The sequence below is a fragment of the Rhodoferax sp. RT4P68 genome, from assembly GCF_056521305.1.
Genome location: NZ_JBWMBB010000007.1, coordinates 1 through 115,343, shown reverse-complemented (window position 1 = coordinate 115,343; position 115,343 = coordinate 1). Strand labels below are relative to the sequence as shown.

General features: G+C 69.2%; 70 protein-coding genes and 1 pseudogene (1 of these 71 running past the window's edge). 35 read left to right on the top strand and 36 right to left on the bottom strand.

From position 1 onward, the window contains the following. From AC099J_RS16570 to AC099J_RS16560, 3 genes are all read left to right on the top strand, one after another. Positions 1 to 856, top strand: the 3' portion of a protein-coding gene (locus tag AC099J_RS16570) for a Bug family tripartite tricarboxylate transporter substrate binding protein (protein ID WP_479616376.1). 122 nt of this gene lie to the left of the window's left edge; only the last 856 of its 978 coding nucleotides appear in the window; its start codon lies off the left edge, out of view; it ends in the stop codon at positions 854 to 856. A gap of 10 nt (positions 857 to 866) precedes the next feature. Then, positions 867 to 1,358, top strand: a complete 492-nt coding sequence (locus AC099J_RS16565; protein ID WP_479616375.1) for a nucleoside deaminase — start codon at positions 867 to 869, stop codon at positions 1,356 to 1,358. A 250-nt stretch (positions 1,359 to 1,608) separates the two neighbouring features. Further along, on the top strand, positions 1,609 to 2,490 hold the full coding sequence (locus AC099J_RS16560; protein WP_479616374.1) for a YihY/virulence factor BrkB family protein: 882 nt from the start codon (positions 1,609 to 1,611) through the stop codon (positions 2,488 to 2,490). Here the strand turns inward: AC099J_RS16560 and AC099J_RS16555 are convergent. Further along, positions 2,479 to 2,967 (bottom strand): hemerythrin domain-containing protein, encoded by a 489-nt coding sequence (locus AC099J_RS16555; protein ID WP_479616373.1) that lies wholly within the window; start codon positions 2,965 to 2,967, stop codon positions 2,479 to 2,481. The genes AC099J_RS16560 and AC099J_RS16555 overlap by 12 nt on opposite strands. Before the next feature lie 229 nt (positions 2,968 to 3,196). Between AC099J_RS16555 and AC099J_RS16550 the strand changes: the two genes are divergently transcribed. Together AC099J_RS16550 and AC099J_RS16545 are read left to right on the top strand one after the other, a co-directional pair. Beyond that, positions 3,197 to 3,433, top strand: a complete 237-nt coding sequence (locus tag AC099J_RS16550) for a hypothetical protein (protein WP_479616372.1) — start codon at positions 3,197 to 3,199, stop codon at positions 3,431 to 3,433. 175 nt (positions 3,434 to 3,608) lie between these two features. After that, positions 3,609 to 3,977 carry a hypothetical protein gene (locus tag AC099J_RS16545; RefSeq protein WP_479616371.1) on the top strand — a complete coding sequence of 123 codons (369 nt, stop codon included), beginning with the start codon at positions 3,609 to 3,611 and terminating at the stop codon, positions 3,975 to 3,977. Positions 3,978 to 4,088: 111 nt separating this feature from the next. On the opposite strand, the gene AC099J_RS16540 is transcribed toward AC099J_RS16545, so the two are convergent. Beyond that, a complete protein-coding gene (locus tag AC099J_RS16540) occupies positions 4,089 to 5,180 on the bottom strand; it encodes a DUF3616 domain-containing protein (RefSeq protein ID WP_479616370.1) in 1,092 nt (363 codons plus the stop codon). 133 nt (positions 5,181 to 5,313) lie between these two features. Here AC099J_RS16540 and AC099J_RS16535 point away from each other — a divergent pair, with 133 nt between their 5' ends. From AC099J_RS16535 to AC099J_RS16525, 3 genes are all read left to right on the top strand, one after another. Beyond that, on the top strand, positions 5,314 to 6,429 hold the full coding sequence (locus tag AC099J_RS16535; protein WP_479616369.1) for a metallophosphoesterase family protein: 1,116 nt from the start codon (positions 5,314 to 5,316) through the stop codon (positions 6,427 to 6,429). Between the two features lie 11 nt (positions 6,430 to 6,440). Then, the gene (locus tag AC099J_RS16530) at positions 6,441 to 9,383 is read left to right on the top strand and encodes an AAA family ATPase (RefSeq protein WP_479616368.1); all 2,943 of its coding nucleotides are present in this window, start codon (positions 6,441 to 6,443) and stop codon (positions 9,381 to 9,383) included. A 180-nt stretch (positions 9,384 to 9,563) separates the two neighbouring features. Continuing rightward, positions 9,564 to 10,022: a DUF2846 domain-containing protein gene (locus tag AC099J_RS16525; RefSeq protein WP_479616367.1), complete on the top strand. Its 459-nt coding sequence runs from the start codon at positions 9,564 to 9,566 to the stop codon at positions 10,020 to 10,022. 129 nt (positions 10,023 to 10,151) lie between these two features. On the opposite strand, the gene AC099J_RS16520 is transcribed toward AC099J_RS16525, so the two are convergent. The 4 genes from AC099J_RS16520 to AC099J_RS16505 form a co-directional block, all read right to left on the bottom strand. Next, positions 10,152 to 12,758, bottom strand: a complete 2,607-nt coding sequence (locus AC099J_RS16520) for an excinuclease ABC subunit UvrA (protein WP_479616366.1) — start codon at positions 12,756 to 12,758, stop codon at positions 10,152 to 10,154. Then, entirely contained in the window at positions 12,758 to 12,994 is a 237-nt protein-coding gene (locus AC099J_RS16515) for a hypothetical protein (protein WP_479616365.1), read from the bottom strand. Before AC099J_RS16515 ends, AC099J_RS16520 begins: the two co-directional genes overlap by 1 nt. Before the next feature lie 120 nt (positions 12,995 to 13,114). After that, entirely contained in the window at positions 13,115 to 13,663 is a 549-nt protein-coding gene (locus AC099J_RS16510) for a peroxiredoxin (protein ID WP_479616573.1), read from the bottom strand. A 148-nt stretch (positions 13,664 to 13,811) separates the two neighbouring features. After that, positions 13,812 to 14,126 carry a hypothetical protein gene (locus tag AC099J_RS16505; RefSeq protein WP_479616364.1) on the bottom strand — a complete coding sequence of 105 codons (315 nt, stop codon included), beginning with the start codon at positions 14,124 to 14,126 and terminating at the stop codon, positions 13,812 to 13,814. 144 nt (positions 14,127 to 14,270) lie between these two features. On the opposite strand from AC099J_RS16505, the gene ku (AC099J_RS16500) reads away from it, so the two are divergent. From ku (AC099J_RS16500) to ligD, 3 genes and pseudogenes are all read left to right on the top strand, one after another. Beyond that, entirely contained in the window at positions 14,271 to 15,176 is a 906-nt protein-coding gene (gene ku, locus AC099J_RS16500; protein ID WP_479616363.1) for a non-homologous end joining protein Ku, read from the top strand. A gap of 38 nt (positions 15,177 to 15,214) precedes the next feature. Continuing rightward, positions 15,215 to 15,961: pseudogene (locus tag AC099J_RS16495) on the top strand (exodeoxyribonuclease III); the annotation flags it as partial. Between the two features lie 153 nt (positions 15,962 to 16,114). After that, positions 16,115 to 18,679 carry a DNA ligase D gene (gene ligD / locus AC099J_RS16490; protein WP_479616572.1) on the top strand — a complete coding sequence of 855 codons (2,565 nt, stop codon included), beginning with the start codon at positions 16,115 to 16,117 and terminating at the stop codon, positions 18,677 to 18,679. Positions 18,680 to 18,736: 57 nt separating this feature from the next. On the opposite strand, the gene AC099J_RS16485 is transcribed toward ligD, so the two are convergent. Then, positions 18,737 to 19,597 carry a tetratricopeptide repeat protein gene (locus AC099J_RS16485; RefSeq protein ID WP_479616362.1) on the bottom strand — a complete coding sequence of 287 codons (861 nt, stop codon included), beginning with the start codon at positions 19,595 to 19,597 and terminating at the stop codon, positions 18,737 to 18,739. 20 nt (positions 19,598 to 19,617) lie between these two features. Then, the gene (gene ku / locus AC099J_RS16480; protein ID WP_479616361.1) at positions 19,618 to 20,559 is read right to left on the bottom strand and encodes a non-homologous end joining protein Ku; all 942 of its coding nucleotides are present in this window, start codon (positions 20,557 to 20,559) and stop codon (positions 19,618 to 19,620) included. Between the two features lie 329 nt (positions 20,560 to 20,888). On the opposite strand from ku (AC099J_RS16480), the gene AC099J_RS16475 reads away from it, so the two are divergent. Beyond that, positions 20,889 to 21,167, top strand: coding sequence for a hypothetical protein (locus tag AC099J_RS16475; protein ID WP_479616360.1), 279 nt, complete (start codon positions 20,889 to 20,891; stop codon positions 21,165 to 21,167). A 33-nt stretch (positions 21,168 to 21,200) separates the two neighbouring features. Here AC099J_RS16475 and AC099J_RS16470 read toward each other — a convergent pair whose 3' ends face one another. From AC099J_RS16470 to AC099J_RS16450, 5 genes are all read right to left on the bottom strand, one after another. Further along, a complete protein-coding gene (locus AC099J_RS16470; RefSeq protein ID WP_479616359.1) occupies positions 21,201 to 21,422 on the bottom strand; it encodes a hypothetical protein in 222 nt (73 codons plus the stop codon). A gap of 104 nt (positions 21,423 to 21,526) precedes the next feature. Beyond that, on the bottom strand, positions 21,527 to 21,751 hold the full coding sequence (locus AC099J_RS16465) for a toxin-antitoxin system HicB family antitoxin (protein ID WP_479616358.1): 225 nt from the start codon (positions 21,749 to 21,751) through the stop codon (positions 21,527 to 21,529). Beyond that, positions 21,748 to 22,170: a PIN domain-containing protein gene (locus AC099J_RS16460; protein WP_479616357.1), complete on the bottom strand. Its 423-nt coding sequence runs from the start codon at positions 22,168 to 22,170 to the stop codon at positions 21,748 to 21,750. The genes AC099J_RS16465 and AC099J_RS16460 overlap by 4 nt, the downstream gene beginning before the upstream one ends. 146 nt (positions 22,171 to 22,316) lie before the next feature. Continuing rightward, a complete protein-coding gene (locus AC099J_RS16455; RefSeq protein WP_479616356.1) occupies positions 22,317 to 22,895 on the bottom strand; it encodes a PEP-CTERM sorting domain-containing protein in 579 nt (192 codons plus the stop codon). 40 nt (positions 22,896 to 22,935) lie between these two features. Then, positions 22,936 to 24,738 carry a hypothetical protein gene (locus AC099J_RS16450; RefSeq protein WP_479616355.1) on the bottom strand — a complete coding sequence of 601 codons (1,803 nt, stop codon included), beginning with the start codon at positions 24,736 to 24,738 and terminating at the stop codon, positions 22,936 to 22,938. Positions 24,739 to 24,998: 260 nt separating this feature from the next. On the opposite strand from AC099J_RS16450, the gene AC099J_RS16445 reads away from it, so the two are divergent. Together AC099J_RS16445 and AC099J_RS16440 are read left to right on the top strand one after the other, a co-directional pair. Then, entirely contained in the window at positions 24,999 to 25,868 is an 870-nt protein-coding gene (locus AC099J_RS16445; RefSeq protein WP_479616354.1) for a caspase family protein, read from the top strand. Further along, a complete protein-coding gene (locus tag AC099J_RS16440) occupies positions 25,865 to 28,903 on the top strand; it encodes a CHAT domain-containing protein (protein WP_479616353.1) in 3,039 nt (1,012 codons plus the stop codon). Before AC099J_RS16445 ends, AC099J_RS16440 begins: the two co-directional genes overlap by 4 nt. A gap of 137 nt (positions 28,904 to 29,040) precedes the next feature. On the opposite strand, the gene AC099J_RS16435 is transcribed toward AC099J_RS16440, so the two are convergent. Together AC099J_RS16435 and otnK are read right to left on the bottom strand one after the other, a co-directional pair. Beyond that, entirely contained in the window at positions 29,041 to 29,712 is a 672-nt protein-coding gene (locus tag AC099J_RS16435; protein ID WP_479616352.1) for a class II aldolase/adducin family protein, read from the bottom strand. Next, positions 29,709 to 30,986 carry a 3-oxo-tetronate kinase gene (gene otnK, locus AC099J_RS16430; protein ID WP_479616351.1) on the bottom strand — a complete coding sequence of 426 codons (1,278 nt, stop codon included), beginning with the start codon at positions 30,984 to 30,986 and terminating at the stop codon, positions 29,709 to 29,711. Before otnK ends, AC099J_RS16435 begins: the two co-directional genes overlap by 4 nt. Before the next feature lie 210 nt (positions 30,987 to 31,196). On the opposite strand from otnK, the gene katG reads away from it, so the two are divergent. Further along, positions 31,197 to 33,443, top strand: a complete 2,247-nt coding sequence (gene katG / locus AC099J_RS16425) for a catalase/peroxidase HPI (RefSeq protein WP_479616350.1) — start codon at positions 31,197 to 31,199, stop codon at positions 33,441 to 33,443. Positions 33,444 to 33,577: 134 nt separating this feature from the next. Here the strand turns inward: katG and AC099J_RS16420 are convergent, their stop codons facing one another. The 3 genes from AC099J_RS16420 to AC099J_RS16410 form a co-directional block, all read right to left on the bottom strand. Beyond that, a complete protein-coding gene (locus tag AC099J_RS16420) occupies positions 33,578 to 34,234 on the bottom strand; it encodes a hypothetical protein (protein WP_479616349.1) in 657 nt (218 codons plus the stop codon). A gap of 24 nt (positions 34,235 to 34,258) precedes the next feature. Further along, positions 34,259 to 35,176 carry a Bug family tripartite tricarboxylate transporter substrate binding protein gene (locus AC099J_RS16415; RefSeq protein ID WP_479616348.1) on the bottom strand — a complete coding sequence of 306 codons (918 nt, stop codon included), beginning with the start codon at positions 35,174 to 35,176 and terminating at the stop codon, positions 34,259 to 34,261. A 152-nt stretch (positions 35,177 to 35,328) separates the two neighbouring features. Beyond that, positions 35,329 to 36,036: a nucleoside/nucleotide kinase family protein gene (locus tag AC099J_RS16410; RefSeq protein ID WP_479616347.1), complete on the bottom strand. Its 708-nt coding sequence runs from the start codon at positions 36,034 to 36,036 to the stop codon at positions 35,329 to 35,331. Positions 36,037 to 36,115: 79 nt separating this feature from the next. Here AC099J_RS16410 and AC099J_RS16405 point away from each other — a divergent pair, with 79 nt between their 5' ends. From AC099J_RS16405 to AC099J_RS16395, 3 genes are read left to right on the top strand one after another with little or no spacing between them, the layout of a single operon-like run. Beyond that, entirely contained in the window at positions 36,116 to 36,517 is a 402-nt protein-coding gene (locus AC099J_RS16405) for a TfoX/Sxy family protein (protein WP_479616346.1), read from the top strand. Positions 36,518 to 36,522: 5 nt separating this feature from the next. After that, entirely contained in the window at positions 36,523 to 36,834 is a 312-nt protein-coding gene (locus AC099J_RS16400; protein ID WP_479616345.1) for a hemagglutinin, read from the top strand. A 59-nt stretch (positions 36,835 to 36,893) separates the two neighbouring features. Then, positions 36,894 to 38,000 (top strand): patatin-like phospholipase family protein, encoded by a 1,107-nt coding sequence (locus tag AC099J_RS16395; protein ID WP_479616344.1) that lies wholly within the window; start codon positions 36,894 to 36,896, stop codon positions 37,998 to 38,000. 145 nt (positions 38,001 to 38,145) lie between these two features. Here AC099J_RS16395 and AC099J_RS16390 read toward each other — a convergent pair whose 3' ends face one another. The 5 genes from AC099J_RS16390 to AC099J_RS16370 all read right to left on the bottom strand — a co-directional run bounded on the left by AC099J_RS16390 (position 38,146) and on the right by AC099J_RS16370 (position 41,423). After that, a complete protein-coding gene (locus tag AC099J_RS16390) occupies positions 38,146 to 39,009 on the bottom strand; it encodes a copper chaperone PCu(A)C domain-containing protein (protein WP_479616343.1) in 864 nt (287 codons plus the stop codon). A 180-nt stretch (positions 39,010 to 39,189) separates the two neighbouring features. Then, entirely contained in the window at positions 39,190 to 39,585 is a 396-nt protein-coding gene (locus AC099J_RS16385) for a DUF2946 family protein (protein WP_479616342.1), read from the bottom strand. A gap of 74 nt (positions 39,586 to 39,659) precedes the next feature. Further along, on the bottom strand, positions 39,660 to 40,190 hold the full coding sequence (locus tag AC099J_RS16380) for an N-acetyltransferase family protein (protein ID WP_479616341.1): 531 nt from the start codon (positions 40,188 to 40,190) through the stop codon (positions 39,660 to 39,662). A 61-nt stretch (positions 40,191 to 40,251) separates the two neighbouring features. After that, complete coding sequence (locus tag AC099J_RS16375; protein ID WP_479616340.1) at positions 40,252 to 40,920, bottom strand: response regulator transcription factor; 669 nt, start codon at positions 40,918 to 40,920, stop codon at positions 40,252 to 40,254. A gap of 149 nt (positions 40,921 to 41,069) precedes the next feature. Further along, complete coding sequence (locus AC099J_RS16370; RefSeq protein ID WP_479616339.1) at positions 41,070 to 41,423, bottom strand: thioredoxin family protein; 354 nt, start codon at positions 41,421 to 41,423, stop codon at positions 41,070 to 41,072. Positions 41,424 to 41,619: 196 nt separating this feature from the next. On the opposite strand from AC099J_RS16370, the gene AC099J_RS16365 reads away from it, so the two are divergent. Both AC099J_RS16365 and AC099J_RS16360 read left to right on the top strand, forming a co-directional pair. Continuing rightward, positions 41,620 to 42,570 (top strand): DMT family transporter, encoded by a 951-nt coding sequence (locus AC099J_RS16365; RefSeq protein WP_479616338.1) that lies wholly within the window; start codon positions 41,620 to 41,622, stop codon positions 42,568 to 42,570. A gap of 104 nt (positions 42,571 to 42,674) precedes the next feature. Beyond that, the gene (locus AC099J_RS16360; RefSeq protein ID WP_479616337.1) at positions 42,675 to 42,881 is read left to right on the top strand and encodes a dodecin; all 207 of its coding nucleotides are present in this window, start codon (positions 42,675 to 42,677) and stop codon (positions 42,879 to 42,881) included. 66 nt (positions 42,882 to 42,947) lie between these two features. Here AC099J_RS16360 and AC099J_RS16355 read toward each other — a convergent pair whose 3' ends face one another. Further along, positions 42,948 to 43,187 (bottom strand): DUF3606 domain-containing protein, encoded by a 240-nt coding sequence (locus AC099J_RS16355; RefSeq protein ID WP_479616336.1) that lies wholly within the window; start codon positions 43,185 to 43,187, stop codon positions 42,948 to 42,950. Positions 43,188 to 43,800: 613 nt separating this feature from the next. Here AC099J_RS16355 and AC099J_RS16350 point away from each other — a divergent pair. From AC099J_RS16350 to rpoN, 5 genes are all read left to right on the top strand, one after another. Further along, positions 43,801 to 44,712, top strand: a complete 912-nt coding sequence (locus AC099J_RS16350) for a diguanylate cyclase domain-containing protein (protein ID WP_479616335.1) — start codon at positions 43,801 to 43,803, stop codon at positions 44,710 to 44,712. A gap of 228 nt (positions 44,713 to 44,940) precedes the next feature. Continuing rightward, positions 44,941 to 45,117 (top strand): hypothetical protein, encoded by a 177-nt coding sequence (locus AC099J_RS16345; protein WP_479616334.1) that lies wholly within the window; start codon positions 44,941 to 44,943, stop codon positions 45,115 to 45,117. 259 nt (positions 45,118 to 45,376) lie between these two features. Then, positions 45,377 to 46,060: a histidine kinase gene (locus AC099J_RS16340; RefSeq protein WP_479616333.1), complete on the top strand. Its 684-nt coding sequence runs from the start codon at positions 45,377 to 45,379 to the stop codon at positions 46,058 to 46,060. 82 nt (positions 46,061 to 46,142) lie between these two features. After that, complete coding sequence (locus AC099J_RS16335; RefSeq protein ID WP_479616332.1) at positions 46,143 to 47,498, top strand: sigma-54-dependent transcriptional regulator; 1,356 nt, start codon at positions 46,143 to 46,145, stop codon at positions 47,496 to 47,498. Positions 47,499 to 47,982: 484 nt separating this feature from the next. Next, complete coding sequence (gene rpoN, locus AC099J_RS16330; RefSeq protein WP_479616331.1) at positions 47,983 to 49,371, top strand: RNA polymerase factor sigma-54; 1,389 nt, start codon at positions 47,983 to 47,985, stop codon at positions 49,369 to 49,371. A 31-nt stretch (positions 49,372 to 49,402) separates the two neighbouring features. On the opposite strand, the gene AC099J_RS16325 is transcribed toward rpoN, so the two are convergent. Both AC099J_RS16325 and AC099J_RS16320 read right to left on the bottom strand, forming a co-directional pair. Beyond that, entirely contained in the window at positions 49,403 to 49,909 is a 507-nt protein-coding gene (locus AC099J_RS16325) for a CinA family protein (protein ID WP_479616330.1), read from the bottom strand. A gap of 7 nt (positions 49,910 to 49,916) precedes the next feature. Beyond that, positions 49,917 to 50,510 (bottom strand): hemerythrin domain-containing protein, encoded by a 594-nt coding sequence (locus AC099J_RS16320; RefSeq protein WP_479616329.1) that lies wholly within the window; start codon positions 50,508 to 50,510, stop codon positions 49,917 to 49,919. Between the two features lie 340 nt (positions 50,511 to 50,850). On the opposite strand from AC099J_RS16320, the gene AC099J_RS16315 reads away from it, so the two are divergent. From AC099J_RS16315 to AC099J_RS16300, 4 genes are all read left to right on the top strand, one after another. Continuing rightward, positions 50,851 to 51,099 carry a DUF378 domain-containing protein gene (locus AC099J_RS16315; RefSeq protein WP_479616328.1) on the top strand — a complete coding sequence of 83 codons (249 nt, stop codon included), beginning with the start codon at positions 50,851 to 50,853 and terminating at the stop codon, positions 51,097 to 51,099. Positions 51,100 to 51,217: 118 nt separating this feature from the next. Next, positions 51,218 to 52,180 (top strand): manganese catalase family protein, encoded by a 963-nt coding sequence (locus tag AC099J_RS16310; protein ID WP_479616327.1) that lies wholly within the window; start codon positions 51,218 to 51,220, stop codon positions 52,178 to 52,180. A gap of 110 nt (positions 52,181 to 52,290) precedes the next feature. Beyond that, complete coding sequence (locus AC099J_RS16305; protein ID WP_479616326.1) at positions 52,291 to 53,442, top strand: zinc-dependent alcohol dehydrogenase; 1,152 nt, start codon at positions 52,291 to 52,293, stop codon at positions 53,440 to 53,442. 16 nt (positions 53,443 to 53,458) lie between these two features. Continuing rightward, positions 53,459 to 54,007, top strand: coding sequence for a hypothetical protein (locus AC099J_RS16300; protein WP_479616325.1), 549 nt, complete (start codon positions 53,459 to 53,461; stop codon positions 54,005 to 54,007). Between the two features lie 67 nt (positions 54,008 to 54,074). Here the strand turns inward: AC099J_RS16300 and AC099J_RS16295 are convergent, their stop codons facing one another. Next, entirely contained in the window at positions 54,075 to 54,812 is a 738-nt protein-coding gene (locus AC099J_RS16295; RefSeq protein WP_479616324.1) for a DUF4142 domain-containing protein, read from the bottom strand. 196 nt (positions 54,813 to 55,008) lie between these two features. On the opposite strand from AC099J_RS16295, the gene AC099J_RS16290 reads away from it, so the two are divergent. Genes AC099J_RS16290 through AC099J_RS16280 form a run of 3 tightly spaced genes read left to right on the top strand, consistent with a single transcriptional unit; the run spans position 55,009 to position 58,288 of the window. Next, a complete protein-coding gene (locus AC099J_RS16290) occupies positions 55,009 to 55,356 on the top strand; it encodes a DUF2934 domain-containing protein (protein WP_479616323.1) in 348 nt (115 codons plus the stop codon). Beyond that, entirely contained in the window at positions 55,357 to 57,360 is a 2,004-nt protein-coding gene (locus AC099J_RS16285) for a S9 family peptidase (RefSeq protein WP_479616322.1), read from the top strand. Between the two features lie 16 nt (positions 57,361 to 57,376). Then, entirely contained in the window at positions 57,377 to 58,288 is a 912-nt protein-coding gene (locus AC099J_RS16280) for an NAD(P)/FAD-dependent oxidoreductase (protein WP_479616321.1), read from the top strand. A gap of 136 nt (positions 58,289 to 58,424) precedes the next feature. Here AC099J_RS16280 and AC099J_RS16275 read toward each other — a convergent pair whose 3' ends face one another. The 7 genes from AC099J_RS16275 to AC099J_RS16245 all read right to left on the bottom strand — a co-directional run bounded on the left by AC099J_RS16275 (position 58,425) and on the right by AC099J_RS16245 (position 109,261). Then, on the bottom strand, positions 58,425 to 59,279 hold the full coding sequence (locus tag AC099J_RS16275; RefSeq protein WP_479616320.1) for an efflux RND transporter periplasmic adaptor subunit: 855 nt from the start codon (positions 59,277 to 59,279) through the stop codon (positions 58,425 to 58,427). Then, positions 59,276 to 61,318, bottom strand: coding sequence for a preprotein translocase subunit SecA (locus AC099J_RS16270; protein WP_479616319.1), 2,043 nt, complete (start codon positions 61,316 to 61,318; stop codon positions 59,276 to 59,278). Before AC099J_RS16270 ends, AC099J_RS16275 begins: the two co-directional genes overlap by 4 nt. Positions 61,319 to 61,410: 92 nt before the next feature. Beyond that, positions 61,411 to 63,567 carry a PqqD family peptide modification chaperone gene (locus AC099J_RS16265; protein ID WP_479616318.1) on the bottom strand — a complete coding sequence of 719 codons (2,157 nt, stop codon included), beginning with the start codon at positions 63,565 to 63,567 and terminating at the stop codon, positions 61,411 to 61,413. A gap of 179 nt (positions 63,568 to 63,746) precedes the next feature. Then, positions 63,747 to 65,618, bottom strand: coding sequence for a GAF domain-containing protein (locus AC099J_RS16260; protein ID WP_479616317.1), 1,872 nt, complete (start codon positions 65,616 to 65,618; stop codon positions 63,747 to 63,749). Positions 65,619 to 65,685: 67 nt separating this feature from the next. Continuing rightward, positions 65,686 to 66,441 (bottom strand): SapC family protein, encoded by a 756-nt coding sequence (locus AC099J_RS16255; RefSeq protein ID WP_479616316.1) that lies wholly within the window; start codon positions 66,439 to 66,441, stop codon positions 65,686 to 65,688. 55 nt (positions 66,442 to 66,496) lie between these two features. Further along, positions 66,497 to 107,590, bottom strand: a complete 41,094-nt coding sequence (locus AC099J_RS16250) for a hypothetical protein (protein WP_479616315.1) — start codon at positions 107,588 to 107,590, stop codon at positions 66,497 to 66,499. A 177-nt stretch (positions 107,591 to 107,767) separates the two neighbouring features. Further along, complete coding sequence (locus tag AC099J_RS16245; protein WP_479616314.1) at positions 107,768 to 109,261, bottom strand: sensor domain-containing diguanylate cyclase; 1,494 nt, start codon at positions 109,259 to 109,261, stop codon at positions 107,768 to 107,770. A 401-nt stretch (positions 109,262 to 109,662) separates the two neighbouring features. On the opposite strand from AC099J_RS16245, the gene AC099J_RS16240 reads away from it, so the two are divergent. Beyond that, complete coding sequence (locus AC099J_RS16240) at positions 109,663 to 110,139, top strand: glycine zipper domain-containing protein (RefSeq protein ID WP_479616313.1); 477 nt, start codon at positions 109,663 to 109,665, stop codon at positions 110,137 to 110,139. A gap of 38 nt (positions 110,140 to 110,177) precedes the next feature. On the opposite strand, the gene AC099J_RS16235 is transcribed toward AC099J_RS16240, so the two are convergent. Then, positions 110,178 to 111,716, bottom strand: a complete 1,539-nt coding sequence (locus AC099J_RS16235) for a phospholipase D-like domain-containing protein (RefSeq protein ID WP_479616312.1) — start codon at positions 111,714 to 111,716, stop codon at positions 110,178 to 110,180. A gap of 713 nt (positions 111,717 to 112,429) precedes the next feature. On the opposite strand from AC099J_RS16235, the gene AC099J_RS16230 reads away from it, so the two are divergent. Then, the gene (locus AC099J_RS16230; protein ID WP_479616311.1) at positions 112,430 to 113,764 is read left to right on the top strand and encodes a tyrosine-type recombinase/integrase; all 1,335 of its coding nucleotides are present in this window, start codon (positions 112,430 to 112,432) and stop codon (positions 113,762 to 113,764) included. Positions 113,765 to 113,916: 152 nt separating this feature from the next. On the opposite strand, the gene AC099J_RS16225 is transcribed toward AC099J_RS16230, so the two are convergent. Beyond that, the gene (locus AC099J_RS16225; RefSeq protein ID WP_479616310.1) at positions 113,917 to 114,207 is read right to left on the bottom strand and encodes a hypothetical protein; all 291 of its coding nucleotides are present in this window, start codon (positions 114,205 to 114,207) and stop codon (positions 113,917 to 113,919) included. Between the two features lie 580 nt (positions 114,208 to 114,787). Between AC099J_RS16225 and AC099J_RS16220 the strand changes: the two genes are divergently transcribed. Beyond that, positions 114,788 to 115,288, top strand: a complete 501-nt coding sequence (locus AC099J_RS16220; protein WP_479616571.1) for a Mu transposase C-terminal domain-containing protein — start codon at positions 114,788 to 114,790, stop codon at positions 115,286 to 115,288. The last annotated feature ends 55 nt before the right edge of the window (positions 115,289 to 115,343 follow it).

Sequence of the window (115,343 nt, the reverse complement as noted above, 5' to 3'; positions counted from 1 at the left end):
TCCGCCCGGTGGTTCCAGCGACGTGCTCGCACGCGTGATGGCAGAGCAGCTGGCCAAGAAGCTGGGGCAGCCCGTGGTGGTGGACAACAAGCCCGGCGCCGGCGGCACCATTGGCGGCGCGCAGGTGGCGGCCGCCGCGCCGGACGGCTACACGCTGATGCTGTCCAACACGACGCCCATCGCGCTCGGCCCCTTCACGCTGGACAAGCAGCCCTACGACCCGGTGGCAGCCTTCACGCACATCGCCTACCTGGGCGCCGCGCCGCTGGTCATCATGGCCAGCAAGCCATCGGGCATCAAAAGCTTCGCCGAGTTCGAGGCGCTCGCGCGCAAGGACGGGCGCATGGACTTCGGCTCCGGCGGGCCGGGGTCCATCGGTCACATCCACGGCGAGCTGCTCAAGCGGGCGACCGGGCTCAACATGGTGCACGTGCCCTACCGTGGTGGTGCGCCGATGACCACCGATCTGATCGCCAACACCATCCCGGTGGGCATCGACGTGATCACTTCGTACGTGCCGTTCTTCAAGAGCGGCCAGCTGGTGCCCTTGGCGGTGACCGGCGCCCAGCGCTCGCCCTTGATGCCGGACGTGCCCACCGTGCTGGAACTGAAGCAGCCCAAGCTCGTGCTGGAGAACTTCTTCGGGCTCTCGGGGCCTGCCAAGCTGCCCAGCGACGTGGTGACGCGGCTGCACGCAGCCTGCAACGAGGTGCTGGTCATGCCCGAGATCCAGAAGAAGCTGACGGAACTGGGTATCGTGGCCAAAGGTGAGACGGTCGCCGTGTTCAACGGCCTCGTCCAGGAGCAGGTGGGCGTGTTGGCCGCCACGGTCAAGGGGGCCGGGATCAAGCTGTGAGAGGCAAGCGATGTACGAAGACAGGTTCATGCAGCAGGCGTTGGCGCTTTCTGCCCGGGCGCTGACCGAGGCCGGGACCGAGCCGTTCGGCGCCGTGGTGGTGCGCGACGGCGAGGTGGTGGGCCAGGGCTTCAACCATTCCGTCGCGCATTGCGACCCTACCTCGCACGGCGAGGTCGAAGCCATCCGCGACGCATGCCGCAGACTGCAGCGCATCGACCTCGCCGGCTGCGATCTCTACTCCTCCTGCGAGCCCTGTGCGATGTGCGTGGCGGCCATGCACGTGGCCGGCATCGGCCGCCTGTTCTATGCGGCCTCGCTGGCCGAGTCCGGGGCGGCGTTCGACGGCGTGCCGGTCGCAGCACGGCACCCCATCGATGTGCACGCCCTGCGCCGCGCCGCCGGAGCCGCGTTGGATGCCGGGCACCTGCCGGCCGAGCAGCACCGGGCGCCGCAAGCCATCGCCATCCTCCAGGCGTGGGCGGATCAGCGCAAAGCCTAGCCCGCCAGGTGCGACGGCGCGGATGCGCTGGCGTCCGAAGCTGGCGAAAGCTGCATTCCTACAGCAAATCCGGCGATGGCCGCACACACTCGCGTGTGCCCCACCAACGACATCCGACCATGCCAGCCAGTACCGAGCGCGCTCCATCATCCGGGGCGCCCTCGGCGCTCCTGCACGTCATGGACATGACGCTCCTCAGCAGGGCCAGGCTCTGGGCCGCCGGGGTTGGCGTGAAGCCCGGCGTTCAGGCATGAAGGCGCTGCACGACACGTGGCAGTGGGTGCGGCGCACCGTGCTCGGCATCACCGTGCTGCGTGTGCCGGTCTTGGCCATGCGCAACTACATCTTCCACCAGAGCGCCAACCAGGCCGGCAGCCTGGCGTTCTCAACTGTGCTCGCCATGTTCCCGCTGCTGCTGCTGTTGTCCGCAGCCAGCGCCTACATGGGGCAGCCCGGCGATGCCGCAGCGCTGGCCGGGCGCGTCATGGGGTATGCACCGCAGCTGGTGCGCGATGCGCTGCAGCCGGTGATCGACCAGGTGCTGGCCCAACGCAACCAGGCGCTGCTGGCCATCGGCCTGGTGGTGACCTTGTGGACGGCTTCGTCCGGCATGCAGGCGGTACGCGGTGCGCTGAACCGGGCCTACGGCATCGAGCGCGGCCTGCCGTTCTGGAAGGCACGCATCAAGGTGACGCTGTTCACCGTGGTGGTCGGCGCCGGCGTGTTGATCGCCTTCAGCTCTGTGATCGTCATGCCCTACCTGTGGCAGCTGCTCGAGTCCAGCGTCGGTGCTGGAGAGGAAACACCCTGGCTGCGCAACAGCGTGCGCTACGGGTCAGCGTTCGTGGTGTTGACCGTCCTGTATGCCGTGCTCTATGGCTGGCTGCCGGACATCCGCCAGCAGCTGCGCACGGTATTGCCGGGTGCGCTGCTGGGGGCCGCGCTGTGGGTGGGCGCCGCGGCGGCTCTGTCGTACAGCTTGCGCACGGCGGGCAAGCTGGCGCTGGTGTACGGAAGCTTTGCCGGGCTGGTGGCGACACTGGTGTTTCTGTACATCAGTGCCACCACGCTCATCTTCGGCGCCGAACTCAACGCCGTGATCCGCGAAGAAGCGGCGTCTTCAGGCCGGTGAGGCCATCAGCTCTTCCATCAGCTGTTCCTTGCGCTCTTGCAGCTCGGTGCGCATGGCGACCAGATCGAGCCTGCGTGCAGCGCGCGCCTTGACGAACATCTCGTTGCGCTCTTCCTTCACGTGGTGGTCGATGTACTCGGCCAGCACGATCACCTTGGCGGACCACTTCGGGTCGGCCGCGTCGCCCGATTCGATCTGTGCAATCAGGTCCTTGGCCGTGGCGTGCTCGACCTCGGCCTCGTCCATCAGGTCCGTCTCTTTCAGCGCTGCGCGAACCGCGGGGTAGAAAATTTCTTCCTCGATCTGCGCGTGCACGGTGAGCTCGCGGCAGATCTCGTCGGCCAGTTCCCTCTTCTTCTGCGTCGCCGATTTCGACTTCGAGGACATCAGCTCTTCGAACGCCTTGAACAGTTTCTTGACGTTGCGGTGGTCGGCATCCAGCAGGCTGCAGGCGTCGGGTGTGGGGCGGGTCGTCATGGGGAGCTCCTCTTGGTGGTGTGGGGTGGCGCAAGCTTGGGACGAGAGCGCAGCGCTGCCAGTAGGCGCACAAGCAGGTCGGGCGCAGCAAGACGGCCATCCCGCTGTCAGCGGGCACCTCACGACCGACGGCCATGCCTGCGGCACGCGGCGCCGTCCGACCCTGCAAAGGCGCCCCCACGCGCGCGGCGCAGGCGTCAGCCGTCGACCTGGCAGGCATGATCAGGCCATGTCTTTGCTTGATCTTTTGCAGTGGCCGGCGATGGCCACCTCGCTCGTGGCGGCGTGGCTGGTGGCGTCATCGTCCGAGGGGCGACGCGCCTGGGGCTTCTGGGTCTTTCTGCTCAGCAATGTGCTGTGGATTGCATGGGACGTGCACACGACGGCGTGGGCGCTCGTCATGCTGCAGCTGGGCCTGGCCGCGATGAACGTGCGCGGACTGCGAAAGAACGACGCCGACGCCTGAGACAGGCGTGGCAGCCGGCGCGGCAGGGCGCCAACCGTGACGGACAAAAGGCGGCGTCCTCCCTGCTGATTTGCCTTCCAGCGGCGCCAAAGCGCTGTTCTGATTTGTATCTGTCGCTGGGCGAAACGGTCAGAATACTGTATTCTTGAACAGTGTTTTGATCCAAGGAAACGTCATGGACACCGCTGTCGCCACCGCCACCGCCACCACCACTGCCCTTGCCACTGGCTACACCGTCGCCCTGCGCGACTTCCCTGGCCTGTCGGCACTGGACCGCATGCAGGCCGAGATCCGCTATTGCCAGGCGCTGGAGCGCCGGCTGGGCTCGGCGCAGGCGGTCGCCACCACCTTGCGCGCCGTCATCGCCTCGCACCGGGCCGCAGAGCCCGGCCACGGCGACGCCGGCGCAGACGCCGGCGCAGACGCCGATGCGACCGATGTGCTGTCGATGCGCTGGCGCCTGGCCAACATGGCCGCCCACCGGCTGGGCCTGGATGGCCTGCCGCAAGCGTCCGGCGCGGCCTTCGAGGTGTCGCTGGACTGAGACCTCGGCGCCGCACCGGAGCATGCGCCCCCGGGCTTCTGCGCGGCCTCTGTGCGGACGCTGCCCGCCAGGGCATGCAGCAGCGCCAGGGCACCGGCCGGTCGGTGCGCGTCAGCCAGCCCGCGCCAGCAGGTCGCCAAACACCGTCGATGCGCCGTCCTGCCGATCCGGCCCGGGCGCGTCGTACAGCACCATCCAGCGCTGCGGGCCGGGCAGCAGGCCATCCGGCAGCGCGCACAGGGCCTCGGCGCGGTCGAACCCCGGCAGGTGTGGCAGCAGCACGGGATCGTCGAACGTGTGCTCGAAGCGCACCGGCCCGGTCTCGGCCGCCAGCGCAGCCCGGGCGTTGTGCCACTTGAACACGCGGATGTCGCCGTCCAGCACCATGGTCGGCCCGGCCAGGATGATGAGGTCGTCGCCGTCCATCTGCAGGTCGCGCACGCCCAGGCCCAGCAAGGGCAGGAAGTGCTTGCGCACCAGCGTGCCGTCGTCGTCCAGCGGCGCCAGCACCAGCTCTTTGCCCTTGGGCACGACGGCCAGCTCCAGCATGGCCGACCAGCCGCGCAGCACCGGGCCGCGCAGGCCCAGGAGCAGGCGATCGCCGAGGACGGCCAGTCCTTCGATGTCCAGGCCATTGTCCTTGCCCGGGATGTCCAGAAAATCCCGAAAGTGCGGGTCCTTGGCCAGCAACTCGATCAGCGGGTTGGACGACCCGTCGACGCCCAGGCACGACGCGCGGCGGCCGTCCGCCGCCTGGCGCACCAGCGTGGGCACGCCTTGCGCGTCGTCCTCGATCGGCAGCCGCGCCAGCAGGCGGCGGTTGCGGTCCAGCGAAGTCTTGGCCAGTCGCTTGGCGTTCTTGGCGTGGTCCGCGAGCGGGTCGACTTTCTTGCGCTTCCACCCGTGCGAGCCCACCACCCAGAGCCAGCCGTCGACCACGGCCATGCCTTCCAGGTCGGCCTCCTCGTCGGCATCGCCCGGCAGGTCGAGCAGCTCGGCCAGCTTGAATTCACGGCCCTCGCCGTAGCGCAGCGTCTCCTGGCCGACGGGTTCGAGCCGGCGCAGCCGGTCGATGCCGGCCGCCTCATCGCCCACCACCCACAGCCAGTCGCCGGTGATGGCGGCGCCGGAGAGGTTGGAATGGACGAGGGCGCCGGGCGGGAACTCCAGGCGGACAGCGTTGGGCGAGCGGATCAGTGGCATGGCGTGAATCTCCTGTGAACACCGGCGAGTCTGCCAGCACCGGCCGCCTGCGGCCAGCTCCCGGTCCATCGTCCACGCGCAACACAGGCACGCGGCCAGGCCCATGCCGACCTGCGCGGCACAATCCGCGCCCATGCCACGCTTCCTGCACACGGCCGACTGGCAGATCGGCCGCCAGTTCGCCACCCTCTCCCCCGACAACGCCCCCCTGCTGGCCGAGGCGCGCCTGCAGGCCGTCGAACGCCTGGCCGCGCTGGCCACCACGCAGGGCGTCGACGCCGTGCTGGTCGCCGGCGACGTGTTCGACGCGCAGACCGTCTCCGAGCGCACGGTGCGCCGCCTGTTCAATGCGCTGGCCGGCTTCAAAGGCCCCTGGCTGCTGCTGCCCGGCAACCACGACGCGGCGCTGGCCGACAGCGTGTGGACGCGCGCGCAGCAGCTGGGCGCCGTGCCCGCCAACGCGCATCTGTTGCTGGCGCCCGAGGTGCGCGTCTTCGCCGACCACGGCTTCGCCGTGCTGCCCGCGCCGCTGACGCAGCGCCACACGCACAGCGATCTCACGGCCTGGTTCGCGCAGGCCGACACGCCGGCCGGGCTGCTGCGCATCGGCCTGGCGCACGGCAGTGTGCAGGGCATCCTGGCCGAAGCCATCGACTCGGCCAACCCCATTGCGCCCGACCGCGCCGCCACGGCGCGGCTGGACTATCTGGCGCTGGGCGACTGGCACGGCAGCAAGTGCATCGACGCGCGCACCTGGTACGCCGGCACGCCCGAGACCGACCGCTTTCGCGCCAACGCCTCCGGCCAGGCGCTGCTGGTGGACATCGCCGCGCCAGGGGCCGAGCCGGTGGTGCAGACCCTGGCCACCGGCCAATACCGCTGGCTGCAGATCGACACCGTGCTGCAGGTGCCCAGCGATCTGGACGCCGTGCACGCACAGTTGCTGGCCCTGCAGGCCGGCGACGTGGTCGACCTGCGCCTGGCCGGCACGCTCGACCTGCCCTCGCACCGGCGCCTGCAGCAGGCCATTGGCCAGGCCGAGGCCCGCGCCCGCCATCTGCAGGCCGACCTGTCGGCCCTGCGGCTGATGCCGACCGACGACGACATCGCCGGCCTGCAGGCCGACGGCTACCTGGGCGAGGTGATCGCCGAGCTGCGCGAGGCCAGCCGTGGCAACGACGCGCAGGCCCGTACCGCGCAGGACGCACTGGCGCTGCTGACGGCCGAGCTGGCGGGGGCAGCGACCTGAGCGGTATGGAAATGCAGATCACCCGCCTGCGCGTCGAGCAGCTGCGCCGCTTTCGCCAGCCGCTGGAGCTGGCCGGCTTCGAGCCCGGCCTGAACATCCTGGCCGGCCCCAACGAAGTCGGCAAGAGCACGCTGGTGCGCGCCATCCGCGCCGCCTTCTTCGAGCGCCACAAGTCCAGCGCCGTGGACGACCTGCGCTCCTGGGGCGAAGGCAGCGGCGCCAGCCCGCGCGTGGAGTTGGACTTCACCCTGGGCGGCGAGCCGCACCGCCTCGTCAAGAGCTTTCTCGGCAAGAAGCGCTGCACGCTGGCCATCGGCATGCAGCAGCTGGACGGTGCCGACGCCGAAGACCACCTGGCCCGGCTGTTCGGCTTCGGCTACGCCGGCAAGGGCGCCAGCAAGCCCGAGCACTGGGGCATTCCCGGCCTGCTGTGGGTGCAGCAGGGCACCGGGCAGGAACTGGACGTCGGCCATGCGCGCAACCACTTGCACGACGCGCTGCAAGGCCAGGTCGACGCCCAGGCCGGGGCGCTGGCCGCCACCGGTGGCGACGCGCTGCTCGACCAGCTGCGCGCCCAGCGCGGCCTGATGCTGACCGCCACCGGCAAGCCGCGCGCCGAGCTGCAGCAGGCCGAGGACGCCATCACCCAGGCCCGCCAGCAATTGGGCGCGCTGGACGCCCAGATCGCCCACTACCGCCAGCAGGTCGACCAGCTCACCGCGCTGCGCCAACAACATGCCGAGGACGCAGCGGCGCGCCCGTGGGACGCGCTCGACCAGCAACTGGCCCACGCCCGCCAGCGCCAAAGCACACTGGCCGCCAGCCAGCAGCAGCTGGCGCAAGACCGCCAGCGCCTGGCCGAGCTGGAGCGCACGCGCCTGCTGCTGGCCCAGGGCCTGGCCGCCTTCGACCAGCAGGACGCGGACGCCGCCAAGCGCGCCCAGGCCCTGGCCAAGACAGCCACCGCCTTGCAGACCGCAGACATCCAGGCCGCCCACGCGCAGCAGCAGTCCCGCCACGCCGATCAGCGCGCCCAGGCCGCCGCCCGCGCGCTGCAGGCCGCCCGCGCGCACGCCATGCGCAGCGCGCTGCAGCAGCAGCTGGCACAGGCCCGCGCCGACGCCATGCGCGAGGCCGACGCCCTCACCCGCGCCCAGGCCGCACACACCCAATGGGCGGCACTGCAAACCGAAGCCGCTGCGTTGCCGGCCATCACCAACGCCCAGCTGAAACAACTGCGCACGCTGGAGCGCGCGCTGGCCGACGCCACGCTCAAGCGCCAGTCCGTCGCGACGCGGCTGGCCCACGCCCTGCCGCCCGGCCAGCGTCTGCACCTGCTGCAACAAGAGGCCGCGCAGTGGATCGAGGCCGATGGCGAACGCCTGCTCGACGCGCCCGCCACGCTGCAACTGCCCGGCGGCGGCACGCTGACCATCACGCCCGGCGGGCACGACCTGGGCGCACTCGCACGCGCCCATGCGCAGGCCGCGCAGTCGCTGCAGGCCGCGCTGGATGCGCTGGGCGTCGCCGACCTGGCCGAAGCCGAATCTCGCCTGGCCGCACACACGGCCCTGGCGGCCCGGCTGCATCTGGCCGAGCAGGCGTTGGCCATCGTCGCCCCGCGCGGGCTGGACGCGCTGCACGCTGCCGCCAGCGCCGCCCAGGCCCGCATCGCCAGCGCCGAGGCAGCGCTGGCCCGCTTGCCCGCCGTAGGGACCGGGGGGGCGCACGCAGGCCCGGCACCCAACGCGGCCGCCACGGTCGACACGGCCGCCGAGGCCGCGACGGCCGATGGTGCCGACGAAGGCGACGAGGCTGAAGCGGTCGACGAGGCCGATAAGGCCGACGGGGCCGAAGTGGCCGACCTGCCCGACCTGCCCGACCTGCCCGACCTGCCCGACAAGGCCGACAAGGCCGGCATGGCCGACAAGTCCGACGTGGCCCACGTGGCCCACGTGGCCAACATTGCCAACGCTGCGGCGTCGGCCGGTCGGGGTGGCCTCGTCGAGCCACCACGCCCGCTGGCCCAGGCCGACGCCGAGGAACAGGCCACGGCCGACACTGCGCGCGCCATGCACGACGCCTGGTCCCAGGCCCAGCGCCAGCAAGCCGCCGCCCACAGCCAGCACGAGGCCGCGCAGCGCGAACTGCAGACCGCGCAGGCCGCCCTGGCCGACCCGGCGCGCCAGCAGCGGCGCGCCCAGTCACAGCAGCAGCTGCTGGACCTGGCCGCCGAGCAGCAGGCCGTGCAGGCGCGCGCCGACCACACCGCTGCGGCGCTGCACAGCGCGCGGCCCGACATGGTGGCGCAGGACATCGATCGCCTGCAGCGCAGCGTCGAGCGCCTGCTGCAAGGCCACCAGCAGCGCCACGAGCAGATCCTGGTGTTGCAGACCAGCCTGCAGCAGGCCGGTGCGCAGGGCCTGGAGGAACAGCGCGCCGCCGTCGATGCCGACCTCGCGCGTGCCACGCGCCGCCACGACGAGCTGCAGCGCCGCGCCGCCGCGCTGGATCTGCTGTGCAACAAGCTGGACGCCCGCCGTCAAGCCACGCTGGCGCGGCTGCAGGCCCCGTTGACCGAACGCCTGGCCTACTACCTGCCGCTGCTGCTGCCCGGCGCGAGCGTGCAGATGGACGAGCAGCTTGCTCCCACCATGCTGAGCCGCCCTGCGGCCGATGGGGCGCACGACAGCGGCCAGGTGGCCGACCTCAGCTTCGGCGCGCGCGAGCAGCTCGGCCTGATCAGCCGCTTCGCCTACGCCGACCTGCTGCGCCAGGCCGGCCGACCCACGCTGCTGATCCTCGACGACGCGCTGGTGCACAGCGACACCGTGCGGCTGGCCCAGATGAAGCGCGTGCTGTTCGACGCCGCCAAGCGCCACCAGGTGCTGCTGTTCACTTGCCACCCGGAGTGGTGGCGCGACATGGGGGTGGCGGTGCGGGCGCTCGCTTAGAGGCTCGCGCATCTGTGCGCCGGTCAACGCGAATTCGCGCTGCTCCAGGCGCAGCTACTGAACGTAACAACATGCAGAATCGCCGGCGCTCCCGGCCACGCCCGGAGCCCGGGAGCGGGTCGCGCAGCTGGCCAGTCTCCCGCGCACCCCCGTTCGTCCCCCACCAACAAAGAGATCCCCATGTCCCTGAAGATCACCATCCTTGCCCTGTCTGCCGTGCTGATGACCGGCTGTGCGTCCGTCAACATGGCCAGCAAAGAAGAGTCCGACAAAGCCAAGTCATTCCAGACCCCCAGCAGCGGCAACGCGGGGCTGTACGTCTACCGCAACAGCTTTGCCGGCAAGGCGTTGAAAAAGGATCTGTGGGTCGACGGCAAGTGTCTCGGCGAGAGCGCATCCGATGTGTTCTTCTACACACAGGTCGAAGGGGGCAAGATGCACAAGCTCGAAACCGAATCGGAATTCTCCCCGAATGCCCTGGAGCTGTTCATGGAAGCCGGCAAGAACTACTTTGTGCGGCAGTTCATCAAGCTCGGCGCATTCGTCGGCGGCGCCGATCTGGAGCAGATCACAGAAGAGCAAGGCAAAGCCGACGTGACCAAGCTCGCCATGGCCCAGCCCGGCACTTGCGGCAACTGACCCAGGCGCACGGCGGCCCTACCTGGCCGCCATCCGGCCGGGGGGATGGCGGGTAACTCGCCTTTCGGCAACGCGGTAGCCGCAGCGGCACAGGCCGTGCGCACGCAGCGGCCCGTAGGTCTTGGGCTTTCATCCCCCCAGCGCCAGCGCCAGATAAGGTGCCGACGGCCCCCCGCCCCGCGCCACCTCGGCCGGCGTGCCGCAGGCCACGACGCGCCCACCGGCCTCCCCTGCCCCCGGCCCCAGGTCGATGACCCAATCGCTCTGCGCGGCAACCCGCATGTCGTGCTCGACCAGCACCACGGTCTGGCCGGTGTCGACCAGGCCCTGCAATTGCGCGATCAGCAGCTCGGCATCATCCGGGTGCAACCCTGTCGTCGGCTCGTCCAGCACGTACAGCGTATGGCCGCGCGGCGCGCGCTGCAGCTCGGTCGCCAGCTTGATGCGCTGCGCTTCGCCACCCGACAGTTCCGTGGCCGGCTGGCCCAGCCGCAGGTAGCCCAGGCCGATGTCCATCAACAGCTTGAGCGGGCGCACGATGCCGCTCTGGTCGGCGAAGAACTCCGACGCCTCGGCCACGCTCAGCTGCAGCACCTGCGCGATGCTGCGGCCCTGGTACTGCACCGCCAGCGTGGCGGCGTTGTAGCGCTGGCCCTGGCAGGCGGGGCACGGCGCATACACGCTGGGCATGAACAGCAGCTCGACGCTGACGAAGCCCTCGCCTTCACAGGTCGGGCAGCGCCCCTTGGCGATGTTGAACGAGAAGCGCCCGGCGTCATACCCGCGCTTGCGTGCAGCAGGCGTGGCCGCGAACAGACGGCGCACCGGGTCGAACAAGCCGGTGTAGGTCGCAAGGTTCGATCGCGGCGTGCGGCCGATGGGCTTTTGGTCCACCTGCACCAGGCGCGTGATGGGCCCGTGGCCGCCGACGATGCGCCCGGCCACCAGCCCGGCGGTGGGCTCATCGTGCTCGCCCGGCCCCTCATCGGCATCAGCCACTTCATGCCCCAGCGCCATGCGCACCAGATCGGCCAGGGCCGTGCCGACCAGGCTGGATTTGCCGGCCCCCGACAGACCGGTCACCGTCGTCAGCACACCCAGTGGAAAGCGGGCGCCGATGCCCGCCAGGTTGTTGCAGCGCACGCCCTCCAGTGCCAGCCAGCCCACCGGCGTGCGCGGCGCGCGTGCGGGCACCGGTGCCACGTCGAACAGATGCCGCGCCGTGCGCGACGCCGCAACCTCGCGCAGCCCCTCGGGCGGGCCGCTGTACAACACCTCGCCGCCCTGCTCGCCCGCACCGGGGCCGACATCGACGATCCAGTCGGCGCTGGCGACCATCTCCATGTCGTGCTCCACGAGCAGCACCGAATTGCCCGCCGCCTTCAGCTGCGCCAGCGCCTGCAGCAGCGCGTGTGCGTCGGCCGGGTGCAGGCCGGCGGAGGGCTCGTCCAGCACATAGACCACGCCGAACAGGTTGGACTGGATCTGCGTGGCCAGCCGCAGCCGCTGCAGCTCGCCGGGTGACAAGCTCCCGGTGCTGCGGTCCAGCGGCAGGTAGCCCAGGCCGAGGGCCGCCAGCGCCTGCACGCGCTGCAGCACCTCGTGCGCGATGCGCTGCGCTGCGAGGCGTTTTTCCTCGGACTGGTGGGGGGTGCGCCGCACGTCCGGTGCCGCGGCGTGTGCGGCGCCACCGGCGGCCACACGCCGCGCGGTGTCGCGCTGTGCGGCCGCGCGCGACACGGTGTCGCCGGGCTCGCCGGCACGCTGCGTTCCACCTGCGGCATCGGCCAGCAGGTCGGTCAAGCGCCGCATCGGCAGCGCCATCAGCTCGGCGATGTTCAGGCCCGCAAACCGCACCGAGAGAGCTGCCCGCTGCAGCCGCTGGCCCCCGCACTCGGGGCACGGCGTGGCCTGCATGAAGCGCGCGACGCGCTTCTTCGTCAGCGCGCTCTGCGACGTGGCAAACGTCTGCAGCACGTAGCGCCGCGCGCCGGTGAAGGTGCCCTGGTAGCTTGGCTCCATGCGGCTGCGCCGTGCGGCGCGCGTCTCGGCCGGCGTGAAGCCGGCGTAGACCGGCACCGTGGGATGCTCTTCGGTGAACAGAATCCAGTCGCGTGTCTTCTTCGGCAGATCGCGCCAAGGCGTGTCGACGTCGATGCCCATGCTGACCAGAATGTCACGCAGGTTCTGCCCGCCCCAGGCCGCCGGCCAGGCCGCCACGGCACGCTCGCGGATGGTGAGTGTGTCGTCCGGCACCATCGAGTGCTCGGTCACGTCGAAGACCCGGCCCAGCCCATGGCAGTGCGGGCACGCGCCTGCCGGTGTGTTGGGCGAAAAATCTTCCGCATACAGCATCGGCTGCGCACGCGGGTATTCGCCGGCCCGCGAAAACAGCATGCGCAGCAGCGACGACAGATTGGTCAAGCTGCCGACGGAAGACCTTGCCCCGGGCGTGCCGCGCTGCTGCTGCAGGCCGACCGCCGGCGGCAGCCCCTCGATGGTGTCCACCGCCGGCACGCCTGCCTGCTGGATCAGCCGCCGCGCATAGGGGGCCACCGACTCGAGGTAGCGGCGCTGCGCCTCGGCATACACCGTGCCGAAGGCCAAGGACGATTTACCCGACCCGGAGATGCCGGTGAACGCCACCAGCGCGTCACGCGGGATGTCGACGTCGACGTTCTTCAGGTTGTGCTCGCGCGCCCCGCGCACCTGCACGAAGCCAGGCCGCTGGCCCATCAAGGCTGCGGTGCAGGCTTGGCCGGATCGACGCCGCGAATCTCACGCTCGGTCAATGCCTCGGCCTCTGGCGTGGCCTCGCGCACCATGCCGTACATGCTGTGCTCGGCGCCCGGCTTGCCCAGGATGGCGCCGGTGCGGCTGACCTGCACTTCGTCCGGCGCCTGGTCGGGCGAGGGGTCCGGTGCCGGTTCGTTGTCGTGTTGCGGAAATTGCCGATGCAGTGGTTGCGCCATGTCGTGCTCCCGAAATGTCAAAACCTGAGTCTGGCGCTGCGGGTCACGCACGACGGGTAGGACAGCCGCGCCATTCGGCTTCGGAAGACACGCGGCCGTGCAACTCAGCGGCCGTGCAACTCAGCGCGCGGGCGGCTTGCTCAGGCGCTCGACGGCGCCCAACGTGTTGACCACATGCGCCTCAGGATCCGAGCCCTGGTGGACGAACGCGACCTTGCCGTCCTTGCCGATCACGTAAGAGATGCGGTCGGCCATGTCGGTGCCCCAGCCGAACTGAGCGTCGTAGGCCCGGATGATCCGCGACTTGGCATCCGCCGCCACGGCAAACTTGTTGCGACACGCCTCGACCGAGAAGCGCTTGAGGGTGTCGATGTCATCGTTCGACACGCCGACCACTGTGGCACCCAGCGCGGCGAAGCGCTCGCTCGCCTCGGCGAACTGGTTCGCCTCGACCGTGCAGCCCGAGGTGAACGCCTTGGGGAAGAAATACAGCACCACCGGGCCGCGCGCCAGTGCTTCGGACAGTTGGAACTGGAACGACTTGCCACCCAGCGCGGCCTCGGTGCTGAAGGCCGGCGCTGCGGTGCCAGGCTTCAATGTGGCGTGCGCAGCTGCGATCGGCAACACCAGGGCGGCGAGCACGGCGGCCAGGCGAATGGGGGTGGTCAGGGTCACGACAAGCCTTCTGGATGACGGGGCGGCCAGTGTGCCACCCGGGCGCGTCGGGCGCAGCGGGGCACACGCCGCGTGGTCCATGCTGGCCGCAACCGGGATTGGCCAACCGGGCGGGTCGTCGGGGTGCGTACCGCACCCGCCTTCACCGCGCTGGGCCGAATCCGAAATGCGACTTTTTGCCCGCTGGCGCCCCGTCTGCCGGCGACTTCGATGGCGCATCGTCCTCTTGCGCTGCATCGGCGACGGCGGCCGCCGCGCGCGGCCCCTGCTCCAGGTCCTCCACCATGGCCTGCAGTGCGAGGAGCCCCTCGGCCATGGCCTCGTGGTAGCGGCCCGCCAGGGTGCGGGCCTTGTCCAGTGGACGCCAATCGGTGCCCCTGCGCTCGGTCAACACCCAGGCGTACTGTCCCGGCTTCGGTTCTTCGACATGGACGGCGATGTGGCGCAGGGTGCTCATGGCGCAAGGCTAGCGGCTTGCATGCGCGGCGCCGCTGGATGTGGCTGCGTGCCTACGGAATGCGCCCGGCTTGGCCTACGCGCTTTCGGCCAAAGTCGACCAGACTCGCCCTGGCGGGGGTGTCCCGTCAACACGGAGCACAGCATGGCAACAGGCAGCCGCACCCTCTGGAAGGGTGCCATCACCTTCGGTCTCGTCCACATCCCGGTGGGGCTCCACACCGCCGCCACCTCGGAAGGCATCGACTTCGACTGGCTCGACAAGCGCACCATGGACCCGGTGGGCTACAAGCGCATCAACAAGCGCACCGGCAAAGAGATCACCAAGGAAAACATCGTCAAAGGCGTGCAGTACGAAGACGGCAAGTACGTCGTCATCAGCCCCGAAGAGATCGAGGCGGTGTTCCCCAAGACGACGCAGACCATCGAGATCGAGCGCTTCATCGATGCGGCGGAGATGCCGTTCATCTTCCTGGAGCGGCCCTACTACGTCGCGCCCATCAGCAAGAGCGACAAGGTCTACGCCCTGCTGCGCGAGACGCTGGTCGACACCGGCAAGATCGCGCTGGCCAAGGTGGTGATTGCGACCAAGCAGCACCTGGCGGCGCTGGTGCCCTCTGGCCCCGCGCTGGTGTTGAACCTGCTGCGCTGGGGCGATGAGGTCAAGACCCTGGATTCACTGGAGCTGCCCGCCGCCGGGCGCAAGGGCGTCAGCGCGGCCGAGCTCAAGATGGCAAAGCAGTTGGTGAGCGAGATGACGGGCGCATGGAACCCGGAAGACTTCAAGGACGAGTTCCGCCTGCAGGTGATGAAGCTGGTCGACAAGAAGGTGAAGGCCGGCGACACAGAGACCGTGTTGCAGCCGGAAGAAGAAGCGCCCGCCAGCGCGAACGTGCTCGACCTCACCGCGCTGCTGCAGCGCAGCCTGAAGGGTGGCGCGAAGGCAGATGCCAAGTCCGCACCCAAGACGGCGGCCAAAAGAGCACCCGCAAAGAAGGCTGCTGCCAAGAAGCCCCCAGCCAAGAGCACGCCGCAAAGGAAAGCGGCATGACCCGCAGGCACATCTGAAGGGCACGCAGCAGGCAAGACGTGCGCGTTGCGACCTGGAACATCAACAACGTCGTCAAGCGGCTCGACCGGCTGCTCGACTGGCTGGATCGCACCAGGCCCGATGTCGTCGCGCTGCAGGAACTGAAGGCGCGCACGGCTGACTTTCCGGCGCAGGCGCTGGCGGCAGCCGGCTACCAGAGCCTGGTTGTCGGCCAGCGCACCTGGAACGGCGTGGCCTTGCTGGCACGTGGCCACGAGCCACTGCCGGTGGCCACCGCGCTGCCGGGCGACGCGCAGGACAAGGAAGCGCGCTACGTCGAGGCGGCCATCAACGGCGTGCTGTTCGCCTGCCTGTACCTGCCCAACGGCAACCCGCAGCCCGGCCCCAAGTTCGACTACAAGCTGCGCTGGTTCGAGCGCCTGCGCCAGCGTGCCGCAGAGCTGTGGGCATCGGGCAACCCCGTCGTGCTGATGGGCGACTGGAACGTGGTGCCCACGGATGCCGACATCTACAAACCCGACACCTGGCGCGACGACGCGCTGCTGCAGCCAGAGACGCGCGCCGCGTTCGCGGCCATCCTGCAGCAGGGGTGGACGGACGCCCTGGAGACGGCGCATCCGCTGGGTAAGCAATTCACCTTCTGGGACTACCGGCGCAAACGCTGGGAGCGCAATGCCGGCCTGCGGATCGACCACATCCTCTTGAGCAAGGTGCTTCAAGTCGTCGATGCCGGCGTGGACCGCGAAGAACGAGGCCGCGAGAACGCGAGCGACCACGCGCCGGTGTGGGCCGAGATCCAGCCGGCCACGGCCACGGGCCGACGCGCACCCGCCAAGCCCAGGCAGGCGACGGCGTCCAAAGCGGTCACAGCGTCCAGAGCCTCCAAGGGGGCCGGGGCGCTGCAGCCGTCCGAAGCGCCCGCCGCAGATGCCGACGCTCTGCCCGGCGAGCAGGCCGGCGCGCCGCTCACGCGCTACAACGCCAAGCGCAACTTCACCAAGACGGCCGAGCCCGCCGGCGTGCTCGCAGACAAGCGCGCCGCCGAAGCGGCCGGCGCGCCCGAGCCACTGCTGTTCGTCGTCCAGAAGCACTGGGCGTCGCGCCTCCACTACGACTTTCGGCTTGAACTGGACGGCGTGATGCTCAGCTGGGCCGTGCCGAAAGGCCCATCCTTCGACCCGGCAGCCAAGCAGATGGCCATCCACGTCGAGGACCACCCGGTCAGCTACAACGCATTCGAAGGCACGATTCCGAAGAAGGAATACGGCGGCGGCACCGTCATCGTCTGGGACCGTGGCACGTGGGAGCCGGTGGGCGACCCACGCGACGGCCTGGCCAAAGGCAAGGTGCTGTTCAAGCTCCACGGCCAAAAGCTCGCCGGCCTGTGGGAGCTGGTGCGCATCTCCAAGCCCGGGCAGAAGAAGCAGGACCAATGGCTGCTGTTCAAGAAGCGCGGCGACGCCTGGGCGCGGCCGGGCACCGAGTACGACGTCATCACCGCACTGCCCGACAGCGTCATCGACAAGCCGCTGGGCCTGGTAGAAGAGCGTGAGCCGCGGGAAACCGCCCGGCCCGCGCGCGCGGCGCAGGCCGACATGGCCAGCGTGCTGGCGAGCGCGAAGAAGGCCGCCCTCCCCGCGAAGCTTGCACCGCAGCTGGCAACGCTGGTGTCTGCCGTGCCGTCGGGGGACTGGGTCGTCGAGACCAAGCTGGACGGCTACCGCATGCTGGTGCGCATCCAGCGCGGCGCCGTGCAGCTGTTCACGCGCAATGGCCACGACTGGACGGCCAAGCTGCAGCCCGTGGCAGATGCTGTCACAGCGCTCGGCCTGGCCAGCGCCTGGCTGGACACCGAGATCGTGGTGCTGAACGATGCCGGCGTCCCCGACTTCAACCGGCTGCAGAACGCCATCGACAGCGCGCGCGCAACCGACATCGTGATGTTCGTTTTCGACGTGCCGTTCCTCGATGGCAGGGACCTGCGCGCCGTTGCGCTGCGCGATCGCCGGGCCGTCCTGCAGCAACTGCTGGACGGCCGCGAAAGCGAAACCGTGCGCTTCAACCAATCGTTCGACGCCGTGCCTTCGGCCATGCTGAGCGCGGCCTGCCAGCTGGGGCTGGAGGGCGTCATGGTCAAGCGCGCGGACGCGCCCTACGTCTCCGGCCGCACCGACACCTGGATGAAGCTCAAATGCCAGCATCGGCAGGAGTTCGTGGTGGTGGGCTTCACCGACCGATCAGGCGCGGGCAAGGAGGTGGGCGGGCTGCTGCTCGGCTACCACGAGGGTGGCACGCTGCGGTTCGCAGGCTCTGTGGGCACGGGCTGGGGCGCCACCACCGGGCGGCAGTTGCACGACATGCTGACCGCGCTGGAGGTGGCCGAGCCTGCAGTCGACCCTGCAAACGCCAAGCCCGGCCGCTGGTCCAAACGCGCTGCCGGGTCTGAGCGCTGGGTGCAGCCCACGGTGGTGGTCGAAGTCGCATTCGCCGAATGGACACCCGACCGGCGCGTGCGGCACGCCGTCTTTCGCGGCGTGCGCACCGACAAGCCGGCCACGCAGATCGTGCGCGAGCGCGCCACGGCGCCGGCGGGCGCCCCCAGCCGCGCGACAGCCAAGCCCAACGCCGTGCCCAGCGCCGTCAAGATCACGCACCCCGAGCGCGTCATCGACCCTTCCACGGGCCTGCGCAAGATCGACCTCGTGCGCTACTACGAGAGCGTTGCCGAGTGGATGCTGCCCCATCTGCGCAACCGGCCGGTCTCGCTGGTGCGCGCGCCCACCGGCATCACCGGCGAGCTGTTCTACCAGAAGCACCAGGAGACGAAGATGCCGGGCGTGAAAGAGCTGGACGCAGCGTTGTGGCCCGGCCATACCGCGCTGCTGGCCATCGACTCGGCACAGGCCCTGCTCTCCGCCGCGCAGCTGAACGTGGTCGAGTTCCACACCTGGAACTCGGTGGCGGCGCGCATCGACCAGCCTGACCGGTTCATCCTGGACCTCGACCCTGGTGAAGGCGTGACCTGGCCGATGCTGCAGGAGGCCGCCGTGCTGACGCGCGCGATGCTCACCGAGCTGGGCCTGGACAGCTGGCTCAAGACCAGCGGCGGCAAGGGCCTGCATGTGGTGGTGCCGCTCACGCCCAGGCTCGGCTACGAGGAGGTGAAGGCGTTCTCGCAGGCGGTGGTGCGGCACATGGCCAAGGTGATTCCGTCACGCTTCGTCGCGGTCATGGGCGGCGGCAACCGGGTAGGGAAGATCTTCATCGACTACCTGCGCAACGGCCATGGCCAGACGACGGCCTGCGCGTTCTCGGCCCGCTCGCGGCCGGGGCTTGGTGTCTCGATGCCCGTGGGCTGGGAGCAGCTGGCCGAACTCAAAGGCGGTGCGCATTGGACGGTTGCGACCGCCCGCGAGTACCTGAGTTTCCAGAAGGCCGACCCTTGGGCCAGCTACTGGAAGAAGCGGCAGTCGCTCGCCAAGGCCATCCAGCTGTTGAAGTGACCGACCGCCGCCGCCGGGCCCATGCGCACCGCAAGCCTGGCGCGCAGCCGGTCGTCATCATTCATCGGCCGGACGCTGGAGGCGCCGGTAGGCGTTCCAGTGGCGCAGCGCGCCCTGCACATCACCCTGCGCGCGCAGCAGGCGGCCGAGGTTGAAATGCGCATCGGCCAGCTCAGCGTCCAGAGCCAGTGCGGCGCTGTAGCTGGCGCAGGCGGCTTGGGGTCGGCCTGTGTCCTCCAGCGCGATGCCGAGGTTGAAGTGCAGCAGGGCGTCGCCTTCGCCGTGCTGCAAGGCGGCCTCGAAGACGGCCACGGCTGCATCGCTGGCGCCGTCTTCGCACAGCATCGCGCCCAGGCGCAGGGAAGCCTCGTGCAACGTGCCGTCCAGCGCCAGCGCCTGGCGGTAGGCGGCGATGGCTGCTAGCCGGTCGACGTCTTCAAGAAGCTCTCCGCGCGCGCAATGCGCCTTTGCCGTGCAGCCTGCCACGGCAGCGTCAGGGCTTGGCACGGCGGCCGCGCTCATCGGCGCCACCGTGGCTGCCTCGTTCGCCGGCGCGTCGAAGTCCATCACCCACTGGCCTGTCACCGCATCGCGGGGCTTTCCGCCGGCGCGCACCACGACGTTGGAGCCCTCTGCGCCGAGGCGAAGCCCCGTCAGGGGCAAGGTGGGCGCCAGCTCTTCACGCAGGGCGGCCAGCGCTTGCAGAATCCTGCGCGGCGGCACGCGGGCACTTTGAAGCCCGACAGCGGTGCGCAGCAGCACCAGATCCTGGAAGGTGAACCGCATCTGGTTGCGGGGGCCCCGCTGCGGTGTGACGAAGCGCTGGGCGATCAGCCCGTGCACGACACGCCGCGACAGCCCCAGGGTCTGCTGGACGCGGCGCAGCGACCAGACGCCGGGCATCACCGTGGCGGCCACGGGCGGGCTCCCGCGCAGGCTCACTTGCGGGCGCGCGTGCGGGGTGCGGGCGCGGCGGCGGGCGCGGCTGCGGACGCCGCACTCCTGGCTGGCCGTTTGACGCTCTTGCGCTCCTTCGCGTCGGCCATGGCCGTCACATTCGGCGCGGGCGCAGGCGCGGCTGGCGTCCTGGCGGGCGCCTTGCGTTTGCCCAGGCTGGCCTGCAGAGCCGCCATCAGGTCGATGACCTGGCCGCCAGGTGCAGCGTCTTCTGGATGCGCCGACGCCACGATCTGCTTGCCTGCAATCTTCTCGTCGATGGCGGCCAGCACCCGCTGCTTCTCGTCGTCGTTGAACCGGGTGGGGTCGTAGGTGTCCTCGGCGATCTGCTCGATGAGCTGCAGCGCCAGCTGAAGCTCGCTGGCCGATACCTCGGCCTTTTCGATGCCCAGGGCGCTGGGCATGCGCACCTCGTCCGCGTACCGCAGCTGCTGCAGCACCAGGCCCTCTTCCGACGGCCGGATCTGCACGACGTACTGTTTGGCCTTCCACGCCCACTTGGCCAGGGCACACCGGCCGCTCTTGCGCATGGCGGCCATGAGCAGCTGGTAGGGCTTGCCGCCACGCTTGTCCGGCGCAAGCAGATAGGCCTTGTCGTAGTACAGCGGATCGACGGACTTCTCGGGGATGAACGAGACGATCTCCACCACATGGCTGCTGGCTTCCTCCAACGCCTTCAACTCGTCGGCGCTGAAGAGCACGAAATGGTCCTTCTCGATCTCGTAGCCCTTGACCATCTCCGCACGCGAAACCACCTGCTGGGTCTTCTCGGAGACGTACTGTTGCTTGAGCCGACCGCCGCTCTGGTCCAGCAGGTTGAAACGAACGGCCGAGCCGGACTCGGTCGCTGAATACAGGCGGACCGGGATGTTGACGAGCCCAAAGCTGAGCGTCAACGTAGCGATGGAACGGGCGGTGGCCATGGTGTCTCCAGCGGGCTGAGGTGCCACCACACTAGCCGGCCGGCAGGTGATGTCAAGACGCGCCCCTGCACCGCCGCGCTGTAGGACAGCGCCGCAGCCGTGTGGTGCCCGATGCGCTGTCAACGTGCGCTGGGCATCGAGGGTGCGCGGCGTAGCGCATTGCCTGACGCCACGAACTGCGAAACCCTTTCAGGGTGTCCACGGTGTCGCGCCCAAGCTTGACTTGTTCGGGTGCCTGTGCATCCGTGCAGTGCGATGCGGCCCCCAGCCGAATGGGTGCGGTGTGGCACTGGTGCTCCCACCGTTCACCCCCAACCCGGGCCGACCCCATGAACCGAGAAGACCTGCACGCTTTGAGGGAGATCGCACTCGCGCTGACCTCCACACGCGCCGAGGTGAGTGGACTGCGGGTGGTCTTGATCACCGCCGTCGCCACCATCCACGGCGACGAGAAGCTGTGCGCGAGATTTGCCAGCACGCTGCGCATCGCCCGTGAAGCGGAGCATTCCTACTGCCTGTCGTCTCCGATGTCGGACGAGGAGATGCAGCAGCGGCTCGACTGGATCGATCGCCTCACGCCCCACGCACTGCACGAGGTGGTGGCGTAGGCTGCTCGGCGGCAAGACCGATGCGGCTCGTGCCTACGACCCCCTGAGGAAACGGTCGGACGGGGACATCGTCACGCTGGGAGCCACCACGCTCACCTCTCGCGGGCGACGTCGACCGGTTGCTCTGGTCGTAGTTGCCGGTTCAGGGCGCTGCATGGCCGCCATGCGTGCGGCTTCGCCGCGCAGGCGGGAGGCGACGAACTCGGCGATGGGCACGATGTTGCCGCGTGCGCTGGCCTCGTCCAGCGCGTCCATGTACTCGCTGCGGCGGTCCAGCTCGATGACCGTCCACGGATGGCCGCGCCACGTTCCGGCTGTGAGCCCGGCTGCGGCTGCGAATCGGCCGCAACCATCTCGCATCACGGTGCGGGCCGAGCCGCCTTCTCCAACAACGCCAGGCCGCGCGTCTGCTGCCCCGCGCCGCGCATCGCTCTCAACTGAAAGCGCGTCTCGGCATCGAACTCCGCCAGCATCAAAGTGGCCATCTCATCGATGAGCTTGTTGACGCTCATCTTGCGATGCTGCGACAGCGCTTTGAGCCGCTCGTACTTGTCGTCGGGAAGGCGGATGGTGAGGGCACTCATGGCGCAGACTCCTTCAAGAATCGTTCGGGCGATCGCACGTGGATGAACGGGAAGCGCAGCTCCGCCCGGGCGAAGTCGCGCAGATTGCGTGTGACGATGCAGTGGGCGTTGCCTGCCACAGCCAGCTCCATCACATGGTTGTCGCCTTCGTCCGGCAGGTTCGGCCGCCACGCGTAGTAGATGCGCGTCCAGCGACAAGACGCCATGAAGATGTCCAGCAATTCGCCGCGCTCCTGCGGGCTGAGCCGGCAAGAGGCAAACAACTGCGAACGGCCCAAGACATCTTCGTACTCACTGAACAAGGCGGCGCCCATCAACGGTACGTGGACGCCGCGCAGGCAATCGGCCACCAACCGAGCCGCGGCGCCGACACCCATGCAGGCGCCGACGAACACATTGGTGTCCACGACGATGATCATGCGCCATGCTACTACTGGTGGCACCAATGCCACCACAAGCGCTCTCAATCGTTAGACGCTTTGCGAACCAACCAGATAAGCATGCCCCATAAAGTTCGACGCGCGAGAGCTTTGGCCGTGGTCCGATAAGCCCTGAGGGGCGCCACCTAGCGGAACGCGGTTGTCGCCTCGGCGAACCGCCGGCGGCTCAGGCCCAGCGCCGCGATGGCCACACCCCACAGCAGCAGGCTGGCAGGCTCGGGCACCACCACCGGCAGCTTGAGCCCTTGTGCATCGTCTATGCGCAGGTCGCCGACAAAGCCCAGCCCGGCGTTGCCGCTGAACACGGCATCGAAGTAAATGGTGGCCAGCACGAAGGCGTCCGGCTGCAGGGCGTCCAGATCGGCGCTGCTGAGCAGGGAGGTGGATGCGAAGTTCACCCAGCTCGGCAGGCCCAGGTCAAAGCCGGTCAGGGCGTCCACCCCGGGCTCGCCCAGGCCAGAGCCGAACACCACGCCGGTTGCGCTCAGGGTGACCGGGTTGAAGGCCAGGTTCAGATCGAAGGCGCCCACCGAGGGTGCGCTGCCGACCCCCAGGCCCTGCACGATCACCTCGACGGCCAGCTGGTCACCGGCCAGCACCTGGTCGGCGCCCTGCCCCAGGCGCAACTGCACCGGCCCAGCGGCCAGCGGCAGGCTCAGCCAGCCAACCCACAGCAACAGCAACAGTCTTGTGGCGAACGTCATGTCGATCTCCCAGGTCATCTGCGCTGCGCGGCGGCCCGTGTCAGCGCGGGGTGCATGAAGGCGCGCTGCAGGACAACACGCAGACCCGCGCATCGTTCACCGTCACCAGGCCATCGCCGTCGACATCGCGCCAGTCGGCCTGCGGTGCGGGGATGCCACGGCCGGAAAAGATCAGGTCGATGTCGCGCCGGTCGACCTGGCCGTCGCCGGTGATGTCGCAGCGCGCACGCGGCGCCAGCGTGAAGCTGCCGCTCCAGGTGCAGCGGTTGAAGCGGCCGGCCAGCAGGCCCTCGGCCAGGCCGCTCCAGTTGCCGGTGATGCGATCTTGCAGCAGCGTGCCTTCGAAGGCGTTGATCGCCGGCCCCATGCCGGGCGACAGGCCATGCCCCATCACCGCAAAGCGGGCCAGGCTGCCGGCCAACGTGCCGTTGAGGGCAAAGCTGTGGCCCTGGCTGTCGGTGCCCACGCTGAACAGCGTGCCACCGGCGAGGTCCAGCGCCACTGGGGCATGCACTGCGGTGGCCAGCGCGGTCTCGCCACCTTGCAGGCATGAGGTTGATGTCAGTCTGGCCACCAGCACCCGGTTGCCGTCCCGACCCGGCAGTTGGGCCAGCACCTTGCGGTCGATGCGGATGGCCTTGATCAGCTCTTCCAGCTTCTTGATCACCTCGTCGGCCTTGCGCTTCTTCTCGGCCTCGCTGTCGGTGTCCTTGGGCTTCAAGGGGTCGTAGATGTCGCGCTGAGTCTTGATCTGGGCCTCGGTCTGCATGGCCGGCTGCAGGCCCGCCCGGGTGGGGTCGTTGTCGCTCAGCACCGCCACCGTGATGGCCGAGCCCTTGGCCAGGATGGGCAGCAACTGCTGCCACAGCGCGGCGTTGGTCAGCTTCAGTTCGACGGCGATGCGGGCGAACTTGGCCCAGCGGATGTGGGCGATCGACGCATCCGGGCCGCGTTCGACGATCTTCCCGGGCGGTGGTGGCTGGGTGGCGATGCGCCGGATCGCCGCGTCGAAATCGGCCACCAGCTTGAAGTTGTTGAACAGCTCGGTGGCGGCCTGGTATTTGGCAAAGTCGATGGGGTCGCCGAAGAAGCGCTTGAGCAGTGCCTCCTGCACGTCCGAGTTGCGCTGAAAGGCCGCCTTGTTGTCGGTCATGGATTGGGCAAGGGCCGCCCGCTCGGCCGCGGTGGGCGCGCCGCCAGCGGCCTGCTTGGTCTCGATGTCGATGTCGAGTTTGATCGTGCGCATGATGGCGAGGACATCGTCCTTCTGCTGCTGCAGAGCGGCCTTTTTGGCCGGGTCTGCCTCGGCCGCGATGAGGGCAGTCAGGATGGGCGGGTAGAAGGCTTCGTCCAGCGCGTCGAAATAGCCTTTGGCGTCGGTGGCGGTGTCCAGGGCCACGACCGCCGGGGGTGCCGCACCGGCCACCGGGGCCGCCGTTGGCTCGCTGAAAGCCGCGATGGCTGAGCCGGTGACCAGGCTCAGTCTTTCGGTGGCCTCCAGCTGCATCGGACCGCCTTCGCGCGAACTGAAGCGCAGCTGGTACCGGCCGGCACCGACGTGGGGCACGCTCAGGTGCAAGACCTCGTGGGCCAGCGAGTGCATGAACATCGGCGGGCTGATGTCCAGCACCACATCGCCCGTGGTCACCGGCAGGCCCTGCGCATCGCGCAGCGTGACCAACACGGACACGGTCTCGACCCCGTTGACCAGCTGTGGCGTGCTGAGCTGCAGCTGCAGGGTGCTGGCCACAGCCAGCGCGTCGGACGGCGACAGGCTCAGAAGGCCCGCAAGCAGCACGCCCCAGGCACCCGAACGGCGCCGCACCCCAGCCCGAGAAGCCATGATGCCCTCCAGACATGAAGCCGCCCCCGCAGCCGACCGGCGTGGATGCAAGGTGACGACCCGGCCACCGGGCTGCTGCGTGCCCGGCAGCGCTGTGGTGCCGGTGGGTCGAATCTGAATCAGTCTAGTTCTGTGCCGGGACGCTTTCAAGGCGGACTGCGCGCCGTGGTCAGGTGACAAACCCACCCACCGCATCCCCACAACTCTGGATGCCAAACGCCCCCCACAAGCGCAAGATCCCACGCCTGGAGGGCAGCACCATGGCACGCCACGCACTGTGCATCGGCATCAACGACTACCCCGGCACCGGCATGGACCTGGGCGGCTGCGTCAACGACGCGCTGGACTGGTCGGGTGAACTGCGGGAACGCGGCTTCACCGTCACCACGCTGCTGGACGCGCAGGCGACGCGCGACGCCCTGCTGGCCGCCATGGCCGCGCTGATCGACAGCGCGCAGCCGGGCGACATCGCGGTGATGACCTTCTCGGGCCACGGCACCTTTGTTGACGACACCGGCAGCAACGACGACAAGCCCGGCGCGAGCCCCCGCCCCGACGAAGCAGACGGCTATGACGAAGCCCTGTGCCCCCACGACGTGCAGGAGACCGGCCTGCCCATCACCGATGACGAGATCCACGCGCTGTTCCTGCGTCGCCGGCCGGGCGCGCGCATCGTGCTGATCGCCGACAGCTGCCACAGCGGCACGGTCAAGCGGGCAGCAGGTGGCGCACGGCCGCGCTTCCTCAAGCCCAGCCTGTGGCGGCGCCGTGGTGCGGACGGCGGCGACCTGCCCGATGCGGCCGAACGCGACCGACGCCCCGAGCCACCGCCCGAGCGCCCTCGCCTGCCCGCGCTGGCTGCGGCGCTGGCGCACGATGAGCTGGACGACGTGCTGCTGGCCGGCTGCATGGAGGGCCACCGCAACTTCAGCTACGACGCGGTGATCGGGGACCGGGCCAACGGCGCCTTCACCCACCACGCGCTGCGCACCTTGCGCGCGCTGCCGCCGGGCGCCACCTATGCGGACTGGCATGCGGCCATCAGCGGCGTGCTGCCCTCGCGCGACTTTCCGCAGACGCCGCAGTTGGTGGCCACCGAGCAGGCGCGCCAGCGCGCCGTCTTCCAATGACACCGGCACTGCAGGTGCATGTGGTCCACGGCGGGCTGGACTACGCGCGCTTTCCGCTGCTGGTCGGCCACCACCTGCACGAGGGGCTGTCCGGCACCGGACGGCGTGTGGACGCCAAGCTGGGCGGGCAGCTGCAGTGCTCAATCGACCTCAAGCTGTTCGTCGGTGCGTTGCGCACGGCCCAGTACCTGCGGCCGAACAACCACGACGACACGGCACCCTCCTACGCGGGCGCCGTGGTGCTGGGCCTGGGCGCGATCGGCGAGCTGACGCCCGGCAACCTGGCCGAGACCGTGACGCGCGGCGTGCTGCGCTACGCGTTCGAGCATGTGCACCGCGACCCCTTCGCCGCGCCCCAGGGCGAGCCCTGTGCGCTGCGCCTGTCCAGCGTGCTGCTGGGCACGCAGTTGCACGCGCTCATGACCGGCGACGCAGTGGCCGCGCTGCTGCAGGGCGTGTGGCGCGCGGCGCAGCTGCTGGCGCGTGTCAGCGACGCGGGTCGCCAGGCGCACCTGGTGGAGCTGGAGATCATCGAGATCGACGAGGCCAAGGCGCTGGACGCCGCCTACGAGCTGCAGCGCCTGCTGCGCCGCCCCGAGTGGAAGGACCGCTACCACTGGCGCAGCGGCGTGATCGAGACGCGCGAAGGCTGCACCAGCGGCTACCGCCGGCAAGTAGGCCCCTCGACCTGGCAGCGCCTGATCGTGCGGCAGGAGCCCGATGGCGGGCTGAGCTTCGTGCTGATCGGCGGCCAGGCGCGTGTGGAGGCGACGCAGGTGCAGTCCGACGTGGCCAGCCTGCGCCACCTGATCGACCGCATCAGCGATGACACTGCCGCGCCGGGCGACGCCATCCAGCGCGGCAGCGACCCGCTGCTGGGCTCGGTGCTGTTCCAGCTGCTGCTGCCGCACGCACTGCAGGCCCGCATGACCAACCTGGACAACACCGTGCTGGTGGTGGACGACGCCTCTGCCGCCTACCCTTGGGAACTGCTGGTGCCCCCGGCCTCGCTGATGGACGAGGGCGACGCCACGCGCCCGATCGCCGTGCAGGCCGGCTTCGTGCGCCAGCGCGCCAGCAGCGACTTTCGCCAGCTGCCACGGCTGCACACCGGCCTGAACGCGCTGGTGATCGGTGCGCCCAACACCGAGGGCTGGGTCGACAGCGCAGGCCGGCCGGTTGCGTTCAACGACCTGGCCGGTGCCCGCACCGAGGCGCAGGCGGTGCACGCCAAGCTGAAGGCCCAAGGCTGGTCCGTGGAGCCGTGGATCAGCCCCGACCCGGCCAGCAAGCCGGCCGCCAACCACCCGCGCCGCGTCACCTTCGAGCAGGTGCGCGTGGCGCTGCTGAAGGCGCCCTGCCGCGTGCTGCACCTGTGCGGCCACGGCGTGGTGGACCAATGGATGCGGCGCACTGGCAGCGGCAGCGATGCGCGCGATCTGCATAAGACGGGCGTGGTGCTGTCCAACCAGGAACTGCTGGGCGCGGTGGATGTGGAGTCGATGAGCCTGGCGCCCGAGTTCGTGTTCCTCAACTGCTGCTATTCGGGCCGCGAGGGCGCGGGCCTGACCAGTGGCCGGGGCCAGCGCGCCGCACTGGCGGCCAGCCTGGCGCTGAAGTTCATCGACATGGGCAGTCGCGCCGTGATCGCCACCGGCTGGCAGATCGACGACGACGCCGCGCTGGCCTTCGCCGAGCACTTCTACGATTCGCTGCTGCAGGGCCGGCCGTTCGGCGAAGCCGTGCGCATGGCCCGGCGCCACCTGTACGAGGCCCCTGGCAGCGCCGGCGGCCGGGCGGAGCACAACACCTGGGGCGCCTTCCAGTGCTATGGCGATCCGCAGTGGCGGCTGAACGCAGGCGGCGGCCCAGCCCGTGGCACGGCCTGCCTGCGTGACGCCGAGATCACCGTCAGCCCGGGCGAGCTGGCGGCGCGCGTGGCCCAGGTGCAGGCCATTGCCGGCGACGAGCCGCCCGACATCGTCACGGCGCAGCTGGACCGCCTGCTGGACGCTCTGCAGGGCGACCCGCACCGGCAGGCGTGGCTGAACGACTCGCGCGTGGCGACCGAAGCGGGGCTGGCCTACCGCGCGCTTGGCGAGCACGAGAAGGCAGCCGCACTGCTGCAGCGCGCAGCGCGCGGCATCGGCTCGCAAATGCGCATCGGCGACATCGACACGCTGGTCGACTCGCTGGTGCGCGTGGGGGGCACCAGCGCCGCCCCGGCCACCCGCGCGGCCCAGGAGCTGCTGCAGCAGCTCGATGAACTGGGCGCCAGCGACGAGGCCCGCTGGCCACTGCCGGCCGACCTGGACGCACCGGGCCCGACCTGCCGGTCCGAGCGCGACGCGCTGCGCGGCGCCATGGCGCTGCGCGCGGCCCACGCGCAGGTGGTGGCGCAGCCCGAGACGGCGCAGCCGGACGCCGCGGTCGCCGATCTGCTGGCGCAGGCCGCGCGGCACTACGCCGCCGCCTATTGCGCCAAGCAGGCCGAGGCCGATGCACTGGACCGACGCGCCCACGCGCTGTCGGGCGCACTGCTGGCCGCGGCACTGCTGGCGCTGCTCGACAGCACCACCCCGGGGGCCGGGCCGGCCGGCGCGGTGGCCGCCCTGCAGCCGCCCGGTGACCATCGCGAAGCCTGGCCGCAGACGCCCGCGCAGTGGCGCGCGGCGGCCAAGGATCTGCTGGAGCAGCTGGTCGAAGACTCCGGCCAGCGCGCCACGTTCTGGCAGCACGCCAAGGCCATCGAGCTGCGCACCGCTGCCGGCCTGTACGCGCACGCCATGCGCGATGACGACTACCGCGTCGAACATGTCGAGCAGGACATGGACAGCGTGCGCCGCGAGATCGGCCGGCTGATGCACCTGTGGCCCTCGCCGCTGCAGCTGGAAGGCACCTGCTTTCGCTTCCAGCTGATCCACAAAGTCGTGCGCCGCATCTGGCGCGACGACACCATGGCGGCCGAGGTCGATGCGCTGGCGCGGCAGGCGCTGGAGCTGCTGAAGGAGCCGACGCGGCGCGAGATCGGTTAGGCGGCTGTCGGGCTTGCGCACGGCCCCGCGCCGCTTCCTTGTAGCTGCCATGCAAGGCGCGGGCGACGCCGTGTGGCATGCCACACAACGGGCCCGCAACGCAGCGTGGCAATGGGTCCGCGCAAGCGGGCCAGGCCTTACCAGCTGGCGCCGAACTGGCGGCGCAGCTCCTCGATCTGCGTCTCGGCCAAGGCCGTGGCGCGCGTCAGCATCCACAGCTTGGCGGTTTCTTCCAGCTCCTCCAGCACGGCCATGGCGGCAGCCGGGCTGTCGTGCCAGACGTTGGGGCCCAGCCGCGCCAGCATGACGGCACGGATCGGGTGGCCCTGTGCCTGGTGGACGGCAATCGCCTGGGCCACGGCCTCGGCCGCCTCGGGCGCGCCGGGGCGGTGGTAGGCAATGTGCGGCACGCGCCCGACCTTCATCACGAAGTACGGGGTGATGGGGGGCAGCAGCTCGGCCGCATCGGCCTGCTGCAGCGAGCAGGCCACCAGGTGCGTGCTGTGCGTGTGGATGATGCAGCGCGCCGGCTGCGCGGTGTCGGCGCTGGCCTCGTAGATCCGCCGGTGCAGCACGATGGTCTTGCTGGCGCGGTCGCCGGCGGTCTGCTGGCCGCTCTCGTCCAACCGGGCCAGGCGCGCGGGGTCGAGCTGACCCAGGGAGGCGTCGGTCGGCGTGATCAGGTAGCCATCGGCCAGCCGCACGCTGATGTTGCCGGCGGTGGCGTGCACGTAGCCACGCGCGAACAGGCTCTGCCCCACGCGCACGATCTCGGCGCGGGCGCTGGCCTCGTCGAGCAAACCGGTCATGAGCGCAGCGCGCCGAACGCCTTGGTGAAAAAGTCCGGCGTGCCGAAGTTGCCGGATTTGAGCGTCAGGTGCAGGCCCTCGGGCGCCACATCGCTGAGCGCAAAGCACCACGGCACGCCCGGGTCGATCTGGCCGCCGATGCGCATCTGCGCAATGCCCAGGGCCTGCACGCAGGCGCCCGAGGTCTCGCCACCTGCGACGACCAGTTGCCGCACGCCCAGCGCGACCAGACCACGGGCGATGCCGGCGATGGTCTGCTCCACCATGGCGCCGGCCTGCTCCACGCCCAGGCGGCCCTGAATGGCGCGCACGGCCGCAGGCTCGGCGGTGGAATAGACCAGTACCGGGCCTCCAGCCAGCTGGTCCTTCGCCCAGGCAAGGGCTTCGGCGCACACATCGGCGCCATCGGCGATGCGCAGCGGGTCGATGGCCAGCGCCGGCCTGCCGGTGGCGATGAATGCGGCCACCTGTTGGTTGGTTGCCACCGAGCAGCTGCCCGAGACCACCGCCTGCAGGCCCTGCGCAGGCGGCAGCGTGGCGGTCTGCGCGTCGGGCTTCAGGCCGAAGTTGGCCGGCAGGCCGATGGCCACACCCGAGCCGGCCGTCACCAGCGGCATGCCCTTGAGCGCCCGGCCCAGCGTGAGCAGGTCGCCATTGGCCAGTGCGTCGACGATGGCGATGCCCACGCCTTCGGCCTGCAGCGCGGCAAAGCGCGCGCGGATCGCGTCGGCGCCCTGGGCGATGGTCTGGTAGTCGACCAGGCCAACCTTGTGCCGGGTCTGCGGCTGCAGCACGCGCACGAGGTTGGCGTCTTTCATCGGCGTGAGCGGGTGGTCCTGCATGCCGGATTCGTTGAGCAGCACGTCGCCGGCGAACAGGTAGCCCTTGAACACGGTGCGCTTGTTGTCCGGGAAGGCCGGCGTGGCGATGGTGAAGGCCGTGTCCAGCGCCTGCATCAGCGCATCGGTCACGGGGCCGATGTTGCCCTCGGCCGTACTGTCGAAGGTGGAGCAGTACTTGAAGTAGATCTGCCCGGCCCCCTGCGCCTGCAACCAGTGCAGCGCCTGCAGCGACTGGGCCACGGCCTGCGCCGGGGGGATGGTGCGGCTCTTCAAGGCGACGACGATGGCGTCGGCCTGCGCATCCAGCGGCGCCGTCGGCACGCCGATGGTCTGCACCACGCGCATGCCGGCCCGCACGAGGTTGTTGGCCAGATCGGTGGCGCCGGTGAAGTCGTCGGCAATGCAGCCGAGCACGGGGCGGGTTGCGGTCATGCGGTGGTTCGGTGGTGTGGATGGGAGTGCGAGCGAGAAGTGGCGAGGTTACTGCAGCAGGGCCACTGGCAAAAGCATCGAAGCGGCGACTGCAGGCACCGCTGGCGCGCAAGTCTGTGCCTATCGCCACCATCGAACAGGCCAATTGGCCGGCGTCACCATTGCCCCAGAGAATGCGGCTGCGACACCGCTTCAACCAGGAGAACAACGATGGACCGTGAACAGAACGCCGCCAAATGCCCCTTCAGCCAAGCCGCCAACCAGGGCCGCACCAACCTTGACTGGTGGCCCAAACAACTGCGCGTGGATCTGCTGCAGCAGCATTCGTCCAAGTCCAACCCACTGGGCGCTGACTTCGACTACGCCGCCGCATTCAAGACGCTGGACCTGCCCGCCCTCAAACAGGACCTGGCCGATCTGATGACCGACTCGCAGAGCTGGTGGCCGGCCGACTTCGGCCACTACGGCCCGCTGTTCGTCCGCATGGCCTGGCACAGCGCCGGCACCTACCGCATCGGCGACGGGCGTGGCGGCGCGGGCCGCGGCCAGCAGCGCTTCGCCCCGTTGAACAGCTGGCCCGACAACGTGAGCCTGGACAAGGCGCGCCGCCTGCTGTGGCCGATCAAGCAGAAGTACGGGCAGAAAATCTCCTGGGCCGACCTGATGATCCTGACCGGCAACGTGGCGCTGGAGACGATGGGCTTCAAGACCTTCGGCTTCGCCGGTGGCCGCCCCGACGTGTGGGAGCCGGACCAGGACGTCTACTGGGGCCGCGAAGACAAGTGGCTGGGTGGCGACATGCGCTATGCGCAGGGCTCGCCCGGCGTCGACGACCAGCATGGCGTGCTCGTCAAGGACGACGACAGCCAGGTGCAGCACACCCGTGATCTGGAAAACCCACTGGCTGCCGTGCAGATGGGACTGATCTACGTCAACCCCGAAGGCCCGGACGGCAAGCCCGACCCGGTCGCCGCGGCGCACGACATCCGCGACACCTTCGCCCGCATGGCCATGGACGATGAGGAGACCGTCGCGTTGATCGCCGGCGGGCACACCTTCGGCAAGACCCACGGCGCCGCCCCGGCCGACAACGTGGCGGAGGAACCCGAGGCCGCAGGCATGGAAGCCCAGGGCTTGGGCTGGCGCAACCGTTTCGGCAGCGGCGCCGGCGCCGACACCATCACCAGCGGCCTGGAAGTCACCTGGACGACCACGCCCACGCAGTGGGGCAACAACTACTTCGAGAACCTGTTCGGCTTCGAATGGGAGCTCTCCAAGAGCCCGGCCGGCGCGCAACAGTGGGTGGCCAAGGGCGCCAGCGCGACGATTCCGCATGCCTTCGACAAGGAGAAGAAGATCCTGCCGACCATGCTGACGACCGATCTGTCGATGCGCATGGACCCGGCCTACGAGAAGATCTCGCGCCGCTTCCTGGCCAACCCGGACCAGTTCGCCGACGCTTTCGCCCGCGCCTGGTTCAAGCTGACGCACCGCGACATGGGGCCGCGCGTGCGCTACCTGGGGCCGGAAGTGCCGGCCGAAGAACTGGTCTGGCAGGACCCGATCCCGGCCGTCGACCACCCGCTGGTCGATGCGCAGGATGTGGCGGCGCTGAAGTCCAAGGTGCTGGCCTCGGGCCTCGGCATCGCGCAACTGGTCTCCACGGCCTGGGCCTCTGCGAGCACCTACCGCGGCTCGGACATGCGGGGCGGCGCCAACGGCGCGCGCATCCGCCTGGCGCCGCAGAAAGACTGGGCCGTGAACCAGCCCGCGCAGCTGGCCGAGGTCCTGGGCAGGCTGAGCAGCATCCGCACCGACTTCGAGGCCAGCGGCAAGAAGATCTCGATGGCCGACCTGATCGTGCTGGCCGGCTCTGCCGGTGTCGAGCAGGCGGCGCGGGCTGCGGGCCACGATGTGCAGGTTCCGTTCACGCCGGGCCGCATGGATGCGTCGCAAGAGCAGACCGATGTGGCCAGCTTCGCACCGCTGGAGCCGGTGGCCGATGGTTTTCGCAACTACGTGAAGGCGCGCTACAGCGTGCCGGCCGAGGTGCTGCTGCTGGACAAGGCGCAGCTGCTGACGCTGACCGCGCCCGAGCTGACCGTGCTGGTCGGCGGCCTGCGGGTGCTGGGCGCCAACGTGGGTGACTCGCCGGCGGGCGTGCTGACGCACCAGCCGGGCCAGCTGACCAATGACTTCTTCGTCAACCTGCTGGACATGGGATGCGAGTGGAAGCCGGTCGCCGGGGGCGATCAGCAGCTGTACGAAGGTCGCGACCGCAACACCGGCTCGGCACGCTGGACGGCCACGCGCGCCGACCTGGTGTTCGGCTCGAACGCACAACTGCGCGCCGTGGCCGAGGTGTATGCCAGCGCCGATGCGCAGAAGAAGTTCGTGGCCGACTTCGTGGCGGCGTGGACGAAGGTGATGGAGCTGGACCGCTTCGATCTGCGGTAAACCAGGGCAAGCCATGGAGCGCCGCCGACCGTGGGGTCGGCGGCGCTTTGTCCTTCACGGCCTGCGCACCGGTTAGGTCGCGAAGGGCGCGCGTGACAGGGGAGCCGGACCGTTCGCGCGAAACCGAGAGGTCGTCAGCGCACTGGCGGCGCGACCTTCATGTCGCAGGTGCTCCGCTTGGCCTTGGACGGGGTGCGTTGGCTGCAGGACCGCGCGAAGTTGTATGGCGCGTGCATCAGGTCACGGCCCCAGCGGTCCTGGTAGTCCATGTAGAAGCCGTGGTAGTTTTCCCGCAGCTCCCGAATGTCCTCGCTGAACTGGTCACACGCGACGTCCCGGTCACACACCTCGCGCTCCACACATACGGTCAGGCTTCGGTAGAAGCGGCTCAAAGCCAGGATGTCCGCTTCCAGTTGCTTGGCCGCGATGAAATTTTGCAGTGGCGTGATGTCCTTGTGCTGGTTATAGGCGACCGCAGCCTGCAGCAGTTGGCACTTGCCGGCGTCGTCCAGGATCGCCCGTGTCAGCTTGAGCTGCGCCGCGCCGACGGACGAGTCGAAGTTGAGCGTCTGCTGCAGGTAGGCGATGGTCTCCTTCTTGCGTGCATCGTCCTTGGCGCCCAGGTACTGCGTGCCGGCGAAGACACCGCCGGCCAGGACGCCGATTAGGGTCAAGGGCTCTTTGTGGGCAGTCACCCATGCCGAGAACCGGGCCCAACGCCCCGGCCACCCGAGGCACACGACGACGATCAGGATGGCCAGCGCAAGACCCGCCGTAGCAGCCCAGTGCATCAGCTTCTCTCCTCGCGATGGACCTCAGCAGGGCTTCTCACAGTAGTCTGTGGTCTCGCAGTAGCTTTGGACATCGCAGACTGTGGCGGCGATCGGAGCAAGCTGTGCGGCAAATGCCTGCGGGCCGCGAGGCGTCGGGCGCAGGCGACGGGCCTGAACGACCTGGGCCAGCGATTCTTGGCGAACAGCGTTCATGGCGGCTTCGGCAATGCGGCGGACCACGCTGTCGGCGATGCCCAGCGGCCCGAACAGGCCAATGAACGGAGCGAACGGTGCGGGCGGAAGACCGGCCAGTTCAAACGTAGGCGCGTCGATGCCGGGCACGCTCTCTGTCACCGCCAGCACCACCGTGTCCTTGAGCATCTCCGCGGTCAGCGAGGCGGCAGCGATGACGGCGGCGTCGTCGGTGCCATCGCGCAGCAGATCTAGCTGCCAAGGCACGCTGCGCGCCGGCGCACCGCGTTGGGCCAGCAGCACCCGGTCGACGATGTAGGAGGCAAAAAACCCCGCGTGGGAGATGCGAACGCCGGGACCGCGGACGTCCTTGGCGACTTTGACCTTCGTCGAGGATCTGGACGCCACCAGCACATGGGGTACCGTCACCAGTTGCGCAATCGGCTGGAGCCGGCGTTGCTTGCCGACCTGTGACCCCATCAACTCGATGCCTGCCACCAGGAGCGTGTGGCCGTCACCGGGTTGCTGGGCCACCATGGCAAACGCGAGCCGTCCGAATGCGCCGGCCCGGTTCTCCACGATCCACTGACCGCCGAGCGCCTTGGCAAGCTCAGCGGCCAGAGCCCTGGCGATGCTGTCGTGGATTCCGCCCGGTGCAAATCCAACGACCAGGCGCACGGGCCGGGAGGGGAAATCCTGTCCCCAGGTGCGGGACAACACCGTGAGGCCGAAAGCACCGGCCATCACGCTTCGACGGGTTGTGTTCATGCAGGCGTTCCGGTTGTCGAGCCGAGCAGAGCGTGCGCGTCATCGGGCAGATCCGCATCCCCCACATGAAGGACAAGGCCCCGGGCCCACGGCGTCGCCGGCCGCGCGCCAGGGCTCCATGCCCGCGGCGAGCCACGCCCCACCCCACCGCCCTACCCCACCGCCGCATCACCCACCAACGCATCCGCCCTGCCCCGGCTTGCCCAGACGATCTGCGCGTTCAGCCGGTCGTTGCGCGCCAGCCGCGCCAGGGCTTGGTCGCGCGTGATGCCCCAGGCCGCCTGGTGGCGCGCGGCCAGGCGGTCCATGGCGACGTCCATCGGCACATCGAGGAACCAGCAGGCGTCCATGCCGCTGCGCAGGTCCCAGCCGTGGTCGTCGTGCAGCAGGTACAGGCCTTCGAGCAGCACCAGCCGCACGTGGGGCGCCACCTGGATCGCATCGGGTGCGGGGTCGCCCACGCCGTGCTCGAAGGCGGGCCAACCCAGCTGCTGTGTCGGCTGCGACCGCAACAAGGCCAGGCGCTGCGCCAGGCCCTGCGGATCGAACGTCCAGGGCGCTCCGCGGCGCAGCAACGCGGCGTCAGGGTCGGCAAAGGCGCGCAGCTGGGCGCGGGTCAGGTGAAAGCCATCCATGCCCAAGGCCAGGGCCGCCGGCGCGCCCGTGGCCTGGTTCACTGCGCGGGCCAGCGCCTGGGCGATGGTGCTTTTGCCGGCGCCCGGCAGGCCGACGATGCCGACGACCCAGCGGCGTTGCGGCGCCTGGCGCAACAGCGCGAGCAGATGGGCGACGGGGTCGTGCAGCTGCGGCGGCGTTTCGCCGGGCTGACGGGGTGGTGGAGGACTGGAATGCGCGTGCATGTGGCGGATTGTTGCCCGCTGGCCGCTTGCGGTGAAGCAGCGCACGCATGCCGGGGCGGCAGCTTCCTATGATGCGGCCATGAGCGATTTCAGCGACAGCCTGCACGAGGTCTTCGCGCCCTGGGGGCGCATCACGATGCGGCGCATGTTCGGCGGCCACGGCGTCTTTCACGAGGGCCGCATGTTCGCGCTGGTGGCGCGCGAGCGGCTGTACCTGAAGAGCGATGCGCACAGCGTGGCGGCGTTCGAGGCGCGGCAGCTGCCGCCATTCGAATACCTGCGCCAGGGCCAGGCCATGCAGCTGTCGTACCGCGAAGCGCCAGCCGAGATGTTCGACGATCAAGACGAAGCCCTGCATTGGGCACGCATGGCATGGGAGGCCGCGCTGCGCTCGGGCACGCCGCCGCGCACCGGCACCCGCAAGGCCCGAAAGTCGACGAAGACCGCCAAGGCAGCCGCGCCCGCGAAGAAGAAGGCCTGAGACGCATGCACGGCGACGCCCGCCAGCAATACGAGGCCGAAGTTCGCGCCCTGGCCGCGACGTGTGCCCAACAGCTGGCCGCCGGAGCCGGCGAGCCGCAGGTGGCGCACTGGGCCGTGACGCAGCGCAACGCCCTCAAGCTGCGTTTTCGCGCACTCACGCCGCCCGCCGACGTGCTGCGCCTTGAGGCCTGGACGCAGCAGCGCTATGGCAACCCGCTGGGGCCATCGGCTGCCCAGTTGCATGCCGCCGGCAAATCCTGGCGCGTCATCATCGAGGGCGCCGCGCGCCCGGGGCTGTATCGCGGCGGAACCTGACGCGCATGGGCACGCGCAGCTGACAGCCCGTTGACAAGCCCGCGTGGCATGCTGCGCCAATGTCCTGGCTTTCCCCCAAACTCCTTCCGTTCACATCCGACCGCCGGCCTTCGCTCAACCTTGCCCTGCAAGGCGGCGGCGCGCACGGTGCCTTCACCTGGGGCGTGCTGGACGCCCTGCTGGAGGCCGACCGATTCGACATCGCCGGTATCAGCGGCACCAGTGCCGGTGCCATCAACGGCGTGCTGGTCGCGCATGGCCTGCAGCAGGGTGGGCCAGACGCCGCCCGCAGGGCGCTGGACACCTTCTGGAGCGCCGTCGGTGCCCGCATCCCCTTCGAATGGTTGACGGTGGGCGAAGACGACGCCCTCGCCTTCAACCCGCTGGCGCGCATGATGATGCGGTTCTCCAAGATGTTCGCGCCGCACGAGCTGAACCCGCTGGGCCGCAACCCGCTGCGCCAGCTGTTGGCCGAGCAAGTGGATTTCGAGGCGCTGCGCGGGCGCGACGGTACCCGGCTGGCCATCGCCGCCACGCATGCCAACAGCGGTCGGCTCAAGGTATTTAACAACGACAGCATCGGCATCGACGCGGTGCTGGCCTCCACCTGCCTGCCCACGCTGCACCACACGGTGATGGTCGACGGCGAACCGTACTGGGACGGCGCCTACAGCGCCAACCCGGCCCTGATGCCGCTGCTGGCCGATGCGCAGTGCGCCGACGACACCTTGCTCGTGCTGCTGGCGCCCCGCCAGCATGCGCGCACGGCGCGCAGCACGGGCGAGATCGCCGAGCGGGCCATGGACATCGCGTTCCAGGCGCCGTTCCTGCGCGAGCTGGATCTGCTGGACACGCTGCAAGCACAGGCCAGCGCACGCTGGTGGCCGCGTTCGGGTCTGGAGCGCCGCATCTCGAAGGCGCGCTGGCATCTGGTGGACGGCGCGCCCACGCTCTCGGCGCTGCGCGGCGAGACGCGGCTGATTGCGCACCTGCCGTTTCTGCAACGGCTGCGCGCGGCGGGCCGTGCCGAGGCGCAAGCCTGGCTGGCCGCAGGCGCCGCACAGGTTGGCCGCACAAGCGGTGTGACGCTGCAGACACTGGCGGCTGGCGATCTACCAGCAGCGCCCCAAGCAGGCGACCTGGCAGGCAGCGCGGCAGCCGGTTAGCTCAGGTGTTCCGGCGGCCGTGCTCGGTCAGCACCCGTACGTCACGCCTCTCCTGACCATTTCCACGCTTGTGCGCGGAGTGGTGCACTTGGTCCACGACCTGGCTATCGGCCATGACCGAGATTCACGCCTGCATGGCGTTCGCTCAGTGCACATGCCCCCCGACCGCCGCCCCAGCCTCTGACCCAGGCGCGCCCACCGGCACCTGCACTTCGCGCACGCTCTTCACGCCCTGCGCATCCTCGAAGCGCAGGCTCAGCGGCACCGTGCTGCCCTTGGCGAGCGGCTGCTTCAGGTCCATCAGCATCAGGTGGTAGCCACCAGGCTTGAGCTCGACCGTTTCGCGGGGCGGCAGCGCCAGCCCGTCCTTCAGCTCGCGCATGCGCATGGTGTCGCCGTCCATCTTCATCTCGTGCACCTCGGCCACGCCGGCCACGGGCGTGGCCACACCGACCAGGCGCAGGCCCTGCGGCGCCTGCAGCTGCATGAAGGCGCCGGTGCCGCTCTGGCCCGGCACGCTCTGGCGCACCCAGGCGTTGCGCACATCCACGGCGGCCACGCCGGCCGGCCATACGTCCAGCCGCGCGGCGGGAAACGGCAGCTTGGCGTTGGCATCTGCGCCGGGCAGCTGCGCCCAGTCGGCGCTGGCCGTGCCGCAGCTTTGCAGCACCTTGAACCACAGCGTGCCGGGCTGGGCGGCGAGCTTGCCGCGCACGATGAACTCGGCGCGTTCCTTGTCGGGCAAGCCGGCGCCGCTGGCCGTCCAGCGGACTTCGCGCGCGCTGCTGGTCAGCAGCCAACCGGCGCGCGGCTGGGCCTCGGCCAACGTGAAGCCCTCGGGCAGACGCACCGTGATGCCGGTGGTGCCAGGCGTGTCCTTGCAGCTGTGGCCGACGCGGAACGCGGCCTCGTAGTTGCTGCCGGCTGCGGCACCGCCGGGCGGCAGTGTCACGTGGGCCGACGCGGGTGTGGCGATGGCAACGAACAGCGGAATGAAAAGACGGCGCATGGTGAGGGCTCTCAGGGGGTACAGATCGAGTCGTGTTCAGCGCTGTAGGGGCGCTGCGGCTTGGGTTGGAAAGTGCATGACAAGCTTTCCTCGGCAGGCCCCGGGGCGTACCGCTGCATGGCGGGAAGCAGCGCCGCGCGCGGCCCACAGGCCGACACGGGCACGCCATCGACGGCGATGTCAGGAAAGCAAGGGAGGCCCGCGCGCCGCCAGCGGCGCCCGGGTGGCCGCCGCGATGTGCGCGGCGGGAATCGGCTGGACCGCATGGCCCAGCGGCTGCACCGTGGGCAGGGCCACGGTGGTGGGAGCCGGCGGCGCGCCGCCCAGCACGCACAGAGGGCAATCGAGGTGGCCGGCGCCCATCTCCTGCACGCCATCGTCGGTGTGCACGATGGCCTTGACGATGCCGGCGCCAGAGCAGATCAGCTCCATGGCCTGGGGCTTGACGATGGGCGAAGCGATGGCGACGCCCAAAGACAGCGTGAAGACCAGCAGCATGCCGCGCACCAGCCCCACGCCCGGCCGCCGGCCAGCGACGAGCGGCACGTGGTGCAGAAGGCGTGACCAGAGCGACATGGACAACGATTGTGACGGATGACAAAGCGCCCGGCCCAGCTGCGCTGGGGCTCGAAGGCCGACCCTGCTCGTGACTATGCGGCCTGACCGGACATCGCCGCGATGTTGCAGACGCAGCGCAGTTCCTGCACCTGCTCGCCACCCATCGTGAACCAGCGCGCTGAACGCGGCTCGGGCGCGAAGCCGGCTTTGGCGTAGAACAGGATCGCGCGCCGGTTGCGCGTCAGCACCCACAGGCTGGCGCTGCGCATGCCGTGGTCCAGCAGCCGGTCTCGCGCCTTCAGCCACAGCGCGCGGCCCACGCCCTGCGACCACATGGCAGGCGTGGCGTACAGCGCCCAGACCTCGGCGCGGTCGGCCGGTGCGCCCTCGTCGCGCGACGGACCGAAGGCGATGAAGCCCTGCACCACGCCCGCACTGCGCGCCACCAGCACCTGCGGCCGGCCGGTGGCCACAGCCTCGCGCCACGTCGCCTCGCGCGGCGCCACGGGCAGGGACGCCAGGTAGTCGGCGGGAAAAATGCCTTCGTAGGCATGCTGCCAGGACAGCACCTGCACCGCTGCAATGGCGGCGCAGTCTTCAGGGGTCGCGAGTTCAATGCGCATGGTGGTCGGAAAAGGCTGGGCAGGCGTGCAGCTGGGTGGGCAGAGGCCAGGTGGATGAGAGTCAGCGCGCGGCCTCCAGCGGCAGCGCACTCAACAGGCTGGTGCCGGACGCGGTGATGCCGTCCGCCCCCGCCGCCAGCGCCTCGTCGCGCAAGGCCAGCGCCGAATGCGGGCTGCAGAACAGGAACACCGGCGTCTGCGGCTGCAGTGCCTTGAGCTTGCGCGTGAGGTCGATGCCGGCCTTCTCGCCTTCCGGGCGGCCCATGTCGGACACCACGGCGTCATAGCGCAGCGACTTCACACGCGCCACGCCCTCGTCCGTGCTGGCGGCCAGGTCCACGCGCACGCCACGCTCTTCCAGCGCGGCGATCAGAAAGCTGTTGTTGCGCGGCACGTCGTCCACCCACAGGATGCGCGGGGCCGCGGCCGGGGCCACGCTGCGCGAGGCCATCGGGGACCGCGGGGCCATCGCCGCCGTGGGCGCGCCGGCGGCCAGTTGCTTCTCCAGCTCGGCCAGCTTGAGCTGCATGTCCCGCACGATCTTGCCCTGCTGCTCGGACGCCTCTTCCATGCTCAGTTCGTTGCCCGCCACCTTCAATGTGAACTTGCGGCCGGCGGCCGATTCGACGAGCTTGCGCAGGGGGCCGATGAGCTTGAACAGCACCACGGCCGCGACCATGGGCCAGGCGAGGGACGCGAGGGCGGAGAACAGATTGGCGGCGGTTTCCATGCTGGGTCTCCCGGGAGCGGATGAGGGGCTGCTTCGGCACAGCAGACTTTAACCACAGGGCTGCGACGTATCGCCTTCGCTGACGCCCTGGCGCCCAGGTGCGAACACGCCCACGCAGCGCCTTCGCGCCGCCCGCCACCGCGTCATTGCTACGCCGTTCTCAGCGCTCCCAACAACCGCAGCGCCACGCTGTCCGTCGCCGCCGCGCCCTGCGCGCGCTCCAGCAACCGCTCGAGCATGCCCGCCGAGGGCTCCATCGGGCCGAAGAACACGACCCTGCCCTGCTCGGCGATCAGCAGGACGGGGAAGGTTTCGATCTCGACCAGATCCAGCACCTCCTCGTGCGCGTCCACGTCGATCCACTCGAACCGATCGGCGCGATGCGCTGCCGCCTGGGCTTCGAACGTGGCGCGCCATTCACGGCAGACGCCGCACCACTCGGCGCACAGGCAGTAGACCTGGCGCGGGCTGCGAGCAGTGGCGGGGGCGGGTGTTTCGGGCATGGCCAGCATCATGCCGCAGACCATCGCCGGCCACGCTGACGCAGCCAAGACCTTATGTCATCGGACAACATAGCCGGATTTTGGCCAAATCTGGCCCTTCTTTCAACAAATCGTTGCCACTTAAAGAATGTCATCGTACAACATAGAATAGCGCACCGTTTTAGGGCGCCGCCCTGAGGTAGCCGAATCCATCGTCGTGTCGCACCTTCCACCCCCCTCGCACAACCCTCTCACCGACCGCAAGACCGTCTTCCTGCTGGCCACGTTTTGCTGCCTGTTGTGGGGCAGTTCGTACCCGGCCATCAAGGGCGGCTACGCCCTGTTCGGCATCGTGCCGACCGATGTGCCGTCCAAGCTGGTCTTTGCCGGCTGGCGGTTTGCGCTCGCGGGCGTGGTGCTGCTGGCCTACGCAGCCATGAGCGGCAAGCGCGTGGGCGGCTGGCCCGGGCGGACGCTGGGGCAGTTCGCGCTGTTGGGGCTGACGCAGACCACGCTGCAGTACGTGTTCTTCTACATCGGCCTGGCCTACACGACGGGTGTCAAGAGTTCGATCATGAACGCGACCGGCACCTTCTTCAGCGTGCTGCTGGCGCACTTCCTGTACCGCAACGACCGGCTGAGTGCGGCCAAGGCGCTGGGCTGCGCGATCGGCTTTGCCGGCGTCATGGTCGTCAACCTCGGCGCCGGCCTGGGTGGCCTGCTGACGCTGGACTTCACGCTGCTGGGCGAAGGCTTCGTGGTCATTGCCGCTGCGGTGCTGGCCGCCGCCAGCATCTACGGCAAACGGGTCTCGCAAGGCATCGACCCCATCGTCATGACGGGCTGGCAGCTGAGCTTTGGCGGCGGCGCTCTGCTGGTGGCGGGCTATGCGCTGGGGGGGCGGTTGGAGAACTTCACACCTGCATCCACAGCCTTGCTGGCGTACATGGTGGTGCTCTCATCGCTGGCCATTTCGATCTGGAGCCTGCTGCTCAAGCACAACCGCGTGAGCCTGGTCACCGCCTTCAACTTCATGGTGCCGGTGTTCGGCGCCCTGCTGTCGGCCGCGTTCCTGGATGAAAGCATCCTGGAATGGCGCAATGCAGCCGCGCTGGTGCTGGTGTGCGTGGGCATCTGGCTGGTGACCAAAGAGCCACGGGCTGCCTGACCAGCGTCACGCCACACGATGCGCCGCACGGCCGGCCGCTCTGCAGTACCGTCGGAGCCGCAAGGCCAACGCCGCGCGCATTTCAACCACTACAGGAGACCCACATGACCCACCACGTCTACAAGTTGCTGGAACTGACCGGCTCGTCCCCCACCAGCATCGAGGACGCCGTGCAGTCGGCCATCGCCAAGGCGCATGAAACGGTGCGCAACATCCAGTGGTTCACGGTCACAGAGACGCGCGGCCACGTGGTCGACGGCAAAGTGGCGCACTGGCAGGTGAGCCTGAAGATCGGATTCACGTTGGACTAAGGGGCCGCAGAGTGCCGGCCATCGATGCCGCACCCTGGGCCCACGTGAACGGTGATGTCGAGGGCTTCAGGCCCCGGCAGCGTCGACCCGATCGTCCGTCGTCGTGCTGCGGCTGCCCTTCAGGTGCAGTTCCACATCGGAGGCGCGCTCGCCGACCTGCGCCACCGCATCGCGGATCTGGTCGACGGTGACCGCAAGGCGCTCTGCCCACTGCCGCAGCGCGTCTTCTGATTGGAGATCGATACGGTCGGGTGCTGCGTCGCTTGTGGGCTGGCTGGATTGATCGTTGTGCATGCTGCGGTCCATTCAAAACCCTCAGGATGCGCCCGCCAGCCAGCGCACGCTGTAGGTCCGCGACGCACCATGCCGTGGGCATCGGGAAAACAAGCGGGGCACCGGCCCTGCGTGCGCGTCGCGACGCCCACGCCGCTGGCGCTCCCTGTCGATCGACACCCGGCGGGCGGGGTGCCTGCATGGCGACTCTGACGCCAAGCTGATGCCCTTACGCAGTGGCGGCTGACGCGTGTGGCGAGGATGCGCCGAGGAGGCACGGGTCATAATTGACCGTAGCGCGCACTGACGAGCACCGGTTTTGTGTGCCGACGACCAGGGAGGATGTCGGCTCAAAGTGCAGTGCTTCTTTCATCTTTCCAGTTTCATCAGCCCCAGCGCGATGGGCATTCGACAGACACAGTCCTTCGTTCGCCGTCAAACGAAGCGCGTGCTCGATGCGGAAAACAGTTTCCATGTAGACGAATTTGACGCGCGCCCGCCGACAAGGGACGGACGCCGGCTTCGTGCCGCAAGCTCCAGCAGACCGCGAGCGCACGCAGCCAAGAGACCACGAACAGCCAAAGGATGTGCAGCAGTCCCGGTCCATCCGGGCCTCCTGCATGCACGCAACGCCATGAATTTACCCATGTTTACCCCCCTGGTTGTCGCCGACGCGCCGCCATCCCCCGCGGCGCTGGAGCAGGCACTGGAGAAAAGCCACAACGTCAAAGTCAAGGTCGAGGCTTGCGCCGACTCTCTCGCGGTGGTGAATGACCATACGAAAAAGACCATCGCGGGTGGGGCAACCACGCTGCCCGCCAAGGAGACCCTCGACCACAACGAGGCGGTGGAAACCAAGGTGCAGGAATGTGCGGAGGACCTGGACACCGTGACCAAGACGCTGGCGCAGGGCATCGACGAGCTGAAGGTGGTCGAGACCGCGTTGGCAACCTCCAAAACGGCGTTGGCTGAAACGACCACGTCTCTCGCCAACGCGTTGGAAGCGGAGGAACGCGCCAGCCGCAGGGCCATGCACGACCAGGCCACGGGCCTGCCGAACCGGGCGCTGTTCGACAACCGCCTGGCCCATGCCCTCGCGCTGGCCGAACGTCATCAGTGGACGGTCGCCGTGATGTTTCTCGACCTCGACCGTTTCAAGAACGTGAACGATGTGCACGGGCATGCAGCCGGCGATGCCGTGCTGAAGGAGGTGGCGAACCGGCTCGGGCGCAGAGCGCGGGGAGAGGACACCCTGTGCCGCAACGGCGGCGACGAATTCCTGTATCTGTTGCTGAACCCGCAGGGCCAGGCCAACATCGAGCGGATCGCCTGCGCGGTGATCAACGACCTGGCGCGCGACATCGACGTCGGTGAGACGCGTTTGTCCGTCAGGCCGAGCATCGGCATCGCGATTTACCCGGATGGCGGCGCCAATGTGCAAGCGTTGATCCAGAACGCAGACGCTGCGATGTACAGAGCGAAGAGGGCGCAATCCGGCTATGCGTTCCATGAAAGCCAGCCCGGACCCGGCCGTCTGAAGCACGCCCCTGGGGGCTGAGGCCAGCATCCCCATAAGACCTGCCGCATCCAGCTGCCGGTGTTCATCGAAGGCCAGTGCAGGCACCAGCCCATGGGCGGCCACGCAGCGCGGCGTTGACGGCGCGTTCGCAAGGCCACGCGAGCCGCCCCCGTCATGGCTCTCAGCCTACACAGATGCAAGCCCGAACCTCGGCCCACAGGCCGCACAGGGCCACCATGCTGGACGGCTGCATCACAGGAGATCCGCATGTCACTTCCAGCCGCCAACGAACAACACTCGACCCCTGCCACGTCCAATGAAGAGCCGGAAATCGTGCAGGAGGAATCCGTGCCCAGCGACGGCAAGGACGTGGAGGGCGAAAAGTTGATGGAGCAGATTGGATCGCGCCCCCCCAAAGAGCCAGGGACAGGCCAAAAGGATTGAGAGGATGGCCGACGGGCGCCGCGTTGAATCTGCGGCTGCCTGCCGCCAGCCGGCCGCACGGCCAGGGCACATGTCCGGGCGGCAGCGCAGCAAAGGATGTAGGGGGGCAACAGGCGTCGTCCCCGTCCTACGTCCGGTCACCGAAGCGCTCAGGACAATCCATATTTATGTGCGCCGCCCTCACGTCAACCCCCCGTCTGTCGCGCAGCGGCGGGGCAAGTTGTGCGGCAATCGTTGCTCGCAAGGGTCGTACGTTGTGATGGCCGCGCCCGCAGACACCACCGGCGCGCTGCGGCAACGCGCCTGGCTGGCCGCCGCCGCCCATGAGCTGCGCAACCGCCTCGGCGCACTCAGCGGTGCCAGTGAAGTCCTGCAGCTCACGGCCGTCGACCCTGCGGTGCACGTGCGTGCGCAAGCCATCGTGTCGCGGCAAGTGCGCGAGCTGGCGCTTCTGGCAGCGCACCTGGCCGACCTGTCGGAATTCGGAGCGCCTGGGCACGTGGCCCAGCGCCATGACCTGGCTGCGCTGGCCGGGCGGGTGCTGGAGGGCGAGCGTGCGACGGCGCTCGCATCCGGTCAGCGGCTGTCGCCCCGGCTGCAGTCGGTCGACATCGTGGGCGATGCCTGCACGCTCGATCGCAGCCTTCGCGCCCTGCTGCGCCATGCGCTGCGCCAGATACCCGCCGGCGGCACGGTCTTCATGGCGGTGCATGCCCAGGCGCCGCATGCCGTGCTGAGCCTTTCCATGCACGCGCCGGACAGCGGCCACGCTGCCACCACGAGATCGCAGGGCGCGCTGGACCTCAGCCTGGCCTTGGCGCAGCTTGTCATCGAGCAGCATGGCGGCACGCTGGTGGTCGACGGCATCGGCGGCATGCAAGTGCAGCTACCACTGGGCCCTGCGCTGCAGGCATCAACAGCCGAGCCCCGAGCGAAGCCATGACGGCGGCGTGCCCAGCTGACAGACGGAACCGGCCATGTTGGAGACAGTTCAGAGTCTTTGCAAATGCGCTGGAGGATGACCTATGGCGTTGACGCTGATCGTGGACGACGATGCAGATGCCGCGCAGATGCTGGCGGCCCAGCTGGAGCACCGCGGCCACGCCGTGATCGTCTCGCACAGCCTGCGCGATGCGCGTCGGCAACTTGCAGTGCAAGTGCCCGAGCTGGTGCTGCTCGATCTGCGCCTGCCCGACGGCCATGGCCTGGCCTTGTTTGAGGAAGCCGCCCTGGCGCAGGCCTGCGTCGTCCTCATGACGGGCTACGCCACGCTGGAGACGTCGATCCAGGCCCTGCGTCTGGGCGCTGCCGACTACCTGATCAAGCCCGTCACGCCCGAGCAGCTCAACGGCGTGCTGCAGCGCGTCAAGCCTGCCCCGCAGGACGCCACGGCCGAGGCAGACTGGCGGGCCGAGCTCGAGCGCAGCGGCCGCTTTGGCCACCTCGTGGGCCGTGCGGCCTGCATGCAACGCATCTACCAGCAGATCTCGCGCGTGGCACAGACCGCCGTCACGGTACTGGTCATGGGCGAGAGCGGCACTGGCAAGGAACTGGTGGCCCGCACGCTGCACGACACCAGCCGCCGGCGCGGTCAGCCGTTTCTGGCCGTCAACTGCGGTGCGATCTCTCCGCACCTGATGGAAAGCGAAATCTTCGGGCACGAGAAGGGCAGCTTCACGGGCGCCGACCGGCAGCACCTGGGCCTGTTCGAGCGCGCGCACGGCGGCACGCTGTTCCTGGACGAGGTGACCGAAATGCCGGCCGAGCTGCAAGTCAAATTGCTGCGTGTGCTGGAAACCGGCAGCTTCATGCGCGTGGGCTCCACCACCCTGCGCCAGACGGACGTGCGCATCGTCGCCGCCACCAACCGCGACCCCTGGCGCGCCGTGGAAAGCGGCCATCTGCGCGAAGACCTGTTGTACCGGCTCAATGTGTTCCCCATCGTGCTTCCCACCTTGCGCGAGCGATTGGACGACCTGCCGCTCCTGTGCACGCATTTCCTGGCCGAGATCGGCCTGCGCGAGGGCCGCCTCAAACGGCTGTCGCCCGAGGCGCTGCAGGGGCTGGGCGCATACCGCTGGCCCGGCAACGTGCGTGAGCTGCGCAACGTGCTGCAGCGCATCTACGTGATGACCGACGGCGAGACCATCACCACCGAATGGCTCCCCGTCAACGGGCCGGCGCGGCCAACGCAGGCGCCCGATGCCGAGCCAGACATCAGCGTTGCCTTGGGAACGCCCCTGGCCGACGTCGAGCAGCGGTTGATCCTGCAGACGCTGCAGCATTTCGGCCACCACCGCGAGCGCACGGCGGCCGCACTCGGCGTGAGCCTGAAAACGCTCTACAACAAGCTCAAGACCTACGATTCCGAGCCCCGCTAGCGCCTGCTCGGGGCGGGTCCGGCGACGCTCGGCCACCGACAGCCCGCTCTGGCCGATCGGCCATGCCAGGCCCCGCACCGCCCGCTCCATGGAGAAGATGGTGCCGGCCCTCTGGCGCCCTGCTCGGTAGCTGATCGGATGGGCGTTCGGCATGCGTGGGTTCTCGTGTGTGTAGGTGGTGAGACTGACCGGCAAAGGGCGTGCCCGGGGGTCAGCCCCGGGCCGGGCAAGCGCCACTTCGGGTGCCCGCCCGCCACGACGGCGCGCGCCGCGACGGTCTTCGGTAGAGATTGCGGCAACGATTGCCATCGACCGGTCGCAAGCCCCGCGTGCGAACGGCGCTGACGCTGCGCACAGCACGCTGCGCGAGAGGCGCTCCAGTGCGTCGCAGCCCAAACGTATCCAGTTGTCTCCACGGGCTGCTGGCGGCACGGGGCTTGCGGTCAATGCATGAAGCCCCCATCGACCGCAACGCACCAACCCCATGCTCCACGCCTCACTGCACCTCACGACACAGCAGCAGTTTTCGGCCCGGCAGCAGCGGGCCGTGTGCTTGCTGCAGATGGCCCACGCGGAATTCGTGGCCACCCTGGACGCCAGCCTGGCGAGCAACCCGTTTCTGGAACTGGACGAGCACGAGCCAGCACCCGCGATGGCCATGCCTGCGGGCGACGATGCTGGCGCAGTGGCCGACAACGGGCCCTGGGGCTCGACCTTTGCAAGTCAACGCCGAACGCGCAGCGGCGATGCAGACGCCGATGCGCTGTCGTTCGTTGCCGCTCCCACCGACCTGCGCGAACACCTGCATGGCCAGTTGCGCCTGCGCCGGCTGGACGACCGCTGCTTCGTGCTGGCCAGCCTGCTGTGCGAAGCGCTGGACGAGGACGGCTACCTGCGCGTGGATGCGGCCGAGGTGGCGCAGCAGGCCGAACTGCTGCCCGCCCCGGACGACGCCGAACTGGGCGCCGCGCTGGCCGTGGTGCAGGCGCTGGACCCGTGTGGCGTGGGCGCGCGCAATCTGATCGAGTGCCTGCAACTGCAGCTGGCCGCCACGGCACCCCCCACCGATGCCGCGCTGTGCCTGCGCCTGTTGACCGAGGCCGCACCGGCCCTGCGGGCCCACGACGCGACGCGCTGCGCGCGCCTGCTCGGCTGCGAACCGGCCACGGTGGTGCGCCTGTTGCGACTGCTGCGCAGCCTGGACCCCCACCCCGGCTGGCGCCACGGCGGCGAGCCAGTGCGCTACGTGGTGCCCGACGTGCTGGCACGCTTCACCCGCGCCGGCTGGACAGCCGTGCTCAATGACGCCGTCGTGCCGCGCGTGCAGCTGAACCGCACCTACGCCGAGCTGTACCGCCAGCGCAAGCTGCAGGCGGCCGACGCCATGGCCGGCCAGCTCAGCGAGGCCAAATGGACGGTGCGCAATGTCGAACAGCGCTTTGCCACCATCCTGGCCGTGGCCCAGGCCATCGTGCGGCACCAGCACCGCTTTCTGGCGCATGGAGCACTGGCCATGCAGCCCCTGGTCCTGCGCCAGATCGCCGATGAGCTGGGCATGCACGAGTCCACCGTCTCGCGCGTGACGCACCAGAAGTACATCGCCACGCCATCGGGCACGTTTGAGCTGGGCTACTTCTTCTCGCGCGGCCTGCCCGTGGACGGTGGCGGGCATTGCTCACCGACCGCCGTGCGCGAGCTGGTGCACGAGATCATCGTGCGCGAACAGGGCCTGCCACTGTCGGACGTGGCCATCGCGCACCAGCTGGCACGGCGCGGCATCCATGTGGCACGGCGCACGGTCACCAAATACCGCACCCAGCTGGGCCTGGGCGCGTCGGGCCGGCGCGCCGGCCTGCTGGCACCCGCCGCATAGCCTGCCGCCCGCAACAGCGCTGACGCCCGCCCTAACGCACCTGGCGGTGGTAGTGCGGGATGCGGGCGAGCGCGTACTGCGCGCTGTCGTTGCGCACCGTGTTGCGGTCGCCGCTGAACACCTTGGTCTCGGCAAATTCGTGCACCAGGCCGCCGTGGCGAAACAGCCAGGCGAAGCATTGCGTGCCGGCCGGTATGTCGGGGTCGCAATCGTCCGCCACGCCGGTATTGGCGATCGCCAGGTCGGCCTGGCTGTGCGAGAGCACCCCGCGCGCCATGGCGAGCGCAACCGCCTCGCTGGTCAGATTGTTCTGCGCCAGCACCTCGGCCGGCACACCCAGGCAGCGCTGCTTGGCCTTGGGGTCGTACACGACGAAGGCCGATTCCAGCACTTGGCCAGCGCCGCTGGCGTCCGCCAGCGTCGCAGCGATCAGCCCGGCGGTGCAGGACTCCGCCGTCGACACGACCAGGCCATGCTGCCTCAGGTAGCCGGCAGCCGCCTCGCCGGCCCGCTCCTCGCGCTGTCGTTCTTCCTGCATGGTTTGCCTACCGGTCGTCGAACGCGCGGCGCAGCGGGCTGGTGCGGCGGGCCAACAGAAGCCCGACGCTCAGGGCTGCCATGGCCACCAGCAGCACCTTGTTGCCCGACAGCGCTCGGCCCATGTTCAGTGCGATCTCTCCGGTGCGCGGCGCCACCAGCGCAATGCGTCGCCTCGTCATCGCCAGGCCCAGCTCGCCAAGCCTGTCGCCCAGCAGCCGTTCGGCTGCCGGCAGCACGATGGTCTCTTCGTCGGCGACGTGGTGCATCACCAGCCGCATCAAGTTCATGACGGCCTCGTCGCGTCCGGCGTCCTGCGCCGCCATGGCCTTCAGCCGGGCGATGGCGTCGCGCATTTCCTGGTGCTCCGATTCACTGTCTTGCACCAGCTCAGGCGCAACCTCGCGCATGGCGGGATAGAAGACCTCCTCTTCCAGCTGGGCGTGGACTTCCAGCGCCAGGCAGATGGTGTTGGCCAACCCGACCCGCACACGCTGCGGCGCAACGGCCTTGTACTGGTGGAAGGTCGACAGCACATGGGTGTGGTCGAGCCGGATCATGTTGGTGACGGTGGGCAGCAGTTTCGAAGTCAGTTCGTTCATCGTGGTTCCTCTGGTGGTTGCACCCGCAGTGGCCGGTAGCAATGGCCGCAACTCTTACCGCGGGTGAAGCCGCTGGCCGTTGGCCCCACAGCGCGATGCGGCCCAGGTGTGCCACACCGCTGCCGGGCGCGGCAGCACATGCTCCAGCCGCACGCGGCAATCGACGTGCCCGGCCGGCGCGTCCCGCAGCTGCGCGGCTTCCCTGCCCCAGGTGGCATTGGCGCGCACCCGGCGGGCGCAGCGGCTGCGGCACGCGCATTGCCGGTGGTGGCGGCCACTTGACGGCAATGCCGAATCCTTCGGCCCCTCGCAACCTCCCTCCACCACCCTCAAGGAATCCATGTCCACTACCACTTCCGCTCCACAGTCCACCTTCACGCCTGTCGTGGCGCGCCACTACAACGTGCTGGACTCCATCGCCCTCGTCCTCATGATCATCGGCGGCCTGAACTGGGGCCTCGTGGGGCTGTTCGGCATCGACGTCGTGGCCACACTGTTCGGCCCGATGACGCTGATCTCGCGCGTCGTCTACGGTCTGGTCGGTCTGGCCGCGATCTACGGCATCGTGCTGTTGACCCGCAAGAGCTGAAACGCACGCCCCGGGGCGTCAACGGGCGCGCCGGGGCTGGCCGGACGTGTTGTCAACGCCTTCGGCACGCGGATTGCCGCATACCGGCATTCAACCCGTCCCCCAAGGAGCCTCCCCCATGTTTTCTCACAACAAGCGTTTGCAATACACGGTCCGCGTCAGCGAGACCAATCCCGGCCTGGCCAACCTGCTGCTGGAGCAGTTCGGCGGCCCGCAAGGCGAGCTGGCGGCAGCCTGCCGCTACTTCACCCAGGCGCTGGGCGAGGACGACCCCGGCCGCAAGGACATGCTGATGGACATTTCCACCGAGGAGCTGAGCCATCTGGAGGTGATCGGCACCATCGTGGCGATGCTGAACAAGGGCGCCAAGGGCCGGTTGGCCGAAGGCGTGGACAGCGAGGCCGAGTTGTTCCGCGCCATCGCCGGTGCCGGCAACGACAGCCATGTGACGCAGGTGCTCTACGGAGGTGGCCCACCGCTGGTGAACTCGGCCGGCGTGCCGTGGACGGCGGCCTACATCGACACCATCGGCGAGCCCACGGCCGACCTGCGCTCCAACATCGCCGCCGAGGCGCGCGCCAAGATCATCTACGAACGCCTGATCAACCTGACCGACGATCCCGGCGTGAAGGAAGCGCTCGGCTTCTTGATGACGCGTGAGATCGCGCACCAGAAGTCGTTCGAGAAGGCGCTCTACGCGATCACGCCGAACTTCCCGTCCGGCAAGCTGCCCGGCGACCCGCGCTTCACCAATGTGTACTTCAACATGTCGCAAGGCGATGGCGAGGTGTCCAGCGGCCCGTGGAATTCGGGCGACCGCTGGGACGTGGTGTCCGAACCCGCGGACCAGGCAGCTGTCGATGGCGGCGATGGCGCTGCCACCGCCCAGATGGCGGCCGAGGAAGTCGAGCTGGTCCAGCAGATGGCCGCACGCACTGCATCCAGCCCCGTGGGCGACCCGATGACCGGCGCCGAACTGGGCATGGGTGAGGAAGCTGCCTACAACGACATGGCACATGCGGCCGCCAAGCCGCTCGACCCAGGGACAGCGCGCGATTCGTTGCCACCCGGCCCGATCTGATTCGAGCCGCCACCGGCGACTGACGGCCCTGACCGCAGCGCCGGCGCCCGCCCTCCTCCTGGCCCGCGCCAGCCCGCCCGCTGCGCCGGGCCCACCATGAAAGACTCCCCATGCTGGCAATGAACTACCGCGGCCCCTACCGCGTGCGGGCCGACGAGAAGCCCGAACCCACGATCGAGCACCCGAACGACGCCATCGTGCGAGTGACGCGCTCGTGCATCTGCGGCTCCGACCTGCACCTGTTCCACGGCCTGGTGCCCGACACGCGGGTGGGCAGCACCTTCGGCCACGAGTTCTGCGGCACCGTGGAGGAAATCGGCCCTTCGGTGCAGAACCTCAAGGTCGGCGACCAGGTGCTCGTGCCGTTCAACATCTTCTGCGGCACCTGCTGGTTCTGCGAGCGCGAGCTCTACAGCAACTGCCACAACGTGAACCCGCAAGCCACGGCGGTCGGCGCCATCTACGGCTATTCGCACACCGCAGGCGGCTACGACGGCGGCCAGGCCGAGCTGGTGCGCGTGCCCATGGCCGACATCGGCCCCACGGTGATCCCAGAAGACATCTCGCTGGACGACGCGGTCATGTTGACCGACGCCTTCCCCACCGGTTACCAGGCCGCCGAGATGGGCGGTATCCGCGAGGACGACACGGTGGTGGTCTTCGGCGCCGGGCCGGTGGGCATCTTCGCGGCCAAGTCGGCCTGGCTGCTGGGCGCGGGCCGCGTCATCGTGGTCGATGAGGTGGACTACCGGCTCGACTTCGTGAGGCGCTTCGCGCAGTGCGAGACCGTGAACTTTCGCGACGTGCGCGACATGGCGGTCCACCTGAAGAAGATGACCGATGGCCTGGGGCCGGACGTGTGCATCGACGCCGTGGGCGCCGAAGCCTCGGGCAATGCGTTGCAGCGGCTGACCGGCGTGCGCCTGAAACTGCAGGGCGGCGCGGCCACGGTGCTGCACTGGGCCATCAACTCGGTGCGCAAGGGCGGCACGGTGTCCATCGTCGGCATCTACGGCCCCACCTTCAACGCCATCCCGCTCGGCAATGCGATCAACAAGGGGCTCACGCTGCGCATGAACCAGGCCAGCGTGAAGCGCCATCTGCCACGGCTGATCGAACACGTGCGGGCGGGGCGCGTGAAGCCCTCCGAACTCATCACCCACCGCATCCCGCTGGAGCACGTGGCCGACGCGTACCACATCTTCTCGAGCAAGCTCGACGGATGCATCAAGACCGTGTTGACCATGCCGTCGGCTGGTTGACCGCCAAGGAGCCCACATGCATGACGACATCGTCACTCGCGCCGACACCCCCTCGCGGGGAACGGGCGCCACCAACAGCACCAGCGCCATCGCGCCCGACCGCTCGAACCGCCCGTTCGGCTGGGGCGCCGACCTGCCGTTGGAGAACCGCCCCGCTGTGCCCATGGAGCGCATGCCCGCCCGCCTGGAGGGCGTGCACTGGGACCACCCTGAGCAACAGGCGCGGCATGTGAAGGTGCTGTGCTCGGTCGAGCGGCCGGGCATCACGCCGATCTTCGGCAGCACGGTGCCGCCGCGTGGCCTGTCGGGCAAGTTGCGCGGCGTGGCGTTCCGCTACAGCGAGAGCGACCTGCGCCACTGGTTGCTGCTGCTCGCAGCCGATCGGCTCAATGTCGGCGAAGGCGTGGTCGACGACCTGCTGACCGGCCGCGTGCCCAATGTGCCGGCCGAGATGGGCCTGCGCGCCGAATGGCAGCACAACCCGCGCGGCGCGGTCCACAAAGTCGCGTTGGTCGTGGGCGCGGTGGCGCTGCTCTATGTGATGCACCGGCGCAAGCGGCGCTGAGGAGCGCCACGGGGCGTGCGGGGAATGCGCGTTGCCGCCGGCACGGGCTGTGGCCCGCGCGTTGCGGTCAGCGCTTCTTCTCGCTCGCCTTGCCGCTGTCGGCCTTGTCGACCGGCAGCTTCTGCGCCATGTCGAGGTGGTGCTTCAGCGCCGGCAGCGTCTTGGTGGCGAAGGCCTTCACCTCGGCGTCGCGTGCTTCGGTGGACGCCTTTTGAAACAGCTCGATGGTCTCGCGGTGCGCGGCCAGGCCCATGGTCTCGCTGTAGCGGCGGTCGAAGTCTTCACCATCTGCGACCTCCAGCAGCTTGAGCTTGGCCTTCTGCATCAGCGAAGGGCCGTCGGGCAGCTCCACGCCCTTGGCGCTGGCAAGGCTTGCCAGTTCCTTGCCGGTCTTGCCGTGGTCCGCGACCATCTGCTGCGCAAACGCCTTGACCGTGGGATTGGTGGCCTTCTGCACCGCCAGCTGGCTGCTCTGGATCTCGGCGAAGTTGTTCTCTGCCGCCTGCTTCATGAAAGCCGTGTCGGCCCGCGCGAGCTTGTCTTGCGACTGACCCGTGCGCGCGCCGGCCTGTGGGGCCTGCGTGCCGCCAGTGCCGGTGCCGGTGCCGGTGCCGGTGCCGGTGCCGGTGGCCGTGCCGGTACCGGTGCCCGTGCCGGTTGCCGCGCCGCCGCCGGTGCCCGTGCCAACCTGAGCGTTCGCCGCCAGGCCCAGGCACAGCGCTGCGCAGACCGCCACGCATCGCAGCGCGTGGCCGCCACCCGCAGCGGCTGCGGAACAAAGGGTCGTCGTCGTGAAAGTTGCCATGGTGATCTCCTGTGGATTGAAAAAGTCGATGTGATGCTCCGCCTGCCGGAAGTACCCCGCTCGCAGGTGGTGCCAGCCATCGGCAATGCGCGTGCCGCGCCAATCCGTGGGTCACCAGCCCAGGCTGCGGCCCCTGCAAAAAGCGTCACTGGGCACGCCGATTGCCGGTTTCGGGCTCCATCACCTGGGAGTCCACATGAGCCGAGCCAAACCCGCCCCGAGCACTGCCGACCTGCAGCAAGCCGCCGCCAGGATGCCCGACGGCCCCAACGTGGCGCCGAGCGCCCATGAGCACGAGGCCGCCCAAGGCCAGACCCTCCTTGACGCCGGCGCAGAGCAACAGCAGTCGCCGCAACAGCAACAGCAGCAGCCTCGGCAGGCGCCCCAGCCGCAGCAACAGCAGCAACCGCAAGCCGGCCGCGAGCAGCTGATCCAGCAGGCCGCCTATGCGCTGTCGGCAGCGCGCGGCTTCGCGCCAGGGCATGCGCTGGAAGACTGGTGTGAGGCCGAGCGGCACATCGACGGCGGTGGCCTTGCGAGGTGAATGATGTTGATCGATGACATCGAAGAAGGCCTGGCTGGCCCCGACACGGGCGACGCGCAGCCCACGCGCCGGCGGTTCTCGGTCGACGACCTGTACCTGCACCGCAAGCTCATGGAGCTCGATTGCGCGGACAAGGTCGGCCGCATCGCCTGCACCCTGCAGTCCGTGGACCGCGGGGAGGATGGCTACACATCGCGCATCTGGACGCTGGCGCTCGACGGCGCCGCCCCCCGTCAGATCACGCAGGGCCCGGGCGACGACAACTCGCCGCGCTGGTCGCCAGACGGCGAGGCGCTGGCGTTCATCTCCAGCCGCGCGGACTCCCCACAGCTGTACGTGCTGGCCGCCGACGGCGGCGACGCGCGCAGAGTGGGGGATTTCTCCAGCAGTGTCAGCACACCGCGCTGGGGCAGTGATGGCAAGACGCTGTTCGTCACCGGCTCCGTCCTGGTCGACCCGGACCTGCGCGGTGAACCCGGTGTCGCTCCCCCCGAACGCAAGAGCAGCGCGCCCGAGCTCGCCTGGCGCCTGCCCTACAAGGAAGACGGTGTGGGCTACCTGCTGCAACGGCAGATCCACCTGTTCTGCGTGGACCTGGCAACCGCCAAGCACGTCCAACTCACCGAAGGTGCGTTCGATGTGCTGGCGCACGACGTCAGCGCCGACGGTGACCGCCTGGCCTACAGCCGCTCGCGCACGGGGCGCTTTGCGCACCGCTGCGACCTGTGGGTGTGCAATGCCGATGGCAGCGCGCACCAGCAACTCACGCATGACCACGCCATGGTGATGGCGCCGCACTGGTCACCGGATGGCCAGTGGATCGCCTTCACCGGCGCGCTGGAGGACGGCGACGCCGAGCCGCGTCTGTGGCGCATGCATGTGGCCAGCGGCGAGGTGCAGCAGGTCGGCGATATCGACGTGGGCGACCCGCTCAGCCTGCGCTGGTCGCCGGACGGCGAGAGCATCGTCTTCGTGCGCGCCCACCGCGGCCGGCACCAGATTGCACGCATCGCCGTGGCCAGCGGCAAGACCGAAGCGCTGATGGCCGGCGACCTGCAGATCGGCGCGTTCGGCTGCATGGGCGAGGACCTGGTCTACGCCATCGACCATCCGTCCCTGCCTTCGGAGCTGTTCAGCTCACGCGCCGGCGCAGAGCGCAGGCAGATCAGCGACTTCAACCCCTGGTGGCGCGAGCGCGTGCAGGTCGATGTGCAGGCGCGCAGCTTCCAGGTGCCCGACGGCCAGGGCGGCCAGGAGAGCATCGAGGGCTGGCTGCTGACCGGCCCCGCCGCGCCGGGCCCGCGCCCCCTGCTGAACGACATGCATGGCGGCCCCGCCAGCTACGCCCTGCTGGATTTCGACTCCAACGTGTTCTGGCAGGTGCTGGCAGCGCAGGGCTGGGCCGTGCTGGCGCTGAACGCCGTGGGCTCGGCCAGCTACGGCCACGAGTTCTGCAAGCGCCTGGCCGGCAACTGGGGCGCCTACGACCTGCCGCAGCACCTGGCCGCCGTCGCCGCGCTGCAGGCCGAGGGTGCCTGCGACGAGCGTGTCGCGATGTCGGGCAAGTCGTATGGCGGCTTCCTGAGCGCGTGGGCCACGGGCCATACCGATGTCTTCAAGGCCGCGGTCGTCATGGCGCCGGTGGGCAACATCGAAACGCACTACGGCACATCGGACGGCGGCTACTACGCCGACCCTTACTACGTGCACAGCGCCCCGAAATTCAACCGCCAGCGCGCGCGCGAGCTGTCGCCGCAGCGCTACATCGAGCAGTCGCACACACCCACCTTGTTCCTGCAGGGCAAGGACGACGAGCGCTGCCCCAAATGCCAGTCGGAAGAGATGTTCGTGAGCCTGATGTGCGCCGGCGAGACGCCGGCCGAACTGGTGCTCTACCCCGGCGAAGGCCACAGCTTCCTGGGCCAGGGCGCACCGGCCTGCCGTGCAGATGCAGCGCAGCGCATCGTGGCCTGGCTCAAGCGCCACGCCGGCTCGACGACGTGATGCAGCCGACCGTCCCATGAGCCCCAGCACCCCTTTGACCTGCGAGGCCGTCGTCGTGGGCGGCGGCCCCGGCGGCATCACGGCCGCGCTGTACCTGGCGCGCTTCAATCGGCAGGTGGTGGTGATCGATGCGAACCAGAGCCGGCTGGCCACGGTGCCGTGGAGCCACAACTACCCTGGCTTTGCCGACGGCGTTGCAGGTGCCGGCCTGCTTGCCGCGATGCGAGCCCAGCTGCAGGCCTACCCCGTGCGCTGGCTGCAGGACAGCGCACAGTCCGCGCAGCGGCTCGGCAGCGGCTTCATCGTGCGCTGCGCGAGCGGCACCACGGTGCGCAGCCAGCTGTTGCTGCTGGCGACCGGCGTGGCCGACGTTCCGCCGCCGCTGCCCCATGTGCTGGACGCCCTGCACGAAGGTGCCCTGCGCTACTGCCCGGTGTGCGACGGATTCGAGGTCAGCGGCCGCACCGTGGGCGTCTACGCGAACGGCGCGTCGGGCGTGGCGGAAGCGCTCTACCTGCAGCACTTCACGCCACACATCACCGTGTTCGTCGACGACGGTGGGAGCACGCTGCCACCGGCGGAACGGCAGCGCCTGCATGACGCGGGAATCGCCCTGGCCCTGGCGCCGGTGCGCAGCATTCGCCGCACCGACGGCCGCGTGACCGTGGCGCACGGTGGCAGCGAATCCGTGTGCGACAGCCTGTACTGCGCGCTCGGCCTGGACATCCGCAGCGAGCTGGCGCTGCAGCTTGGCACTGCCTGCGATGAGGATGGCTATGTGCAGGTGGACCGCCACGGCGCCACCACGGCAGACGGCGTTTTTGCCGTGGGCGACGTGGCCCAGGGTCTCAATCAGATCGCCGTGGCCACGGGCGGGGCTGCCATCGCCAGTACCGCGATGCACGGGCGGCTTCTCGCGGCGCGGTGAGGCCCCGCCATCGCAGTGCCACCGCGTTCGCCGGCGCGCATCTCGCGATGCCTGCCGTTGGCCCCCCCTTTGGAGCCGAAGTCGGCATCCACCGGCCGGCATAAGGCCCGCGCGCCTCGGCCAATCGAGCAACTGGTCAGCGCCGGTGCACCACCCCTCCCACCGACGACCCGGCGTCGAACTCGGCCTTGCACCGGACTCCGCTGGGAATCCTGCCATCGCGATTGGGCAACTCCACGCGCGCCACGAGCGTTCCACTGGCGGCATCCACGACCCTGTCGACCATGTGCACAGCCGCGCTGTGGCGCACTGCGCTGCCCAGCGGCACGATGTCCACACGCGCACCCATCTGGATCTTCCCGAACGAGGCACCGGGCAGGATGATGTCGACGCGCACGGGGTCGATCTTGGCGAGCTTCAACACCGCCTTGCGACCGGACCCGGATTCGGCCAGATCGCCGGGGTTGAGCATGCGGTCGACGACCACGCCATCGAAGGGGCTGAGCAAGGTCCGCGTGGACAGTTGTTCCTCGGCTCGTTGGTGTTCGATGCGCGCCAGATCGCGATTCTCCAGCGCTGCCTTCAGCTCCCCCTTGGCCAGGCGCAGTTCTGCGTCCGCGTCGTCACGCGTCTGCGCCGACACCATCTTTTCGCGGTGAAGCTCTTCGGCGCGCGCCAGCTTGCGGGTCGCGTAGGCAATGCGGGCCTGCGAGGTGTCGATCTGCCCTTCCATCTGCGCGCGAAACCGCGCCGAGTCCACTGCCAGCCGCTCGGCGCGCGACTGCAACTCTGCCAGCACCTGACCGCGGCGCACGGTGTCACCGCGGCGCACATGCACCTTGTCGATCAGGCCTTCCACGGTGAAGCGCATTTCGACCACCTGGGACGGCTCGATCAGGCACTCGTACACCGCCACCGCGGGCGGCGCCGGCGGCGCTGCCACGGCCAGCACCGGCGCGCACAGCGCGCACATCCACCAGATTGCTTTCATTCACCTCTCCCGGAAAACGACAGCACCTGGGCGAGCCGCCGGTCCTGTCGCAGGTTGTTCTCTCGCGCCTCACGGTTCAAGCGCTCTGCCCTGCCCTGCGCCAGCCCCCGCAGCAGCCACAGCCCGGCGCGTGGAACGCGGCCCCGCCGCGTGGTCAGCGTCTTCAGCCAGGCCACCAGCCGCGGCGCGTGCGTCACGAACAGATCGTCGTCCAGCGCCACGATGGCCTGCGAGCTGCCCGGGTCGCCCTGCCGCGCACTGCGCCCGACCAGCTGCCGGTCGATGCGGGCCGATTCGTTGTATTCGGTCAGGATGACGTGCAGGCCGCCGCGCTCGGCCACGCCCTCGCCCAGCAGGATGTCGGTGCCGCGCCCCGCAATGTTGGTGGCCACCGTCACGCGGCCGCCCTGGCCCGCCTGCGCCACCAGCGCGGCCTCATCGCTGTCCTGCTTGGCGTTGAGCACCACGTGCGCGATGCCGCGTTCGTGCAGCATCACGCTGAGCTGCTCGGACGCCTTCACCGTGCGCGTGCCGATCAGCACCGGCCGGCCCTCGCGCACGGCGACCTGTTCCACTGCGTCGGCCACGGCCCGCCAGCGCGTCGCACCATCGACCAGGCAGCGGCCCGGCAGATCGCGCCGCCGCGACGGCCGGTGCAGCGGCACGCGCGCCACCGGCAGGCCGTAGGTGCGGCCGATCTCGGCCGCCACCTCGGTGCCGGTGCCGGTCATGCCGGACAGCCGCAGGTAACGCCGGAACAGCCGCTGGTAGGTGATGCGCGCCAGCGTCTCGCGCTGGCCGGTCACCGCCACGCCTTCCTTGCACTCGATCATCTGGTGCAGGCCCTGCTCCCAGGCCCGGTCCGGCATGACGCGGCCGGTGGAGGCATCGACGATCTGCACCTTGCCATCGACCACCACGTAGTGCTCGTCACGCACGTAGAGCCAGCGCGCCGACAAGGCCCGCTGCACGCTTTCGCGCAGCGCGCGCGGGCCTGCATGACCCACCGCATCACCTGCCGCATCAGCCCCCTCGTCGGCCACCTCGTCGGCCGGCAGCGCCTCCAGCAGCGCATCGCCCGCATCGGTGAAGCGCACGCGGCGCCGCGCCGCGTCGATCTCGAAATGCTGCCCCACCACGAAGCCACGCGCCAGGTCGAGCGCGCGGCGGGCCTGTTGTTCCGCCTGCGCGTCCTCCACCGTGCGCGACAGGATCAAGGGCGTGCGCGCCTCGTCGATGAACACGCTGTCGGCCTCGTCCACGATGGCGAAACACAGGCCCCGCAGTACCACCCGGGGCTCCACCGCCCGCTCGCCGCGCAGGCCCTCCACGGCCAGGTGCATGACGCTGGCCTGGTCGCCCAGCGCCGCGCGGTCGCGCAGGTAGTCGAAGGCCAGCTCCTTGTTGCTGCAGTAGCAGATCTCGTGGGCGTAGGCATGGCGGCGTTCGGGCCGGCCCATGCCGTGCACCACGGCGGCGCTGCGCAGCCCGAGGAAGGCGTAGAGCGGCGTCATCGCCTCTGCATCCCGCGCGGCCAGGTAGTCGTTGACGGTGATCACATGCACGGGCAGGCCGGCCAGCGCGGCCGTGCAGGCGGGCAAGGTGGCGGCAAACGTCTTGCCCTCGCCGGTGGCCATCTCGGCCAGCCGGCCGCCCAGCAGCCACCAGCCGGCGATGAGTTGCGAGCCATAGTGCCGCTGCTGCAGCACGCGGCCGGCTGCCTCGCGCACGAGCGCGAAGCACGCGGCCACGGGGCCGGCCGCGAAGCCCTCGCGCCGCAGCACCGGGCCCAGCGCGCGAAAGCGCCTGGCCAGCGCCTCGTCCGTCAGCGCTGCCAGGCCCAGGCCGGCCGCCTCCACCATGGCGCAGAAGCGCCGCGCGGCGCCCAGCGAATAGCCGGTGCGGGCCAGCAGCGGCGTGACCCCGCCGTGCCACAGGTGCAGCGCGGCGTCGTCGTGCCAGCTTGGCGTGCGATCGTGGCGCTCTGCATAGGGTCGCCCCTGTGCCAGCTGTCCCGGGTCCAGGTGCAGGGCCTGCATGTCAGTGGCGCCCGGCCGCCCGAAGCAACTGACGCGCCCCCTCGGGGGGCAGCGGACCTCGCGGAGCGGGGGAGCGTGGGGGTTGTTGCATGTCAGACCGTGAAATGCGTCAGGAACAGCCGCCGCAGCGCGCCATACCACTGCGTGGCCAGTGGCTGCGGACGGTGCTCGAAGCGCACATGGATGCGCTGGCCGTAGGCGGCGGGCCGCACCAGCGCATCGGCCAGCTCCACGTCGATCTCGAAGATGCGCTCCAGCGTGCGGCGCCCCTGCGGATCGCGTGGGTCCACCGCCAGGCGACCGCCGCCGGAGGCCACCAGCGCGCCGCTGGGCGCCTCGTCGGCCGCTGCGGGCACAGCGCGCACGATGCGCCCCGGCACCACCCGCGCCATGTCGTCGGCCAGGCGCAGCGCCACCGATTCGGTCTGCGCCACCACCGCATCGGCCTCGGACTGCGCCACCACCACCCGCACGATCGGCGGCACGTCCCCCAGCACATAGCCCAGCACTTCGCCCTTGCGATAAAAGCGCCCCGGCGCATCGGCCGCGCGCGCCATGCGGAACATGCCGCCGGCGCCGGCCGCCACCACCAGGCCCGCTGCGCGGGCGCGCGTGGTCGCCAGCGTCTCGCGCTCCAGCGCCAGCTGCCGCGCGACGATGGCGATCTTCGCGCGGTCGCCGACAAAGGCCTGCGTGTAGCTGGCTTCCTGCTCGGCCACGCGGGCCTCGGACAGGCGGATCTGCGCGTCCAGATTCGGGTCCACGCTGCGCACCAGCAGTTGCCCCGGCTGCACGGCCGTGTCGGGCTGGGCCTCCACGCGGGCGACGAAGCCGTTGGCACCGGCCCGCACGATGGCCTGCTCGGGCAACCACAGCACGCCCTCGGCCTGGGTGCGAAACGGCACCGGCACCAGGCCGATGGCCGCCACCAGCAGCACCAGCACACCGCCACCGGCCACCAGGGCCACGCCACGGCGCTCGCGCAGCGCCGGGCGTTCCTGGAACTGCCGCAGCGCCCGCACGATCGGCATGCCCACCATCGAGTAGACCGACCACAGCGCCAGCACCACCCCCACGAAGAAGAATTGCGCGCCGATGAACAGCGCGATCGCCACGGTCACGAACAGCCGGTACGCGGTGGACGCCAGGCCATACAAGCCGAACCACAGGCGCTCGGACATGCTCTGCGCGGGCGACACCGCCTCGCGCACGCGAAACACATAACGCTCGGCCAGATAACCCCAGTAGCGCGTGGACTGGCGCGCGAGGTTGGGCACCTCCACCAGATCGGCCAGGATGTAGTAGGCGTCGTAGCGCAGCAGCGGGTTGCCGTTGAAGATCAGAGTCGACACACCGGCCACCAGCATCACGTTGAAGCACACGGCCCGCAGCCACCCCGGCTCCAGGGCCAGCCACAAGTAGAACGCCAGCGCCGCGATGAACAGCTCCACCGCCATGCCCGCAGCACCCACCAGCGCGCGCGACCAGCGCGAACGCAGCACCGTGGCCGACGATGCGTCCACGTAGGGCACCGGCATCATCACCAGCACCATCAGACCCATGTCGTGCACCTCGCCACCACCGGCCCGCGTCGCGGTCGCATGGCCCAGCTCATGGAACGCCTTGATCAGCGGAAACACCACCACCAGCAACAGCAGGTTGTTGGCCTGCAGCACCCGGTCCGAGAGGTTGCCGGTCAGTTCGGGCCAGTGCGCCGGCAGCAGCGCCAGCGCCGGCAGCACCACCACCAGCCACACCAGGCCACCGGCCCGCCCCCAGATCCATTGCCACAGCGCGACATGGCGGTCCAGAAAGGCGCCGGGGTCGACCAGCGGAATGCGGATCGCCATCGGGTTGGCCCAGGAGCGCCGGCTCTTGGAGCGCTCCTGCGTCTGGCCGCGCTCGAAGAGTTCCAGCGCGTCCGGCGTGGCGTCGCTCTGCAGCAGGTCGGCGCCGTGCAGTTGGCCGAGCAGTTGCAGCACCTCGTCCTGCGTCGGGGCGTCTTCACCCATCTCACGCCGCGCCAGCCGCCAGATGTCGTCCACGCTACGCTGCCCGTCCATGGCCGCCAGCAGCAGGCGCGCGGCCGGCGTGAAGCGGTGCACCTTGCCCGAGGCCGGGTCCTGCAGCAAATACCAGACCTCGCCCCGGTAGCGGTGCCGGTGCAGCTTCGCCCGCGCCAGCAGGCGCGGCCGTAGCGCCGCGATGCGGTACCACAGGCTGCTCTGTTGCGGGGTGTCGGGGTGCATCGCTCTCTGCCTATTCCTGCTGGCCAAGGCGCAACGCACCACCCGCAGCGCATGGAGCAGACGGGTCGAGGCCAGGGCACCCGCGGAACTGGCTCTGCCAGGCCGCTGGGTGCGCCCCCCTCGCGCAGCAGAGGGGGGTTGGCGGAGCGCGCAGCGCGCAGACTGGGGGGTGCTTCATCTCAAGGAAGCCAATTCCACAGCGACAGGCGCAGCCAGTCGACAAAACCGTGGGTCCAGATCCACAGCAGGCTGGCCTCGCCCACCACCACCTTGCCGACACCCTCCATGCCCGGGCGCAGCCGGCCGATCTCGCCGGCCGGGTCGAGCCCGGCCTCGACACGGAACACGTTGCGGCCGTCCTGCTGGGTCGACACCGGCGTGACGGAGCGCACCGTGAAGGCCATCGCCCGCCCCGGCAAGCTGGCCAGCACCAGTTCGCCGCGCTGGCCCACCGCGAGCCGGCCGATGTCGCGGTCGTCCACGTTGAGCACCACGCGGTACCCCTCCAGCGGCGCCACCTCGAACAGCAGCTTGCCCTGCTCCACCGGCGAGCCGATCAACTGGCTCAGGTCGCCGGACACCACCACGCCATCGAAGGGTGCCGTCAGCACGATGCGGGCGAGCTTGTCTTCGGCCAGCGAGAGCTGCGCCTCGGCCTGGTTGACCTGCGCGCCGATCACCCCCATGGCGCCACGGTCGGCCGCCGCAAAGGCCACCTGGTAGCGCCGCAGCAACTGGTCGCGTTCGGCGCGCCAGCGCGCGGCCTCCAGCGTCAGGTCGCGGTCATCCAGCCGGGCCATCGGCTGGCCCTGGCGCACCGAGTCACCGGCGCGCACCAGCCCCTGCGCCACGAAACCGTCGAACGGCGCCACCGCCGCGATCTGGGTCGCCCCCTCGATCGACGTCCGGGCGGCCACGCGGTGGTCGGTGCGCACCAGCGTCACCAGCAACACTGCGGCCGCCGCGACGACGGCGATCAGCTTCAAGCCTGGCCGCTGCGGGCCGAACACCGCCGTGCGCGCATCCACCATGCCTTCGCGCAGGCGCTGCCAGGTGTTGCGGCCGTTCATGCGCTGCAGGGCCCAGGCCGGCCCCAGCACCGCCGCCACGGCATGGGCCAGCCGCCGGTCGTCGGCATCGAATACCGGGCCGCCGGCACGCTCCAGCGTCAGCACCCCGATGGCCTGGCCCGCATCCACCAGCGGCACGGACATCATCGCCGCCACCTTCAGCGCCTGGGCCGATTCGGCATGCGCCAAGGCCCGCAAGGCGTCGTCACCTTCCGGGGGGTGCACCACCGTGATGCCCAGATCGAAGGCCTCGTCCATGGCGTCGCCCAGGTGGCGCAGCAGGTCCGATCGCGCATCGAAAGTGGCCGTGTGCGAGATGACCAGCGGCTGCACCTGCCCGGCCTGCTCGAAGCCGACGCTGACGCGGTCGCAGCGCAGATCGGCACACAAGGCGTTGGCCACCGCCAGGGCCGAGGGCCGCACCAGGCGGTGCTGCAACGCCGTGGCCACCAGCGTGTTGAGCATCGCCATGCGCTGCGCCTCGGCCTGCTCGCGCCGCTGCTGCTGGGCGCGAAAGTGGTCCACCAGCCAGGCGATGGACCAGTGCACCTCGCGCAGCGCGGCCTGCAGATCGGCGAGGTCGCCGCCGCCGATCTCCAGCACCACCGCCCCGCACAGCGCTTCGCCCAGCACCACCGGGTAAGCGACATGCGCGTTGTGGCCGGGAAGCGCCGGCCCGCCGGTGGCCGTGACCAGCACCCCACGCCGCTCGGTCAGCGCCTGCTGGGCGGCCGGGCCCAGGTGCTTCAGGTCGCGCTGCGGATCGGGCCAGACGGCGGCGACCGAGAACGAGGCCTGGTCGTCACCCGCCAGCAACACCATGCCGGCTCGCACGCGCTGCACGCGCCCGGCCAGCAACGCCAGCCAGGCGGCCACCAGCTGCGCATCGTCGTCGGGCGCCACGAAGCTGCGCCACGCCGCGGCCTCGGCGCGCAGGCGCTGCGCATCGGCTGCCGCATGGATCGAAGCAGTGGCGCTCATCGACAGGCGGCGATGCGCAGCCCGCGCCCCGGCGCCGGCCCCGCCATCGCCATCGACAGGTGGGCGATCAGGCCGCGACCTCCGCTGCCGGCGCCTCGGCCAGCGCACCGATCAGACGGTCCTTGACCTGGTTGAAGTTGCGCATCGAGGCCATGTGCAGATACAGCAGCTCCAGCTCGTCGTTCTTGGCCATTTGCGAGAGCGCCTGCGGATCCAGCGCACGCAGCTTCTCGCGGCTCACCGCGAGAAAGCCACCCAGCGTCAGCTTCTCGCCCTTGGGCGTGGTCACATTTGCCTGCATGGGTTCGAGCAATCCCAGCTCCTGGATGCGCTTGCCAAACAGCCGCGTGCGCTCGAAGTGCGCCTGGTACTGCTTGAGGAACTCCAGCACCTTCTCCACATACGGCGTGGGCTTGGCATCGGCGCCGAACAGCGCGCTGCCGCGGCCTGCGGTGTTGACGCCGGGATGCGACTCGTCGATGCACAGCGTCAGCGACTTGCCATCGGCACTGGCGGAAAAGACGAAGGGGTAACGCCGGATGAAGGCGGGGATGTAGTCGGCCTTCCACTTCGCATCGGCCGACAGGTACAGGTTCTGCTCATTGCGCACGCCCAGCACCACCACCGGCATGACCTCCTGGCCCTCGGCCGCAAACACGATGGCGTATTCGGCCGACGCGCGCGGAAATTCGATGCCCATCAGCGGCACGGCATTGACCTCGGAGCTGAACCCATAACTGTCTTGCGTCTCGACCGACACCTTGGCATGGCGGGCGGGCGACACCGGCACCGCCGATTCGTAGATCAACAACTGTTTGGCCATCTGTCATGTCTCCTGGGGAGTGGTGGGGGAACGGAACACGGGTTGAAAAAATCCCTCAGTGCCGCGTCAAGGCACTGAGGCCGGAGGAGACCCGCGCCTGCGGGTCGATCTGCAGCTTCAGCGCTGCATTGGGGTTGCGTTGCGCATCGCTCCTGGCAAGGTGGTTGACGAAATCGCCCACCCAGTCGGGCGCGGTGCTGATGGGCGCTGGCGCGTGCGCGCTGCGCTGTGGCGGCGTGGCCCAGTCGATCCAGACCGGCACCGCCGGGGCGGCTGCGGGCGCCACGGTGCGCACCCCTGCCGCCAGCTGCTCGGCCATCACGCCGGTGGCCTCGTGGTCCTGCCCTGCCGCGTGCCCCAGCTCGTGCACCAGCACGCTCAGCAGGTCCATGCGGCCGGCGGCCAGGCTGCTGCGCGCGATCCACTCGCCGGCCACGTCCACGTATTCGCGGTCGTCACCGGGCGTGGTGTCCACGAACCAGCCGTGGCCTGCCGCATCGACATCGATCAGCAACACGCCGTCGTGGTAGCTGCCGAGCTCCAGCCCCGGCAGGTCGGCAACGCGCACCTGCAGAGCGTCGGCCGCCAGCTGTTCCTGCTCCTGCGGTGTCAGCCGCAACAGCGCCGCGCCGAGCATCGCCTGCACCTGTGAGGTGCTGACCATGGCCGCCGTCGCGTCGGCCGGGCCGGCCTCGGTGGCCAGCAGCGCCTGGCCCAGCGCCGACACCGTGGCGTCGTTGGTCTTGACCGTCACCGTGTCGAAGCTCGCGGCCTTGGTCGTGAACAGGCCGAAGCGGCCATCGGAGCCGACCGCGTTGAACACATACGCGACGGCCGCCTGGTTGTTCAGCGTCACGCTCACGGTCGAGCCCTTGATGGTGACCCCCAGCCGCGCATCCACACCCGCCGCCAGGCCGGTGTTGACCACCGACGCATCGACCGTCCAGCCGCCCGCCGTGCGGTGGCCGATAACGACCTGCTTGCCCACCACGTCGATCGCCACGTACTTGAAGTCCGTGTCGCTGTAGCGGTCGAACACCAGGCCGGACAGGCCCGTGCTGTTGAAAGTCGAGGCCACCTCCAGCAGCGCCGTCGCCGACATCTGCGCGACGCCCGAGAGGTTGAGCAGCTGGATCGACGTGGCACCGGCCGCCGCCGTGGACGCCACGCGGCCGGCACTGGCCGTCCACGTGCCGGTGGCAGAGCCTGGCACAGCGGTGACCATGGCCCCCGCCCCGCCCGTGAAGTCGTCGGTGCGCGTCACGGTCGCGGTCGCCGGCAGCACCTGCACCGAGATGTTGTCCAGCGCGCCACGCGACTTGTTCGAGCCCATGCCCACCAGGCCCCAGTTCAGCCCGTAGCTCCAGCCATCGACCACGGTGGCGCTGTAGACATGGCTGAAGTAGGTCGTGTTGTTGACGACCAGGGTGGCCGTCAGGCCGTTGACCGACAGCATGACGTTGTACCAGGTGTCGTTCTTCACGCCGCCCGGCACGCTGGCCTGCTTGAGCACCTGCCAGCCGCTGGCCGTGCGTTGGCCCATCTCCAGCTTGTTGGTCGAGTTGTTCAGGCCGGCGAACTTGAAGCTGGTCGGGCTCTGGTAGTCGAAGATGATGTAGCTGTTGGCGTTCCAGCCGCTGGTCGGCTTGATGATCTTCATCGAGGCAACCACCTCGAAATACGTGGGCAGCGCATCGCCCACCTGGTAGACGGCCACCGCGTCGCTCTTGTTCGACGTCGACGCCACCTGCAAGGTGCTGCCGCTGACCTCCCAGGTGCCGCTGTCCGCCGCCAGCGCCTGCATCGCGCCATCGTTGAAATTGGCCGTGCGCAGCACGTCGCGAAAGCCGCCGGGGATGTTGCCCGCCTGCGGGTCGGCCGGTGCACCGGTCTGCGTCTGCCAGGCGTTGTCCTTCTGCCGCACCACGCCCAGTTCGCCCTCGGGCTCGCCACGGCGGTAGGCCAGTGCCGGGTCGCTGCCGCGCGTGTCGGCATGGCGCGTCGGGTCGGCGCCGTCGCTGGCGCCCAGGGTGTAGAGGAACTCGGCCAGCTGCGGCTGCAGCGTGCGGCTCACGGTGGCCATGCCGAACGGTGCGAAGGGCACCAGGTAGCTGTTGAACTCGCCCACCCAGTCGATCAGCCGGTCGCCACCGGTGTTGCCAATCAGCACGTCGCGGCCGGCCCCGCCGAAGGCCCGGTCCTCGTAGCTGGGTTGCGTGTCGGGCGCCTCGTTGTCGTACCTGGAATCGACCGTGTCCTTGCTGCTCGGGCGGCGCTCGTCGCTTTCGGTCTCGTGGTTGTCGTCGGCATTCAGCAGGTCGTTGCCGAAGCCGCCGTACAGGTTGTCGCGGCCCGTGCCACCGACCAGCCAGTCGTTACCGGTGTCGCCGAACATGCGGTCGTTGCCGTCGTTGCGGGCTTCGGCGTAACTTTCGGCCTGCTGGCCGACCGGCTTCGGATTGACGCCGCCCGGCACGTAGGTGCCCTCGCTCTTGTCGAAATTCAGGAACCACTGGCCGATGGTGATGTTGCTGCGGTCGTCCTTCACCGCCATGCCCGACTGGTAGGCCGCGTTGGTCGAGCTGACCACCAGCTCGATCTTGCGCCGCGGGTCGTATTCGTCGTACAGCGCGAACTCACCGGCGCGGCGCGTGCGGTCGACGTGCCAGGCCTCGACATCGATCGGGTTGTAGCGCAGCGCATCCGTGGGGTTGTAGGGCCGGTCGTAGTCGCTGCGCGCCACGCCCAGCAGTGGCAGCGCCCCGCTGGCCAGCGGCTGGTCGGCGTAGATCTGCACGTAGGCGCCGCCGTGCTTGGCAAAGCCCAGCGCCTCGCCGCCCAGGATGGCGTCGTCGCCCGACCCGCCGTGCAGCCAGTCGTCGCCCAGGCCGCCGAAGATGATGTCGTCGGCGTTGTGGTTCAGGCCCGCGAGATCGCCGTCGGTGACTGTCTTCTTGGTCACGGTGGTGAACTCGTCCCACTGGCCGTTGAAGGTCGTGTCGTAGCTGAACGGCGTGAGGTTGACGGCCTTCTTCAGCTGCCCGCCCGGGTTGGAGACCGCCTGCTGGATGTTGCCCGGCGTGGCGATGAACTCGTCCATGCGCGTGCCGTCGAAGGTCTTGGTGTCCCCGTTGTCGGGCAGCAGCGCCACCACGCCGTACAACGCCTCGCCGTAGGTGGTGGCGTTGCGGCTGGCGATGAACCGGCCGTCGTCGCCGATCACCGCGTCCTGCCCGGTGCCGCCGCTGATCCAGTCGTTGCCGTAGCCGCCCACGATCTCGTCGTCCTGGCCTTCGCCGAAGATGATGTCGTCGCCCTTCTGCGCGTAGATGGTGTCGTCGCCAGCCTCGCCGTGGATCTCGTCGGCGCCACCCCGGTCGGTCTGCGCGGTGGCCACGCCAACCACATCGAAGCCGCCTTCGTGGTAGTCCAGGTGCTGCACCGCGCGCACCACGATGTAGTCGTAGGTGGCGCTGTTGCCGTCGCTGGCGTATCCCTCCGCGTCCGGGCCCTCATAGTCGTAGTTGAAGTTCAGAAAGCCGCCCGTGCTGCGCACGCCCGTGGCGTAGACGTTGTTCAGCGCCGGGTTGTAGGCCACCACGGCCTTGCCGCCCAGCGCAGTGTTGAAGGCATCGGTGCCCACCGAGCGCTGCACGCCGTTGATGCCCACCAGTCGCAGGATGCGGCCGTTGTCGCCGACGATGGTGTCGGCATCCAGCGCGTGGCCAGCGGCCTGGTTCACGATCAGGTCGTTCGGGTACTGGTTGGCCGCGTTGTTGGCCGGCATGCCGGCCGAGCGCGCCGTGGTCGCATCGCCGATGTCGTTGCGCGCAATGTTGGTGCCCGCGCCGCCGAAGATCAGGTCGCTGCCATCCGGCCGCAGGAAGTTCACGCTGCCCTGCGGCCCCGCGACGTCCGACAGGCCGAACAGGTCCGAGCTGCCGCCAACGATGTCGTCCTGCCCGAGGTTGCCGAAGATCACGTCGTTGCCGCCGTTGCCTTCGATGTAGTCGTCGCCATCGCTGGCCGATTCGAACGAGGCGTTGACCCACAGATCGCCCACGCCCTCCAGGCCCGTCGTGGCCGTGCGGCCGGCGCCGAAGGCCGTGGGGGTGGCGCTCTGCTGGAAGCGGTCGCCGGTGAAGCGCAGCTTGTCCAGATCGGCGCGCGGGTCCATGCCGATGGCCCCGTCGCCCTGGATCAGGTCGGCGCCCAGCTGGCCGAAGATCTCGTCCTCGCCACCACCGCCAGCGATGTAATCCTCGCCCCAGAGGCGGATCGACGGCACATCGGCCTGCTGCTCGATGGCGTGGTCGTGGTCCAGCAGCTCGATGTGGTACTGGCGGTGCACCGGCAGGCCGTAGCTGTTGCCCGGCAGCGCGCCACGCGGGTCGACGAACAGTGGGATCGCCGCATGCACGTCGCTGCCCACGTTGGTGGCCCCACTACCGTGGTCGTGGCTGTGCTCCAGCTCCAGCTCCAGCGCCACCACCAGCGCCTGCCCGTCGTTGCCGGCCAGGCCCGTGGTCGTTCCGTAGATGAGCGAGCCCATCAGCGCGCGCATGCGCGGGTCCAGGTTGTCGGGCCGGTAGCAGATGTCGGCGTTGTCGCCGGCGATGGCGTCGTGGCCCAGGCCGCCGTCGATGCGGTCATCGCCGTCCAGCGCGCCGGCCACGTTGCTGCCGCCGATCAGGATGTCGTCATCGTTGCCGCCGTACAGCACGTCGTTGCCCTGCTGGCCCAGGATGATGTCCATGCCGTCCTGGCCGAAGATCAGGTCGTTGCCACTGCCCGTGTTGCTGCCGGTGTTGATGGCCTCGAAATGCACCGTGCGCAGGCCGGGGTAGTCGTCCAGAAAGTCCACGCAGATCGCGGGCAGGCTGATCTTGGGGATCAGGATGCCGCCTTCGCAATGGATGCTGCCGTGGTCGCCGAAGACCAGGTCGTGGCCGCCGCCGGCATAGATTTCGTCGTCGCCGGCACCGCCGAACAGCACGTCGTTCAGGTCGCCCCCGAAGATCACGTCGTTGCCGCCGTCCTCGTCGGCAAAGCCCACGGTGGTGATCTCACAGATCGCGAATTCATGCACGGCGAAAGGCGTCGTCGGGTCGTCGAAGAGAGCCGCCGTCAGCACTGCGCTGTCGCCGATCAGGATGTCCGCCCCCTCCTGCGTCACCACGTTGCCGAAGCCGCCGAAGATCACGTCCGCGCCGGTGCCGCCGACGATGATGTCGTTGCGGTCACCTGCGGTGATGGTGTCGGCACCACCGAGCGAGGTGATCTGCCGCTGCACGCCACCGACCGTGACCGTGCCCTGCAGCGACCCGATGCGGTCGATGTCGGCCGCACGGATGCGGTTGACTGCGGCGCCCTGCGCCAGTGCGTCGGGGTTGGCGCTGCGCACAAAGTCCAGCAGCGTGACCGACGGAGCCGTTCCTTGCGCCAGCTCTACCGACAGGTAGTCCACCAGGCCATGGTCGCCGAAGACGATGTTGTTGCCGTCGGCCGCCGCCGTGCCCGCCGTCGTGGAGAGGCTGGCGCTGGCGAAGGTCTGGATGGTGTCGGCGCCATCGCCGCCGATCAGGATGTCGCGCCCGATGCCGCCGGTCAGCGTGTCGTTGCCGTCACCGCTTGCGGTGTCCACCAGCGCAGTGATCAGCGCGTAGGTCAGCGGGTGGTCGGCGGCCGGCCGGTCCGGCAGGCCGATCACGCGGTTGTAGTCCCGTGCGCCGCCCACCGTGTGGTTGGTCAGCATCAACACCTGGCCCTGGTCACCGAAGGCGATGTTGTCGCCCTTGCCGGTGTCCACCAGGTCGTTGCCGCGCCCGCCCAGCAGGATGTCGTCGTGGTCGCCGCTGCGGATCTGGTCCGCCCCGCCATCGGCGAACGCGATGCTGACCACCTCGCCCACGGTGAATTCGTGGACCGAGATCTGCACCAGCGGGTCGTCCTGCGTGGCCGCCGTCACCTGGCCGGCATCGCCGAAGACGATGTTCTTGCCATGCCCGGCGTTGATCACATCGCCCGCCACGCCGCCGAACACGATGTCGTGCCGGTTGCCGGTGGTGATGGTGTCGGCCCCGCCCATGTCGGTGAACACAGACCAGACGCGGTCGATGTCCTGCGTGCGCAGCGGGTTGCTGGCCACGCCCCCCTGGGCGATCTCCTCGGCCAGGTAGTCCACCAGGCCGTGGTCGCCGAAGACGATGTTGTTGCCGTCCAGCGCCACCGTGCCGCTGCTGCTGGCGAAGCTGTTGATCACGTCGTCGCCGCCGCCGCCGAAGACCATGTCGCGCCCGATGCCGGTGGTGATGGTGTCGTTGCCGTTGCCGAACGCGTTGCCCGTGCCGTTGACGGTGCCGGCGTCGATGGAGGTCACCAGGCCCAGCACCTTGACCTGGTAGTCGTCGTCGGTCTTGGCCGCGTTCGGATCGCCGATCGGGCGGTTGGCCAGCGTGGCCACCACGCTGTCGACCCCGAGGATGCGGCCGTGGTCGCCGAACACGATGTTCTGGCCGGCGCCGGCGTCGATGCTGTCGCCGCCCTGGCCGCCGATCAGGATGTCGTCGGACCCGTCGTCGATGATGGTGTCGGCCATGCCCAACGCTGCGGCGGTATCGATGCTCTCCACCACGTCCAGCGTGGTGAGGTCGGTGTCCGAGGTGCCGAAGTAATCCGGCGAGCGGTAGCCCATGTGTCCGTGGTCGCCGAAGATGACGTCGGAATCCGCGCCACCACTGAGCGTGTCCGTGCCCTGGCCGCCGAACACGCGGTCGCGCCCGGCGTTGCCTTCGATGACGTCGTTGTCGCCGTTGGCCGCCTCGACCGTGCGCACGTCGAACACCTGCGTGGTGCTCAGCAGCTTGAGGCTGGCCGGCGCCACGGCCAGACTGACGAACGCGCCAGCTGCTTGCTGGATGCGGCCGATGTCCACGCCGATGACCGAGCCGCCGCCACCGATGCGCGGCTGCGCGTTCAGGCTGGTCGCCAGCACCTGCAGGTCCTGGTCGATGACGCCGTGGTCACCGAAGAGGATGTCGTCGCCATCGTTGCCGCGCAGCGTGTCGCGCCCGGCCACCAGCGTGTCGCGCACCGGCGCCGGCACCACGAACGGCCCCAGGTCGGCCGTCACGACCATCAGCGTGCGCGTGATCGGGTCGACGTTGAAACCGGAGTCGCCGTAGATGTGGTCGTTGCCTTGTTCACCTGCAATCGTGTCGTTGCCGCTGCCGCCCGCGATGTGGTCGGCCAGCTGGCTGCCGCGGATGGTGTCGTTGCCGGCACCGCCATAGATGGTGAGGCCGATGCTGGTCGCGCCGATCACGTCGGCCGGATCGAGCGCGCTGGCGTCGATGACATCGTTGCCGGCGTGGTCGAAGGGGTTGGCCAGGCCGAAGCGGAAGGCGTCGTCGGCCGTGCCCACCGGGTCGCTGAACTTCGGCCCGAACACGGCCACGTCGGCCCAGTTCTGGTCGAGCGTGCGGCCGGTGCGGGCCGGGTCGCCCGCATACCACAGGCCGTCCTGCGAGGTGTCGCCGTAGACGACCAGCGGCGAGCCGGCCCCGCCGCCGCCGCGCACCGTGATGGTGTCGCCGCCGATGCTGCCGTCGGCCTTGGCCAGGTTGCCGCCGCCCTGGATGAGCGTCAGCGTGCCATGACGCGCCGGGCCGGCCGCTGTGGTGGCCGTGGCCGGTTCGGTGGCCGCGCGCAATGTGCCGTCGATGGTCAGGCGGTCGTTGCCGCTGCCCATCATCAGGTTGAACACCTCGATGGTGCTGACCACGCCGTCGGTCGAATAGCCGCCCACGGTGTCGTAGGCGATGCGGCCGAAGCTGATGCCGCCGGGGAAGAACGCCGGCTCGCCGTGGTCGGTCTGGCCGAAGCTCAACGCAGGCGCCATCAGGAAGCCGGCGAGGCCGGTGGACGTGAGCGTGCCCACCTTGTTCATCTGGCTCGAATCGTCATAGACGTTGAGCACGTCGATCTGGTCGATCTCGGGCGGCTGCACGCCGATGGCGATCAGCGGCGCATTGGCTTCGCCGGGCAGCAGGAAGGCCTTGACGAGGCTGCGGTCCACACCGGACACGCCGCCCTCGATGGCCAGCGGCCCCTGCAGCGCAGACAGCAGGTGCGGCTGCGACGGGAACACCTTGACGTCGGTCGGCGGCTCGGCACCGGGCGCCAGCGGCACGCCCGTGACGGCCACCTGCTGCTCCACCCACCAGTTGCCGGCGTTGAAAGTCAGCGCGGTGGGCGCGGTGCTGGTCTGGCCATCGGTGTCGATGCTGATGGTCACACTGCCCGTGGGGGCCGAGGCCAGGCGCACGAAGTAGCTGTCCGTGAGTGTCACGCCGTCCTCGCTGACCTGCGTGGCGCCGTTGCTCTCGCGCACGATCACGCCCGGCACATCGTCGTCGAGCACCTCCACCGCCAGGCGCTGGGTGAGCCCTGGCACCTGGTAGGCGGCATCGGAACTGGCGGCCGTGACGGTGTGCGTGATCGCGCTGACCAGCGGGTCTTCGCGGCGCAATTCGATGTCGGTGCCTGCAGGCTCGTTCCGGGCCGCCAGGTTGATCGTGATCGGGCCGTAGTTGCCCGGTCCGAAGGTCACGGTGTTGCCCACCAGCCGCGTGTCCGCACTGCTCACCACGAGCTGGGCCGCATCGAAGCCCAGCGTCACGGTGACGGTGCCGCCTGTCGGCACCTTGGCCAGCGACAGTGTGTAGATGTCCGTGATGCCGTAGGGCGCAGCGCCTTCGAGCACGCGGGTCAGTCCGTCGGTCTGCGTGACGACCAGGCCGGCCGCATCCGCATCCACCACGGTCACCTCGACATTGCGCACCGCAGCGCGGTCGAACTTCTGCAGCGATACGGCCTGGGCCACGGCGTCGCCGGCCGCCACGATGGCCGCATCGACGGAATGGTTCACCGCCACCACGCGGTTGCCCTCGGCAAAGCTGTCTTCGCCGGCGCGCACCCACACGGTCTGCGCGAGGTTCCAGTTGGTCGAATCGAAGGCCAGCACCACGCTGCGGTTCTTGACATAGGTGACGCTGCCGTCGACGGCCACCGAGCGGTAGTAGCCGTCGGGCGTGGCGTCGCCGCCGGGCAGGCTCGCGTCCACGTCGCGCAGCAGATCGGGGGCGCCGTTGCCCTTGGAAATCAGCACCGACTCGCCGCCCAGGTCTTCCTCGTTCCTGGTCGAGCGCGCGCCCGAGACGGTCACATAAACCACCACGCCGTCCGCCGGCCGCACGGCCAGCTTCACGCCGTAGCTGTCGGTGTTGTCGATGGCATTGCCTTCACGCACGGTCGTGCCGTTGGTCTCTTCGATGATCACCACGCCGCGCTGCGCGGTCGCGACCTTGACCGCGATGCCGGACGCGAGCAGGTTGTCGTAGCCCGCGTCCGTGGCGGAAGACACCAGATGGTTGATGACCCCGCCGCGCCCTTCCAGCTCGCGGCTGGTGATGGTCTCGGTGACGTCGCCGCCCACGCTGAAGTGGTCGCTGCCCAGGCCGCCGACGAGCCGCGTGGCCACGCCGAAGGGGGTGCTGAGCACGAAGAAGTCGTCGTCGCCCTCCAGGCCGTCCACCTCGACCACCTCAACGTTGGCAAAGCGCACCGTCAGGCCGGCGCCGAAGATGCCGTCCTTGGTGATGACGATGTTGTCGCCGAACTCGGTCCCCAGCACCACGACCTTGTCGAAGCCCGCGCCACCGTCGATGGAGACCGGCGCGTTGACGTTGTACTGCACCTGGTCGTCGCCCTCGCCCGGACGGATGTTGGTCGTGACGTCGGTGGAGTAGCCGCCACCCAGCAGCGGCACGGCCACGCCGGCTGCGTCGCGCTGGATCACACCGTCGACCGTGACGGCCCGCGCAAACGCGCGCACCACGAATTCATCGTTGCCGGCGTCGCCCTCCAACCGCAGCTCGGCCTGGTTGGAATAGACGTTGAACTGGTCGTTGCCCTCGCCGCCCGTGGCCACCAGCGGCATGCTCGCGCCACGGCTGAGGTAGCCGCGCGTGGTGCCGATGGTGTCGAACTCGTCGCCCTGCACCAGGCGCCCCAGCGTCTCGTTGCGCTGCTCGCCGAAGAGCTGGCCGATCTGGAAGCTGTCGTTGCCCTTGCCCCCATCCAGCGTGGTGATGGCCGCGTTGTCGTCCACCGCGAAGTGGTCGTTGCCGCCCTGCCCGAAGACGCTGACGCGGCCGTTCAGGTGGATGTCGTAGTTGATGCGCTGCACCTCGGCCGAGCGGTTGTAGCCCGCATCACCGGCCGCCATCCGCGCCTGGTCCACGCTGCCGTGCAGCAGCGCGACGAAGCCGGGCGACTCGTCGGCCTCGCCCACGATGTCGCGCATGCCCCGCAGCAGGAACAGGTCGTCCGAGGGGTCGCCCTCGGCATTCAGCGTGCTGTCGCGCCCGAAGATGGACAGCGTGTCGGCGCCGTCGCTCTTGGCGCCGGTGTCCAGCACGTTGATCAGGTAGTTGCGCTCGTTGCCACGGCTGCCCAGGGTGTAGACCTCGACCGCATCGGTGCCGGCCTGGCCGTCGATCATCAGCGAGTGCTGGGCGGCGCGCGGCACGTAGTTGCCGCTGGCCAGCACGGCCGTGGCCGGCCCGGTGGTGACGTTCGCGTCCTGCAGGTAGTAGACGCGGATGCGGTCTTCGCCGTCGGCCTCCAGCGATTCGGCATCAAAGCTGCCGTGCACGCGGGTCTGCGAGCCGATGAAGATGTAGCCCGCATCGCCCCAGTCCACACCGCCAGCGCTGCCGCTGGCATCGCCGAAGTCGATGAAGTCGGCGTCTTCGTTGCCCCAGATGTTGGTCTTGAAGACCGGTGCAGCCGTGCCCGGCAGGTAGCTGCCCACCGGGTCGCCGCCCGTGACCACGGCCCCGGCCACCAGGCGCCCGCGCAGCGTGATCGTGCTGCCGTCGCCGGTCTCCAGGCTGCCGTCGTCGCCGTACAGGTCGATGCCCTGGGCCGCGACGATTTCGCTGTTGGCGCTCAGGGCGATGTCGTCCCCGGCACGGATGGTCACCGACCCGGCCTCGGCAAACACCTGGCCGTGGGCGATGACGCGCGGCGCATCCACATCCAGGCCCGGCAGGCGCAGGTTGCTCTCGGCGAAGCGCGCCTCGCCGCTGTGCACGAGCAGGAAGTTCTCGTCCGTGTCCAGAGATTCGCGAACCCCCAGCACGATGTTGCCTGCGGTGGCGTGGGCCAGCACCAGGCGCAGGCTGCCGTCGGTCTCGATCAGGTGGATGCCGTTGCCGGCCTCCAGCGCCACATCGTCGCCGCCTGCGGTCAGCACCGGCGCGGCAGAACCACGCAGGGAATCGATCTTCAGCGCGACCGTACCGCCGATGCCAGCGTGGGCATCGATGTCGATGGCCTGGCCCAGCACGTTGGCGGCGCCGCTGTCGCTCGCGCCCGTGCGCCCGTCGATGACCGAGCCCTGCACCGTGCGCAGCGACACATCGGCCGTGGTGTGGACGGTGTCCAGATGCATGTCGCCCAGCAGCTCGTCCAGGTAGATGCCATCGGTGGCGGCTGCCTGGGTGTCGTCGGCGTTGAGCACGCCGTCGGCGCCGTCGCGCGCCACGTTGATCTCCAGGAAGTCGCCCGCCAGGCCGATGCCGCCCTGCACGTCGTCCGTGCCGGCGGTCATGGTGATGTGGGCGCCGGTGACGTCGATCGTGGCCAGCCCGTCCGCGTCCAGGATGCGGCGGGGCGAGAACAGCGTGACGTCGCCACCCGTGGAGTGGATGTGGCCGGCCAGCAGGTCCCCCACGGTCTCGGTGACGGCGATGGCGCCGTTGGTCGCCAGGTCGATCTGCGGCGTGTCGTCCGGCGGCGCCGCGACGGCCAGGCCGGTGTCCAGGTCGACCAGCGCCGCACCAGCGTCTGCGAACACCGTGAACACGACCACCGTGTCGGGCGGCCCGGCCAGCGTGCCGTAGGTGGCCGAGGTGGTACCCGTCAGCGATGCGGTGTTGCTGACCTGCAGCTCACCGAAGGCGCTGGTGGTGGTGACGTGGCCAATGGCGATGTCGTCGCCAGCCCACACTTCGCTGAAGACATAGGCCGAGTCCAGCTCCTGCGTCACCGTGCCGAAGGCGCGCAGGATGTTGACCATGCCGGCGTCCACCCCATCGGGGCGGTAGTGGGTCTGCGGGTAGTCGGTGGCCAGCGAGGTGCCCAGGTCGCGCACGCGGATGGCGCCGACCGTGTCCTCGTCGTTGCCTTCCTTGCTGTCGTTCACGACCACGTCCACGTCGTCGCCCGCGCGCAGGGTCTGGATGGTCACGGCAAGCGGCGCACCCAGCGTGGCCGACGAACGCCGGTTGGCCGTCAGGTCCAGCACCAAGTCTTTGCCGGCCTCGGCCTGCACGTTCAGCGTGCGCAGCGTTCCGGCCTTGTTGGTGTAGCCCACCATCTCGGCCCAGATCGCCTGGCGGTCGCTGCGGTCCGCCAAGGTGCCCTGCGCGCCGATGTGGCCGACGTCGGCGTCGAGCTCCAGCCGGTTCGCGCGGATCACCTCGATGGCGGCGTCCGCGCCCGCCAGGATGTCGCCCGAGGTGTTCTTGACATAGACCCGGCCGATCGGGTTGTCGATGTTGCCATTCAGCGTGATGTCCGGCCCGCTGCCGACCACCGACTGGTTGGCCGGGTACAGGTTCTGGATCAGGATCTGCGTCTCGGGGTAGACGTTGTCGACATCGAATTCGAAGGTCGGGTTGACCAGCGGCGGCGAAGCCTCGGATTGCGTCTGGTTGTTCGCGTAGCTGGCAGGCGCCTCATGCACCACCTCGACATCGATGTCGATGGTCGAGTTGCCCCGGTCGTAGACGTTGACCATGTTGACGACCATGTTCCGGTCAGAATGGTTCGTCAGCGTCACGTCGTCCCAGGTGTGCTGAATCTGGAAGAAGGCTTCGTTGCCCCAGATCTGGCCCTGCGGCGTGGCCACGCCGTCCAGGCCACCGCCGAAGCGGTTGGCGAAGAACTCCGCCACCGCGCCCTGGTTGTAGTCGATGTCCAGCACCACGATGTCTTCGTTGGCGCCGTACTGGTAGCCGATCTGGTGGCCGCCCTGCAGCTCGACATTGGTCTTCTTGACGATGATGCCGTTGGCGTCGATCTCCAGCTCGGGGTTGGGCTCGCCCAGCAGGATCGCCGTGGATTCCCAGAAAATGTCGCGGCCGAAATTGGCCGTGCCCCGTGCCTCGCGCGTGCCGCTGTCGAAGATGGCGCGCTTGGAATCGACCACGCGGTCGTAACGCACCACGCTCTGGATGGCATCCACGTCCAGCCGAGCCGTGCGGATCACGGCGTCGTCACGCCCGGTGACCTGGCTCTCGCCCTCGTAGTAGATGCTGGCGATGGAGTCGGTGTCCGAGCCCAGCGCATAGCTGCGCGCGTTGGAGCGCGCGAACAGGTTCAGGTTCTGCGCGTTGGCCTGGATCAGCACGGAGCTGTTGCCGGTGATCTGCGCGCCGGTCTGCAAGCGCGCCTCGGTCATGCCGTCCACGCCGATGTAGCCCTGGGCGCGTGTGCCCACGCCCAGGCCGCCGGCTTCCGTCTTGGCGTAGGCGGTGGCGTCCAGGTCGTCGATGCGCGCGGCGATCTGCACCGTGTTGCCCACTAGCTGCGCCTGGTTGCCGATGTCCACGCGCGTGGTACCCAGTGTCTCGCCGATGTGCACGCCCTGGCTGGCGCCGCCGTTGTTGGCCTCAGCACGCGAGCCGAAGCCGCGCGAATCGGCACCGGCATAGACGTTGCCGTCCAGGTCGGAGCGCGCGCCCACCACCAGGGCATTGCCGGCCTCCAGCTGGCCCTGGATGGTCGTCGTCGAGCTGTAGTTGATGGTAGTGGTGGCGTAGGAATCCACACCGGCGCCCAGGCCGCCGGCATCGGTCTTGGCGACGGCCCCGCCGTTGGCTTCGGCACGGCCATCGACCGTGAGGTTGCGGCTGGCGGTGATGACCGAGCCGCCCTGCACGTCGATGCTGCTGCGCACCGTGATCGTCGAGTCGGCGCTGGAATCGCCGATGGAGATGAAGCCGCCGCCGTCGTTGGTCGACAGGGCCGACACCCGGCCGATGCCGTTGGTGAGGATCTCCACATCCTTGCCCGAGATCGCCGCGTCGGTGCCGACGGTCAGCGTCACGCTCGGCGTGTACAACGAGGAGGCGTCGGCGCTCTGCACGTTGATGAAGCCGCCGCCGCCGCCCACGGCCGACGAGGTGACCGTGCCGTCGCCCGAGGGCGCGCCGACAAAGTTGGCCGTACCGCCCAGCTCCATCGTCTGCGTGCCGGCGCCGGGTGCGATGTCCAGCACCAGCAGCTGCTGGCCCGACCCGATGCCCGACAGGTTGACGCCCTGCATCTCGAACACGTGCGTGCCGCCGACGAGCCCGGCCGGGTTGATGCCGGTGACCAGGTTGCCGTTCTGGTCGCGCAGCTGGAACGCGTTCGCGTTCTGGCCCGAGACGAAATAGGTGCGGCCGACCACCAGGCCACCCAGGTCCTGGTCCTGCACCTTCTGCAGCGAGTGCACGATCTCCGTCAGCGCGCCGGTGTCGGCACCGTCGATGACGAGGTTGGGCTCGTCGAAGGTCGCCGTCTCGTTGGCGCGCGAGACGGTGTGCGTGGCATTGGTGTAGCTCAGGCCGCCGCGCGTGGTCAGCGTGATGGTGGTGCTGCCGACGCCGCTGCCAATCGTGCGCTGGATGCCGTCCACGAAGATCGTGCCGTTGTTGCTGAACTCGTCGACGTCCCAGTTGCGGCCATCGCTGCGCGTGATGGTGTCGAAGGTCTCCGCCACGGCCGGCGGGCCGGCCACGGCGGCACTGCCCTGCACGATGTTCATGCCCACCGTGACGCTGGTGGCGCGGATGTCGGCCGGGTTGTCGTCGCCGGTCGTCAGGAACATCGTGGCGCCGCTGACCGAGGCGATGCGGTAGTTGCCGTTGGTGCTGGAGTCGTTGGCGCTGATGGTCAGCGTCTCGCCGGCGCTCTGGCCGAAGCCTGCTTCGGCCCAGGTGCCCGAGGCCCGCACGATGGAGAACGCCGTGCCGACCTTGTGGAAGGCCACCGGGATGTTGAACAACGTGTCGTTGCGCTTGAGCACCACCGTGGTGTTGGAGCCGTCCAGCGGATCGCCGACCGCCGACACGCGGTAGGTCGCGCCGTCCTGCAGCCCGGTGATGGCGCCGGTGGGCACCTGCTCGACCGTGTGCGAGGCGGTGTTGTAGGTCAGGCCGCCGCGTGTGGTGAGCGTCAGCGACAGCGCGCTGGTGGACGCGATGGTGCGCTGCACGCCGTCGATGGTGATCTGCATGCCGCCCGCGTAGCCGTCGACCACCCAGTTGCCGCCGTCGTTGCGGGTGATGGTGTCGTTGCTGGTGGGCGCGACCGCCGAACCCTGCGTGATGGTCATCGAGCCGACCACGCGCTCGGCCTGCGTGGACACGTTGTAGACGACGCGGTCGCCTACGGCCATGGTGTGCTGGCCGACGTAGATCTTCTGGTTGTCGGTGTGCACGACATTGCCGCTGCCGTCCACCGTGGGCAGGCCCCGGCCGTCGCCCGAGGTGGCCACCGTCACGTCCACCAGGGTCGAGGTGAAGGTGTAGAGCGGCGCGTTGTTCACATAGGTCACCGCCTCGCCGCCCGTGAAGGTGTTGGCGGCGTTGACGGTGTGGGTCGCGTTGTTGACGCTGGTGGCCGTGGCCGTCTTCAGCGTGACCAGCGGGTCCTGCAGCTTGATGGTCGCGTCGTCGATGACCTTGACCGTGTAGAGCTTGTTCTGCGTCAGCCCGCCCACCGTGCTGCCACCGGCCACCGTGGCATAGAAGACCTGGTCGCCGTCGTGCAGGCGGTGCAGCCCGTCGAAACGGATGGTGTCGTTCAGCAGGTCGATGGATTCCACCGACGACAGGAAGGCTGCGCCCAGCTGGATGCTGTTGGGGCCGGGCACGATGACCCCGTAGGTCTCGCCATCGGTAAGGCCGCCGACAGGGGTCAGGCCGTTGGCGTTGTAGGTCACCGAGTTGCCGGTGACCAGGCCGTGCGGCAGCGTGAAGGTGATCGTGTTGGCGCCGCCGTTCACGTCGCTGCCGGCGTTGAAGCTGCCGTCCGTCTGCGCCGCCAGCGGCTGGTTGTGGGCCGCCTGGATGGTGATCTTTTGGTCGGCCTGCAGCGTCGCGTCGCCCGCGACCGTGGTCGCGACCGACGGGTTGGCCAAGGTGTCGGCCTGGTAGTTGGAGATCGCAACGCCGCCCGCCGTGGTGCTGCGCGTGGACGAGTCGGCATCCGAGCTGCCCAGCGCCCGCACGGTGATGTTGCCGCCCACGGGCAGGCCGCTCACCAGCTGGCTGGCGGCGATGACCACACCGCCACTGCGGCCGATGGTGGCCGACACGCTGGAGCCGGTGTTGGCATCCGAATTGGCGCTGCCGACCGAGATGCCGCCGCCGGTGATGGAGCGGATCTGCGCCACCGACGCGTCCGACCCCTGGGCGACGACGTTGACGCTCTGCGCGCCTGCCGTGGCGCTGGCGCCAGAACCGGTCTGCACGTCGCCGTTCAGCCAGGCCTGGGTGACCGCGTTGGTCGTGGCGGTCGGGTTGCTGAGGCCCACGGCCACCAGGCCGCCGGCCACGGCCTCGGCATAGGAGAGAGCCTTGGAGCTGCCCGTGGCGCGCACGGTGACCACCGCGTTCGGCGTGGCGATGTCGGCATCGGCGCCGATGCCGGCCTGGGTGGTGGCAAGCAGGCTGACCGTGGCCTCGGGCGTGGCGTCGGCACCGGCGCCCAGGCCGAAGGCCTTGAGCGCGGAGTTGCTGGTGGCGGTGTTGCTGCCTGTCGCCTCGACCGTGATGGCCCCGGCACGTGTCACGTCGCCATCGAGCGTGGCGGCCGTGCCGCCATCGGAGTACGCCTGGGGCTTGGCAGTGCCCACGGCAATCAAGGCGCCGGTGGCGGCGTCCGACTTGGCATCGGCATCGTGGTCCGAAGTGGCCTCGACCACCAGCGCGCCGTCGGTGGCAATCGTCGCAGTGGACCCGACGCCGGCGACCACATCGGCCGACGTGCCCACCGTGGCCTTGGTCTGGGCCCCGGCAAACGACACCAGCGCACTGAAGCCCGCCACCGTGGTGTCGGCATCGGCCAGGCTGCGGCCGTCGGCCTCCACCGTGACGTTCGAGGCGTCGAGCACCTCGCCGTCGAGCTGCGCCGTCACACCGCCGGACACGTTGGTGTCGGCGTTCATGACCGAGACAGAGGCCAGACCGCCGAAGGACAGGCCCTGCACCAGCGCCGTGGCCTTGTTCTTCTGGCCCTGGTGGTGCGCGTCCACGGTGACCGCGCCGCTGGTGGCGATGCGCGCGGCCGAGCCGACCTTGGCCTCGATGTCGGCACTGGCCGCCACCGTGGCCAGCGCTGCGGCCCTGGAGCCTGCCCCCAGGATGGAGATGTTGGTGATGTCGGCCTGCGCGTCGGCGACGTTCTCGCCCTTGGCCTGCACCGTCAGCGAGGCCGCATCGACGGCCCCATCGGTGAGCACCCCGTTGAAGGCGGCCGTGGTGCGGCCGCTGACCGTCGCGGTCGGCTCCATCACGGCCACCGACACACCGCCGCCCACGCCGCCCACGGCGTCTGCGTCGGCCTTGTTGGTGCCGGTCGCCAGCACCTGCACGGCAGCGCCCGGCGCGGTGATGACCGCATCCGCGCCCACCAGGGCGTCCACCGTGGCGTCGCTGCTCACGTTGGCCACGGCCGAGGCACCCGCACCGGCGCCCAGGCCGACCGCGATGGCCAGCGCCGTGGCGTCTGCCAGGTTGTTGCCGATGGCCTCGACCGTCACGGCACCGGCATCGCCCACGTCGCCGTCGATTTTTGCCAGCACCGCACCGCCGACCTTGGCTTCGATCAGCAGCACCGTGACGCCTACCAGGCCACCCGAGCCGCCATCGGAATCGGACACCGCATCGTTGTCGCCCGTGGCCTTGACGGTCAGCGCGTTGGTGGTGACCACGCTGCCGTCCGTGCCCACCGAGGCCGTGACATCGGCATCGCTGGTGATCTCGGCCTCGGTGCCCGAGCCCGAGCCTGCGCCCAGTGCGAACGATCCGACCGTGGTGTCGGTCTCGGCCCGGTTGCCGCCGTCGGCTTCGACCGTGACCGCGCCCGAGCCGACGATGTCGCCCGACATGTCGGCCGTGACCGCGCCGCCGATGCGCGCATCCGCCACCAGCGCCGATACCGCCGCGAAGGCGCCGCCGGTCAGCACGAAGGCTTCGGCCTTGGCGAGGTTCTTGTCGCCCTTCAAGCGGGCGTCCACCGTCACCGCGCCCGTGGTGGCGATGGTGGCCGTGTTGCCCACGCGCGCCTCGACATCGGCCGCGCTGGTGATCTCGGACCTGGCCTCGGCCCCGCCGCCAGTGCCCAGCACCGAGATGCCGACCAGCTTGACGGTGGTGGTCGCCTTGTTTTCGCCGTCGGCCTTCACGTCCAGTTGGGCTGCGCCCACGGCGCCGAGCGCGACATCGCCCTCCACGAGGTCGCCGTCGAACTGCGCCAGCACCGCCCCGCCGACCTTGGCCGTGGGCAGCATCGCCAGCACCGTGAGGCCGCCGCCACCGCCGCCGTTGGCCGTGGCATCGGCCCGGTTCGTGCCCGTGGCCAGCACCTCGACGATCTTGCCCGGCACGCCGATCTGCGACGTGGCGCCCACGGCCGCCGTGACATCGGCCTGGTCCGTCACCTCGGCATAGGCATCGGCGCCGCCACCGGCCGCCAGGCCGATGGTGATCACCAGCGATTCGGCATCGGCGTTGTTGTCGCCGGTGGCGTCCACGGTGACGCGGTTGGCGCTTCCTACATCGCCGTCCAGCCGGGCCTCGACCGATGCGGCGATCCTGGCCGCCAGCGACGAGCCGCTGATGGCCACGATGCCGCCCGAGCCGTTGACCGACGTGGCGAGCGCATCGTTGTCGCCATCGGCCTCGACCATCAGGTCGCCGGTCGATTCCACGCTGCCGTCGCTGCCGATGATGGCCTCCACGCGCGCACCGGCGCTGACGTCGGCCACGCTGCCCGCGCCGCTCAGACCGCCCGCGCCCACGGCGACAGACAACGTGTCGGCCACGGCCTGGTTGGTACCGAAGGCCTTGACGGTGACGCCGGACGAGGCCAGCACATCGCCGTCCATGCGGGCGCTGGTGCCGCCTGCGACTTCCGCGTCACTCAGGATGACCACGCCCGACAGCAGGCCGCCGGCCCCGCCGCCAGCCTCGGCCGTGGCGGTGTTGGTGGCGGTGGCTTCGACCTTGAAGAGGCCGGTGGTCCTGATCTGCGCGTTCGAGCCGACATGGGCGTCGGTAGCGGCGCTGGCCGCGATCAGGGCCTTGGCGTTGAGGCCGGCACCACCGGCGATGCCGATGGCGGCGGCGGTCGGGTCCGAGATGGCGGTGTTGACCGATTTGGCTTCGACTGTCAGCACGCCGGTGTTCACATTGCCGTTGGCGCCGATGCCGGCAAAGGTGCGGCCGCTGACGGTGGCGCGGTCTTCCAGCGCGGTGATGGCCACGGCGCCGAACGACAGGCCGGTGGTCGCGCCATCGGCCGTCGACGTGCTGTCGGCCTTGATCTTGACCGTGCCGCCGGTGGCGGTGATGCTGCCGCCGTCGCCGACAAAGGCATCGGTGTCGCGGCTGACCTCGGTGGAGGCCAGGACCACGGTCACGCCCACCAGTGCCACAGCCGCACCCGTCACGGTGGCGTTGGCCGTGTTGAGCGAGGTGGCCAGGATGTCGACGTTCGCCGCCGTGATGCTGGAGCCGCCGGTGGCGTAGGCCTGCGTGCGCCCGCCGATGTCGGAGGTGGACGTGACGGCCGCCACCGAGCCGATGCCCCCGGCCACGGCCGTGGTGGTGGGCGCGACCTCGATGGTCGAGGTGCCGGTGATCGTGATCTTGTCGCCCGCAGCGATCAGGGTGGACGCATCGACGTAGGCGGCGGTGCGCCCGCCGATGGTCAGCACCGATTCACCACCCGCGCCCGACAGGCCGGCCGCGATGGCAACCGCCACGCTGGTGCTCTTGACGGTCGGGTTGCCGAGCGCATCCACCAGCATCTCGTCGGCCGTGACATCGATGTTGCCGCCGAGCGCGGTGACATGCGAGCCCCCGCGCACGGAGGCCAGCACGTTGTTGGCGACCGTGTTCTCGGCGATCGACACGCCCACCGCCACGCCGGCACCGGCCAGTGCGCTGGCGACGATGGTGGCCTCGATGGCGGCGGTGTCGTCGGCATCCACGAACACCGCGCCGGCCGCCTGCACGCCCTTGGCGTTCAGCATGAAGGCTTCGGCCGTGTTGCGGATGGTGTTGCGCGCCTCGGCGCCCGAACCGGCGAAGGCCGGGCCGACGGCGATGGCCGCCGCGGCGGCGATGGACTTGGACTTGATCGTCGCGTCCTCGTCGGCATCGACCCGGATGTCGCCCACGCTCGCCTGCACCGACAGCGTGTTGGCGATGCCGGCCTGCACCGTGTTCTGGATCTGGTTCTCGGCCAGCGACACGGCCACGGCGACGGCAAAGCCGGCTGGGGCGATGGAGGCCGCGATGGACCCGGCCGCCACGTCGGCGTCGATGGTCGAGACATCGCTGGCCCACACGGTCACGGTGTCGGCCGAGATGCCCGCACCCCGGTCGCCGTCGATGCGCGCGCGCACGTTGGCCGCGCTGCGGTTGACGGCCGAGGCGCCCGAGCCCGCGCCCGTGGCCGAGAAGCCCAGGCTGCCCACCACGGCGGCCGAGAAGGCCAGCACCGCGCTGTCGATGTCCTGGTCGGACTTGGCGGTGACCTCGAAGTCGCCGCCGGCGCTGACGGCGGTGTTCTGCGTGTACGCCTGCACGTCCAGCGTGGCCGAGTCGAGCCGGGTCCACAGGCTGGGGTTCGCGAAATTCTGCTGCGCCAGCGCGATGGGCTGCGTGCCGGCCGTGGCGGCATCGCCATCGGTCAGCGTGGCACCGTTGTACTGGTAGAGCGTGCCGGCGTCCATGCCGTCCACCACCCGCACCACGGTGCCGGCGGCCAGCGTGGCCACCGATTCATCGGACAGGTGGTCGATGCGGTCGTCCCAGCCGATGTCATTGCGCGCGATGGCCACGCCGATGGACAGGCCGGCTCCCGCGAACAGGCTGGCCACCGCCGCGATGGCGATGCCGTCGATCTCGGCGTGGATGGCAGAGGTGTTCTCGGCGTGGACGATCACATCACCCACGGTGCTGGTGAGGTCGGCGTTGAGCGCGTAGGCGTTGACCTTGCCGCCGATGCTGTTGTCGGCCACGGCACCGGCGCCCGAGAGGCCGCCGCCGATCAGATTGAGGCTGACCGTCACGGCAGCCGCAATCGCGAAGGCGTCGATCTTGGCGTTCTCGACGGCCTCGATGGTGATGTCGCCGGTGCGGGCCGTGGCCTTGGCGTCCGCCATGTAGGCCGTGACGTCGTTGTCGATGCTGTTGCCGGCAATCGCCACGCCGATGGCCACCGACAGCCCGCCCAGCCCGAACGAGCCGGCCAGCGAGGCGGCAGCCGTGTCGGCCAGGATGACCGAGCGGTCGGCCGCCTTCACGTCGATGGCAGTGGCGGTGATGGTGGTCGTGGTGGCGTTGACGCCGTCGATGAAGGCCGCAACGTCGACCGCGATGCGGTTGTCGCTGGCGGCGCCGGCGCCGCTCAGGCTGCCGGCCAGCGCACCGCCCGACAGCGCGACCGAGCCGGCCAGCACCAGGGCGTCCACGTCCAGCGTGGCCGTGGCCTCGATGTCCAGCGTCTTCGCGGCGCTGATCGAGGTGTCTTCGGCATAGGCTTTGACGACCATCGGTTGCCGGTCGACGTTGACCAGCCGCCACAGGTCGGGGTTGGCGTAGTCGGACTGCAACGCGCTCACCGGCACCCAGCCGGTCGTGGTCTCGAAGTCGATGGTCGTGAGGTTGGCGCCGCTGAGCGAGGCGCCCACGCGCTCGTACAGCCGGCCGGCGGACATCACGGTGTCGCCCTGGGCCACGTTGGCCGAGGTGGCGCTGGCCTGGTGGTCGGCCGTGAGCGTGATGGTCGGGCCCAGGTATTCGTAGATGTCGCCGGCGCGCACGCCGCGCTCGATCAGCACCTTCTTGCCGGTGGCCAGCACCAGCACGTTGTCGCCGGAGCGGTGGTCGGCCACCACGGTGTCGTCGGCCGCATGGCCGATCCAGTTGCGCGCCAGCGCCACGCCGATGGACGCACCCACGCCGACCCCACCCACGCCCACGCCCACGGTGGCAGCGATGATCTTGGCGTCGATGGCCGAGTCGTTGTCGGCCGTGATCGCCACCGAGCCCAGCGTGCTGGTCAGGCGGGCGCCATCGGCATAGGCCTGCGTCCCGCCGCGGATCTGGTTGTCGGCCCAGGCGCCGGCACCGCTGATGCCGATGCCACCGGCGCCGAAGCCCGCTGCGGCCGAGGCCGCTGCTGCCACGGCGTGGATGCCGGCATCGGTCTGTGCCGAGATCTCCAGCGTGGGCGTGGCGGCGTCCACGTCGTCGAGCGTGGCCGTGGCCAAGGCGTCGGCGATGTAGGCGACGACATCGCTGTCCACACTGTTGGAGGCCAGCGTGACGCCGACCGAGATCGAGACGCCGACGACGCCGAACGACAGCGCCAGCGAGGCCGCCGCCGCATCGGCGGTGATGGTCGAGGTGTCCTGCGCATGCACGCCAATGTGGTCGGCGCTGACGATGGTGCTGCCGCTGCCGTCGATGAAGGCCTGCGTGTCGACCGCGATGCGGTTGGCGGTGTAGACGCCCGAGCCGCTGGCGGCCAGGCCGGCACCGGCGCCCGCGCCGACGCCCACCGAGATCGCCAGCACCAGCGCGTCCACCTCCTGCTCCGAGGTGGCCTGCACCATCAGGTTGCCGCCCCCGATCAGAGGCGTGTCGAGCGCATAGGCGTGCACCTGCACCGGTGCCTGCGTGCCGTCCAGCCGCTCGCCGATGAAGTTGCGCGCCACGGCGACGCCGATGGAGACACCCACGCCCACCCCACCGGCGCCGATGGCGGCCGTCGCGGCGGCGATCTCGGCCTCGATGGTGGAGCTGTTGTCGGCCGTGATGGCGATGTCGCCCAGCGTGGCCGTGAGGCTGCTGTCGCGGGCGAAGGCCTGCGCCCCGCCCAGGCTGATGTTGTCAGCCACGGCACCGGCGCCGCTGATGGCCAGGCCGCCCAGGCCGCCGCCGACCGCCAGCGAGGCCGCGACGGACAGCGCGTCGATGGAGGCAGTCTCGTCAGCACTGATGGTGATGGCACCCAGGCTGGCGGTGACGTTGGCGTCGGTGACGGACGCTTCGACCCGGCTGTCCACCGTGTTGCTGGCCAGCGAGAGGCCGATCGACAGCGAGGCGCCGACGATGCCGAAGCCGGCCGCGACCGATGCGGCGGCGGTGTCGGCGTGGATGGTCGATGCGTCGGAGGCGAGCACCGAGACCGCATCGGCACGGACCAGCGAGTTCGTGGTGTCGTTGCCGTCGATGACGGCGGCCACATCGGTGTTGACGCGGTTGTCGGCCACGGCACCGGCGCCGCTGACAGCGATGCCGGCGTACAGCCCGCCCGCCACGGCCACCGAACCCGCGAACACCAGCGCGTCGATGGACTGGTCGCCCGTCGCCTCGACCCGCAGCGTGTCGCCCGCGAAGACCGGCGTGTCGATGATGGAGGCGTGCACCTGCAGCGCATCGTTCTGCACGCTGACCAGGCGCCACAGGTCGGGGTCGCCATAGTCCTGCGCCAGGGCCGTGATCTGCGCCCAGTTGCGCTTGTCGTCGTCGGTCTCCGGCGTGCCGTTGGTGTCCAGTTCGCTGTCGTAGTCGATGGCCAGCAGGTTGGCGTCGGCCACCATGTCGTCGCCCAGCCGCTCGTAGACCTTGCCGCCGATGAGCACACGCTCGCCCTTCTTGACGGTCTGCGTGGCGTCCACGGCCGCGTCGTAGTCGCTGCGCACGGTGTAGTTGTCGCCCAGGTATTCGTAGACATCGCCCTGGCGCACGCCGGCCGCCACGCGCACGCGGTCGCCCTTCAGCACGGTGATCGCGCTGTCGGTGGACTGGTGGTCGATGCCGGCCACGTTGTCCAGCTTGGACGCGCCGATCAGGTTGCGCGCCAGCGCGATGCCGATGGAGGCACCCACACCGGCGCCCGCAGCCCCCACGCCCACGCCGACCGAGGCGGCGATGATGGAGGCGTCGATGGCCGAGGTGTTGTCGGCCGTGACCTGCACCCTGCCATTCAGCGCGTTCAGGTCGCTGGCGGCAACATCGGCCTGCACGCCGCCGGTGATGATGTTCTCGGCCCAAGCGCCTGCGCCGCTCACGCCCACGCCCACGGTGCCGCCTACGGCCAGCGCCACCGAGGCCGCGAAGGCCACGGCGTCGATCACGCCGCTGTCGGTGGCGGTGACGATGATGTGGCCCGCCGACGCGGCGGTGGTGTCCACCTCGGCGCCCTCGATGCCGGCCTGGACCTGCGAATCGATGGTGTTGCGCGCCAGGCCCAGGCCGATGGACACGGCCACGCCCACGGTGCCGCCGAAGGCTGCAGCCACCGAGGCCGCGCCCGCCAGCGCATGGATGGAGGCGTCGTTGTCGGCGTCCACCGTCACACTGGCCGCGCGGATCGCCGTGCTGGCGACACCGGCCCCGTCGATGGCGCTCTGCACGTCCACGCCGATGCGGTTCTCCGCGTACACGCCCGAGCCGGCAATCGCCAGGCCCACGGTGCCGGATGCGCCGATGGCGACCGAGCCGGCGACGACCAGCGACTGGATCGTCTGCTCGGCGCTCGCATCCAGCGTCAGCGCGGCCGGTGTCGTCACCGCCGTGTCGGTCAGCAAGGCATGCACCTGCAGGGGCGAGGCGCTGCCGGCTCCGGGCTGCCAGCCGATGAAGTTCTGCGCCACGGCGATGCCGATGGACGCGCCGATGCCGGCCGTGCCGCCCACACCCACCGCTGCCGACAGCGCGGCCACCGTGGACGAAATGTCGGCCGCGCTCGTGGCCTCCAGCGTCACCGCGCCCAGGCTGTCGATCAGCCGCACATCCTGCACCAGGGCCAGCGTGCCGCCCACGATCACGTTCTGTGCCACGGCACCCGCGCCGCTCACCGCGATGCCGGCCGTGCCGCCCAGGCCGATGGACAGGGCAGCCGCCGCCGAGATGGCGTTGATGGTGTTCTTGTGGATGGAGAGCGTGAGCGGCTGGCCGGCGGCGCTGGTGCGCTCCAGCACGAAAGTCTGGCCATCGGGGGCGACCAGCGTCCAGCTCTGGCCTTCGACCAGGGTGTTGACCACCAGCTTGTCCACCAGCATCCAGCCGGCGCCGGTGTAGTTGACGGTCGCCAGGTCGACTCCCACCAGGTCGGGCACGCCGATGTAGCGGTAGACCCGGCCCTCGGTGCCGAAGCTTGCGCCCCCGACCACCTTGACCGTCGTGCCCTGGTTGACCGTCTGCACGCCGTCGGTGGTCAGGTAGGTGGCGGCAGTGGCCACCGTGTCCTCCACGGCCAGCACGTCCATGCCGTTAGCGACCAGCGCCGTGTTCATGGCCGCGCGCAACGTCGCCAGTGTGGCGGCGTCCTGCAGCGCGTCCAGCACCGCTTCGTCGTTGGTGTTGCCCGAGTGCTGCTGCTCCACGTCCTTGTCGGCCAGGGCGGCGTCGTCCAACAGCGCCGCCGTCAGCGCGGGGCTGATGTCGAACAGCTTGAGCCCGTCGGAGCGGGCGTGCACGTCCACCCCGCCCACCGTGGTCTTGACGCCCTGGTCGGCGTTCTGGATGGCGGCCACCACGTCGCTGTCGACCTCGTTCAGCGCGATGGACAGGCCGATGGCGACCGACACGCCGGCTGTGCCGCCCAGCGAGGCGGCCAGTGCGGCGGCCCCGGCAATCGCGTCGATGCCCGAGGCATCCACCGCGCTGACCGTCACGCTGGCGGCGTTGATGCCGTCGGTGGCGGTGTTGTCGCCATCGCCGTCGATGAGGGCCTTGACGCTGGCGTTGATGCGGTTCTCGGCATAGACCCCGGCGCCGCTGATGGCCACGCCAGTGGTGCCACCACCGCCCAGGGCGGCTGCAGCCGCGACGACCCTCGCCTCGATGCTGTGCTGGCCTTCAGCATCCACCGTCAACGCGCCGAAGGCGTGGATGCTCGAACCCTCGATGACGGCGTGCACCTCGGTCGCCGAGGCGCCCAGGTCGACCTGCTTCCAGACCGTGCGGTCCCCATAGTCCTGCGTGGCCAGGTCGATCCACACCTCCTGCCATTGGCCGGTGGTGAAGTCGGTGTTGGCCAGCGCCACGTTGGTGAGGCTGGTGTCGCCCACGTACTTGTAGAGGCTGCCGACGTTGCCGTCCGCAGTGCCGACGCCGGGCTGGAAGCCGGGCCGGATGGCGACGACGGCACCGGGCGCGACCGTTTGCAGGCCGGCCATGGCGGTGTGCAGCGTGGCGACGGGCTGGGTCCGCGTCGGGCCCAGGTACTCGTAGACATCGCCCGCGCGGGCGCCGCTGCTGATCTTCACGGTGTCGCCGGTCGCCAGGCTCTGGCCCTGGGCCAGCCCGGCGGCGGTGGTGAAGTCGCCATCCATCTGCAACTGTTCCCAGCCGATGAAGTTGCGCGCCACGGCCACGCCCAGCGCCACGCCGATGCCGTTGCTCGACCCCACGCCGATGGCGGCAGCCGCCGCGCCGACCAGCGCGTCGATGCGCGAGGTGCTGGCCGCCACCACATCGACCGCGCCCACCGTTTGCGTAGCGGTACCGACGGCGCTGTCCAGGATCGCGGCGTTGGCCGAGGTCAGCACCACGTTCTGCGCCACGGCCGCGCCGCCGGCAATCGCCACGCCGGTGCCGCCACCGCCCAGCGCCACCGACACGGAAGCGGCCACGACCAGGGCGTCGATGGTGGCGGCGTCGGTGGCGCGCACCGTGATGTCGCCGCGCGTGACCACGCCACCGGCCGCGGTGTCGCTGGTCAGGATGCTGGGCACATCGCTGATGGAGGCCCGGATGTCGTTGTCGATGGTGTTGAATGCCAGCGACGCGCCGATGGCCACGCTGACGGCGCTGTTGAGCGACAGCGCCGCCGCGACCGAGGCGGCACGCGCGTCGGCCACGATGGTGGAGGTGTCGTCTGCCGTGACGTTCAGGTCGCCGTCGCCGGTATCGACCAGGCTCGCGCCGTCGATGAAGGCATGGACATTGGCGGCCATGCTGTTGTCGGTCCACACGCCGGCGCCGGTGGCGGCCAGCGCGCTGGAGCCGGTGGACATGGACAGCGCCACCGCCGCCGCATCGACCACCGCGCCGATGCGGCTGCTGGAGACGACCGAGACGGTGATGCCATGGTCGGCCACGACGCGCGTGTCGCCATCGCCGTCGCTGTCCTCGACGAAGGCCATCACGTCCATCGGATCGGCGCCGCCGTACTCGGTCCAGCCGATGCGGTTGCGCGCGATGGACACGCCCACGGCCACGGCCGGGGCCGAGCCCTTGAAGCTGACGGCCGCCGCGATGGCGATGGCCCGCACCAGCGCGTCGATCTCGGCGCTGTTGACGGCCAGCACGCCGATGGTGCCGCCGCTGCCGTCGGCCGCTGCGGTGGCGGTGACGGCGCTGTCGCGGATGAAGGCCAGGACCTGCCCGCCGATGCTGTTGACCGCCGTGGCCCCGCCGCCGGACACGGCCAGCGTGTCGCCCTTGGCGGACGCCGCCGCCGAGATGGCGGTCGCGGTGGAGGTGGCGTCGATGGCCGCGACTTCTTCGGCGCGCACGTCGACGGCGCCGCCCTGGGCCGTGAGCGCGTTCACGTCATCGACCGCCACCACCATGTCGGTGTCGATCTCGTTGCGCGCGACGCTCAGGCCCACCGAGATCGTGGTCGCCTCGCTGGCCAGCGGCACCAGCGAGATCGACATCGAGCTGACCCCCACCAGCGCGTCGATGGTGGCCTCGTCGCTGCCCAGGATGGAGATGTCGCCGGCGGCCCGCACCAGGCTCGTGCCCTCGATGCCGGCGCGCACCTGCGTGGCCACCCGGTTCAGCGCCAGCGTGGCGGCCACCGAGATGTTGCGCACGGCATTCGTGCTGATGCCCGGCTTGGAGATCGCCAGCACGCTGTTCTCGATGGTCGAGGTGATGGCCGCGTCCGACACGGCCGAGAGCCGGATGTCGCCGCCCGCGCGCACGTCGGAGTCGAGGATCTGCGCGCGCACCTGCGCCGGATCGCGGTCGGCCAGCCCCAGCCCGAACAAGGTGTCGGCCAGGTCGAACAGCAGGTTCTGCGACGCATAGCCCACGGTGTTGAAGGCCAGCGTGGCGCCGATGTTGACGCCCTTGGCCGTGATGCTGGAGGTGACCGTGGCGTCGATGGCCGAGGTGTTCTGCGCATCGAGCACCACGTCGCCGCTGCGCGTGGTGATGTCACTGGACTGGACCACCGCGCTGGCCTCGCTGAGCACCAGGTTGGCAGCGATCACGCCGTTGAAGTTCACGCCCTTGTTGGAGCCCTGGGCCGCCACCGTGCTGAGGTTGGCCGCGGTGATGGTGGCTGTCTCCAGCGCGGTCAGCGCGAGGCCGCCGCCGATGGTCAGCGTCGAGCCGTCGATGCGCGCATCGGCCCGGCCGCGCACGTCGTTGCGCACCACCAGCCCGGCCGAGGCATTGGCCTCGCCGCCGCTGAGGTTGGTGGGGATCAGCGAGGTCAGGAAATCCAGCGTCGATTCGAGGTCCTGCCCGAACAGCGTGCGCCTGGCCCACAGCGTGGTGTCCGCATAGTCGGTGGTGCCCAGGTCGACCATGTCGGGGGCGGTGGGGTCCAGGTCGGCCGGGTCGCCCAGGTACTGCATCGTGACCCCGGCGAAATCGGGATCGGCATAGGTGCTGGCGACCCGCACCAGAGCGCCCGCCTCCAGGCCCTGCGTGCCGGAGTTGGAGGTGAACTGGTAGTCGCTGATGAGGCTGCGCAGTGCGCCCACGGCCACGCTGATGCCGTAGTCGTTGACGACCGACGCGAGCGCCTTCACGCTGGTGTCGGCGCGGACCAGGGCCGCATCCTCGGCGCTGACCGTCACGTCCCCGCCCACATGGTTGGCAGCCGGATCGGCCAGCGCGGCAATGCCCGTGATCTCGGCCCGCGTGTCGCTGCTGACCATGTTCTTGGACAGCACGATGCCCACGGCCAGTGCGTTGGCACCGGCAAGCGCCACGGCGGCCGAGGTGGCCTCGTTGCCCACGGTGGCGTCGATGGCCGCTTCGGTGTAAGCGGTGACGGACAGGTCGTCGCCGACCGCCAGCACGGTGTCGCTCACGGTGGCCCGCACTTCGGCCGGGCGCTCGGCCGCGAAGACCTTGAGCGTGGCCTCCCAGCGCGCGGTGTCGGCAAAGTTCTGGCTGGCCAGGTCGACCGGGCCGGCCAGGTCGCTGCCGATGTAGCGGAACACGTCGTTGCCGGCGCTGTCCACGTCCTGCACCAGGTCGCCGCTCTTCAGGCCGTTCTCGCTGATCTCGTCAGAGCGGTAGTCGTAGTCGAACGGGCCGATCAACGTGTCCAGCGCGTTGAACAGCACGTTCTGCGGCTCCCAGCCGACGGTATTGAAGGCCAGCGTGACGCTGACGCCCTTGTCGCCGCTGGTGGTGGAGCTTTGCGTCACCGCATCGATCACCGAGACGTTGCTGGCGGCCACGGCCATGTCACCGCCCACCGTGACGGTGCTGCTGTCCACCGTGGCACGGGCCGAGCTGAGCACCAGATTGGTGGCGATGGTGCCGTTCACGGCGATGACGCTGCCCTTGCCGAAGGCGCTGCCGCCCGACGCCACGGCGGCACTGTCGGCGGTGGCGCGGATCACGGCGGTCTCGTCGGCCGTGACGTCCAGCGCCGCGGCGTCGATGACAGCATCGACGACGTAGGCGTCCACATCGCTGCGCACGTCGTTCAGCACCACCATGCCACCGATGCCCATGGCGTCCGATTCGCTGACGTTGTAGCCGGTGGGGATGATCTTGGTGACCAGCACTTCCTTCCAGTAGTCCAGATCGGTGTAGTCGATGAAGCTGGCGCTGGTCGGGTCGTTCAGCTCGACCTGCATCGTCGTGCCCAGCCATTCGTAGATGGCGCCGGCCGCGCCCAGCTCGCGCCACAGCGCGGTGTCGGCATAGTCGACCAGGGCCAGGTCGGTGGCCAGCGGGTTGGCGCCGATGTAGACGTAGACCGAGGCCGCCGTGCCGCCGATGCGGGTCCACAGGCTGGTGTCGCCGTAGTCCTGCGCGCCCAGGTCCAGCCGCAGGCCTGCACCGCCGGGGCCGGTGTAGGTGTAGATGCCACCGGCCACCGCTTGCCACGCGCTGGTGTCGCTGAAGTCTTGCGCTGCCTGGCCGATGGTGGTGCCGGTGGCGCCGCGCCAGGCGTAGACGGCGTTCAGTTCGCCCTCCACGCGCTGCCAGCTCGGGCTCGTGCCATAGGCCTGCAGCTCGATGTCGACTTCGGCGTCGGCGCCGAGGTAGCGGTAGACGTATTCGGTGACGATCTGGCCGTCCTGCCCGTCCGCCGCGTTGCCCATGACCACATGGCGCACGAAGTCGCCGGTCTTCAGCTCGACCAACTGCTCATCGCCGTCGGCACCGGTGGTGCTGTGGTCGGCGGTGAACTGCACGAACTGACCGTGCGTCAGCGTGACGGTCTTGTCGCCGGCGGTACCGATGCTGGCGGTGTCGTAGCCCTCGGCCAGCTGCACCGTGTCGCCGGTGACGATCAGGCGCCGGCCCGATTCATTGGTGAAGCGCGCGCTGTCATAGCCCTCGGCTACTGCGACCTTGTCGCCAGTGGTGATCGTCGCGCTGCCGTCGCCGCTGCTGTAGTCGGGCGTGCCGAAGCCATCGGCCAGGCGCACGCGTTCGCCGAATTCGAGCGTGACTGTCCCTTCGCTGCTCTGGTGGTCGGCGTGCTGGAAGTCGTTCAGCGTCTCTTGCAGCACCGCCGCGCCACCGTCGTTGGTGGTGATGGAGGACGCGACGATCTTGCTGTTGGCGTAGATGCCGGCGTTGTCGCGCGCGAAGACCGTGACCGTGCCGCCGGACGAGATGGTCTCGGCATCGTCGCCATCGATGAAGGCCTCTGCATCGCTGCTGACCTTGTTGCTGGCCACGACCGCGCCAATGCTCTTGCCCGTGGCGCCCTTCAGGGCTGCGGCATTGGACTCGGCGGCGTTGCTGACGGTGGCGTTGATCTGCGCCTGCGAGGTGGCGCGCACGGCGATGTCGCCCGCCGCGTCCACGGCCGAATCGGTGATGTGGGCCCGCACCAAGGCCGGCGCTTCGTTGGCGAAGGGGTTGACGACCTTGGCCCATTGCGCCGGCTGGTTCTGCAGTGAATCGGACAGGTCGATCGCCGGGCCGGCCGGCTGCAGTTGCCAGGCCGCAGAGCCGTAGTTCTGCGCCTTGAGGTCGATGCCGGCTTCGCTGGCCAGCGCCGGGCCGGCGTAGGTGTACACGCCGGCGGGGGCCAGCACCGTCGTGCCATCGGCGGCGAGGATGTCGGCGTACAGCCGCACCTGGTCGCCCGCGTTCAGGGCGGTCGGTCGGCTCTGGACGGTGTACTGCGCATCGGCCTGGCCATCGCCACGCCACCAGTAGATGTCGCCGCTGGCCATGTCTTTCACGCGGTCGCCGACGTCCAGCGCGGGCACCTGCTCGGTGCTTTCGTAGTCGTAGCTGTCGGTGGGCCGGCCGATGATGGTGTCGAGCGCGTTGAACAGGAAGTTCTGCGACTGCCAGCCGATGCTGTTGAAGGCCAGCGAGATGCCCACGCCGGTGTCGCCGGTGGCGGTGGAGGCCAGCAGCGTCGCATCCACCGTGGACACGTTGTCGGCCTCGACCACCACGCCCGCGGCCGTGGTGGTGATGGTGCTGTCGGCCACATACGCCTCGGCACGGCTCAGCACGATGTTGGTCACCACCTGGCCGTTGACGGCCAGCACCGTGCCGGCACCCAGGAAGCTGCCGCCCGAGGCCTCGACCGTGCTGGTCGCGGTGGATTGGATGAAGGCCGTTTCGTGCGCGCGCACGTTGACGGCCTCGACCACGCGCCAGCGCGTGCCGTCGGCGAAGTCTTCGTCGCCCAGATCGGTCTCGCCACTCTCGACCAGGAATTCGTAGACGCTGCCGTCGGCGCCGCGCACACGCTGCCGCGTCTCCAGCGCCACGGCCTGCGCGCCGCCCGCCACCGCGTAGGCCACGACGACCGGCGCGGCCGCCTGCAATGCCGCGTTGTCGACGAAGGCCTCGACAGCGCTGCGCACGTCGTTCATGACGACCAGGATGCCGACCGCCGTGGCGTCCGATGCGGTCAGGTTGCCGATGTTGGGGTACAGGTCGTCCAGGTTGTCGGCGCCGGCCACCAGCTTCTGCCAGAGCGGGTTGGGCAGCGGGTTGCCCTGGCCGTCGAGGCCGGGGCCGGGCTTGAAGATGGTGGCGTCCAGGTCGATCGGCGCGCTGAGCCCTGTGGTGGCGTCGACCGGGCCGATGTAGCGGTAGACCGCGCCCACGTCGCCCTGCGTGCCGTCGCCGGGGCCCACGCGCACCTGCTGGCCGGCAGCCAGCGCCACGGTGCCGGATTCGGTCGTGTAGTCGATGTCGCCGGGCAACAGGGCTTCGATCTGGTCCACCACGCCGGCCAGCGTGTTGCTGGTCAGCGCCTTCTGGATGACGACGCTGTCGCTGGTGATGCCGGCGTTGTCTTCGGCCTCCACGGTGATGGCGCCGCCGGCCGTGATGCTGCCCGCCGCACCGGTGAAGACGATGTACGCACTGGCGCTGCTGCTGACCTTGTTGCTGGCCAGCACGCCGCCACCGGCCACGCTGCTGGCGTCTTCCATCGCGCCGGGGATGACGATGTCCAGCGCCGCCTCGGAGATGTTCTCGTTGCCGACGTAGGCGTTGATCTGCGCGGTGGACAGCGCCGTGACGCCGATGTCGCCGGCTGCAGTGACCGTGGTGTCGCGCAGGAAGGCCTCGACCAGGGCCGGCTGCTGGCCATTGAAGGCCGACGAGATCAGCGGGTCGCCGAGCAGCGTATCGACCGCATTGAACAGGATGTTCTGCGCCTTCCAGCCCACCGAGTTGAAGGCCACCACGGCCGTGGCCGAGTCCCAGGCCTCGACCTTGCTGGTGGTGCTGGCGTCGATCAGCGAGAGGTTCTCCGCCAGCACGGCCAGGCTGGCGTCGGTCTGGATGGCGCTGTCGTCCGCAAAGGCACGGGATTCGCTGAGCACCAGGTTGGTGGCGATGATGCCGCCGCGGCCCGTCCACGGCACGACATAGCTGTCTTCCACGGCGCTGATGCGGGCGCTCTCCAGCGCGGTGATGGCGACATCGCTGCCGGCTGCGATGCGGGCGTCGGTGATGGAGGCGACCACACGGCTGCGCACGTCGTTCAGGTCGATGAGGCCGTAGAAGCTCTGCGAATCACCCGCCAGGCCTTCCTTGCCCATGATCGTGCCCACCACGTTCAGCGCGGCGTAGACGGTCGATTCGGTGATCAGGTTGGCCGGGTTCAGCCGCTTCCACAGGCCGAAGTCGGTGTAGTCGGTGGTGGCCAGGTCGGTGGCGACGCCGACCGCGTTCGAGCCCATGAACTGGTAGGTGCCGCCGACCTCGACCCACTTGGTGGCGTCGTTGTACTTCTGGGTCGCCAGGTTGAAGCTGCCGGTGGCCCCAAGGTACTGGTAGCGGCTGCCGGCGCTGCCGAAGTCGCCGCCGTAGTCGTCGGTCAGCAGCACCACGTCGCCGGCGGTCAGGGTCTCGATGGCTTCGCTGCCATCGGCCTCGTAGGTGGCGGCGAACACGGTGTCGTCCACCACGCGCACGCGGTCGCCGAACTGCAGGTCGCGCACGCCCGAGGCGCTGGTGTAAGCGTAGTCGTCCTGGATCAGGCCGACGAGGTTGTTCAGGATGCCGGAGCCGGCGTCGTTGGCCGGCGCGACCTCCGCGTACATTCGCGTTTCGGCATCGATCAGCGCGTCGTCCGCGGCGCGCACTTCGACTGCGCCGCCGGTCTGCACGTCCACAGCGGCGTCGATGGCGCTGCTGTAGTCGATGGTGGCCGAGGCCGAGCTGCTGACGCGGTTGCTGGCCAGGATGCCGCTGGCGCTCATGCCCGCTGCGCCGAAGAAGGCGGCCGGGTACGAGGTGGCGTCGTTGGTGACCAGCGCGTTGATGTGGGCGGCAGATTCGGCCACGACGGACAGGCCGCCCGCCGCGTCGACCTGTGTGTCCAGCAGCCAGGCGTGGGCATGCGCCGGGGTTTCGGTCGCCAGGTACGAGGCACCGATCAGGGTGTCGATGGCGTTGTACAGCACGTTCTGCGCTTCGTAGCCGACGCTGTTGAAGGCCAGCAGAAAAGCGGCCGAATTGGCGCCCGAGGTGGAGGCCGCCCGCGTGGTGGCGTCGATCTGGGCGGTGTTGAACGCTTCGACCGCGATGTCACCGTCGGTGCCCAGGCGGCTGCGCTCGACGGAGGCATCGGCCGTGGCCTGCACGACGTTGGTGGCGACCACCGCGCTGGCGGCCACCGACTGGCCCTTGCCGAACACGTCGCCACCGGAGGAGGACACGGCGGCGTCGTTCTCCGCGCGGATGACGGCCGACTCGACGGCCAGCACCGAGACCGTGCCACCGGCCTCGACGCGGGCATCGTGCACATAGGCCTGCACATCACTGCGCACGTCGTTCAGCACCACCAGGCCGCCGACGGCGATGGAATCGGACGGCGTGAAGTTCAGTCCGCTGGGGATGGCCTGCGTCGCGGGCAGCAGCTTCCACAGGCCGATGTCGCCGAAGTCCTGCGCGGCGAACACGAGGCTGGCGTCCTCGCCCATGTAGGCGTAGATGTCGCCTGCGCTGCCGGCAATGGCACGCCACAGGGTGTCGTCGCTGTAGTCCTGCAGCGCCAGGTCCAGGCTGCCGGCGGCGCCCAGGTATTCGTAGACCGTGTCGGCGTCGCCGCCGATGGCCTGCCAGCGGTCGGTGTCGGTGTAGTCGGCCGTGCCCAGGTCGACACGCAGCCCGCGCGCGCCGATGCCGACGAAGCGGTACAGCGCGCCGCCGTCGCCGCGCGAAGGATCGTAGTCGTCGGCCAGCAGCACCACATCGCCGCTGCGCAGCAGGCGGATGCCGGAATCGGAAGTGAAAGTGGCGTCGGCATAGCCGGCCTCGACCTGCACCAGGTCGCCGGTGGCCAGGGCCACGGCGCCGTCGTCGCTGGAGAAGTCGGCGCTGGCGAAATCGTCGGCCAGCAGCACCAGATCGCCGAAGGCCACGGGCTTGGCGCCAGCTTCGTCGCTCGTCCAGTCAACCGGGATCTGCTGCTCGAACAGCGTGGAGGCGACGCTCAGGCCAGCGTCGTTCTTGGTGGCCGACGCGGTGACGACCGTGACGGTGGCGTAGATGCCGGCGTTGTCCTGGGCCTGCACGGTGACCGCGCCTCCCGCCTGCACATCCACATCGGCGCCGAGGGCAGGCGTGTAGTCGATCCAGGCCTCGGCCGCAGTGGCCACCTTGTTGCTCGCGAGGATGCCGCCGAAAGCCTTGCCGGTGGCGTTGACCAGCGCGCCGGCGGCCGACGTGGCGGCGTTGCTCATGTCCGCTTCGATGAAGGCCTGGTTGTCGGCACTGACGACGATGTCGCCGCCGGCCCGCAGCGCGCTGTCCAGCACCGTGGCGCTGACACGCGCCGGGTTCTCGCCGCCGAAGGGCGAGAACTCGACCGCTGCCCAACGCGAGGTGTCGCTGAAGTCTTCGGCGTCCCACTGCGCCTGGGTGGTGAAGCTGGTGCGGGCGTCGAGGAAGCGGTAGACCTCGGTGCCGACCTTGACGCGGTCGCCCGGGTCCAGCGGGTCGACCACATCGCCGAATGCGTGGTCGAAGTCCCCCACCGGGCGGCCGATCAAGGCGTCGATGGTGTTGAACAGCAGGTTCTGCGATTCCCAGCCGACGCTGTTGAAGGCCAGCGTCACGGCCACGCCGGTGTCGCCGGTGTTGGCGGCGCTCATCACCGTGGCGTAGAAGTTGGAGGTGTTGAGGCCCTCGACGCGCACGTCGCCCGCCGTGGCGGTAAGCGTGCTGTTGCGCACGCGCGCATCGACCGCGCTCTGCACCCGGTTGGTGACGGCCTGGCCGCCACCGGCCACCACGGTGCCGGTGCCGTAGGCGCTGCCGCCCGAGGCTTCGACGTTGACCTGCGCCACGGCCACGAGATCGGCAGCGGCCTGGGCGTGGACGGCGATGTCGCCGGTGGTGGCGCGCACCACGGCGCCGCGGATCTCGGCCAGCACGGCGCTGCGCACATCGTTGAGCACGACCAGCGCGCCGAAGGCCTTGGCGTCGGAGTTGGTGAGGTTGCCGATGTTGGGGAAGCTGGCCAGCAGGCCGGCGTCGTTCTTGGCCACCTTCTGCCACTGCGACAGATTGCTGTAGTTGGCCGTGCCCAGGTTCACGGTGGCGGGCGCGGCGCCGACGAATTCGTAGACCTCGCCGCCGATGCCGCCGCCGGCATAGGCCGTGCCCAGCCGCACGCGCAGGCCGCTCGCCAGCTGCTGGCTGCCGCTGGCGGTGGTGAACTGGTAGCCGTTGTCGATGACGCCGGCCAGGATCTGCTTGACCGCATCGAGGTTGTTGGCCGTCACGGCCGAGGTCACCAGGCTGCTGGTGCTGGTGATGCCGCTGGCATCCTCGGCATGCACGCGCACACCGCCACCGGCCAGCACGCCGGTGCCGGTCGGGTTCTCGATCACGGCCGTGGCCGCGCTGCTGACTTTGTTGCTCGCCAGCATGCCGCCGGCCGCCATGCCGTTGGCGCCGAACTTGGCCTTGACGACGAATTCGTTGAGGGCGGTGGAGCGCTGCTCGTTGCCGACGGTGGCGGTGATCTGCGCGCTGGAGACGGCGTCTACCGTGACGTCGTCGCCCGCGGTGACCTGCGAGCCGGTGATGCGTGCAGTGGCACCGGCAGGTTGCTCGTCGGTGATGAGGTTGTCGCCCAGCAGGGCGTCGATGGCGGCGAACAGCAGGTTGGTGGGCGCCCAGCCCAGCGTGTTGAGGGCGACGACGACGCCGACCGAATCGGACTTGCTGGCCGAGCGGGTGTCGGAGATGGCCGCGAGCGACGCCTCGTTCGTCGCTTCGAGCGCCACGTTGCCGCCCGTGCTGGTCACGCGGCTGTTGCTGGCCTGGGCCAGCGCGTGGGCCAGCACCATGTTGTTGACCAGCACCCCACCCTTGTTGCCGGACTGCGACTCCACCACGCTGGAGTCGTCGGCGCGGATGCCGGCCCGCTCGGCGGCGTGCAGCACGATGTCGGCCGCAGCCGTCAGCGCTGCGCCACTGACCCGGGCGGCCACATCGGCCTTGACCTCGTTGCGCGTCATGAGGCCGTAGAAAGCTTCGGAGGCGCCGTTGTCCAGCCCGAAGGACTTGATCAATGCGGACGCTACGGCCGTGGGCACGGCGTTGGTGTCGTCCAGCAGCTTCCAGTGTTCGAAATCGGTGTAGGTCTGCGCGCCCAGGTCCACCGGCGCGGCCTGCCCCATGTACTGCACGACTTTGCTGTTCAGCGCGGGGTTGCCCAGGTTGTCGCTCAGACGCACCAGATCGCCAAATTGCAGCGCCTGCGTGCCCGACAGGTTGGTGTAGCGGTAGTCGCGCAGCAGCGAATCAACCGCGCTGTTGAGCAGGCCGGTGCCCAGCAGGTTGACCTTCCTGGCCGAGGTGCCGACGCTGGTGCTGGCGTCGATGGTGGCGTGGTCGTCGGCGCTCAGCGTGATCGTGTCGCCGGCCACCAGCGCGCGGCCGGCGGCGGGAACGGTCTCGACCACCTCGGCCCGCGTACGGCTGCTGACCTTGTTGCTGGCCAGCACGCCGGTGGCGCTCATGGCCGAGGCGCCGAACATCGCCTCGGACAGCGAGGTGGCCTCGTTGCCGACGATGGCTGTGATGGCGGAGGTGTTCTCGGCGTCGAGCGTGATGGCGCCGCCGGCATTGATGGCGCTGTTGGTGACGGTGACCAGCGCCTGGCTGGGCGTCTCGGCACCCAGCGGCAGGGCGATCAAGGCATCGAGCGCGTTGAACAGCAGGTTGGTCGGCGCGTGGCCGACGGCGTTGAAGGCCAGCAGCACGCCCACGGCCTGGCCGGCCGATGTCACCGCGCTCTGCACGTTGGCGCTGATGGCGGACGCGTTCGACGACTGCAGGGCCACGTCGCCAGTCGCGGTCAGCGCGCTGTCCGTGACGAAGGCTTCGGCGCCACCGGTCACGTTGTTGGTGGCGATGGTGCCGTTGGCCGCCACCGAGGTGCCGCCACCGCTGTAGGAGCTGCCGCCCGACGACACGCTGGTGTTGTCGGCCGTGGCCACGACCACGCCCTGCGCGATGGCGCGCACGGTCACGTCACCTGCCTGCACCTGCGCGTCGGTGATACCGGCCCGGGCGCTGCTGCGCACGTCGTTGAAGACGACCATGCCGCCCACCGCCACCGAATTGCTGGCGCTGACGTTGAAGCCGGCCGGGATCAGGCTGGTGGCCAGCTCTTCCTTCCAGAAGTCCAGGTCGCTGTAGTCGGCCGCCGCCAGGTCCAGGCTGGCTGCAGTGCCCAGGTAACGGTAGACCCTGCCCTCCTCGCCGCCGTTGGCGTAGCCATCCTCGACACGCACCTTGATGCCGAACAGCGTGGCGGGCGGCAGAAGGGGATCGACATCGTTGACGCCGACCACGCCGTCATCGGTGTCGAAATCGGGCACCAGCGCGGCGACGACGCCGCGCGCGAATTCGGCGCCACCGTCGTTCGTGGTGATCGCACTGGAGACGACCTTCGCGTTCGCGTACACGCCCGCCAGGTTCTCGGCCTGCACGGTCAGCGTGCCGCCGGCATCGATGTCCCCTCGGGTGATGGTGGCCACGGCTCCGCCGTTCAGCCGGTTGCTGGCCAGGATGCCACCGGCCGCGCCGCCACGCGCGCCGAACAGCGACGAGGCCGTGCTCTCGGCCGCGTTGCTGACGGTGGCGTTGATCTGCGGGGCCGACGTGGCCAGCAGCGTCAGCCCACCGCCCGCGCTGGCATCGGTATCGACCAGGGTGGCCTGCACGTCCAGCGGGTCTGCGCTGTTGAGGCCGAAGTCGGTGCCCAGCAGCGCGCTGAGCAGGTCACCGCCCAACGCGGCGCCGACCGAGGCCGTGTCCCAGCCGATGGTGTTGAGCGCGATCGAGACGCCGGCGGCCCCGGCGGCGCCGAAGATCGTCAGCTCGCTGGTGGCCGCCGTGGCCGCCAGTTCGCTCTTGGCATCGATGGTCGAGCGGTCACCGGCCTGCACCTGCACATCGCCACCGGCCGCGAGCACGCTACCGCTGGCGCCGGCCAGCACGTCGCCGCGCACGCGGTTCTCACTGAACAGGCCGGCGACGCCGACGGAGACGAACGTCGGCAACAAGGTTTCGCCCGAGATCGCCATGGACTCGGCTTCGGCGGCCAGCGTGCGTTCGCTCGCGGCCTCGATCACGATGTCGCCCGCCACGGCGTCGAGCGTGGCGTCGGTGACCCGGGCCTCGGTCACGCGGTTCACCACGTTGCGCGCCACGGCCAGCCCCACATCGAGGTCGGCGACGAGCAGACTGACATCGAGCGCCACCGGCGTCGAATGCGCGCTGGCCGATACGCTGTCGGTGGCGCTGACGACGATGCCGCCCGCGCCGCCGGCGAAGACGCTGCTGTCCGTGACCACGGCGGTCGTGGCGCCGCCGATGGTGTTGCTGGCGACCTTGCCGGTGGCCTCGCTGCTTGCGGCATTGGTGGCGCGCACGGCCAGGCTGCCCACCGGCGTGCCGCTGCTGCCCACGCTGGCGGTCGCCACGCGCGCCGTCGCGGTGTCGGTGCTGTTGTTGAGCACGGTGCCCACCAGGCCGGCCGTGGCGGCGGCGGTGATGCCACCTTCGTTGCGGGCCTCGACCGTGACCGGGCCCGCGCCGGCCAGCGTGCCGACGCCTGCGCCATCCACCGTCGCGCTGGTCGTGCGGTTCAGCGAGATGGTGGACGTCAGGGCACCGAAGTCGAAGCCCAGAAACGCTGTCGAACCCAGCGCGACCGCCACGGTGGAATCGTCGACGGCCGAGATCATCGTGGCAGCACCCGACGCCACCGAGGCGCCGCCCGAAAGCGCGGCGCGCGTGGTGTTCGCCTGCGATACCGAAAGCGAGGCGGGCAGTGTGCTCGTGAGTGCTGCCGTGATTTGCACCGTGTTCAGCGCGGTCACGGCCACGCTGGCACCGGTGATGACCGTGCCTGCGCCCACCACATCCACGGTGGCGACGGACGTGGCCGTGTACGGCGCGAAATCAGCCAGCGCCACGGTCTTGCCGGCCTGCGCCGACAGCACCACAGCCCCACTGGCCTGGATGGAGCCGCTGACCAGCACTGTGGCGTCGTCCGCGCCGACGGCGGTCAGACTGACCGACCCGGCACCGCCGATCGTGCCCAGGGAACGAATCTCTTCCGCATCGGCGAACAAGCCGTTGCCGCCCAGGACCAAGGCACCGTCGAAGCTCAACAGGTCATCGCCATCGCCGCCGAGGATGCTGATGCCGGCGCCCCAGGCGCTGCCGTTGAATTGCAGGGTGATGAGGTCGTCGTCGCCCGAGCCCGTGATGACCACCTGGCTGAAACCGCTGAACGGCCCGAAATCGGTGCCGCCGATGCTGACGTTCACCGTGTTGGCCGCCGCCTGCTGGACCAAGACCAGGGCATCGGCTCCGTTGTGGAGTTCGGCGGTCAGCGTGCCCGTTCCCACGTTGAAGCTCACCGATCCGGACAGCAGCAGTCGCGGGTCGATGGCCTCAAGCTCGTACGCCCGTCGCCTCGGCGCCAGCGTACGGGGCTTGGCGGGTGGGTCCGCGGCTCGCAAGCCGGGTGCCCCCCCGGGAAAGGCGCGCCGAATCAGGCGCGAAAGGAAGGACGGCACGGGTACCGTGCGCGCGATTTGTCCGGGGGTCTTTTGCATTTTGGAATTCCCCTGTCGATTGATGGGAAGAACAACCGCACGGCTTTGTCACGACGCAAAGCGGCCCATACCGAACACCTTGCGAATCGCGGGATGTTACAGATTCTGTGATTTATTTACTTGTCTTTTTTTTGAGCGGCTGACGGGCCGGTGGGATGGGTGGAAACCCTGATTGGCTCAATCCTGAAACACGACGACGCGGTTCCTGCCGCGGTGTTTGGCGGAATACAGGGCCAGATCGGCGGCCTTCAACAGCGCCTCGGAGGTTTCGTGGGCCTCGGGTACCCGGGACGCAACGCCCAGGCTGACGGACACGAAGCCACCCGTGCACCCTGCGTGCGGAATTTGAGCGGCCAGGACGGCCAGACGGGCGACCTCGGCCACCTTGGCAGCACCGACGGCATCGGTCCCCGGAAGCAGAAATACCAGTTCTTCCCCGCCATAGCGGGCGACCATGTCGTCTGGTCGAGCGACTGCCGAGCGCAAGGCTGAGGCCACCCGCCGCAGACAGTCGTCACCCTCGACGTGCCCATAGCGATCGTTGAATTTCTTGAACAGGTCGACATCGACCATGACGATGGCCACGGGGTGACGCTCGCGTTGCGCCCGCCGAAACGCCCGCGCAAGCCGTGAGTCGAACTGGCGCCGGTTTGGCAGCCCCGTCAGTGCGTCGTGCTGGGCCTGGCGGGTCAGCTGCTCGTTGGCACTGGCGAGCGCAGCCTGCGTCTCGCGCAGACCGCGCTCGGCTGTGACGCGCTGGCGGATGGCGCGCTGCACGAACGTCACCGCAACCGCCAGCAGCAGGCAGAGAAATGCGACCCCTGCGGTCTGCACATACGCGGCGCTTCGCCACTTCTCCAGCACCTCCTCCCGGCTGGTGGCCACCGTGACCAGAACGGGGTAGTTGCGCGTGTGCTCGAAGCTGACCAGGTGCTGCACGCCATCGATCGGGGAGCGCGCATCGACGTGCCCCGAGCGCTGCCGGGTGAACAGGTCCATCAACTCGGTGCCCAACTGTTTACCCACGTCACCCGGCCGAGTTGGCCTGCGCACCAGCAGCCGGCCGGACAGGCTCAGCGCGATGGCGCCGTCCCTGCCGACGTCGAACCGATCGAGCAGACTGCGCAGGTGCCGGATGCTCAGGGTGCCCAAGGCCACGCCTGCGAAGTTGCCGTCCGCATCGGTCATGCGCCGGGACACCGGAACAAGCCAATCGCCCGACGAGCGGCTGCGGATCGGCGCGCCGACCAAGGGCCGTGCACTCGCATTGGTGCGGTGATGGGCAAAGTAGGCGGTGGCCGCGTCATTCCATGTCACGTCCCATTCGGGCTCCGAGCTGGCGATCCACCTGCCAGTGGCATCGAAGACAAACAGGCCCTGTAGCTGGGGCGCAGCGGCTGTGTGGTTCACCAGAACCGGCTGCAAGCGTTGCACGGTCACGGGTGCGATGTCCGAGCGCTCGAGTTCGAAGACGATGCCGGCCACGATGTTGTCCGCCTCCGATATCGAGCTTTCCATCTGTTCGGCAACGGCGCGCGCAAGATTAGTGTTCGCGCGCGTGGCACGCGCTATCTCGTCGCGGTGTGCTGTGACGACCAACCACCCGTGGGTCGCGACCATGGCCACGCACACGAAGAGCACCAACCACCTGGCCAGCTTGACCGCGTCCATGCCTTGCGAGCGGGATGGCGGGGGCACATCCATTGGACCGAAAGCACTGGTGATGCTGGGTCCAGCGGCGGGAGCCGATTGGCGACGATGCTTCTGGGTCATGCAAAGCAAGGAAGGCGGATCTGCTGCGCGGCAGCCAGCCACAGGCTTCGGCGAAAGGTCATTCCCACACGGTAGGGGTCTCAATGCCATCCAGACGTCGGAGGCGGGCCTGAGGTGCCCATGAGCTCGTCCTACAAGCGAACTGGGTGCGCGTCATCAATGTGGTGGCGTGGGCGCGTCTGCTCATCGACGCCAGACATCCGTAGGACATGCAAGGACGGCAAAGCTGCGCGCCCTCTGTCAATCTCCACCCCGCTCCCGCTCTAACCTGAGCATTCCTCAACGAACTGGAGACAGTCATGGAAGAAAAGACAAGATCGGGCGCCGGTGCTGCCGTCGGAGCGGTCACAGGCGGTGTCGCGGGTGGGGCCCTGGCAGGGGCCGCTGTCGGAGGGGTGACGGGTCCCGTCGGCGCCGTGATCGGGGCAGCCATCGGCGCGGCCGCTGGCGCGCTGACAGGCAAGAGCATCAAGGTGGATGCGGCGGGCGAGGACGCCTACTGGCGCGACAACCATTCTTCACGCCCCTATGCGGCGGGGAGAACCTACGACGATCTCGGGCCCGCGTACGCGTACGGCGTCTCCTCGTACAGCAAGAACCCCGACCGGAGCTTCGACGATGCAGAAGCAGAGATGGGCCGTGACTGGGGATCGACCCGGGGCACGTCCACTCTGGATTGGGACAACGCGAAACACGCATCCCGTGATGCATGGCAGCGCGTGAGCAACTCGGTTGAACGCGCAGTGCCGGGCGATTCGGACCGCGACGGGCGCTGAGAGTCAGGCGCGTCCCCGGTCGCACTGATCTCAGGGGCCTACATCAACTCTTGCGGAAGTATCGGACTGAGGAGCCATCTTTTCAGCCGTGTCATCACAGACAGGCCAGGTTCCGCGTCCAGTACTTCCTCGCTCCCATCGTCAGCCCGGTCGACCCACTGGAGCTCCCCGGCATCGCTTAGGCGCAGCCGGTACGCGCTTCGGAAGTGCTCACCATCCATCAAGCGCCGAAAGTCCGTCGCCAGTGCCGCACTGTCGATGAGCAAGCCGACCTCGGTGTTGAGGCTCGCTGAGCGTTCGTCCATGTTCATCGAACCGATGAATACGCGCGCGTTGTCCACGATGGCCATCTTGGCGTGCAGACGGCCCTGCGAACGGCCGAATCCCAGCTTTTTCAGCCGATGCGCAACGTCGGGGCGCAGCTCGTAGATATTCACGCCCAAGCGCAACACCTCCTCGCGGTAGCCGGCATACGCAAAGTGGACCAGGGCCTCATCCGTCGCGCCGATGGAGTTCGTGAGGACCGTGGTGCGCACACCGCGCCGCTGGGTGTCACGCATGATCGAAAGACCCACTTCGCCCGGAATGAAGTACGGGCAGATGATCAGCACCTGCTCTTGTGCGCGGCGAATGGTCGCCAGCGTGTGCTCGGTCACGCTGGCCTCGAAGCGCTCCGCCAGGCTGCGGCGCACGATCTTGTCGGGCAGGTCTGCGACCACCTGCGCGGCGGCCCAGATCAGGTCCATGCGCCCGGCCGACAGCTGCTCGGACACGCTGCGCCGGCCGAGCACGTCTTCCGCTTGCGGCTGCAACTGCATCACCACCGGCACAGGTGCGGCCCTTGCCGCAGTCGCTTGCACCGATGTGGCGCCCACCAGCCAGCCGATGGGGTAGGCATGCGCGCTGTTCCAGTACAGGTCAAAGGAGGCGGACTGATCGCGCACCACCGGTCCCACCGACAGGATGTCCATGTCGATGAAGTTCGCGTCGTCGTCCTGCATGAAGTATTCGCGGCCGATGTTGCGCCCGCCCGAGACCGAGGCGCTGTCGTCCGCGATGAACAGCTTGTTGTGCATGCGGTGGTTGATGCGGCGTAGATCGGGCAGCGACCGGATCAAGCGGGACACGAGACCGCCGCCGCGTGCCGGCAGCGGATTGAACATGCGCACCTGCACGTTGGGATGCCGGGCAAACGCCGCGAACCGGGCGTCGTCGTTGTCCACGTGCAGATCGTCGACCAGGAGCCGCACGCGCACGCCACGCCGTGCGGCTTGCTCGAGCGCCTGCAGCAGCGCCACGCCCACGGCATCGCAGCGGAAGAGGTAGTACTGCAGGTCCAGCGTCCGTTCGGCAGCCCGTGCCAAGGCCAACCGCGCGTCGAATGCAAACGCACCGTCGGGCAGCAGCCGAAAGCCGGAGACGTTCTCGTTGGCCGACGCCGCGGCCAGACGCCCCAGCGTCGACTGGCTGGCATCGGGCAGCGTGTACTCGGAGGGCAGCGGTGCGCGCGGCGCCAGACTTGCGCAGGCCTGTAGCAGCGCGAACAGGGCGAGTAACAGCCAGCGCTGCCACGCCATTGCCGCGCCGCCAGGTGCTTGACATGCATGCAGTGGAATGGCAGTTCCTTAGGTTCTCCGGCCCTTGCGGCCGTGCATACGTGCTTGAAAATGAAGGTGGAGGCTGACCCGGAGCGATGGATGGTTGGTTACGGAGCATCCAAACCATCGTTCCAGGGGCTGACACCATGGATCGTAAAGCGCGGAGCCGTCTGCATCAACGAAGCAACCGCGTCGCGCAGTACTCGGAATCGACGTGGCGGTGGGGTTCTTCAACGCGCTGACCAGTGAGGCGCCGCAGCAGACCACCGAGGCGCTGCTGCCCGAGCACCGCGAACGGTTGAATCCGCTCACGCACCGGTGGCTATTGCGGACCTGGCAAGCGGTTGCCGCTGGTCAGCGGGCTTGCACGCCGCACCGGCTGCCTGCACATCGGCGTGCATGCCGGCATCAGACTGACACCTGCGAAGGCCAAAAAAAAGCACCTAGGCGGGTTGCGCGCTAAGTGCTTGTTTCGTTCTTAATTTTGGTGGGCCCTGAGTGACTCGAACACTCGACCTACGGATTAAGAGCCGGAAAACCGCGCGAAAACATGGGACGGCATGAGACGAGTTGAGACTACTCTTTTCTTTTACAGATCAACAACATATAGTCAAATTAGAAGTCCACTACGTCCAACGTTGAACCATACAAGCCGCCGATTTCTGGGGCACCAGTGGAGCACGGAGACCTATATGCCGTTGTTGACCGTCAGAGCCATCGACGCTCTTAAGCCGAAGGCCAAGCCGTACAAGGTGACGCTGGATCGTGGCCTGCAACTTCGGATCGCGCCAGACGGTGCGCGTACCTTCCTGGTTCGATACATCGTCAAGGGATCGGAAGGACGACGCGAGTACCGCCTGCCTCAGTCCTACGGGGATGGCCCCGGACAACTACGTCTGGCGGCGGCCTGCGCTGAAGCGCAGCGCATCCGATCCCTCGCCCGCAACGGCAATGACTGGTTTGCAGAGGAAGAGGCTCGCTTAAAGGCTCAGGCAGCAGCGCGCGCGCACGCGGCACGGGAGGATGGCCTAACGCTTGAGAAGGCCTTACGCGAGTACGTCGACAAGAAGCGCCGCGCCAAGGACGGACTTCCTCTGAAGGCACGCACGAAAGCCGACTATCTCGCGATGGTGGAGCCGGGCCGAAGATCGAACAAGGGCCGCAAGTTTCATGACGGCCTACTCTTCGACCTTGCGTGGAAGACACTCGCCAAGGTCACGGCCGACGACATTCGCAAAGTCCACCAGTCGCTGCTCAAGCGCTCAGAGCGCGAAGCTACTTACGCCATGCAGGTACTGCGCGCCGTCCTGCGCTGGCATGGCATCAAAATCGCCGACAGCCCGCTCAGCATTGAAACGGCGGGACGCGATCGGATCATCCTGACTCCACCACGGTGCAAGCCGGCGCCTCTTCCTGCGGAAAGAGTTGGGGCTTGGTGGCTCGCTGCGTGCGCCAGCGACCGAGTCGCGGCCGACTACTATCGCTTTCAGCTGCTCACGGGATGCCGTGGTGTGGAGATCCACGGCGACAAACGGTATGCCTATGAGCCGATCAAGGTCCGCGACGTGAACCTCGACGCAGGAAGCATCGAATTGTTTGACACAAAGAATCGGACCGATCACAAACTTCTGCTTTCGCGCCAGGCGCTTGAGATCGCCAAGTTGCATTGCCGTGGTCGCAACCCTGACGAGCCACTGTTCGAGGTGGTCGATGCTCGCAAGACGCTCGCGCGCATCAACGCAGCTGCCGGCACAAGGGTTCAGGGTCACGGGCTACGGTCCACATTTGCAAGCATTGCGGAGGAGCTCGTGTCGGGCGGCGTGCTGAAGCGCGTTCTGAACCACTCTGTCAACAACGACGTGACCTTAGGCCACTATGTGGGCAAAGGGGAAGCGCAACTGCGAGCAGGATGGCAGCTCGTCGCAGACTTTGTCGAGGCGGTTGCCGCGGCCGAACTTGAGGCACGGAATGAAGTTGTCGTAAGCGCTACAGCGAGATGCGAGGCATTTCTGGTACCAGAAAACTGACGCTGGCAGCGTGGAGCGCCGAACGTTCCCCGCCACGTTGAACCAAGCGGGAGTTAACGATTGGCTACGGGTGCGGTCCGGACCGCGCGGGGCTCGGGACGTCTTGTCATTGGCCGTCCCTCCTGGAAGTCTGATAACCCTGACCTTCAGCACTAGTTCCGTTCGCGTTCCCCAACCCCACTTAAGCCTTCTCGCACCTCAGGCCGTACCTGAGTCTGTTCCATGACGAGCTGGATATGGCTGAGCTGAGCCTCCAACGCACGAAATCGTTCACGGACTTCGCGGATTTGTTCCATTGCCCGGTTCGTCTCGAATTCGATCTCATCGCGCCGTTGCTGCTCGGCGCGGAGCCGGGACATGTAGATGTGTCGACAGCACAAACCGGCCAGGCAGGCAACGGCCAGGGGCGACACGAACAATGCGACCAGCTGATACAAGCTCATGACAGCAGTCCTCTCGCTTCAGAGTTGATTACTTGCCGCGCGACGCAATAATCTTTAGCTATGTGTCGACAAGCCCTCCTGTGGCGCGCCCGTTCGACCGTGCCATTGCGATGTCATGCCGAGACATGAAGCCCGGTCACCTATCTATCAGATAGCGCCACAAGCCCACCCTTCCAACAGGTCGGTGGAAACGGGCCAGGAGAGCAGCTCGTAGTTTTGACTGTTGATTCACCCATCCAGTCGTCCGCCTTGGCGCGGGCGAAGCACGCTCGGCGCTTGTTGCCTTGCCAAACGCGGCGCGTGCAGTCGCGCTAGACCCGATGCCGATTGGCCGAGGCTACAAGCCCTAAATGACAATACACACAAGGTTTCCCCTAGTGCCCTGCCAAGGGTCGTGACGGACATCGAGACATTGCGCAGACGCGTAGGCGCCTTGCCGACTCCAACCTCTGTATCTTCAATGACGGGCCACGCGTCAGCGAATGGGTCTATGCGAGTTCGCCACCAGTGTTTGGCTTTGGCTTTGGGCTGCTTGCGGTGCGTAGCACGCACTCGCTTGGGTCGACGCTGACGACCAGCTCTGCAGGAAGGTTGCAACATCGGCCGCACTTCTTGGCACTCCTTCGCGCCGGCGCCCAGGCTGCCGGCAGGCTCGCTCAAGCGCTTTCGGATCGCGTTCCTGCCGGCCATCACCCGCGCGTTGCGCCGCAGCAGCATCGTGTTCGAGCATCTGCGCTACTGGCACCCCATCTTCGCGCAATGGCTGACTCGGCATGAGGCGCTGACACTGCACTACGACCCCCGGGACGTGTCACGGCTGTATGTGGCGCACGCCGATGATTTTCTCGACGTCCCGTTGGCAGATCTCCGCACCCCCGCGGTGAGTCTGTGGGAGGTGCAGGCCGCCACGCGTCATCTGTGCGAGGCCGGGCGCCGGGCAATTAACCAGCCCACGCTCGTCGAGGCCATCGACACCCAGCGCGAGATCGTGCGGGCCGCGCTGGCCAGTACTCGCAAGATGCGTATTTCAGCCCATCGTGGACGGCATTTCAGTCTGATCGTGGACGGGATTTCAGCGTGATCGTGGACACCGTTTCAAACTGATCGTGGACGCTGTTTCAGCGTGATCGTGGACG

Coding starts and splice junctions, on each gene's coding strand:
- AC099J_RS16565 (WP_479616375.1), top strand. CDS start 867: ATGTACGAAGACAGGTTCATGCAGCAGGCGTTGGCGCTTTCTGCCCGG.
- AC099J_RS16560 (WP_479616374.1), top strand. CDS start 1,609: ATGAAGGCGCTGCACGACACGTGGCAGTGGGTGCGGCGCACCGTGCTC.
- AC099J_RS16555 (WP_479616373.1), bottom strand. CDS start 2,967: ATGACGACCCGCCCCACACCCGACGCCTGCAGCCTGCTGGATGCCGAC.
- AC099J_RS16550 (WP_479616372.1), top strand. CDS start 3,197: ATGTCTTTGCTTGATCTTTTGCAGTGGCCGGCGATGGCCACCTCGCTC.
- AC099J_RS16545 (WP_479616371.1), top strand. CDS start 3,609: ATGGACACCGCTGTCGCCACCGCCACCGCCACCACCACTGCCCTTGCC.
- AC099J_RS16540 (WP_479616370.1), bottom strand. CDS start 5,180: ATGCCACTGATCCGCTCGCCCAACGCTGTCCGCCTGGAGTTCCCGCCC.
- AC099J_RS16535 (WP_479616369.1), top strand. CDS start 5,314: ATGCCACGCTTCCTGCACACGGCCGACTGGCAGATCGGCCGCCAGTTC.
- AC099J_RS16530 (WP_479616368.1), top strand. CDS start 6,441: ATGCAGATCACCCGCCTGCGCGTCGAGCAGCTGCGCCGCTTTCGCCAG.
- AC099J_RS16525 (WP_479616367.1), top strand. CDS start 9,564: ATGTCCCTGAAGATCACCATCCTTGCCCTGTCTGCCGTGCTGATGACC.
- AC099J_RS16520 (WP_479616366.1), bottom strand. CDS start 12,758: ATGGGCCAGCGGCCTGGCTTCGTGCAGGTGCGCGGGGCGCGCGAGCAC.
- AC099J_RS16515 (WP_479616365.1), bottom strand. CDS start 12,994: ATGGCGCAACCACTGCATCGGCAATTTCCGCAACACGACAACGAACCG.
- AC099J_RS16505 (WP_479616364.1), bottom strand. CDS start 14,126: ATGAGCACCCTGCGCCACATCGCCGTCCATGTCGAAGAACCGAAGCCG.
- ku (WP_479616363.1), top strand. CDS start 14,271: ATGGCAACAGGCAGCCGCACCCTCTGGAAGGGTGCCATCACCTTCGGT.
- ku (WP_479616361.1), bottom strand. CDS start 20,559: ATGGCCACCGCCCGTTCCATCGCTACGTTGACGCTCAGCTTTGGGCTC.
- AC099J_RS16475 (WP_479616360.1), top strand. CDS start 20,889: ATGAACCGAGAAGACCTGCACGCTTTGAGGGAGATCGCACTCGCGCTG.
- AC099J_RS16470 (WP_479616359.1), bottom strand. CDS start 21,422: ATGGACGCGCTGGACGAGGCCAGCGCACGCGGCAACATCGTGCCCATC.
- AC099J_RS16465 (WP_479616358.1), bottom strand. CDS start 21,751: ATGAGTGCCCTCACCATCCGCCTTCCCGACGACAAGTACGAGCGGCTC.
- AC099J_RS16460 (WP_479616357.1), bottom strand. CDS start 22,170: ATGATCATCGTCGTGGACACCAATGTGTTCGTCGGCGCCTGCATGGGT.
- AC099J_RS16455 (WP_479616356.1), bottom strand. CDS start 22,895: ATGACGTTCGCCACAAGACTGTTGCTGTTGCTGTGGGTTGGCTGGCTG.
- AC099J_RS16450 (WP_479616355.1), bottom strand. CDS start 24,738: ATGGCTTCTCGGGCTGGGGTGCGGCGCCGTTCGGGTGCCTGGGGCGTG.
- AC099J_RS16445 (WP_479616354.1), top strand. CDS start 24,999: ATGGCACGCCACGCACTGTGCATCGGCATCAACGACTACCCCGGCACC.
- AC099J_RS16440 (WP_479616353.1), top strand. CDS start 25,865: ATGACACCGGCACTGCAGGTGCATGTGGTCCACGGCGGGCTGGACTAC.
- AC099J_RS16435 (WP_479616352.1), bottom strand. CDS start 29,712: ATGACCGGTTTGCTCGACGAGGCCAGCGCCCGCGCCGAGATCGTGCGC.
- otnK (WP_479616351.1), bottom strand. CDS start 30,986: ATGACCGCAACCCGCCCCGTGCTCGGCTGCATTGCCGACGACTTCACC.
- katG (WP_479616350.1), top strand. CDS start 31,197: ATGGACCGTGAACAGAACGCCGCCAAATGCCCCTTCAGCCAAGCCGCC.
- AC099J_RS16420 (WP_479616349.1), bottom strand. CDS start 34,234: ATGCACTGGGCTGCTACGGCGGGTCTTGCGCTGGCCATCCTGATCGTC.
- AC099J_RS16415 (WP_479616348.1), bottom strand. CDS start 35,176: ATGAACACAACCCGTCGAAGCGTGATGGCCGGTGCTTTCGGCCTCACG.
- AC099J_RS16410 (WP_479616347.1), bottom strand. CDS start 36,036: ATGCACGCGCATTCCAGTCCTCCACCACCCCGTCAGCCCGGCGAAACG.
- AC099J_RS16405 (WP_479616346.1), top strand. CDS start 36,116: ATGAGCGATTTCAGCGACAGCCTGCACGAGGTCTTCGCGCCCTGGGGG.
- AC099J_RS16400 (WP_479616345.1), top strand. CDS start 36,523: ATGCACGGCGACGCCCGCCAGCAATACGAGGCCGAAGTTCGCGCCCTG.
- AC099J_RS16395 (WP_479616344.1), top strand. CDS start 36,894: ATGTCCTGGCTTTCCCCCAAACTCCTTCCGTTCACATCCGACCGCCGG.
- AC099J_RS16390 (WP_479616343.1), bottom strand. CDS start 39,009: ATGCGCCGTCTTTTCATTCCGCTGTTCGTTGCCATCGCCACACCCGCG.
- AC099J_RS16385 (WP_479616342.1), bottom strand. CDS start 39,585: ATGTCGCTCTGGTCACGCCTTCTGCACCACGTGCCGCTCGTCGCTGGC.
- AC099J_RS16380 (WP_479616341.1), bottom strand. CDS start 40,190: ATGCGCATTGAACTCGCGACCCCTGAAGACTGCGCCGCCATTGCAGCG.
- AC099J_RS16375 (WP_479616340.1), bottom strand. CDS start 40,920: ATGGAAACCGCCGCCAATCTGTTCTCCGCCCTCGCGTCCCTCGCCTGG.
- AC099J_RS16370 (WP_479616339.1), bottom strand. CDS start 41,423: ATGCCCGAAACACCCGCCCCCGCCACTGCTCGCAGCCCGCGCCAGGTC.
- AC099J_RS16360 (WP_479616337.1), top strand. CDS start 42,675: ATGACCCACCACGTCTACAAGTTGCTGGAACTGACCGGCTCGTCCCCC.
- AC099J_RS16355 (WP_479616336.1), bottom strand. CDS start 43,187: ATGGACCGCAGCATGCACAACGATCAATCCAGCCAGCCCACAAGCGAC.
- AC099J_RS16350 (WP_479616335.1), top strand. CDS start 43,801: ATGTTTACCCCCCTGGTTGTCGCCGACGCGCCGCCATCCCCCGCGGCG.
- AC099J_RS16345 (WP_479616334.1), top strand. CDS start 44,941: ATGTCACTTCCAGCCGCCAACGAACAACACTCGACCCCTGCCACGTCC.
- AC099J_RS16340 (WP_479616333.1), top strand. CDS start 45,377: ATGGCCGCGCCCGCAGACACCACCGGCGCGCTGCGGCAACGCGCCTGG.
- AC099J_RS16335 (WP_479616332.1), top strand. CDS start 46,143: ATGGCGTTGACGCTGATCGTGGACGACGATGCAGATGCCGCGCAGATG.
- rpoN (WP_479616331.1), top strand. CDS start 47,983: ATGCTCCACGCCTCACTGCACCTCACGACACAGCAGCAGTTTTCGGCC.
- AC099J_RS16325 (WP_479616330.1), bottom strand. CDS start 49,909: ATGCAGGAAGAACGACAGCGCGAGGAGCGGGCCGGCGAGGCGGCTGCC.
- AC099J_RS16320 (WP_479616329.1), bottom strand. CDS start 50,510: ATGAACGAACTGACTTCGAAACTGCTGCCCACCGTCACCAACATGATC.
- AC099J_RS16315 (WP_479616328.1), top strand. CDS start 50,851: ATGTCCACTACCACTTCCGCTCCACAGTCCACCTTCACGCCTGTCGTG.
- AC099J_RS16310 (WP_479616327.1), top strand. CDS start 51,218: ATGTTTTCTCACAACAAGCGTTTGCAATACACGGTCCGCGTCAGCGAG.
- AC099J_RS16305 (WP_479616326.1), top strand. CDS start 52,291: ATGCTGGCAATGAACTACCGCGGCCCCTACCGCGTGCGGGCCGACGAG.
- AC099J_RS16300 (WP_479616325.1), top strand. CDS start 53,459: ATGCATGACGACATCGTCACTCGCGCCGACACCCCCTCGCGGGGAACG.
- AC099J_RS16295 (WP_479616324.1), bottom strand. CDS start 54,812: ATGGCAACTTTCACGACGACGACCCTTTGTTCCGCAGCCGCTGCGGGT.
- AC099J_RS16290 (WP_479616323.1), top strand. CDS start 55,009: ATGAGCCGAGCCAAACCCGCCCCGAGCACTGCCGACCTGCAGCAAGCC.
- AC099J_RS16285 (WP_479616322.1), top strand. CDS start 55,357: ATGATGTTGATCGATGACATCGAAGAAGGCCTGGCTGGCCCCGACACG.
- AC099J_RS16280 (WP_479616321.1), top strand. CDS start 57,377: ATGAGCCCCAGCACCCCTTTGACCTGCGAGGCCGTCGTCGTGGGCGGC.
- AC099J_RS16275 (WP_479616320.1), bottom strand. CDS start 59,279: ATGAAAGCAATCTGGTGGATGTGCGCGCTGTGCGCGCCGGTGCTGGCC.
- AC099J_RS16270 (WP_479616319.1), bottom strand. CDS start 61,318: ATGCAGGCCCTGCACCTGGACCCGGGACAGCTGGCACAGGGGCGACCC.
- AC099J_RS16265 (WP_479616318.1), bottom strand. CDS start 63,567: ATGCACCCCGACACCCCGCAACAGAGCAGCCTGTGGTACCGCATCGCG.
- AC099J_RS16260 (WP_479616317.1), bottom strand. CDS start 65,618: ATGAGCGCCACTGCTTCGATCCATGCGGCAGCCGATGCGCAGCGCCTG.
- AC099J_RS16255 (WP_479616316.1), bottom strand. CDS start 66,441: ATGGCCAAACAGTTGTTGATCTACGAATCGGCGGTGCCGGTGTCGCCC.
- AC099J_RS16250 (WP_479616315.1), bottom strand. CDS start 107,590: ATGCAAAAGACCCCCGGACAAATCGCGCGCACGGTACCCGTGCCGTCC.
- AC099J_RS16245 (WP_479616314.1), bottom strand. CDS start 109,261: ATGGACGCGGTCAAGCTGGCCAGGTGGTTGGTGCTCTTCGTGTGCGTG.
- AC099J_RS16240 (WP_479616313.1), top strand. CDS start 109,663: ATGGAAGAAAAGACAAGATCGGGCGCCGGTGCTGCCGTCGGAGCGGTC.
- AC099J_RS16235 (WP_479616312.1), bottom strand. CDS start 111,716: ATGGCGTGGCAGCGCTGGCTGTTACTCGCCCTGTTCGCGCTGCTACAG.
- AC099J_RS16230 (WP_479616311.1), top strand. CDS start 112,430: ATGCCGTTGTTGACCGTCAGAGCCATCGACGCTCTTAAGCCGAAGGCC.
- AC099J_RS16225 (WP_479616310.1), bottom strand. CDS start 114,207: ATGAGCTTGTATCAGCTGGTCGCATTGTTCGTGTCGCCCCTGGCCGTT.